This is a genomic window from Kitasatospora sp. NPDC127121, assembly GCF_042677305.1.
Classification (GTDB): Bacteria; Actinomycetota; Actinomycetes; order Streptomycetales; family Streptomycetaceae; genus Kitasatospora.
Genome location: NZ_JBHXTQ010000023.1, coordinates 1 through 92,282, shown reverse-complemented (window position 1 = coordinate 92,282; position 92,282 = coordinate 1). Strand labels below are relative to the sequence as shown.

Below are 92,282 nucleotides of genomic sequence, written 5' to 3'. Positions count from 1 at the left end.
GTAGCGCGCGGCGGGCGCCCGCCGCGCGCTACGTCCCGGCGAGGTGCCGACTGCGGTGGGCGGGCAACTCGCCAGCAGAGCTGGCTGCCGTCGAGTTTGGCCAGGCAACTCGACAGCAGCCAGCTCTGCTGGCGACGCGACACGCAGAAGGGCGCGGTTGCGCTCCGGCGCTGCCGTGCTCTGGGAACATTGCCCATGTGCGAGGCGTGGCGCCACCGTCTCGACGATGTCGGCCCCGACCGTCGGGGCCGACATCGCCAAGATGAAAGGACATGAGATGTCTGTGGGACTACGTGCCTGGTTCAGGCGGAACGGCAGTGAGTTGGTGCTCATCTGGCTCGCATCGGTCGCAGCCGCACTGACAGTCCAGTTGGTGGAGTACCTCCGGGCCGTTCTCGAAGCAGCTTAGGCTCCGAGAACGACCCCTCCAGCCGGGCTGTCGGGTCCCGCCCCGTTCGAGCGGGGCGGGACCCGGAACGGGGTGTTGCGACCTTCGTTCATCAAGCTGGCCGGGCGGCCGAACGAATCGGCGGCGCTTCAGTCTACGGCGCGCCTTCTGTTCCTTGCTCGTGGCCGTTGATGTGATGGAGTCCTGTCGGCATCACGGCAGAGACGCTCCCGCAGTGCAGCGGGAATGAACCGTCGACGGCAGCGAGTGTTTGCTGGGTCGCTTTCCCCGCGTGTGTGGGGCTGGCCGGTGCCCCGCCACCCTGGACCAGGATGGCGGGGCAATCTGGTCGATCGAGCTACACGATCCAATCGCGGGTGCTAGCGTCGGCTTCGGCATAGGAGTTCCAACTCCCTTGTCGGACAGGCGCGATCATACGAAGTGATGGGCAGGGCATTGCCGCGAACGCACCCTCGGGCCCTGGCCGAGCAGCGCCTCAGTTGGGACCCACGGAGAGAGCCGTGCATTCCCGCGGTGACGCCCGAAGGGGCCAGGATTCTTGTATCGTTGTGCGAACTACTCGACCAGGCCGATAGTTTGACGACGATTGACTGTCCGACCCCGGGCGAGACCGTTGCCGTCATCGAGTTCGTCATGGCCATCTGCTTCGCTTCCGGTACCTGTCCGAGCACGCCCGAGCAGTGGCGGGAGTGGATCCGTGACGAACGCAGCCTCCGCTCCGCAGCCGAGTGGCTGGCCGGTGAGCCGGACGAGCACTGGGACCTGTTCCACCCCGAGACGCCCCTCGGCCAGAACTCCCTTCTGGACCCCTCTTTCGACGAGAGCGGCACGGGGACCGCGCAGTTGGTCATCGAGCGGGCCGGTGACTACAACCAGTTCTTCGACCACCACCACCTCGAGGACGGCGAGTCGCTGCCGGCGGCTGACGCGTTCCGGGCCATGCTCGCCCAGCACGTGTACGGCACGTACGGCAGGGCGAGGATCACCGGCAGGATTCTCGGACCCACCGTCACCAACTTGTCCACCGGGCGGTTGCAGGGACGGATTAGGGTCGTTCCCCTCGGCCGTACGTTCGGCGAGACGTTGCGGCTCAACCTCTATCCGCCCGAGGGAGACCCGGGCCGGCTCAACACCTCCTGGACCAGTGGTTCCGTGAGCCGCCGGAACTTCGCTGTGCGGGCCCGCCCGCGGGTGCCGGAGAGCCCTGCCGACCTGCACAGCGCGCTCGGCCGCTCCGTCCTGTTGCGACCGAAGCGCGATGCGGACGGCACGATCGTCGTCGACCGCGTGTTGATCGGAGCCGGCGAGGTCCTCGAACTGGACCCGGAAAAGCACATGCAGGACGCCGTGTTCAGCCGGACCGCGGGCGGAGAGGTCAAGCCCCTGTGGCCGTCGCCCACGCGCGCGCTCTGGCAGGAGGCGCACGCCCTGTACAGCGCGGTGAAGGACGCGCAGCCCGGTCTCTACGCGCGACTGCGCTCGCTGCCGCACAAGCGGGATTGCCGGGGCGCGCCCTACCACTTGTGGGCTGTCGGTCTCGTCTCCAACAAGACGCTGCCGGTCTCCTGGACGGACGGCTACTTCCCTTACGCCCCAGCGATGGAGGTACAGCTCTACCGTGCGTCCCGGCGGGGCTCGCGCATCGCCGAGTACCTGGCGTGGAGTCTCAAACGGGCGGCGATCCTCGCCTCGGAGAAGGTCTACTCGGTGGCGCGGCCGGCCGACGAGGCCCGGCAGATGTCCCGGTTCGACGCGCGGTGGATGTTCTGGCCCGAGGCTGCCAAGCCCTTCGACCAGTTGCTGGAGGCAGTGATCGATGAGGGGTACGACAACCCGGGAGATCCGGTCGCGCCCCTGCTCCTGGAGTACACGCAGACCCTCACCGACCTGGCCCGTACCCACCTCGTCTACCGCCTCGACACCCTCCCGCCCAACGAGCGGGGCTTCCAGGCCAGGGCGGACGCCCTGAAGCGTTTCGAGGACGACATCAGCCATCCGAAGGCCCCGGCCGAACTCCGGGGGGAGACCGCCCATGACTGAGGACAGCTCCCGAGACGGGTACCCCGTCGAGGACGCCTTCCCGCACGACAGCGCCGCACTGGTTGCCTGGCTCACCACCCTGGTGCGCAACCGCGAGTACGGCACCCTGGCCAACCTGCGCCGGGCCAGGGGCCGGACGAACGCGCACATCCGGGCCGGCTGGTACGGCGGCGAGAGCCACCGCGACCTGTTCGAGCGGATGGCCTTCCTCTTCGCGCTCTACCACCAGGGCCGTCCGACGCCCGCCTACGGCTACGGGAGTCTCGGTTCGGCGGCGGCGCGCATCGGTGACAGCGTAGGACGGGGCCCGGGCGACCCGGGCGCGCAGCGGCTCGTGGACCGGGTGGTCGTCAGCCGGAGGGTGCCGTGGCGGCACCTTCAGCACACCATCGTCCGGCTCCGGTCCTGTGACCAGCTCCCGCCCTCCTGGACCCGGCTCACCGAGGACCTGATCCTCTGGAACGACCGCAAGGCCCGCATCGCCTACCAGTGGTCGGTCGACTTCCATGCCCCGGTCCACCGGAGCCGGCCGTCCGGCAGTTCGCCGCAGAGCCGGTAGGCCGAGGCCGAGCAGGACCAACAGGCCCGGTACGTCGGACCAGTAGCCCCAGCACGACACGTACACGATCCCGACCGACCATAAGGACGCGACCGCGTGACCGCAGACGCTCGAAGCCCGTTCCTCTCGCTCCACCTCCTGGAGACGCTCGTCGCCGTGCTCCCGGTCAGGGACGAGAACGGTCAACCCAAGTCCCTTGTGTACGGCGGGTTCGAACGGCACATGATCACCAGCCAGGCCCGGCGACGCGCCGAGCGCGTCTACGCCCGCAACCGGGCCAATGCCGGCATCGGCGCCCTCAAGGGCCGGAGCATGGGCACCCGGACAAGGGAGTGGGCACTCCTCGCGGCGGCCGAACTGTCGTCCGGGAACGGCTGGGAGAAGGAGGAGGCCCTGATCACGGCGCGCGCGGTGATCGAGGCGAGCGGCTTGAAGTTCGGCGACCCGGCCAAGAAGACGGTGGCCAATCTGACCAAGGTGCTGGTCTTCGCGCCCGCCGACGCAGGCACCAGGATCGCCCGGCACATCGCCGAGAACGCCGACGAGATCCGGCCGTGGCGCGACAGCTACCTCGCCGGCCAGCAGAAGGCCTCGAAGAAACCCCGCCGTGGTGCGGCGAAGAACGCTGAGGAGCAGGAGAACGACGACGCGCAGGCAGCCACGGAGTCCGGCACCACAGGCCTCCCCCCTCTCCCCAAGAGCACGCGCAACGCCGTTCTGCTCGCCATCGCGCCCCGTGACGCTGTGGACATCGCCCTCTACGGGCGCTTCCTCGCCGAAATCGCCGACTCGCCCAATGTCGACGGGGCGGTGCAGACCGGCCATGCCTTCACCGTGCACGCCGCAGAGCAGATCGAGGACTTCTACGCGGCGGCCGACGACGCGAAGCTCGACCGTAAGCGCAACGCCCTCAGCTTCCTCGACACGGCGGACGACGCGGGCGCGGGCATGACCGGGTACCAGTCGCTGATCTCCGGGACCTTCTACCGGCACGCCGTCCTGGATCGCCGACAGCTTCGCGCCAACCTCCAGCAGGCCGGAATGGAGACGGAGGAAGCGGAGGAAGCGGCGACCGCCGCCGAGGCGGAGTTCGTCAACGCCTTCGTCGAGGCCGTCCCGGAGGCGAAGAAGAACTCCACCGCCTCCACCGGCTCGCTGCCGGCACTCGTGCTCGCCTTCGAGGGCGAGCGCCCGTACAACTACGCTGCCGCCTTCCAGAACCCCGTGGACGAGAACCCCGAGAGCAGCGGCGGCGAGGGCCCGGCCGGCCAGGCGGCGGTCCGCCGTCTGATGCGGCACCACCTCTTCGTCAGCAAGCGCCGCGGCGACCTGCGGTCCGCGCGCGTCCTCACCTACGCACCGGAGATCGCGGACCTCCTGGAGACGGTCGACCCCACCGGGGCCGTGGACGTCGTGGACTCCATCGAGGACCTCACGCCGTGACCGACGCCCCTGCCACGACCGGTCCTACTGCCAGGACCGGCTCCACCGCGACGACCGATGCACCGCAGCACGTTCTGCTCATCAGGTTGGCCGGGCCGCTGCAGTCCTGGGGCATCAAAGGCCGGTTCGCCCAGCGCGACACCCACACCCGGCCCACCAAGTCCGGAGTGATCGGCCTCTGTGCGGCAGCCTTCGGCCTTGACCGGGAGGATCCGCTCGACGAACTCGGGTCCGTCCTCTTCGGTGTTCGCGCCGACCGCCCCGGAACGCCCATGCGGGATTACCACACCGTCGGGGGTGGAAGGTATCCCGTCCGCCCCCGCGACCTCGTGACGGACCACCGCCGGGCCTCGGCCCTGGAAGCGCTCGGGGAGCAGAGAGAGGGCACGACCGCATCCTTCGGCAGCCACGCGCTGGCATCCTGGTACGGCGCACCGAAGCGGATCGCGGCGGACCCCCGTTCCGGGGCGCTGGTCGCAGGTGAGGTGAGCCGCCACGCCATGATCACCGAGCGCTGGTACCTGTCCGACGCGGCCTTCCTCGTCGGCCTCCAGCACTCCGACCGCGCACTCCTCGAACGGATCGCCCACGCACTGGAGCACCCGGAGCGCCTGCTCTGGCTGGGCCGCAAATCCTGCCCGCCCTCGGGTGACCTCTTCGTCGGCATCGCCCCGGGCATTCTGTCGGAGGTCTTCGAAACCCGGGCGTTGCTCCCGGCAGCCGACGACGGGCAGCCGCCGCCGAACGTCAGCCAGACCCGGTGGGCCTGGATCGAGAGCCCGCACCCGCTGCCGGGCGTCGGGCCGGTCCGCGACCAGCCCGAGAGGTTCCTCGCGAGCGGTCCCGTCCACCGGCAGCGCTGGGAGTCCCGGCACCGCATCACCATCTCCCCGCACGCCACCGAATGGGACATCATCCCGTGAACGCCCTGCGCACAACCGAGCCCGTTCCCGCCAACAAGGCGGCCAGATTCGTCGCCACACACACCCTGATCACGTTGGACGCCAGGCACCCATATACCGCCAAGTCGCTGATCGATGCCCAAGACATGCACCGGACCGTCATGAGCGGCTTCCGCGGCTGGGTCGACGACGGAAGCCGGGACGCCCGCGCCCAGATGAAGGTGCTGTCCAGCTGGACCGTCGACCTGAGCACCGCCCGGCTCTCCCTGGTCGTACAGTCCGCCGTCCCCGGCGACTGGAGCGGCCTGCCCCGAGCGGCGCTGGTCGAACCGCCGCACAGTCTGGTGGTGGACCGCACCTTCCGCATCGGGGACCGACTCGACTTCCGCACGGTCGTCAATCCGGTCAGCAGCCGACCGGCCGGGCCGCCGGCTCCCGGAGGCGGCGGAGGTGGAAGGGGTGTACGGGTGCCGCACACCCGCCCGGAACACGTGAAGGCGTGGTTCGCCCGCCGCCTGCAGCCGGTCGGCGAACCGGCGGTGGCCCCGGACGGAGTGGTCCGGCTCGGCGTCGACTCCGACATAGAACGGCTGGCCCTCCGCATCCTGCCGAAGGTCTCCAGCCACGGCCCCCACCGGGGCCTGCTCATCAGCCGGGCCGAGATCCGCGGAACTCTGAGCGTCACGGACCCACAAGCACTCACGGCCGCCCTCGCCCATGGCTTCGGCCATGCCCGCGCCTACAGTTGTGGCCTGATCCTGGTCCGATGACTGCCTGATGGTGCTGACCGGGCCGGTCGTGCTCGGTGTCGGAGCGGACAGTCGTCGTTCTGGCCGCCCCTGGAGGTCAGGTACCTCCGGGGCGGGCAGGGTTCCTGCTGGTCAGCCGGGAGGCAGGTCCGCTCATGGTGGCGGGCCCGCCCACGAGGGCGTGAGCACTGGCTTCCGCGAGGGGTCGAGGGCGACTCGGTCTCGTGGGCGTCTCGGGGTGTGAGCTGCGGTACGTGGCGGTGGCAGTCGCACGCGGTGTGCCGATGCTGTTCAGGTGACGCCACTCGTGGCGGGGTGCCGCGCAGGACGGTAGCCTTCCAAAGTGGTTTCACTTTCAACTATGATGGTGTGGTGACATGCCGGCCGTGAGTGATCCGTTGATCTGCTGATCCGTCAGAGGAGTTCCCGTGAGTGATGTGACCACCGATGTGACCGCTGCCCCGGTGCGGCGGCGGGTGTTCATCGACAAGCAGAGCCCTCAGGCCTACCGGGCGTTGCGGGCGACTGCCGAGGCGGCCGGGGTGGGGGCGGCGGAGGCCGGGTTGGACCGCAGGGTGGTGGAGCTGGTCAATCTGCGGGTGTCCCAGATCAACGGGTGTGCCTACTGCCTCAATGTGCACACCAGGGCCGCTCTTCAGGCCGGCGACACCGCGCAGCGCCTGGGCACGCTGCCGGCGTGGCGCGACACCGAACTGTTCACGCCGCAGGAGCGGGCCGCGCTCGCCCTGGCGGAGGTGACCACCGATCCGTCGGACGCCGTCGCGCAGGAGGCCGCCTACGGTGTCGCCCGCGAGGTCCTGACGGACGACCAGATCTCGGCGGTCATCTGGGTGGCGATCGCCATCAACGCCTTCAACCGCGTGTCGATCCTGAGCAAGCACCCGGTGCGCCCGATCCCGGCGCAGTGACGGTGCCGCGCGGGCTCGCCTCGGTGATCAGGGCGCGGATCGCCGTGGCCACGGGGGCCGGCCGTTCCTGCATGGCGACGTGGCCGACGCCGGGCAGGGTGAGGAGGCGGGCGTCGCGGAAGGCCGCGTAGGCCCGGGGCGCCGTACGGAAGGGGACGAGGGCGTCGTCCCGCCCGTACACGAGCAGGGTGGGGGCGGTGACGCGGCGGGCCAGGTGCCAGGCCGAGGCCTCGCCCCGTCGAAGGGACGCGCGGACCACCGAGCGCACTCCCTCGGCCAGCATGTCCTGCGCGTACGGCAGTTCGGCGCGGCGTCGGCGCTCGCGTGCCTCCACCGACCGTTGCTCGGCGCCGACGAGGGCGGGGTTCGCGTAGATCAGGCGGTAGAGGTCGTCGAGTTGGCGGTCGGGGCTCTGGGCGGCCAGGAGACGGGCGTGCAGTCGCGGCGCGCCCGGCAGGCCCAGCAGGGCCACCCGTAGGGCCGGGGCGGGCGGGAACGTCGGCAGCACGGGCGAGATGAGGGTCAAGGTGGCGACCAGGTCGGGCCGTTGGGCGGCGAGGCGCAGTGCGATCAGGCCGCCGAGCGAGTTGCCGACCAGGTGCACGCGGCGGTGCCCGTTCCGGTCGGGGTGATGGTCGGGGTGACGGCCGAGGCGACGGTCGAGGTCGCGGTCGAGGTGGCGGTCGAGGTGGCCGGCCACGGCTGCGGCCTGGTGTTCGACGGTGACGTCGCCGTCGGGCGGGGGCGCCGACCTTCCGAAGCCCGGGAGGTCGAGGGCCAGGCAGTGCGCCGAGGTCCGCAGCAGGTCGATCAGGTGGGCCCAGTTGTGGGTCCAGCCGCCCAGTCCGTGCAGGAAGACGGCGGTGCCGGCGGCCGGAGCGGGGCTGCGGACGTACTCGGCGGCGAGGGGGTGGTGCATGGAGGTCCGTTTCTTCGGGGTGGGTCCGCACTCTCCTGCCGGCCTGCTCAGCGGCGCAGGGGTGGCCCGGCCGTCTCGGTGCGGGCGAGCCGGTAGTGCTCGACGAGGAGGTCGCCGACCGTCTCCCAGCTGCGCTGCGTCGCCGCGGCACGCCCCGCCCGCCCGAACGCCGCCCGCAGTTCGTCGTTGCGGGCGAGACGTTCGACGGCCTCCCGGAACCCGTCCGCCGCGCCGGGCGGGACGAGGAATCCGGTGTGGCCCGGGCGGACGAGGTCGAGCGGCCCGCCGGCCGCCGGGGCGACGACGGGCAGCCCGCTCGCCATGGCCTCCTGGAGGGTCTGGCCGAAGGTCTCGAACGGCCCCGCGTGGACGAAGGTGTCGAACGAGGCGTAGAGCCGGGCGAGTTCGTGTCCGGACCGGAGCCCCAGGAAGACCGCGTCCGGGAGCACGGTCTCCAGCCGGGCGCGGCACGGGCCGTCGCCGACGACCACCAGCCGAACCCCCGGGATGCGGGACACCTCCGCCAGCCGGTCGACGTGCTTCTCCGGCGCCAGGCGTCCGACGTACCCGACCAGGACGTCGCCGGGGTGGCCGAGGCGCCGGCGCAGGGTCTCGTCACGGTGGCGGGGGTGGAACCGGGTGCAGTCGACGCCGCGCGGCCACAGGTGGACCCGGGGGATGCCGTGCGCCAGCAGGGCGCGCAGCGAAGCCTGCGACGGTGCCAGCGTCCGGGCTGCCAAGGTGTGCACCCGTCGCAGCCGCCACCAGGCCAGCCGGGGTCCGGCCGCGCCCAGCGCCGGCAGGTACGTCCTGGCGTAGGCGGCCAGATCGGTCTGGTAGACCGCCACGGACGGGACCCCTGCCCGGTCGGCCGCCGCGGCGCCGACCGCCCCGAGCGCGAACGGGCTGGCCAGGTGGACCACGTGCGGGCGGTGCCGCTCGATGGCGTCGGCCACCCCGCGCCCCGGGAGCGCGACCCGCACCTCCGGGTAGCCGGGCAGTGGCACCGACGGGACGCGGACCACCTCGTAGCCGTACGCCTGCTCGCGGTGCAGGTCGCGGCGCAGGTCGCCTGCGTGCCGTCGCGCGGCCCGCGCGGCTGGTGCCCGCACGGCGGGTGCCACCACCACCGGGGTGTGGCCCCGGGCGAGGAGGTGTTCGGCGGTCCGGAGGACGCTGTGGGCGACACCGTTGAGCTGCGGGGCGAAGGACTCGGTGACGATCAGGACGCGGAGCCGTTCGCCGCCGGGGGCCGGGCCGTCCGCGGTGCGCGCCGCCGGCCCGGACAGGACTCCGCTCACCGTGCCGCCGCCCCCGCTTCGGGCGCGGCCTGCGGCTCTGGGGCGGTTGGCCGGGTCGGCTCCGGGGCGGTTGGCCGGGCCAGCCCCGGGTCGGTCGGCCGGGCCAGCCCCGGGGCGGTCGGTCGGGTCGGCGGGGCCGACTGCGCCGGGTCGGCGGGGAGGGAGTGGCCGATGGCCCGCAGGTCCCGCAGGATCTCCCGGAAGCAGGCGATCAGGCCCGCCTCGCTGTACGGCACGCCGACCTGGGCGCAGTAGTCGCGCACGATGCGCGAGGCGGGGCGCAGCGCCGCGACCGGCATGGCCGGGAAGAGGTGGTGCTCGATCTGGTAGCCGAGGCCGCCGAAGAGGAAGTGGACGAACCGGCCGGCCCGCAGGTTGCGCGACGGCAGCACCTGCCGGCGGAGGAAGTCGGCACGCTCCGCGTCCGGGCCGGTCATCGGCATGCCCTTGTGGTTGGGCGCGAAGATGCACCCCAGGTACACGCCGAGCACCGCCCCGAACAGCACGGCGAAGGCCAGCGCCTGGAGCGGCGCGAGGACGACGGCCAGCAGGGCCGCCGCCAGGGCGTAGTGCAGCGCGGCGAGCGTGCGTTCCAGGGCCGGGTACCGGACGGTGCCGCGGGTCAGGGTCAGGCAGGTGGCGACGAGCAGCCCGAGTGCCTGGAGGGACAGCAGCGGGAAGAACAGTTCTGCCTGGTACCTGGCCGCGAGCCGCCTCAATCCCCGTGTGCGGCTTGCCTGTTCGGTGGTCCGGGCGAAGAGGAGAGAGTCCGCGGCCGGGTCGTGGCCCTCGCGGTTCGGGTGTGCGTGGTGCCGGTTGTGGTCGCTCACCCACCACCCGTAGCTCATGCCGACCACCAGGTTGCCCAGCACGATGCCCGCCAGGTCGGTCGCCCGCCGGCCGGCGAACACCGCGTGGTGGGCGACGTCGTGCCCGAGCAGCGCCAACTGGCCGATCACAAAAGCGAACAGGGGCGCGAGGCACAGCTGCCACCAGCTCGCGCCGAGCACGACGAACCAGGCCAGGAGCAGTGCCAGGGCGGCGAACAGCGCGGCGCTCCGGCCCGCGTAGTACAGGGGACGCCGGCGCAGCAGACCGGCGTCGGAGACGCGCCGGTGCAGTTCGGCGAAGTCGCCGCGCCGGGTGGTCCCGGTGGGTGGGGTGTCCTGAACGGTCATGCCACCATTCCGGTCTCGGGTCGCTCCGGTCGCTCCGGCCGGCCGTGGCAGCCGCACCGCGAGGCCCCGGGCAGGGTGGCGTCAGCCTTCCGCATCCGGACCGCCGTTGTCGCGGCGCTGCGCCGTGTCGCGGTCGGAGGCGGCCCGATCGGGTGGCGGCCGGCCCGGCTGCTCCGCTGCGCGTCCGATCGCCGATCGCCCGTTCGGTTTTCGCACGGTTCGGTGTAGTTGAGCCGAGCCGGGGGAGGGCGCCCCGGCGAGGAGGATGCGCGCCCGCCCCGGAACGATCATTTCGGGGAGGCGGCCTGCACCGATCAGTCGAATGGGTGATCGGTGCCTGTGGAATCTCCGGGGCCCCCGGTCACTCCTGGCGACCTCATGTGTTGCGGACCGTGACCGGGTGGGTGAGGGTCGCGCTGGGGAATCCGTGCGGCGCCGACGGCTTGCGGCCGCCGCTGACCTGTCAGGAGCAACGGATGTCGCACGTCTCCCGGCGCCGCGCCATGTGCGCGCTGCCGCTCGCCTGTCTCGCCCTCGCCGGCCTGCCCGCCGGAGAAGCCCCGGCCGTCGCGGAACCGGCGGCCTCGGCCCTCGCGGGGCCGGCGGCGCCGGCCGCCACGGCCCAGCCCCGTTACGGCCAGACGCCCGGTTCGTACTCCTACTGGACCATCGCCGGCGACACCGTCCTCACCGACGTCACCTTCCGCAACACGGTGGTGACCACCCCTGGCGACGGCGACGTCTTCTGGTCGAGCCAGTTCAACTTCGACGGGAACCTCTCCTACATCGGCTTCCAGGACAAGCAGCAGAACGACGGCCTGTTCAACTGGTCCACCTGGGCCGACACCGAGCTCCAGTTCGCCGACGGCACCCAGGGCTCGCACTGCTGGAACAGCACCGGCGAGGGCCAGCACCTCCAGTGCGCCAACAGCACCGTCAACCAGGGCCGCCCGGTCACCGGCCACACGTACGCCTTCCAGGTCCGGATCGACCCCGCCACCCACTGGGTGACGGCCACCGTCACCGACGAGACCGCCGGCACCTCCTTCGTCCTCGGCTCGGTCCTGCTTCCCAAGTCGCAGCAGATCAAGCACGACTGGAACAGCTGGGTGGAGTACTTCGACTGGAACAGGCCCGCCTACGCCTGCAACGACAACGCGTACTCCGAGAACCGCTGGGGCCCGATGACCGGCAACGGCGGCACCCTCACCGCCACCAACACCGGCACCTCGACCAGCGGCGCCTGCGACGACATGATCCGCCAGCGGAAGCAGCCCGACGGCACCCTGCTCACCGAACTCGGCCTCGGCCAGTCCGCCCGCTGGCCGCTCCGGTTCGCCAACGGCGCCTGCCTCGACCGCGGCGGCGCCAACGGCGCCATCAGCTACCGCTGCGCCACCACGCCCAACGCCAACCAGCTCTTCGTCTTCGCCCGCGACGGCAGCCTGCACACCGCCCAGGGCAACGAGTGCCTGGCCGCACCCGCGGCCGTCGGCGGCCAGGTGGTGCGCGCCGCCTGCGACGGTTCCGCGGCCCAGCGGTGGAGCTACGACGGTGCCCGCCATGCCGTGGTCAACCCCGCCGGCTGGGCGCTCACCTCCAGCACCGCGGGGCGCAACAGTGACCCGGTGACCGCGCGGCCCGCCGACGGAAGCCCTGAGCAGACCCTCACGGCGGTCGTGCGGACGGATGCCTAGCCTTCCTGTCCCGTGAGGTCGGGGGTTACGCGCAGGTGGCGGCTCACGTCGCCGACCAGGGTGAGGCGGACCCGGCGCTCCGCGAACTGCCACTGGCCGTACCGGAGTTCGAAGCGGTCGTGGTATCGGCCGGCGGCGATGGGCTGCAAGGGGAAGTCGGCCCGGCCGACTTCCCACTCCGGTGCACCGGCCAGGTTCGGTGCCGTCCGGTGCGGTGGAGCCCAGTCCGGTGCGGTGCGGTGCGGTGTGAGGCGCGGCTCGGCCCGAACTACGTCGGATGACGGACGCGGGCGCCCGGGGTCGCCACTAACCTGCTCTGACGCAACGTCATGCACCAGGCGGCGATGGGAGAACCGATGAGTGAGCAGGAAAACCGCAAGAACATCGTCCTCGTCCACGGCGGGTTCGTGGACGGCTCCGGTTGGCAGGGGGTGTATCAGCGGCTGACCGGGGCCGGGTTCCGGGTGAGCATCGTGCAGAACCCGACGCTGTCGCTGGAGGGCGACGTCGCCGCCGTCCACCACGTCCTCGACGGCCTCGACGGATCGGCCGTCCTGGTCGGCCACTCCTACGGCGGCGCCGTGATCACGGAGGCGGGCAACCACCCGAAGGTGACGGGCCTCGTCTACATCGCCGCGTTCGCCCCCGACAAGAGCGAGTCGGTGGGCACCCTGATCGCCGACCCGGCGCCCGGCGCCCCGGTGCCGCCGATCCTGCCGCCCAGGGACGGCTTCCTCTTCCTCGACCGGGACGAGTTCGCCGCCTCGTTCGCCGCCGACGTCCCCGCCGAACTGGCCGCCTTCATGGCCGACTCCCAGGTCCCCTGGGGCGTCGACGCCCTCAACGGTGCCGTCTCCCAGCCCGCCTGGCGCACCAAGCCGAGCTGGTACCTGGTGGCGGCCGACGACCGGATGATCCCGCCGCCCGCCCAGCACGCCATGGCGGAGCGGGCCGGGGCCAGCACCTCCGCGGTGTCCGGCAGCCACGCCGTCTACGTGTCCCGGCCGGACGCGGTGGCCGACTTCATCCGGCAGGCCGCCGACAGCTGACGGCGCGGCCGCCCGATCCGGACCACCCGACGCGCGGGCGGCGAACGGGCCGTCGGCCGCCCGCGCCCGTCCCTGGTTCCGGCCGAGGCCGAGGCCGAGACCGAGGCCGCTGCCGTTACGGTCGTCGCCGTGGGCGGATCTGGATAATCACTGGTCAGGCCGTCTGCGGCGGGCTAGCCTCGCTGCTCGTGACTGACTGGTACAAGATCTACTCTGACGCATGTGCGGTGCCCCCGGGCGGCGATCTGGACGAGCTCACCGCAGAACTGGCGGAGTGTCTGCGGGATCCGGACCCGGAGGTGCGCGACGGCTACCCGTACGTCGTGTTGCGGACCTGGATCGAGCGCGACGTCATCGACGGCGACCGCCGGATCCGCCTGGGCGATGACATGGCGGCCCGCTTCGCCGCCGGTTCGCCGATTCAGGCCCGCACGTTCGCGCCGCTGGTCCTGGACATGATCGTCAGCCGCGGGGACCTCCGCCAGGAATGGCTGGACGCGTTCACCCGCTGGTACCCCGCAGAGAGCGACCTGCGCGGACACGACGCGCAGCTGGGCTGGCTGCACGCCGTGGCGCACGGCGCCGACTTGCTCGGTGCCCTCGGCCGCCACCACGATGTCGAGCCGGTCGAGATGCTGGACCTCGCGACCGCGCGGCTCCTCGCGCCCACCGACTACCTGTACGCCGAACGGGAGGACGACCGGCTCGCCCGCGCGATCGCGCTGACCCTCACCAACCCGAAGCTCACCGCGGACCAGTCCGTCGCCTGGCTCGACGACATCGGCGCCGACTTCCGGGCCGTGGCCCGGGGCACCACTCCGACATACGTGTCCAACGCACTGCGCACCCTGCGGATGCTCTACCTCCTCACCGACCTCGGTGTCCCGCCGCAGCCGGGGCAGCCGCCTCGGCAGGTCCCGCATCGCGACGCGGTCAAGCGGCGGCTCGTCGAAGTGCTGGCGGACGACGCGAAGTCCATCGGCTGACAGCCCCACGCCGCGAGGTGCCCGGGCCGGGCTGATCGGCGGGCTGCTGGCACTGGAGTTGGGGCTGCCGGAAAATTTTTCTTCCGGGACCGATGAGTTCGGGCGGTGGTGGCGGTCATACCTGGGAAAGCAACGACAGCCGACCGGGGAGACCTGAGATGTCCAGCACCGCTACCGCCACCGCCACTGCTACCGCCGCTACCAACGTCACCACCACGGCCACGAAGTCCAGCAAGGCCGTGATCCGGGTGGTCTGGACGCTGCGGATCCTGCTCGCGCTCTTCTTCGCCGTGGCCAGCGCGCTGCCCAAGCTGCTCGCGATCCCCGCCGCCACGACCGTCTTCGACGCCATGGGTGTGGGCCACTGGTTCATGTACCTGACCGGGCTGGTGGAGCTGGCCGGAGCGGTCGGCCTGCTGGTCCGCCGGCTGGCCGGGCCGGCAGCCATGGCGCTGATCGTCTTCCTGGTGTTCGCGTTCGTCACCCAGCTCACCGCGATGCACGGTGAGAACGCCGGGACCCCGTTCATCTTCATGGTGCCGCTGGCCGTCATCGCCTGGAACCGGCGCGCCGAGACCGCCGAGCTGCTCGGCCGCCGGCGCTGACCGGGTGCTTGCGGGGTCTTGGCCGCACTTTGTGCCGGCCGTCGGTGGGAGGATTTGAATATGATCCGGCCGCTGGCGTCAACGCGCTTGGTGTGTCAGGTAGTTGTGGTACGTTCCGTGGCCTAACCACAAATAGGTGACCCCGGCAGCGCGCCAACGCTCCGGGGTCCGGCAACAGGAGCGAACCTCCCGATGCGCGTCCATCGTAGCGCCCACGTGCGCGATTTCACCGTGCTGCCCAACACCATGCTGCAGTACCGGCGGCTGTCCTACACCGCTCGCGGTCTGCTCGCCGACCTCCTCTCCCGCCCGGACGGCTGGCGCGAGGACGGCCGGCACATGGCCGACACCAGCCCCCAGGGGCGCGGCGCCATCCGCAAGGCGCTCAAGGAACTGACCGAGGCGGGCTTCTACCGGGTCGAGAAGATCCGGATGCCCGACGGCACGATCATCACCGAGACCCACGTCTACGACACCCCGCAGCTCACGGCGCTCGCGGTGCTCGCCGCGCCGGGTGCCACCCGTCCGGCGCCCGGTGAAGCGACCACCGGCGGCGCTGACGCCCTGGTAAAGAACCCGGCGAAAGAACCCACCCACCCCTCCCGGCAGTCCCGAGAACCCGTCAGCACCCCGGGGACGGAAAGGCGGGAGGAAGCCGCCGAAGACGACGCGCCGGACGAACAGCTCCGCGACGCGGTCGCCACCCTGTTCCGAGTCATCCGCCCCGAACCACGCCTGCACCTGGGCGAGGCCGAAGCACGTGAACTCGCACCCCTGGTCGCCCGATGGCTCGAACGCGGCAGCACACCCACCGACCTCGCCCAGGCCCTCCTGCCGGGCCTGCCCGCCCCGGTGTACTCAGCGGTCGCGGTGCTCCGCTACCGCCTGGAGCGCAAGATGCCGCCCGGCCGGGCCGCTGTACGGCCCGCAGCGGCCTGCTACGCCGAGTGCGCCCAGTGCCACGACCCTGTCCCTCAACCCGGCATCTGCCGCGCGTGTGCGGGCCTCGTCAGCCGTCCTGCGGGCGACAGCCGCACGACGGGAATCGCCTCCGCAGGAGCAGCGCGGGTCCGGGCCTCGCTCGCTGCCGCCAGAGCCGCCGCATGGGCACCGGCCGCCGTCGCGGCCAGGTGAAACGCCGGCCGGTTCCGGGCGGGGTGGAACCGGTATTCGGGCCGTGCGGGCCGGGCACTCGTCGGGCGACTTCTGGGCTGGCATCCGGGTGAAATGGGGCGGAGTCGCCTGGCGCGAATGGAAGCCGGGTTCGACGCTGCCAGAATGCAATTTCCCTGAAGGCCACCTGCACAGGCGGTGCCGCCGGACAGCTGGAGCAGAACATGCGAATCATTCGACCACGCAACAGCCCGGAAGAAGCGGCCGGTGGAGGTGCAGCGCGTTTTCCGTGGACGCTGATGTACCACTCGGTGGCGTCAACGAGTGAGGATCCCTATCTGATTACCGTCGACCCTGCACGCTTTCGCCGCCAGCTGCGCTGGCTGTCCGCCCGCGGGCTGCGCGGGGTGTCGGTCGGCGCCCTGATGCGCTCGCACCGGGGCGGCAGCGCGGCGGGCATGGTCGGGCTGAGTTTCGACGACGGATACCGCGACTTCGTGGAGGAGGCCATGCCCGCGCTGGCGGAGTACGGGTTCACGGCGACGGTCTACGTGGTGGCCGACCGGCTGGGCGGATACAACGACTGGGACCGGCAGGGCCCGCGCAAGCCGCTGATGACGGCGTGCCAGGTCCACGAGGCCGCCGCCGCCGGGCTGGAGATCGGCTCGCACGGGCTGACGCACCGGCGGCTGGCGGGCCTGGGCGCGCGGGAGCTGGCGGCCCAGGTCGCCGACAGCCGCCGCGTGCTGGAGGACCTCACGGGGCAGGAGGTCGAGGGATTCTGCTACCCCTACGGTTCGCTCGACGCCGCCGCGGTGGAGGCGGTGGCGCAAGCCGGCTACGGGTACGGGTGCGCGGTCAGCCCCGGGGTCCACAGCGGGGTGTACGCGCTTCCCCGCTGCTACGTCGGTGACCGGGACGGGCCGCTGCACCTGGCCGCGAAGCTGGTGCGCGACCGCTGGCGGCGCTGACGGCCGGCGCTGACGGCCGACGCTGACGGCCGACGAGGACCTGCCGGCGACGAAAACCTGCCGGGCACCGCGGAGTGCGGTGCCCGGCAGGTCGGCGGGTGGTGGGTGGTGGGTGGCGGCGGCAGGTCAGTGGGTGGTGGTGGCGGGTTCCAGATGCAGCCAGGACTCGTGCCACAGCAGGGCGCAGCGGCGGTCGCAGCCGGTGGCGAGCGGTTCGCCGCCGCAGCGCAGGCCGTTGAGGATGAACCAGCGGCCCTTGGTGGGGTGCTGCCACCAGGCGAGGGACCGGTGGCGCAGTTCGGTGGCGCTGTGGCGGGTGTCGGCGTGGAGCTCCATGCCCGGCTGGAAGGGGACGCCGTCCAGCCGCCCGTCGGGGTCGAGGGTGGCGCGGATCTCCGGGAGGCTGCGTACGGTCGCCCAGAGGGCGGCGGGCCGGGCGGCGGGGACCGGCGCGGGGGCGGGCTCCAGCCATTCGTCGCGGAACAGCAGGGCGCAGTCCAGTCCGCAGCCCTGGGCCCCGTCGGCGCCGTGGCAGGTGGCGCCGGCCAGGGCGACGGTGCCGGACAGGCGCCGCACCCGGTAGTGGTCGTCGATCATGCGGCGCACGATGCGTTCGACCTGGTAGACGCCGCCGCAGAACGACCACTGGCTGCGGGTGAACCACAGGCCGCGATGGCGGTCCTTGGCATCGAGGGTGGCGCGCACCGTGGCCTCGTCCTTCACCCGGACCCAGTCCCCCTCGGTGAAGCGGGAGGGCCGGCCGGGCGTCGGGACGGCGTCGCGGCGCTCACGCAGGCCTTCGCGGACGATCCGCGCGCGGCGCACGACACCGAGCGGGGGAAGGTCGCGCAGGGGGAGGCTCTTGTACTGGCACCGGTTCGCAGCGGTTCCACAACGCAGCTCCGTGGTACGGGTGAACCATGATTCCTCGACGGCCATCAGTGAAATCCCATCGGGTCGGAGATATCGGCACAGGCTAGCGCACCGTGACTTTTCCGCGCTGGCCCGCAGGACCCTGTCGACACCATGTCGAGAGAAATAGCACTAGACGCATTAAGAGCCTTCTAGAGTGAAAGATCGGCGTCGCCGAGGAATCCCCGTTCATGCTCGTGTAATGTTTCCCTTGTTGCCGCGGTGGAGTGGCTGAGTGGCGAGGCGACGGCTTGCAGGGCCGTTTAGATGGGTTCGATTCCTATCTCCACCTTTTCTTTTCGGTGATTTCGCCCGTATTCCTGGCCTGGGAATTGTCCGGGTTCGCGCCCTGATTCATGCTGAGGGTGCACTCGTCTTCTTCTGCGGCGTGCCAGCTGCCGGGCGCTGGTTGCCGGGCATGTCGGTACCGTCCCCTAGGCTCTCGGCGACTCGAGAGACAGAGAAGGGGACTGCCGTGGAAGACCCGACGGGCATCACAGCGCTGGCCGAGATCCTCCCTGCGGATCCCGGCGCCGACGAGCAGATCGACTGGGCGGCGGCCGAGGCGCGGTGGGGCACGCGGCTTCCGCGGGACTACAAGGCCTTCATGTCGGTGTACGGGGGCGGTTCCTTCAACGAGGTCTGCGTTCTGATGCCGCTCCCCAAGGAGTACATCCAGTGGGACCCTGGCACCTTCGAGGAGGAGACGGAGAACGCCCGCTACACCTGGGAGATGCTGGACGGCCAGGAAGGCCTCGACATCGACCCGGACCACATCCTCGCCTGGGGGGTCACCTCGGGCCCGGACATCCTGTGCTGGCTGACCACCGACCCGGATCCCGACAAGTGGCCCGTCCTGGTCTGCGGCCGCCACACCCCCGACGACTTCACCCTGTTCCCGTGCGGCATGGTCGAGTTCCTCCGCAAGCTGCTCCTCGACGAGTTCGACCCCTACCCGCTCAGCATCGACCTGCGCGGCGCCTCGCCGCGTTATGTGCACTGGTTCGAGCAGCAGCGCCGGTGGAAGGCCGGCCTCGACCCCGTCAGCGGCGAGTTGCGGACGACGACCTTCTGAAACGGTGGCAGCGGGCAGCGGGCAGCGGGCAGCGGGCAGTTCGCGGGCTCCGGAGCGGCCACCGCGCCGAGGATCCATAGGTGCGACCTTCTGGTGGCCGCCGTAGAACCGGCCCTCGATGCCGAACCTGCCAGCGTCGGCGGCTTCCTGGTTCGGCGGCGGGTCAGTCCTCGGCCGGGACCTCGACGGCTGCGCGGATGTCCCGGGCGCGGTCGGCCAGTTCCTGTGGGGAGCTCTCGCCGGTGCTGTCGACGACGATGCCGACCGTGCTGCCGTCCGCCCACACGCAGGTGGTCTCGGACGTGGACGGGTAGGTGAGCACCGCACACTCGAACGCGCCGCCGAGGGGGCCTGTCGGGTAGTCCTGCCGTTCCGTCACCGTGTCGTTGAACACGTCCGAGGCCGCCAGCCGTCCGAAGTACTTGTTCAGTTCCCGCTGGGGCTCCGCGAAGCTCCCGGTCAGTCCGACCAGCAGCAGCGTGGTCTTGGACGATCCGGTCGTGCCGTAACCGCCCACCGTCAGCTCCCGGTACGGGCTCAGCGCCCTGATCCGCTGATGGTAGCCGGAGCGTGCCGTCTGGACCGAACCGTCGTCCGGCAGATGGACCTGGTCCCCGATCCGGTCTGGCAGCGCGATCCGGTGCCGCGGCGGGGCGCCGGCGCCTGTCACGGCGGCCACCACCAGTGCGGTCAGGAGGCCCACGGCCAGCGTGGCCGCCACTACGGCCTTGAGGGACAGCCTGCGGTACCAGGGCAGCGGGGCCACCGGCTCCAGGGTGTTCGCCCAGATGGCCTGGAGGCCCTGGGGCTTCTCGGCGGGCCGGTCGGTCGTCTGGTCGGTGGTCTGGCCGGTTTTCTGGTCGGTCACGTCGTCTCGGTCGTGGGGTTCGTGGAGTTGGTGGAGCAGGGGAGGCCGGTTCGGGTGGTGCGGGGGTGGTCAGGTCCTGGGGGCCGGGTGGAGCCAGTGTGGTCCTGTGGTCCAGCCCAGGAGGCGGCGGCCGGCGTCCGCGTCCGCGGCGCCGCCGCGGGCGGCCTGGCGCAGGCCGGCCAGGGCGGGGGCGAGACGGGCCGCGACGTGGGCGGGGTGGCGGGCGGCCTCCCCGCGCAGTCCGGCGATGACCCGGGCCTGCGCGGCGGGTTCGCACAGGGAGAGGTGGAACACCAGCTGGCGCCACGCGTACGCCGCGTCCTTGATGGTGGACAGCGGCCGCGGGTTGTCGTGGATCCGGGCCGTCGCGTGGCACACGGTGGTGAAGCTGCGCCAGGCCAGGTCGTCCCAGCCCGGCTCGGGGCTGATGCCGACCCGGGTGACCAGGGTGGCCAGGTTGTGGGTGGTGAGGATCTGGGCCTGCTCGATGATCTTCCCGTTGGACGCGACCGACCATCCTCCGGACACCTCGGCGCGCTGCGCGCACAGCTCGGTGAACCCGGGGGAGGAGCGGGGGCGTCGGCCGCGCGCTGGGGCCTTGCCTGCCTTGCCCGCCTTGCCCGCCTTGTATGCCTCGCCCGCCTCGGCGGTTGCGAGGTCGTGGACGGCCGCGTAGTCGATGGCGTAGTAGCGCTCGTACAGCGTGCCGCTGAGCAGTTCCGCGGCGGCCCGGGCCGCCGCCAGGTACTTCGGGGTGAAGGTGCCCGTGAAGATGTCCGCCGCCAGTTCCTCCACGAACGGTGCGTCGAGCTTGGCCTGCCGGGCGAGCACGCCGAGTTCGCGCACCAGCGGGTTCGGCAGGAGCGTGCCGGGGAACGCCTGCACGGCCAGTTCGCCGAGCTGGTGCAGCGCGGTACGCGCGGGTGCGCGGCCGTCCTCGCCGACGCGATGTCCGGCCACCGCCCGTACCCAGGGCAGTTCGTCGACCCGCACCTGCCCGGTGAGGTCGCTCAGGAGCAGCGAGCGGCGGTTGCGGAACGCCCGGTAGTTCGCCGCCATCAGGGTGCGCAGCGTCTCGTCCGGGTAGGACTGGGAAGTGGTCACGGCGACGAGCTGCGGGACCAGTTCGGCCAGGACCTCGGCCGAGGGCACCATGCCGCGTTCCACGAGCGTGTCGAGCGGGGCGCTGAGCGCGGCCTCGACCACCTGCCGGATCGCTGCGGGCACCGGGGTGCCTGCGGGGAGGCGGGTGTTGCCGGTGTGCGCTTCGTGCGCCGAGACGTCGGCGACCAGCGGGGCCACGTCGGCCACGCCCGTCTCCTGGTGCAGCCCGGAGAGGCGGCGCAGCACCAGCTGGGCGAGGTCGTGGTGCGACGGCTGGGCCGCCTGTACGGCCTGGCGGGTGCGCAGTTCGGTGTGCCGGTCGGAGCCCGGCCGGCCGCGCCGGCGCACCATGGATGCCACCGCGTGCCGCAGCAGTCCGAGGCGGCGCGCGTCCAGCGGCCGGCCGGCGGCGGTCTCCGCCAGGGCGCCGCGCAGGATGCCGAGGTTCTCCTTCGGATCGCGGTGCTTGGTGCAGCGGGTGTGGGCCGCGGCGAGTTCGTCGTAGCGGCGGAGCAGCATCGCGCCGCGCTCCAGCCAGGCGCTGTCGGGCGTACGCTCCAGCACCCGGCCGGCCTCGGCGGTCTCCAGCCAGTGGGCCAGCAGTTGGTCGCCGAACGGCTGCCAGACGGTGAGCGCCTCGCGTTGAGCTTCCACGGCGGCGTTTGGCCGCCGGCCCGTGAGGGTCGTGACGGCGTCGCCGACCGTGCGCCGGTGCACCGCCTCGGAGTCCGGCGCGGGCAGCGCGGACGGCCGGGGGGTGAAGCGCAGCCGGTCGGCGAACGGCTCCAGGACGTCGACGAGTTCCAGCGCGCCGGCCGCGTCCCCGGCCCGCACGAGCCACGCCACCGTCAGCAGCGCCGCCTCCTCCGGCACGGCGGCCTCGTAGCGGCCGCTGTCGAGCAGGTCGTACAGCCGGGACAGGCCGGGCTCGGTGAGGCAGTACGCGAAGAGCGCCCCGCGCTCGGCCGCCACCCCGGCCAGGGCCGCAGCCTCGCACTCGTACGGCTGGAGCGGGCCCTCGGCGCTCGCGGCGGACGTGGCGAAGCCGCCCCGTACGACCTCGGGCGTCACCCAGGCGGGCAGTCCGGCCACCGGGGTGCGCGAGCCGATGGTCAGCCGGCCGTCGGCGATGCCGGCGAGCACGGCGTGCCAGCGGGCGACCCGGGCCTCGGCGCTGCGCCGGGTCTCGGTGCTGCGCCGGGTCTCGGCGTTGGTGTGGGAGTCGGCCGGTGAGGTCAGGAACGCCTGGGCCAGGGCCAGTTGGCGCTGCGGGTAGTGCGCGGATGTCCCGGCCCCGGCGGGGCGCTGCTGGTCAGCGTTGTCGTCCATAGCCGACGTGGCAGGTCCCGCCCCTGCGCCCTCCGGGTCCAGAGCCCGGCGCTCTGCTGCTGAGCTACACGTCGATGGGCGCGAGACTATGTGTCCGGTCGGCGGCCGTGCAACGTACTTTCGCTGCCTCCGTCGGGCTCGCGGCGTAGCCTGGCCCTTCAGGTGCCTGATGGGGGGAGCCGCCGTGTCGATCGAGTTCGTTCGCCGCCTGGACGGTCTGGTGTACCACTTCCGCGCGGACGGCGTGTTCAACGGCAGGCCGTCGTACAGGCGGCTGGACCTGGACGTGTGGTGCCGGTGGCTGCCGGAGCGGGGCTGGTGCACCGTCGGCGCCGACGGGGTCGCCAACTCCGGGCCGCTGGCGGGGCGGACGGACGACCAGGAGCTGATCCCTCCGCTCGGCCCTTGGCGCAGTTGGAAGGCCGGCAAGTCGTACCTCTACGATCTGCGCCGCGTCGACGATCCGGGCGGTAGCGGTACTGCTGGTGCTGATGGCACTGATGGGGCTACTGGCGGTACCGGCGTTACTGCTTGACAGGGTGCGTAATACTGTAACGCGCATCCCAGCAGCTCGGAGCACCACATGCACCCCTTCCTCGACCACCCCGGGCCGCTCGCCTTCGCGCACCGGGGCGGTGACCTCGGCCACCCCGAGAACTCGCTCGCCGCCTTCGCGGCCGCCGTCGCCCTCGGGTACCGCTACCTCGAAACGGACGTGCACGCCACCCGCGACGGCGTACTGGTGGCCTTTCACGACACCCGCCTCGACCGGGTCACCGACCGCACCGGGGCGGTGGCCGAACTGCCCTGGGACACCGTCAGGCAGGCCCGGATCGGCGGCACCGAGCCCGTGCCGCTGCTGGAGGACCTGCTCGACGCGTTCCCCGGGGCCCGCTTCAACGTCGACGTCAAGGCGGCGGCCGCCGTCGGGCCGCTGGTCGACACGATCCGCCGGACCGGCGCCTGGGACCGGGTCTGCGTCGGCGGCTTCTCCGACAGCCGCCTCGCCGCCGTCCGCGCCGCCGCGGGCCCCCGACTGGCCACCTCGCTCGGCCCGCGCGAGGTGGCCCGGCTGCGGCTGCGTTCGCTGGCCGGGCCGCTGCTGCGGGGGCGTGGGGAGCGGGAGCGGTCCGGGACGCGGTCCGGGGCGCCGTTCGCCGGGGCGCGGTCCGGGGCGCTGTTCGCCGGGGTGTGCGCGCAGGTGCCCGAGCGGCACCGGGGCGTCCGGGTCGTCGACCGGGCCTTCGTACGCGCCGCCCACCGCCTCGGCCTCCAGGTTCACGTCTGGACTGTGGACGATCCCACACGGATCAGGGCTCTCCTCGGCCTCGGTGTGGATGGCATCATGGCCGATCGCATAGACGTCCTGCGGGACGTCCTCGGCGAGCGCGGCTGCTGGAGCGACGGCAGCACCGGCTCCAGCACGGTGATGGGAGCCCCATGACGAGCACCACGGACAACCTGCCGGACCGTCGGCCGGACGATCTTCCGGACGGCCCGCCGGAGCGCGCGGCCGCCGCCGCCGACGACAGCGCCCTGCGCCGGATACGGTTCGGCTGGTACATCAACGACTGGGCCAACGCCGCCTTCTCGGCCACCGTCCTGACGGTCTTCCTCGGGCCGTACCTGACCACCGTCGCCAAGAACGCCGCCGACGCGGCCGGCGACGTGCACCCGCTCGGACTGTCGGTGCGCGCCGGGTCGTTCTTCCCGTACACGGTCTCCTTCTCCGTGCTGCTCTCGGTCGCGGCGATGCTGCTGACCGGCACGGTCGCGGACCGCACCGGGCGGCACAAGGAACTGATGTGCGGCTTCGCCTACGTCGGCGCGGTCGCCACGATGGGGATGTTCCTCCTCGACGGCGACCGCTACCTGCTCGGCGGCGCACTGCTGGTGGTCGCCAACATCGCGTACGCGGTGTCGGTCGCGCTCTCCTACGCCTACCTCCCCGGCCTGGCCACCCCCGACGAGCGCGACGCGGTCTCCTCCAAGGGCTGGGCCTACGGCTACGCGGGCGGCGGACTGCTGCTGATCGCCAACCTGGCGCTGTTCCAGGGCCACGACGCGCTCGGCCTGTCCTCCGGCACCGCCGTGCGGATCTGCCTGGCCTCGGCCGGCCTGTGGTGGGCGCTGTTCACGATCGTCCCGATGCTGCGGCTGCCCTCCCGGGCGGGCGCGGCCCCCGGCCGTATCGTCGCCGTGCCCGACCGACCCGCCTCTGCGCCGGACCGGCCCGCCGCCGGCAGCCTGCGCGAACTCGCCCGCACCCTGCGCGGGATGCGCCAGTACCCGCTCACGCTGCTCTACCTGGGTGCCTTCCTCTGCTACAACGACGGCATCCAGACCGTCGTCTCCCAGGCCTCGCTCTACGGCAGCGAGGAACTCGGCATGGACCAGACCACGTTGGTCGCCGCCGTGCTCCTGGTCCAGATCGTGGCGATCGGCGGCGCGCTGCTCCTCGGCCGGATCGCCCGCCGCTACGGCGCCAAGCGGACCGTCCTCGGATCCCTGGTCGGCTGGGTGGCCACCCTCGCCCTCGGGTACCTGATGCCGGCCCACCAGCCCGTCTGGTTCTTCGCCCTGGCCTGCATGATCGGCTTGGTGCTCGGCGGCAGCCAGGCGCTCTCGCGCTCGCTGTTCTCCCACCTCATCCCGGCGGGCCGGGAAGCCGAGTACTTCAGCGTCTACAAGGTCAGTGACCGCGGCACCAGTTGGATGGGCCCGCTGGTCTTCGGCCTCGCCTACCAGATCACCGGCAGCTACCGTTCGGCGATCATCTCGCTGCTGGTCTTCTTCCTCATCGGCTTCGTCCTCCTGCTGAAGGTCCCCGTCCGCCGCGCCATCGAGGCGGTCGGCAACCCCGTCCCCGAACGGCTCTGACGCCCCGGCCGGGGGTGCCTACGGTCGGCTGCCGCTTTTGCCGCCCGCGTCGCCGTCGAGGGCTTACGAGCCGGGGAAGAGCCGGCCGAGGTGGTAGTGCAGGACCGCCACCGCGTCGTCCGCCGTCCGCTGGCCGAGGAGGACGCTCAGGCCCAGGCCGGCGGAGACCGCCAGGAGGACGACGGCCTCCTGGCGGGCGTCCATGCGCGGATCGGTGTCCCCGGCCTGCCGGGCGGCGGTCAACTGGCCGACCAGGAAGTCCTCCATCTCGTTGGGCGCCGAGAGGAACGACTGGCCGGCGAGCGCGGGGTCGGTGATGGAGAGCACCGCGTACTCGGTGTAGACGAGGTGGAAGGTCCGGCTCTCCTCGTCCGTCGGTACGGACTCCAGCAGGACCGCCTCGACGATGTCGCGCGGTGACGCCGCGGGCCCGGCCGCCCCGGCGCGGTCGCGGACCCGCTCCTGGATCCGTTGCTGGACTCGCTCTTGGATCCGTTCGCCCATCCGTGCGGCCAGGCGGGTGAGCGCCGCGAGCAGCAGCTGCTCCTTGGTGTCGAAGTAGTACTGCACGAGCCGCACCGAGACGCCCGCCTCGATCGCGACGGACCGCATGGTGACGGCGTGCAGCCCGGTGTCCGCCGCCGTGCGCAGCAGGGCGTCGATGATGTGGGCCCGCCGCTCCTCGTGATCCACCAGCTTCGGCATCGGGTTCCCTCCAAACGTTTTTATGGTACAAACATACCATCAAGTGCTGCTGCTTCGTGCATTCCGAGCACCGGGAGGGACCATGACCAGGACCAGCGTCGGACACTTCGTCAGCGAGAAAGCCCGAACGAAGTTCCTTGAGGCCTACGACCGCGCGATGGAGCTGTGGCCCGGCCCCCGTCGGGAACTCGATGTCGAAACCAGCTACGGCACCGTCCACGTCCACCACTACGGACCCGACGGACCCGACGGATCCGAAACCGGCGAACCGATCGTGCTGCTGCACGGCCACGCCGGACACCCGTCCAACTGGTACCCGCAGATCGCCGCCCTGGGCGAACACCACCCCGTCTACGCGATCGACACGCTCGACGACCCCGGCCGCAGCGTCCAACGCGCCGTCGCGGCCGGCTCCGAGGAGAACGCGGCCTGGCTCGGCGAGGTCTTCGCCGGCCTCGGACTCGACCGCATCCACCTGGTCGGCCTCTCCTACGGCGGCTGGCTGACCCTCAACCAGGCCATCCACGCACCCGAACGCCTCGCGTCGATCGCACCGATGGACCCCGGCGGCATCGAGAAGGTCCCCGCCCGGTTCTACGCCCACATGATCGGCGGCCTGTTCGGCATGCTCGCCCCGCGGCCGCTGCGCCCCGCGCTCGGACGCCTGCTCGCCAACCCCGCACTCAGCTCGCCGCCCGAGATGATCGCCCCCCTGATGCTCGGCATGCGCAGCTACAAGCCGAACACCCGCCCCGCCGCCAGGCCGTTCACCGACGAGGAACTGAGCTCCATCCGCCTGCCCACCCTCGTCCTGCTGGGCAAGCGCAGCGCCCTGCTCCGCCCGCGCCACGTCCTCCAGCGGGTCACCGCGCTGATCCCGGGAGTCCGGGCCGAGATCGTGCAACGAGCCGGCCACGGCCTCAACCTGGAACGCCCCGACCTGGTCAACGAACACCTGCTGCAGTTCATCACCTCCACCCGGCAGGAGACCCGGAGCTGACGGTCGGCCCCCGCCGCCGGGTTGGTGGGTGACGGCGGGCCGTCGTAGGTGGGGAAGATCCCGCCGGTCCTTTTGTGGGAGCGCGGCAGGGCGCGCCCACGCGCACATGATCAAGCTTCCGGTCTGGCATCGTGAGCAGGATCTCGAACTGGCCGAGCAGTACGTCCGTGCGGCCATCAAGATCGGCGACCATCACGAGGAGCTGTTGTGACCACCGCCTTCCCCTCTCCCTCTCCCTCCCCGTCTCCTGAGTTCGCGGCCCGGCTCGCGGCCGACGCTGAATCCGCAGGCATCACCGGCTTCGTCGCCGCCGCCGTGATCAACCACGGAGGTCGGGTCCTGCTCGTGCGTCGCAAGCCCGACGACTACCTGGGCGGCCTGTGGGAGGTTCCCTCCGGGACGGTCGAAGAGGGGGAGGGAATTCTGGGCGCTCTTCGTCGCGAGGCCGCCGAGGAGACTGGGCTGACGATCAGTCAGATCATCAGCTACATCGGCCACTTCGACTACCGGAACAGTCGAGGCGGCACCACTCGCCAGTTCAACTTCGCCGTCACCGTGGAGAAGGCCGAGCCCGTCGTCCTCACCGAGCACGATGCCTACCAGTGGGCCCTCTCCGGCGAGTTGCCCGAGGTGAGTGACGCCGTGCGCGAGTTGCTCGCTCGCTGACACGCGTCGCAGAAGCCGCAGAAGGGCTGCCCTCGACTGGGTGGCCCTTCTGCTCGTTTCACGCGGTTGAACAGCGTGTTCGCCGACTCGCCACCCCCGAAACGCGGTGTCGCGTTTCCGCCAGCGCCGGTGTCCCGCTCGGGAGAGAGTCGGCGACGGTTCGTGTTCCTGATCGCGGACCTGTTCGTCTGGCACTTCGCGAAAGGCACAGCGCATGCACGTCGTCCCCGGGCTCAAGGTCCTGTACTTCGGAACTCCGGTGGTGCTGATCAGCTCACTCAACGAGGACGGTACGGCGAATCTCGCGCCGATGTCCTCGGTGTGGTGGCTGGGCCAGTCCTGCATGCTCGGTCTCGGCAACAACGGCCAGACCACCGCGAACCTGCTGCGAGAGGGCGAGTGCGTGCTCAACCTGCCCTCGTCGGCGATGGTCGATGCCGTCGACCGGATCGCGCTCACCACCGGGAAGCCGACCGTGGCGGACTACAAGGTGAAGCAGGGCTACCGGTACGAGCCGGACAAGTTCTCGGTCGCACAGCTGACCGAACAGGCGTCGGACCTGGTCCGAGCCCCCAGGGTCGCGGAATGCCCGGTCCAGCTGGAGTGCAAGGTCGTCTCGGCCCACCCCTTCGGCGGTCCCGAGCCGCACGCCACCGCCTTCGAGGTCGAGGTCCTTCGCGCCCATGTCGAGGAGGACCTCGTCATCCCCGGGACGCACTACGTGGACCCGCTCGGCTGGGACCCGCTGATCATGAAGTTCTGCGAGTTCTTCGGCGGGGGAGACAACGTTCACCCGTCGAGGCTCGCCGAGGGCTGGAACATGCCGCACCAGCTCCAGTCGGCGACCGTCTGAACTGCTCTTTTGTTCGTCCTCCTACCAGAGGGTGGCCGGCCCCGAGAGGACCCAGCCGGCGTCGGTGGGCTTGACCCAGAAGCTCAATGACACCTCGATGATCCGTGCGCGGTAGGTGATCTCGACGTAGAAACCGGTGCCTTCGTGGCCCCAGTGGAAGTCCGCGAGATCGAGTTCGCGGAGCCAGGACAAGTCCTGGTCCCACTCGTCGGCAGCAGGGCTGCCGTTTGTCTCGTCCTTGTCCTCATCGGCGTCCTCGTCGGTGTTCGCCTCGACCGAGCCGGCCCATAGTGACTTGAGCACATGCCGGACCGAGGTGTGATCGACGAGTTCCACGGCCTCGGGGATCCGCTCGGTTCGGAGCAGGCTGAAGTAGCGACAGACGACTGCTTCGACGTCGGCTTTGGCAGGGCGCTCCGTCCAGATCTCCACCGTGGGATCTTAAGGGAGCGCCTGACGGATCTCGCCCTCTGCAGGGGAAGTCGGCCGGTCCGACTTCCCGTGCTGCGAAAGCCCCATGTGCTGCCTGCGCTCCTCCGCGTCGCTTCAGCGCGCCGGCCCGATCCCCTCCGGGAGGGCGGCCACCACGAGGGCGACGGCTTCCTCCGGCGTCTCGGTGCGCGCGAGCAGCTCGCCGTCGTTCCATACCCCGTACAGCCCTTCGTCGTACGGGCAGATGACGTACCCGATCCGGGCCTTCCTCCTCCAGAACTCCTCGACACTGGTGGAGAACCAGAGGTTGAAGTGGCTGTTGACCGGCATCAGCTGCCGGAGCACCGGCTGGGCGTACGCCGCCGCCAGCAGTGCGTGGACGCGCGGGTGCCGGTCGTATGGCGGGTTGTGGACGCGGTCGAGCTTGACGAGCCACGTCAACTCGACGGCACCGAAAGGCTCCCGCTCGTGGGCGAGGGCCCAGGGCCTGAAGCGGATGAACGGGGCGCGCGCCCGGGTCTCCTCAAGCCCCGCGCCGCCCGTCCACGCCGCCGTCGCCGTGACTACCTTCGCCAGGTCCGAGGTCCACCCACAGGCCAGGGGCGCGCGGTAGCCCTGGAGTCTCACCCGGAAGGTCCGCTGCCCCTCGTCGGGCGGACACACCACCACGCGCCGGCCGCTCCCCGCGTCGACGTACTCCGCGAGTCGACCCCACCGCCCGTCCAACTCGGGCAGGGCGAGCCCGAGTTCCTCGGCGGTACGCCCCAGCGCAGCCTGGAGGGCCCCGTCATCGTCCCAGCCACCCTCGCCAAGCCCCGCCTCGAAGTTCATCACCCCAGTCTGCCCACATCACTGCCGCCTGGTGGCCGTTTCTTGCCGATAACCACTGCCATGGCCTCGGCGATGACGGGCGCCTTCGTGGTAGGTGGGCTACCGACCGCGGCGGCTGTCCTCCCAGTCGTCGAACCAGCGGAGCCAGATGGGCGTGCCGACACCGCGGTGCCACTGGTTGCGAGCGGCTTCCTCCAGCTCCGGGGTCGTCAGACCCTCCTCGTGTTCCAGCCAGTCGATGTACCACTCACCGAAGCCGGCCGGTCGTCCCGCATCCGTCAGCAGCGGGTTGAGGCGATCGCAGGTCGGCCGCCCGTCGAACCACATGCTGCCGCGGTCCGAACCGCTGACGATGAGCAGGGTGCTGAAGTTGTGGCCATGGCCCGCCAGAAACACACCGTCCGTGACCCGGTCCCGCTCCGCCGCCTCCACGGCCTCGTTCCGAGCGTCCCGGGCGGCCGCGAAGTCGGCAGGGTCGGCATAATCCTCTTCCCGCACGAACTTCTCCCACACCTCGTCACTCGCCGCCAGTGCGGTGTCGTGATCGGGGAACGGCACGTGCAGCCGCTCCAGTTGGGTGTCCGCGTCCCCTGCCCAGTGCCACCCGTGGGGTCCCTGCCGCAACTCCCTGGGCCACCGCCCACCCGCACTCACCCGCAGCAGGAACTCCCGGTAGTCCGCCGGAAACGTGATCCCGAACTGCCGCTCCGCCTCCACCACCTGGATTTCGGCCAGCGGCGCAGCCAGCTCAGCCCCCGCCCCGCTCCACGCCTGCTCCTCGCGCACCGCGAGTACCCGCCCCCGGACGTCGTCCCAGTCAATGCTCCGCATGATCGGCCAGGATATGACCTTGGTGTTTTATGGCCATGGCAGCAGGGGTGTATGTGTGAGTCGGGACTCGGAGGTGGGGTGTGAGCAAGGACGAGGGTGTGGTCCTGCTGAAGGAGCTGGCGGACTGAACGGAGGCGGTGCGGGCTGTCGACCCCCCTGGTGAAGGGGGCCGACAGCCCGTGTCGGGTGGACTGGCCCTACTGGCCGAGGACTCGGGTCGCGTCCTGGGCCGCGAGGGCGAGGGCTTCGTCGAGGGCTTCGGTGTTACGTCCGCCGGCGTTGGCGATGGGGCCCTTGCCGCCGGCTCCACCGCCGATGGCGCGGGCGGCGGCGGTGAGGAGTCGGCCGGCCTGAGTGCCGGTGTCGTGGAGGCTGCGGGTGATGGCGGCGGCGAGGAGGGCCTTGCTGTTGTGTTCGGTGCCGAGGATGACGATGGCGTGCTCGCTGCCGAGGAGGTCGGCGGTGTTGGTGGCGAGGGTGCGGAGTTCGTCGGGGCCGAGGTCGGTGACCTTCTCGGTGACGATCCGGCCGCCGGGGACGGTGCGGGCGGAGGCGGCGAGTTGCTGGGCGCGGGTGCGGAGCTCGGTTTCGCGGAGGCGGGCGAGTTCCTGTTGGGCGGTGGTGAGGGCGTCGAGGCGCTTGCGGAGGGCGTCGGGGGCGTCGTGTGGGCGGGTGCCGAGGAGGGTGGAGAGTTCTTCGAGGAGGCGGCGTTCGGTGTCGTGGTAGGTGAGGGCGTCGCGGCCGGTGAGGGCTTCGATGCGGCGCAGGTTGGAGCCGACGGAGGCTTCGCCGAGGATACGGACGGGGCCGGCGTTCGATCCGTGGGGGACGTGGGTGCCGCCGCAGAGTTCGCGGGAGAAGTCGCCGATGTCGACGATGCGGACGTGGTCGCCGTACTTCTCGCCGAACAGGGCGGTGGCGCCGGCGGCCTCGGCTTCGGAGCGGGAGGCGTGCCAGATGCGGACTTCGGGGTCGTCGAGGAGGTGGTCGTTGACGAGGGCCTGGATGGTGGCGAGTTGGGTGGGGTCGACGGCGGAGAAGTGGGCGAAGTCGAAGCGCAGGCGGCCGGCGTCGACGAGGGAGCCGTGCTGGCGGGCGTGGTCGCCGAGGGTGCGGCGGAGCATGGCGTGCAGGACGTGGGTGGCGGAGTGGGAGCGGGCGACGGCGTCGCGGCGCGGGCCGTCGACGAGGGCTTCGGCCTGCTCGCCGGTGCGGATCTCGCCTTCGCGGATGCGGACGGTGTGGACGTGGAAGCCCTCCAGACCGAGCCTGGTGTCCAGGACGTCGAGGAGCGCGCCGCCGGTGGTGCGGATGGTGCCGGTGTCGCCGACCTGGCCGCCGGACTCGGCGTAGAACGGGCTGCGGTCCAGGACCAGTTCGAGCGTGCTGCCCTGGTCGGCGCCGGGCACGACGGTGCCGTCGGCGATGAGGCCGAGGATGGTGGCTTCGGTGCCGAGGCGGTCGTAGCCGGTGAAGTCGGTGCGGCCGTGGCGGGAGGACAGTTCGCGGTAGGCGTCCTGGCGGCGCAGGGCCTCGGCGGTCTTGGCCTTGCCGCCGGTCTTGGCGCGCTTCTGCTGCTCGGCGAGCAGGGTGGTGAAGCGGTCCTCGTCGACGGTGAGGCCGGCGTCGCGGGCGGCCTCGATGGTGAGCTCGACGGGGAAGCCGTAGGTGTCGTGCAGTTCGAAGGCGGTATCCCCGGCGAGGGTGGTGGAGCGGGCCTCGCGGCTGCGGGTGACGGCGGCGTTCAGCAGCCGGGTGCCCTGGGTGAGGGTGCGGGTGAAGGACTCCTCCTCGGCGGTGACGACCTGCTCGATGAGGCTTGCCTGGTAGGTGAGTTCGGGCCAGACGTCGCCGAGGTTGGCGATGACGCTGGTGGTGGCAGGGGCGAGGACGGGGTGGTCGATGCCGAGCAGGCGGGCGTGGCGGATCGCGCGGCGCATGAGGCGGCGCAGGACGTAGCCGCGGCCGTCCTTGGCGGGTAGGACGCCGTCCGCGATGAGGTAGGCGATGGAGCGGGCGTGCTCGGTGACGACCTGGAACGAGACCTTCTCCTCGCCGTTCCCGGAGCCGCGGCTGGAGCTGCTGCCCGGGTAGTCGCGGCCGGCGAGTTCCTGGACGGTGGTGAGGGTGGGCAGCAGCAGGTCGGTGCTGCAGACGTTCTCGACGCCCTGGAGGATCGCGGCGAGGCGGTCGAGGCCGAGGCCGGTGTCGATGCTCTGCCGGGCGAGGTCGCCGAGGATCGGGAAGGTGCCGTTGTCGTCGTCCGCGCCGCGCATGGACTGCATGAAGACGAGGTTCCAGATCTCGACGTACCGTTCGCCGTCGACGGCCGGTCCGCCCTCGCGTCCGAAGGCCGGTCCCCGGTCGTAGTTGAGCTCGGAGGAGGGGCCGCAGGGGCCGGGGACGCCCATGTCCCAGAAGTTGTCCGCGCCGAGGCGCTGGATGCGCTCGGCGGGCACGCCGATCCTGCGCCAGAGCTGTTCGGCCTCGTCGTCGTCCTGGTGGACGGTGATCCAGAGCCGGTCCTTCTCCAAGTTGTAGCCCTGGGTGAGGAGTTCCCAGGCGTAGGCGATGGCGTCGGCCTTGAAGTAGTCGCCGAAGGAGAAGTTGCCCATCATCTCGAAGAACGTGGCGTGCCGGTTGGTGCGGCCGACGTTGTCGATGTCGGAGGTGCGGGCGCACTTCTGGATGGTGGTGGCGCGGGGGTACTCCGGGGTGACCTCGCCCAGGAAGTAGGGCTTGAACTGGTTCATGCCGGCGTTGGCCAGCAGCAGCGTCGGGTCGGAGGGGATGAGCGGACTGGACGGGACGTGGCGATGGCCGCGCGAGGTGAAGAAGTCCAGGAAGGTGGAACGGATCTGCGTCGAGCGCATGGCGGTAGGGCCCTCACGGAAGAGTCGCGGAGAGGTGGGGGGGTGATCACACGCCGAGCCGGGCCGAGAACGAGGACTGAGTGGTTCTCAGTTCTCCAGCTCGGCGCAGATAGCTCGCGCCCCCACGGTGTAGACCATGACTCCGGTTCCGGTATCCGTCGCTCTGAGGTGGCGCAGCCGACAACGGACGCAACGGCGCGCTGCGACTGCGCCTCCAACGGTAGCGGCTCCGGGGCGCGTTCGCTCGGAGTTGTCCTTCAGAGCCAAGCCGAGAGCACGGAACGGCGATGGCCCGGGCCGCTGTGCGGGCCGGGCCATCGGTCGAAGCGGAGGATGTGAGATTCGAACTCGTGAGGGGGTGCTCCCGGCACGCTTTCCAATTCTCCCGAACTCCGGCCGCCGGGTTCTGTACCCGTTCTGACCTGCGGCGGATCGAACCGTCGGGCGCCGACCGAACCCGGTCGGATGGGGGCGAATGAGACCAGAACTGAGACCAGAGTCATTACTCAGGCCGCGTTGACTGCACCCTTACCGGTGCAGCGCCAGCACACTGCTCAGGGTGCCCGCGACAGATCCCATCAGGATGAGCAGCCGACGAGGACAGCGCTGCATGGTTAGCCGCGTGCCGCCGATGCGGATATCGAGGAACGGGCGGGACGGGCGAGGGAGAGCCATAAGAACCTCCGAGGTGCGACTGGTTCGGTAGGGTCCAATCACATTCGGTAGGGGCATGAGTGCGTCAGGTCGCAACCGCGCCTTGCGTCACACGGCCGCACATTGCTTGGCTCGCAACCTAGAAGGGGGCACCGGAGGATGACGCACCAGCTTCCGACACGGCGTGGTCTCGCAGAACTCGACGAGCGGCTGTCCGAGCCGGAGCGGCGCTGCGCCCAGCGATTGAGGGATCTGCGTGACCGGACCGGCCTCAGCTCCGAGGAGCTGGCCCACAGGCTGCGTGTGGACAAGACCCGGCTCTCGAAGTTCTTGAACGGCCGTGAGGTCCCGCGTCGAGAGCTTGCGGCACGGCTCCACCAGGTGGTCGCCGAACAAGAGGGCGGTGAGGTCTCGCCTGAGGAAGTCGCCCGGACCCGGAAACTGATGTACGACGCGGTCCGGACCCGGAACCCGCTGCAGGCGCGCGAGTTCGAACTCGCTGACGCGAGGGAGGAGATCGAGCATCAGCGCCTCCGTACCAACCAGCAGCTCGATGTACTCCGCGAGGAGCTTGTGGCAGAACGTCGCAAACGTCAGGCAGTGGAGGATTCCCTCGCGGATCTCAGCGTCCACGCCCGGGACGAAGTACGGGCGCTCACTGAGCAGCGCGATGCTGCTGAGCGCCGTGTTGTGGAGGTCGAGGAAGAGATTCGGAAAGCCGAGGCGCTCCTGCGGTTGCAGGAGCGCGATGTCCGCGCCATGGCGGATCTGTCAAACGCTACCGACGCCGAACTCCTCCTGTGGGATCAGGCAGAGGCAGTCGGCGTGGACGAGCTCTATCAGGTGCTCGTCGACTGGCGTGACTATGACCAGGACGAGCAAGCGGATCAGTTGATGGAGCGGCTCGCGACGAGTAGTGACATCACCTTGCTCTTTGGGCTCTATGAGATGTTCCTCGGCAAGGGGCGCAAGCTCGACGGGCAGCGGATCCTGGCCGCGACGGCTCGATCGCACGACCCAGTCGCCGTTTTCTACTTCACCAGGACCCTGGAACCATCCAAGGGCGAGGAACAGCCGCTCACCGAGTTCCGTGTCACCAGGGCCCAAGCGCCCGTGAGCCTGGTGCATCTGTTGAACCCATCCCCTGCCATGCAATGGGTCCGCGATGTGGTTCCCGCGTTCGTTCTGCATGCTCCGAAGGAGTCACTCCTGCGATTCCACCGTGCCTGCGGCGAGAATGGCGCCGCCGACTTGGGGGAGAGGCTTCGTGAGCATGTCCTGAGAGACTGCCCCGAAGGGTGGAATTCAGGCGATCGCCGTGAGACCGAGCTCTACCAGCTTGCTCGGATAGAGGAGGAGAGGCGTGAGCGTGAGCTCAAGTATCGGCGTAGCTGGCTCGCGCGATTGTTGGAGCGATGATGGTGGCTGGCGCCGCTCTGGACGTTCATGTCCAGTGTTGTGGATGTTGGGTTACTCGCAGGTCGAGGCGGGCTCGGCGAGAGCGGTGCGGAGCAACTTGGCGAGCGAGCACGCTGAAGGCCGCTGCTCGGGGTCGTGGGCGAGGCTGGCCCGTAGGGCTGCCTCGAAGGCAGGGAACGACCAGGGCCGATTCGCGGCGAGGTCGTGTTGGCGGGCGGCGGCTGTATTAGCGAGCGGACGTTCAGGCCGACGCGGGCGCCGTTGCTGGTGTTGGTGCCGGAGCGGTGCAGCAGGCGGCTGTCCATGAGCAGGGCGGACCCGGCCGGCAGGGGCAGTGCGGTCGAGGTGTCGGCGGTGAAGCCGGTCGCCTGGTCGGCACGGCCGCGTTCGGCGCCGTGCTCGGCCTCGGAGGAGAACGGCAGGTAGCCGAAGTGGTGGGAGCCGGGTACCGCGTGCAGGCAGCCGTTGCTCACGGTGGCGTCGCTGATTGCCAGCCAGGCGGAGACCGAGCGGTCGGGGTCCAGTTCGAGGCGGGCATCGATGCCGTCCTGGTGCCAGGGGATCTCGAATGCGCGGCCGGGCCACTTCACCACGAGGAACGTGTTCTCCACCGCGATGTCCTGGCCGATGGCTTCCTGGATGGCGGCCAGCAGCTGCGGGGTTCGCACGGCGGCGCGGGCTCACTCGGTATTCAGGTGCGGGTTGCGGACGATCTCCCGCTGCTGGGAACGGTGTTCGGCGACGAGCTGGGCGGCGAGCGCGGGCGGCACCGGGGGTGGACCATTCGACGCCGGTTCGTAGTCCGCGGCGGCCGAGGACGCCGTTGGTCCTGGTCATGCTGGTCACTGGTTCTGATCCCTTCCTGACGGGGTTCCTGCCTAGCGGGCCGGAACGGCGGGGCGGGTGCTGCCGGGGCAGTGCGGGGCTCGTATCGGCGTCCGGCCACGGCGTTCGAGCGCGTTCAAGGCTGCCTGGACCGCTCGTCGCGGCCCGGCGATGATCTGGCGCCTGGTCATCGCCAGGGCCAGGCACTCGACCAGTTCCAGCCCCCGGCCGCTCTCCGCGTCCGTGCCGGCCTGGCGTCGCCGGGGAAGTGCGATCGAGCCGTCGTAGACCTCGACCAGGGCCCGCCGCAGCGGGACGCTCACGTAGACGGCGACGGTGAGCATCGGCCGGTCGGAGTGCCGGACGGCGTTGGTCACGAGCTCGGAGGTGACCGTGTCCAACGCGAGCCGGGTGTCCTCGTCGAGCAGGACGCCCCAGCTGGCGACGCGGCTCCTCACCCGACGACGGGCGACGGGCACGGAGACCGGATCTCTGGTCAGGAAGAAGACATGGGAATGCACGACCACGGTGGGGCACCCTTCGGCACTGGCCTGGAGAGCGGTACCGGCCACCTGGGAATGGACGAGCAGGTGGGCGGTGCCGCCGATCGTGAAGCCGAAGCAGCCCTGGTTCGTGGGGCTCTCGCTCGGCCTGACAATGAGTCAACAGGTGTGCGCTCGGCGTGAACACGGTAGAGACACTCCGGATGCTTGAAACCCTTGAAACCCGGCCCGGGGGCGGCGATGGCAGCACGCGAACGGACACCCAACGGCAAGCTCGCCCCGCTGGTAGAGGAATGCCGGTGGGCGAGCAACGGCGAGTTCGCCCGAGCGGTCAACCGGGCCGGAACCGAGGCCGGTTACAAGCTGAGGTACGACGAGTCGGCCGTCTCGCACTGGCTCTCGGGCACCCGTCCCATGGCCAAGTACCAGAAAGTGGTCCTGGAGGCCCTGGCCCGCCGCCTGGGGCGGCCGGTCACCGCATTCGAGGCGGGCTTCGCCGATCGACCTGACGTTCAGGCCCAGTCCGGGGATACGGTGGCGGGACTGATCGACCTCGGGAGCATGGACATGGACCCATCGCGCAGGGGCGTACTCGGGGCGGGCCTGTACTCGGTCGCCCTCACCATTCCAGGCTGGCCGGACGTCATCGGGCGATTCGAGCGGCTGAAGGCCGATCCACACACCCGGATCGGCATGGCCGAGGTCGAGGCCGTGATCGCCATGACCGAACGGATCAGTGAGCTGGACGACCAGTTCGGCGGCCGGACCGCCCGCCCGATGGCCGCCGCGTTCATGGTCAACAACATCGCCCCATATCTCAAGGCCACCGCCGACGACGAGGTCCGCAAGGCGATGCTGTCCGCCGCCGCCGACCACCTCTACCTGACCGGCTACATGGCCGTGGACGAACGCCTCGACCTGCTCGGCCAGGCCTACTACACCAAAGCGCTGGAGCTCGCCCTCGCCGCCGGCGACCACCTCACCTACTGCACCACCCTGCGCGGAATGAGCGTCCAAGCGGTCGAACTCGGCCACGGAGCAACCGCGTTGCGGTACGCGAACGCCGCCGCTGCCGCATCACCCGAGGCCGGACCACGGATGCGCGCCTTCCTCGCCGGACAGCAGGCCCACGCCCTCGCCCAGACCGGTGACCGTGCTGGTGCGGTCGCCATGCTCCGTTCGGCCGAAGTCGCCATGGAACAGGCCGAATCCAAGGCCAAAGCCCACGGCTCCTACGACCCGGCTTCCCTCTCGTATCACGTCGCCCAGGTCAACTACGAGCTCGGCGACCGCAAAGGCGCCACCCGCGCACTCCAGCACTCCGAGAAGGTCCGACCCGCGGTGTACCGCCGGGCCCGCGTCCGTCACCGCGCGATGCTCGCCGAATGGCAGCTCGAAGCCGGCCGACTGGAGGAAGCCGTCCAGAACTGGAACCTCGCCCTGGACGACTTCCCCCACGTCCAGTCGGGTAGGGCCGATGACCGCTTCCGCACGATGCTGTCCGCGACCCTGCCGCACCGGTGTAACCCTCACGTCCGCGAACTCCTCGAACGCGCCCGACCGATAGCGCCCCGCCAGGCCTGATCCCCGGAGACCTACGGTTGCTGGAGCGCCTCCTGCTCGTCGGAGCGGGTGCTTGGCTCCAGGGCCTGTCCTCGGCCCCTGGGCGAGGATGAGACCAGAACCGAGAGCACGGAACGGCGATGGCCCGGGCCGCTGTGCGGGCCGGGCCGTCGTTTGCCTTGGTGGGGGGGTGGGGTCAGGGGGTGGGGCGGAGGGTGGCGGTGGTGGTGCGGGCTAGCCAGACGCCTAGGAGGGCTTGGAGGAGGCTGATCAGGAGGGTGGCGGTGATCATCAGGGAGGCGAGGGGTGGGAGGCCGGCGAGGGCGGCGAGGGTGCGGGCGGTGCCGGCTACGGCTTCGCCGGTGGCGGTGCGCCAGAGGAGGGGGGTGGCCCAGCCGGCGAGGGCGGCTGTGGTGGCGGTGAGGACGGCGGTGCGGGCTCGTTGGCCGCGCAGGGCGGTGGTGGTGCCGAGGGCGAGGCCGCAGAGGAAGGGGAGGTACCAGAGGGACCAGAGGGAGCCGAGGGCTATGACGGTGGTGGCAGTGAGGGTGAGGAGGAGGGGGAGGAGGGGACGGAAGGTGGGGGAGTGGTGTTGGGGGGTCGTCATGGTGGTCAGGCTCCCGGTCGCAGGGTCCACACCTTGGTGGAGGCGGGTTGGTCGGCGGCCATCAGGAGCGGAGGGTTCCGGCCCTCCCACCAGTAGGGGATGAAGTTCCGGTACCAGGGTGAGGCCGGGTTCTCGCTCTGGCCGCCGGGGTAGACGGCCTGCGCGGTGGCGGTGTCCGGGCCCTTCCAGTCGACGACCATGCGCCAGCTCGGGCCGAAGGTGGAGTTCATGCCGCCGTCGGCTGCGTTGACCGTCCAGCGGTCGCCCTCGGCGGGCTTGGGGCCGTAGCCGAGGGCTTCGGCGCCGGTGAGGGAGGGGATCTGCCGGGTGTGGACGCGGTCCCAGGTCCAGGTGGCGGGGTCGTTGCCGAGGTCCTGGGACAGTTCGGAGACGGCCTGGGTGAACGCGGTCCGCATGGCGTCCGTCGCGGTGCGGGTCGGGCCGCCGGGGGAGGTGAAGGCCGGGTTGGTCGGGTCGTGCAGGGTCCAGGCTTCGAGGTTCTCGTCGAGGCTGGGCAGTGCGCTGGAGACCTTGAGGTACAGGCGGTCGCGTTCGACCGGCACCTTGGCGTGGTCCCACCAGGGCTGGAAGGTGGTCTCCAGGTAGTCGTTCCAGAAGGTCCACCAGATCGGCCCGCCGGCGACGCCGGGTTTCATGGTGTGGTCCCAGCGGTTCAGGACGTCGAGGGCGGCCTGTTGGCGGGGGTCGAGCTTCTGGTCGGCCAGGGCGGTCTTCAGGTGCGGCAGGATGACGGTGGCGAGGTAGTCCGTGACGTCGTTCTGCAGGGTGGTGAAGTCCGCGCTGGTCATCGCCTGGTGGCTCTCCAGGTACTGGTAGATCCGGTTGGCCCGGTAGCCGTTGTCGAAGGCGTTGAGCGTGGTGCCGATGTAGTACGGGTAGTCGGCGGAGACGGGGCGCTGGTTGGCCGTCGCGACCACGTGGTTCGGCGGGTTGTGGACCTGCGGGGTGGCGTCGAAGGGGATGGCGCCGACCACGTCGTACTCGCCGGTGCCGGGCATCGGGAACCAGGGGTTGCCGCCCTTGGTGAGGGGGAAGTACCCGGCGGCGACCACGCCGATGTTGCCGCCGCCGTCGGCGTAGGCGAAGTTGAGCGTGGGGGCGTGCCAGTCGGCGAGCGCGGTGCGGAACTCCTGGTAGTCGCGGGCCTTGTTGACGGAGAGCAGGACGGCCAGGTCGGGGGAGGGGATGTTGCCCATCCAGCTGACCGAGGTGGTCTGCCCGGCCCTGGTCAGGACCGGCCCGTGCACGGTGAGGTCCACGGCGAGGTGTTCGGTGTCGCCGCCCCGGACCGGGATGGTGTACTCCACCCGCTGCATCGGGTGCCACGCGTTGTTCCAGAAGTACTGGCCGGGGTGGTCGGGGCTGGTCTGCTCGCTGTAGAAGACCGTCGACTGGTTCTGCCCGTCCGTCAGGGACCAGGAGATGTTGGCGTTGCGGCCGATCAGCACGCCGGGCATGCCGGCCATGCTGGCGCCGGTGACGTCGGTCTCCGGCGAGGACAGCGCGATCTGGTACCAGTACGAGGGCAGGGTCATCGGCAGGTGCGGGTCGCCGGCGAGCATCGCGTTGCCGCCCGCCACGGCCGGGCCGTTCGCCGCCCAGGCGTTGCTGTCCGGGAAGGTGTGGACCTGGGTGGCCGGGAGCGCGCGGATGGTGTCCAGCAGGGCGTGGGCCGCGGTCGCCTCCCCGGCGGGGTCGGGCTTCCCGCTGGGGGCGACGGGCGCGGGGCGCGGCTCCGACCGGTTGGCGGCGGCTTGGCCGTCGGGCCCGGCGGTGTTGACGTTCGCGGGCAGCGGCGCGATGCCGAGGTCGCGGTACGGCCCGACGTCGTACGGCCGCTGGTCGTTGGGCGCGTGGACCGGGAACCAGTCCATGGTGCGCTCCTCGCCGAGGGACTCCCGGAAGATCGCGTAGTCCAGCGGGGTGCTGGTGAAGTCCATGCTCTGGGTGAGGAGTTCCTGGATGACCAGGCTGTCGACCGGCGTCCAGTCGGCCGGGTAGACCCCGGTGAGGGAGAAGATCGCCGGCCACTGCCCGTTGTGGCGCAGCTCGGAGATCCAGGCGTTGATCCCCCGGGTGTAGCTGGTGAGGGCGCGGCCCGCCGGGCTGTCGGGCGCGGTGGCGGCCCACGTGGCCTCGGCGGTGCGCAGGAGTCCCATCTGGAGTTCGAAGCGGTCGGACTCGACGCTCCCGGGCCCGTTGAGTTCCGCCAGGCGTCCGCGCCCGGCGCGCCGCTCAAGGTCGAGCTGGGCGAGCCGGAAGCGGGCGTGCAGGTAGCCCTGGGCCTGGAACAGGTCGGTGTCGGAGGCGGCCTTGACGGCGGGGACGCCGTTGTCGTCGAAGGCGACCGTCACCGGCGCGTTCAGGCCCGCCAGGGTGAGGGTCTCGGTGTGCGGGAGTTCGGCGCCGGCGGCGGAGTCCCACGCCCCGGCCCCGGGGACGAGGGCGGTTCCGAGGGCCGGGATGGGCCCGATGCCCAGCGCGAGCAGCGCGAGGACCAGGGCGGAGACTACGGCTGCCACCGCCGCGTGGGTGGCTGTGCGTATGCGCCGCGGCAAGTTGACTCCAGGGGTGCGAGGTTGGGCGGGTGCGGTGGGGCGAGGGGGGTGATACCGGGGCCGGGGCTCAGGGCGCCGTCAGGACCAGAAGTCGGCCATCGTGCGGTGGATGCCCTCGACGGTGGCCCGGAGCTCGGGGTGCCCGGGGGCCGAGCCGTAGACGGTGCCGATCAGCCACTCGGTGCCGGCCCGCCAGTCGGCCCGCCAGGACGGGTCGATCCGGGCGTCCACCAGGTCCACCCCGGGGAGGTGCTGGAGGCCGTCGAGCACCTCGGCGGGGCCGGGGGCGAGGCCGTCGGCGGGCGGGGAGAGGAAGTACTGGAACGCCACCTTCGGGCAGCCTGCGCCCAGGGCGAGCACCGGCTCGGGCGGGTCGAACGCGCCGAGTGCCAGCCGGAGGGCGAGGACGAGCAGGTCCGTCCCGGCGGAGCGCTTGAGGACGTCCGAGACGTGCCCGCCCAGGCGGCCGTTGACCTCGATCAGCCGCGGCCCGTCGGGGGTGAACTTGATCTCGGTGTGGGTGACGCCCTCGCGGATGCCGAGCGCCCGCAGCGCGCGCTGCTCCAGGGCCACGACCTCGTCGGCCAGGCCGGCGGGGAGCAGGGCCGGGGTGAAGTAGCCGGTCTCCCGGAACGGGGGAGCCAGTGGCAGCTTGCCGGTGACCGCGACGGTGCGGATCTCGCCGTCGCGGATCGCGGACTCGACCGAGACGTAGTCGCCCCAGAACTCCCCCACCACGGTGGGGTCGCTGACCAGGTACTCCTCCAGCACGAACACCGCCGGGCTCGCCGCGCCCTCGGTGAACTCGGCGTACCGGTCGGCTAGTTCGGCGGCGCTGCGGACCAGGCAGGTGTCCACGCTGCCGGCCCCCGAGCGGGGCTTGAGGACGGCGGGCAGCCCGGTCGCGGCGAGGGCCGGGCCGAGGTCGGCGGCGGAGTGGACCGTCCGGCAGGCGGTGGCCTGTACGCCCGCCGCCGCCAGGGCCTCGCGCTGGCGGAACTTGTCGACCAGGACCTCGACGGTGGCCCGGTCGTGGAACGGCAGGCCGCACCGCGCGGCCACGGCGGCCGCCGTCCGGAGCAGGTGGTCACTGAAGGTGATCACTCCGGCGGCGCCGAACTCGGCGGCCCGGTCGCACAGTTGCTCCTCGGTCAGGCCGGCCGTGTCCACCACGGTGGCCGACTTCGGCAGCTGGGCCAGGTCGGCGGCCACCTTCGGGTCGCCGAGGTCGCCGAGGAAGACCGCCGTGCACAGCCGCCGCCCGGCGGTCAGGACCCCGCGCGCGGTGGCCGATCCCCGGCCGTAGACGACCAGCAGCACCGGGGGAGAAAGGGACGCCGGGGACGAAGGGGGCGCCGGGTTCGAGCCGCCCATGTCAGCGCTCCTGCGGCTGGTTCGGGCTGAACGCCGCGCGCTCGGCGGCGACGGAGCGGTGCTCCCAGGCCTCCCGGTCGCGCAGGTAGAGCGGCCGGTCGGCGACGATGGCCCGGGTCTCGGCCGAGCCCGCCGAGAGCCGCCACCGCACCGAGCCGGTGACGGGCGCCGAGCAGACCTCGATGAACGCCTGGCTGGCCCGGCGCAGTTCGCCGAACCAGCGGCCCTCCAGCGCCTCGCGGACCCACAGCTGCTCCTGGTTCAGCTTCTCCCGCAGCAGCTCGGCGGAGAGGGTGGCCGTCTCCAGGTGGCGGCGCGAGCGCAGCAGCAGCCAGGCGGCGGGCATCTCGCGGATCTCCAGCACCTTCGGGCCGTGGCCCAGGTGTTCGAGCCCGCTGTACCGGCCGAGGCCGTGCGCGCCGACCAGGTGGTTGAGGGTGTCGATCAGCTCGGTCAGCGGCAGCCGGCGGCCGTCCACCGCGACCGGACGGCCGGCCTCGAAGGCGACCTCGACGGCCTCCGGGGCCTCGGCGGGGCGCAGCGCGCTCCACTGGTAGAGCCGCTCGGGCACGGCGTGGTCCTCGGGGTCGTCGAGGATCCCGGACTCGAACTCCCGGCACCACAGGTTGGAGTCGCCGCTGACCAGCCGCTCGCTCAGCTGCTCCAGGCCGGCTTCCTTGAGCTCGTGCATCTTCTGGTCCCGGTCCACCGGGTCCAGGTCGTACGGGCTGCCGTAGCGCCCGGCGAAGCCGAGCAGTTCGAGGGCGCCGTTGAGCCGGCGCAGGGTGTTCTGGGAGCGGTTGGCGGTGTGCAGCACGGTGGTGGCGCCGAGTTCGCGGGCGGTGTCGACGGCGACCTTGGCGATCAGCGGGCGGCTGAGCGAGGAGCTGACCGGGTGGGTGTCGAGGTAGACGGCGTGCGCGGCGATGGCCGGGCGGACGTAGTCCTCGGCGAACTCCTGCCGGCCGTCGACCAGGTGCAGCCGGATGCCGAGCCGGTCGGCGATGCGCTGCTTGTGCTCGCTGCTCTCGTCCTCGCCGAGGTCGACGCTGACGGCGTGGACGTTGCGGGCGCCGGCCCGGGCCAGGCGGTGCAGCAGGTAGCTGCTGTCCAGCCCGCCGCTGAACAGGGTGACGACGGGGGCCGACGGATCGCGGGCGATCGCGTCGAGCTCGCCGAAGGAACGGACGACCTGGGGAGTCACCGCGATCCCTCCGTTCCCTGCTCGGCCAGGGCGGCGGTGAAGGCCGTCACCGTGGGCTCGTCGTACATCAGGTGCATCGGGACCTCGACGCCGAGCAGCGTCTCCAGCCTGCGGGTGGCGCGGACCACCTTGAAGGAGTCCCCGCCGATCTCGAAGAAGTCGTCGTCCGGGCCGATGGCGGGCAGTCCGAGGACCTCGCACCAGACCGTGGAGACGGTGGCGGCCACGCCGTCGCCGGGCGGTGCTTGCGGTTCGTCGGTGACGGTGGGCAGGACGGCCCCGGCCCGCTCGGTCAGCAGGGCGCGGTCCAGCTTGCCGTTGGCGGTCAGCGGCATCGAGTCGACGGTGGCCAGCGACGCCGGGACCATGTACGAGGGCAGGGCGCCGCGCAGCGTCTCGCGCACGGCGGCGGTGACGCTCGCGGGCTCGGCGCCGGGTGCGAGCACCAGGAAGCCGACCAGCCGGGCGTCGCTGCCGCGGCCGTGGGCCACCACGGCCGCCTGCCGGACCTCGGGCACCCGCAGGGCGGCGGACTCGATCTCGCCCAGTTCGATCCGGTAGCCGCGGATCTTCACCTGGAGGTCGACCCGGCCCAGGAACTCCAGGCCGCCCACCGGGTGGGTACGGACCAGGTCGCCCGAGCGGTAGAGCGGGCCGGGGCCGTCGCCGAGGTGGTCCGGGACGAAGCGCTCCGCGGTGAGCTCGGGCCGGTTGAGGTAGCCGAGGGCGAGGCCCTCGCCGCCGATGTAGAGCTCGCCGGGCTCGCCGTCCGGCACGGGCTTGCCGTCCTCGTCGAGGATCCACAGGGTGGTGTCCTCGATGGCCGGGCCGATGTAGACGGTGTCCAGGCCGGGGTCGCGCGGGGGCACCCAGGCGGTGCAGTAGATGGTGCACTCGCTCGGCCCGTAGAGGTTGGTGAGCGGCGCGGTGGACTGGGCGTGGAAGCGGCGGACCAGCTCGGGCGCGAGCGGCTCGCCGCCGGTGAGGACGCGCCGCAGGCCGTCGAAGCGCTCCTCGGGCCCGCGGGCCAGCAGGAACAGCTCCAGCAGCGAGACCACGCAGTAGAAGATGGTGATGTCGGCCGCGCGGATGGTCTCGGCGAGGTAGTCGGCGTCGCGCTGGCGGCCGGGGGCGGCGATGACGATGGTGGTGCCGGTGATCAGCGGCCAGTACACCTCGATCAGGAACATGTCGAAGCTGCACGCGGTGTGGTGCAGCATCCGGTCGTCCGGGCCGAGTCCGTGGCCGCGCTGGAGCGCCCGCAGGCGGGTGGTCACCGCGCGGTGCGGGATCAGCGAGGCCTTCGGCCGGCCGGTGGAGCCGGAGGTGTAGATGACGACCGCGGGCTGCTCGGCGAGGTCGGCCGCCGGCTCGAACGGGACGGCCGGGCGGGCCGCCGCGCACTCGTCGACGGTGACGATCTCGGTGCCCGTCAACTCGGGGAAGCGGGAGCGCAGTTCGGGGGTGGTGATCAGCAGCCGGGGCGTGCAGTCGGCCAGCATGTCGAGGGTGCGGGCGACCGGGTCGTTGACGTCGAAGGCGACCTGGGCGGCGCCGGCCAGGATCACCCCGGCCACGGCGACCACGAAGTCGGCCGAGCGCTCCAGGTAGACCGCGACCCGCTCGCCCGGGCGCACCCCCCGCTCGCGCAGCAGCGAGGCGACCCGCACGGTGCGGTCCCTGAGCTCGCCCGCGAGCAGGACCCGGTCGCCGTCGACCACGGCGGGCTGCGCCGGGTCGGCCTCCCAGCGGGAGAGCAGCAGGGTGTCGAGCCGTCGTTCGCCGTCGTCGAGAATCGTGGCCGTAGAGCTAGCCATGGAGGTTGTGTCCAATCGGTGTGGTCGGTGCAGGGGCGTCCCGGCGGCCGGGGCCGGCCGGGACGCCGGTTGGTTCACTGGTCGGCGTCGGCCAAGGCGTCGGAGCCCGAAGCGTCGGCGTCGGCGGCCAGGGCCGGGCCGATGGCCGCGGTGAGGTCGCGGACCGTGGAGGAGTCGAAGAGCAGCTCGATGTCGAGCGAGCAGCCGAGTTCCGCCTCCAGCCGGGAGACCAGTCGCAGGGCGCGCAGCGAGTCGCCGCCCAGCTCGAAGAAGTCGTCGTCCAAACCGACCTCGGGCAGGGCCAGGACCTCGCGGAACAGCCGGGCCACCAGCGCCTCGTGGTCCGCCGTGCCGCTCGGCCCGCCGCTCGGCGCGGCCTCGTCGGCGAACCCGGCCGGGGTGGGTAGGGCGAGCAGGTCGGTCTTGCCGGCCGGGGTGAGCGGCAGTTCGGCGAGGACGGTGACCGCCTCGGGGACCATGTACGAGGGCAGCGAGCGCCGCAGCCCGGCCTGGACGCCGGGGGCGTCGAGCGGGGCGCCCCGGTCGGCGGGCACCACCCAGGCGACCAGGCGGCCCTCCCGGACGGCGACCGCGGCGGCCGCCACCTCGGGCAGGGCCAGCAGGACCTGCTCGATCTCGCCGGGCTCGATCCGGTAGCCGCGCAGCTTGAGCTGGCGGTCCATCCGGCCGAGCAGCTCGATCCGGCCGTCGGGCAGGCGGCGGGCGTGGTCGCCGGTGCGGTACATCCGGCCGCCCGTGAACGGGTCGGTGACGAACCGCTCGGCCGTCAGCTCGGGCCGCTGCCAGTAGCCCTGGGCGACGCCGTCGCCGCCGATGCACAGCTCGCCGACGCAGCCGACCGGCAGCAGTTCGCCGTCCACGGTGTCCAGCACGTGCAGCACGGTGTTGGCGATCGGGCGGCCGACGGTGACCCGGGTGGTGTCGGCGGTGATCCGCTCGACGCTGGAGTAGACGGTGGTCTCGGTCGGCCCGTACATGTTCCACACCGACTCGCCGCGCTCGGCCAGTGGCGCCGCCAGGTCCGCGGGGAAGGCCTCGCCGCAGCTGTAGAGCCGGGGCCGGCCGGCGCCCTGCCAGTCGGAGTCGAGCAGCGCCCGGTAGCGGGACGGGGTGGCCTGGAGCGCGGTGATGCCGTGCTCGACGCTGTAGCGGTCGAGTTCGCGGCCGCTCAGCCCGAGCGCCTGGCCGCCCACGTGCACCGTCGCGCCGACGGCGAGCGGCACCAGCAGCTCGGCCAGCGAGGTGTCGAAGCTGAGCGTGGTGAGGGCGAGGAAGCGGGTGTCGCCGTCGAGGCCGGGGTGGCGGCGGGCCAGGCTGTCCACCAGGTTCGCCAGCGCCCGGTGGCCGACGGCGACGCCCTTGGGGCGGCCGGTGGAGCCGGAGGTGAACATCAGGTAGGCGAGGCCGTCCGGGGCGGCGCCCGGCAGGTCTGCGGAGGTCTCCTGGAGCGTCAGGTCGGCGGCGGCCAGGTCGGCGGCGGCCAGGTCGACGGCGGCGCCGTCCCAGCCGGCCAGCGCGGGCGCGCCGGTCGCGTCGGTGAGCACCACGGCCGGGGCCGCGTCCGCCAGGACGAGGCCGATCCGCTCCACCGGGTGGGCCGGGTCGAGCGGGACGAACGCGGCCCCGGCCCGGGCGACGGCCAGCATCGCGGTCACCAGGTCGGCGCTGCGGCCCAGGCAGACGCCCACCCGGTCGCCGGCGCGCACGCCGCGCGCGGCCAGCTGCCGGGCCAGGGCGTTGGCCCGCCGGTCGAGCTCGCGGTAGCTGTACCGGGTCTGCTGGTCGACCACCGCCGGGTGGTCCGGGCGGCTGCGGACCGCGTCGTCGATCAGCCCGGACAGCAGGGCCGACGGCTCGGCGCGGTCGATCTCGCTGCCGTTCCAGGTGTCGAGCTGGCGGGCGCGGGCCGCTTCAGGGACGGCGAGCAGCTCGCGGACCGGGCGGCCGGGCTGCGCGGCGATGCGGGTCAGCACCGCGACGACGTGGTCGAGCAGCGCGGCGGTCTCCTCCGGGGTGATCCGCCCGGCGTCCACCACCGCCTGGAGCTGCATCTCGGCGGCGGCCCGCACGACCAGGGTGACCGGGTAGTTGGTCCGGGTCTCGTAGCGGACGTCGCTGACCGTGACGGCGCCGTGGGAGAGCACCGCCTCGGTGCGGTCCGGGTAGTTCTCGACCACCACGACGGTGTCGAACAGCGGCACGCCGGGCGCGGTCTCGGCCCAGCGCTGGATGTCGGTCAGCGGGGTGTGCTGGTGGTCCAGCAGCGGGTGGCGGGTCGTGGCGTGGCGGGCGAGCCACTCGTCGCCGGGCAGCTCCCGGTCGATCCGCACCCGCACCGGGACGGTGTTGATGAACATCCCGAGCATCTGGTCCGCCCGGTCCAGGTCGACGGGGCGGCCCGAGACGGTCACGCCGACCACCACGTCGTCGCGGCCGGAGCAGCGCGCGACCGTCCCCGCCCAGGCGGCCTCGACCAGGCTGCTGAGCGTGGTGGCCTTGCCGGCGGCCAGCCGCCGCAGCGCGGTGACGGTCTCGGCGGGCAGCTCGGCCCGCACCGTGCGGAAGTCGCCGGACGGCTTGGCGCCCGGGCGCACGCCCGGCAGGCTCAGCGTCGCCGGCTCGCGGTAGCCCGCCAGGTAGCCGGTCCAGAACGCGCGGTCGCGCTCGGCCTCCTGACGGCCCAGCCAGGCGATGTACTCGCGGAAGGCGGGCGGCGCGGGCGCCTCGGCGGCGTCACCGGAGAGTCCGGCGGTGACCTCGGCCAGCAGCAGCGCGGCGGACCAGCCGTCCAGCAGCAGGTGGTGGTACGTCCACACCACCAGGTGCTCGTCGGGCAGGCGCAGTACCAGCAGCCGCATCAGCGGCGGCCGGGCCAGGTCGAAGCGCTCGCGGGCGCGCTGCTCCAGCTCCTCGGCGACGGCGCGCTCCCGGGCCGGCTCGTCCAGCCCGGACAGGTCGCGGAACTCGATCGGCAGGTCCGCCTTGGGCAGCACCACCTGGTGCGGGGTGCGGATCCGCTCGCGGACGAAGGCCGTGCGCAGCACCGGGTGCCGGGCGATCGCCCGCTGCCAGGCGGCTCCCAGCTCGGCCAGGTCCAGTTCGCCGCGCACCCGGAAGGTGGTCAGCTCGACGTACAGGCCGTGCTCGGGGGAGGTGGTGCTGTGGAAGAGCATCCCCTCCTGGGTCGGCGAGAGCGGGTAGATGTCCTCGATGTCGTTCACTTGGTGTCCTCTCCTGACCGGAACAGGGCGAATACCCGGGCCAGGTCGTCTGCGCTGAGGTCCGCGTCCGAGAACGCCTCGCCCGACCCCTTCGCGGGGGCCGGATCGGGCTCGGTGGGAGCGGTGGGCGGGGCGGGGGTGTCGGACGCCGGTTCGGCGGCGGGCGTGTGGTCCGCGCGCAGCCGGGCGGCGAGCTGTCCGACGGTGGGGTGGGCGAAGAGGTCGCCGGGGGAGACGGTCAGGCCCTGCCGCTGGAGTTCGGCGGTGATCTGGACGATCAGCAGGGAGTCGCCGCCGAGTTCGAAGATGCTGTCCTCGGGGCCGATCCGGGGGACGCCGAGCAGCCGGGACCAGACCGCGGAGATCTGCTCCTCCAGCCCCTCGGGGCCGGTCGCCGGGGCGGCCTGCGGCGCGGAGGGTGCGGCCTGCGATGCGGACGGGACGGGCGCGGCCGGCCCGGTCGCGCGGGGGCTGACCAGCACGTGCGGGAGGTGACGGTTGGCCAGGATCCGGTCGAAGGCCAGCAGGCCCTCCCGGGTCGGGATGCCGCCCTGCGTGTCCGGGCCGGGGGCGTCCAGGCCAGGAGCGTTCGGGCCGGGGGCGGCCGGGGCCGGGCGCAGCACGAAGCCCTCGACGAGCACGGCCGCAGTGCCGTCCGGCCCGGCGACGACCACGTCGACGACCAGCGTGTCGCCCGCCCCGGCGTCACCGGAGCGGCGGTCGACCCGCACCACGGCCTCGGGGCCGAGCGGGCCGAGCACCACCAGGCGGCGGTAGGCGACCGGCAGGTGGCTGCCGGTGCGGGCGGTGACGGCGCCGGTGGCGGTGTCCAGCAGCGCGGGGTGCAGCGGGTGCGCGGCCAGGTCGCCGTGGAACGCCTCGGGCAGGCGCAGCCGCAGCATCGCCTCGCCGCGCCCGTCCTCGCGGACCTCGGTGACGCTCTCCCAGCGCGGCCCGGTGCGCAGGCCGCTGGCGCCGCCGGGCCGCTCCCCGGCGGCGGAGGGCACCGCGACCTGCGGCACCGGGGCGCAGCGGGCCGCGAGGCCGTCGAGGTCCAGGCGCTCGGGGGAGTCGCCCCCGTACGGCGCGATCCGGCCCTGGGCGTGCGGCCTGGACGGCACGGCGCTGGAGCGCACCTCCCACAGGTGCCCGCCGTCGGGCGCCGGACGCAGCCGCAGGGTGACCTCGGGCGGGGCGTCGGCGGGCATCCGCAGCGGGTGGGTGAAGACCGCGTCCAGCTCGACCGGCCCGTCCCCGACCGTCAACCGGTGGCCGGCGACGGCGAGTTCGAGCAGCGCGGTGCCGGGCAGGACGGGGACGTCGCCGATCCGGTGCTCCTCGGCCGGCCAGACGCTCTGCTCGGTGCGGCGCAGCCGCAGCTCCACCGTCCCGTCCGGCTCCGCCCGGCGGGCGTCGAACAGGGCGTGGTCGAGCACCTCGCCGCCGTCGAGCCAGTCGCGCAGGCCGGACCGCAGCGCCATGCCGGTCTGCGACCAGCGGTCCCAGCCGATCGACACGGCGGCCCGGGTGCCGGCGGCGAAGCTGTCCAGGAAGGCGTTGGCGCCGGTGTAGTCGGCCTGGCCGACCGCGCCGGTGAGCGCCAGCACCGAGGAGCAGAGCACCAGCACCGGCCGGTCCACGGCCGTCAGCCGCTCCAGCAGGACGGTGCCGAGCACCTTGGGGGCGAGCACCCGCGCCATCTCCCCGGCGCTGCGCAGCGCGGTGACGCCGCCGCCGGGCACCCCGGCGGCGTGGACCACCCCGGCGATCGGGCCGTACGCGGCCCGGACCCGGTCGAGCGCGGCGCCGAGCGCGGCCTCGTCGGTGACGTCCGCCTGGACGAGGCAGAGCCGGGCGCCGTGCGCGGTCAGTCCGGCGAGGGCCTCGGCCAGCTCCGGCGGGCAGCTCGCGGCGGGCGCCGCGCCCTCGGGGCGCAGGCTCCGCCAGCCGGCGCCGTCGGGGACGGCACGGCGGGTGAGCAGGACGAGCGTCCGGTCGCCGTCCTCGGCGAGGTGGCCGGCCACGGCCAGACCGATCCCGCCCAGGCCGCCGGTGACCAGCCACACGCCGGACGGCGCGGCGGGCTGCGGCCCGGCCGGGTCGGTGAGGACGGGCCGCTCCGGGGCCGGCACCAGGTGCGCCCGGCCGCGGACGGCGGTCAGCGGCGCCGCGGTGTGTCCGGCGCGCAGCTGCGCCACCACGGTCTGCGCCGCCAGGGCCAGTTCCTCGGGCTCCCGGGTCGGGCAGTCCAGGTCGAGGGCCTGCACGGTGACGCCGGGCAGCTCCTGCGGCAGCACCCGCACCGCGCCCAGCCCGGCGGCGGCCTGCGGGGTGCGGGCGGGCTGCCCGTGCACCCCGTGGGCGGCGTCGGTGACCAGCAGCATCCGCAGCGGCCGGCCGGGGAACGCCTCGCCCAGGGCCCGGGCCAGCTGGACCGGGACGGTGAGGGCGCGCAGCGCGCCGTCGGCCGCCTCGCCCGGGGTGGCCCGGTGCAGCGGCGGGGTGTCCAGGGCCCAGCAGGAGAGGACGGCGTCCGGTGCGGTGCCGTGCGCGGCCAGGGCGGCGGCCAGCGCGGGGAAGGCGGCGGGGTCGTCGGCGTCGAGCGTGAAGGGGGCGTCGAGCGTGAACGGGGTGTCCTGCGCGGTGGGCGCCCCGGCGCGGGCGCGGACCAGGCTGACCTGGGCGCCGGCGGCGGCGAGCTCTCCGGCGACGGCCTTGGCGAGGCCGGACTCGTCGGCGAGCAGGAGCACCGACGACGGGAGCGGCCCGGTGCCGGACGGCGGCAGCGCCTGCGTCCAGGACACGACGTGCAGCCAGTCGTCCACGCCGCTCGCACCGTCGGAAACCTGCGCGGAGGCGGCGGGGCTTTGGAGGGTGGTGGCGGTGGGCTCGGCGGCGGCGGGCTCGAACCAGTGCCGGGTGGGCTCGAACGGGTAGCCCGGCAGCGAGACGTGCCGGCGCCCGGCCCGCTCGCCGAGGGCGGACCAGTCGACCTCGGCGCCCCGCTCCCACAGCCGGGCCAGCGCGGTGAGCCGGGCCGGCGGCTGGTCCGGGGCGGGCGCGGCGCCGCCGAGGGTGGGCAGCGCGGGGCGCCCGGCGCCCAGGGTCCGTACGGCGAAGCCGCTCAGCCCCCGGCCGGGGCCGAGCTCCAGCAGCGGGCCGTCGCCCGGCAGCGCGGCGAGCGCGTCGGCGAAGCGGACGGTGTGCCGCAGCTGGCGCGCCCAGTACTGCGGCGACGCGGCCTCCTCGGCGGTGAGCTCACGCCCGGTCAGGCCGGAAATGAGCGGCACGGCGGGCGCCTGGACGGGCACGGTGGCGACCAGCCGGGCGAACTCCTCCAGCAGCGGTTCGGCGTCCCGGGAGTGGAAGGCGTGCCGCACGGCCAGCTGCCGGGCGGCCACGCCGCGCGCGGCCAGCCGCTCGGCGAGCCGGGCCACCGCCTCGGGGGCGCCAGCCACCACGCAGCGGTCGGGCGCGTTGACGGCGGCCAGCTCCGGCCCGGCCGGGTCGTCCAGCAGGGCGCGCAGCTCCGGCTCGGGCAGCGGGACGCTGAGCATCGCGCCGGGCGCCATGGTGCCCATCAGCCGGCCGCGTTCGGCCACCAGCCGGGCGGCGCCGGGCAGGTCGAAGACCCCGGCGGCGCAGGCGGCCGCGAACTCGCCGACGCTGTGCCCGGCGACTGCGATTGGTCGGATGCCGAGCCCCGTCCACCACACGGTGAGCGCGTACTCCACCGCGAACAGGGCCGGTTGGGCGGTCTCGGTCCGGTCGAACAGGTCCGGGTGGGCCGGGTCGAGCAGCAGTTCGCGCAGCGGCGCCGTGGTCCACGGCCGCAGGGCGTCCAGGCAGCGGTCGAGCGCGGCGCGGAAGAGCGGCTCGGCGCGGTACGGCTCGGCCGCCATGCCGGGGTGGCCGGCCCCCTGCCCGGGGTAGAGGAAGGCCACCTTCTGGCCGGTCCCGACGGCCTGGACGGCCTGGGCGGCGGGGGACGCCTCGCCCGAACGACCGGTCAGGACGGCGCGCCGCCACGGGTGCTGGCGCCGCCTGGTCTGGAGGGTGAACGCGGCATCGCCCGCGCCGGGCGCACCGGGGCCGGCCAGCGCCGCGCCGATCCGCTCGGCGGCCCGGTCGAGCGCCCGCTCGCTCCTGGCGGACAGCGGCAGCAGCTCCCACTGCGCCGGCTCGGCGGCGGGCGCGGCGGGCAGCGGCGGCGCGTCCTGGAGGATCAGGTGGGCGTTGGTGCCGCCGATGCCGAAGGAGCTGACGCCCGCGATCCGGGCGCCGTCGCGGCCGGACCACGGCTCGGCCTCGGTCAGCACCCGGAACAGGCCCGGGGCCAGCTCGGGGCTGGGGCTCTCGAAGTGCACGGTCGGCAGCAGCGTGCGGTGCTGGAGCGCGAGCACCGTCTTGATCAGCCCGGCCATCCCGGCACAGGTGTCCAGGTGGCCGACGTTCGACTTGACCGCGCCGAGCACCCGGCGGGAGTCCGGGGCGTCCGCGAACACCCGGCCCAGCGCGGCGAGTTCGATCCGGTCGCCGAGCGCGGTGCCGGTGCCGTGCGCCTCGATGCAGGAGACCTCGCCGGGCGTGACCCCGGCCACGGACTGGGCCGCCGAGACGACCCGGACCTGTCCGTCCAGGCTCGGCGCGGTGAAGCCGACCTTGCGGTTCCCGTCGTTGTTGACCGCCGAGCCGAGCAGCACGGCCCGCACGGTGTCGCCGTCGGCGACCGCGTCGGCCAGCCGCTTCAGCACCACCACGCCGACGCCGCTGCCGAAGACCGTGCCGGTCGCGTCGGCGTCGAAGGGGCGGCAGTGCCCGTCGGCGGAGAGGATCCCGCCCTCGGCGTGCAGGTAGCCGAGCCCCTGGCCGATCCCGGCGGAGACGGCGCCGGCCAGCGCCACGTCGCACTCGCCGCTGAGCAGCGCCTCGGCGGCCAGGTGGACCGCGAGCAGGGCGGAGGAGCAGGCGCTCTGCACGCTCAGGCTCGGGCCGGTCAGGCCCAGCCGGTAGGAGGTCTGGGTGGCGAGGTAGTCCTTGTCCCCGGCGGCCAGCCACTGGACGTCGGCCCGGTCGGCCAGGTGGGCCGCGTTGGGCAGCAGGTGGTGCGTCAGGTAGGAGTTGAAGCCGGCCGAGGCGTAGACGCCCACGCCGCCCTCGACGCCGTCGGTCAGCTGCCCGGCGTCCTCCAGCGCGGTGACCGCGCACTGCAGGAACAGCCGGTGCTGGGGGTCCATCAGCTCGGCGTCGCGGGGCGGGATGCCGAAGTACTCGGCGTCGAACTCCGCGAGGCCCTCCAGCACGCCGCCCGCCCCGACGAACCGGGGGTCGGCCAGCCGCTCGGCGGGGACGCCCAGGGCCGCCAGCTCCTCGGCGCTCCGGAAGGTGACGCTCTCGCGGCCCGCGACCAGGTTGGCCCAGAAGGCCCCGGCGTCGGGAGCTCCGGGGAACCGGCAGGCGAGGCCGGTCACGGCGATCGCGTCCGGCAGGTCCGGCGGTGCGGCGGCCGGGCCCCCGGGGGCGTGGGTGGTCATCGGGCTTTCTCCTCATGGGTGGTGATGCGACGCGGCTCGCGGGGGTCCGGCGGCCGACACCCGGCACGGGGTGCGGGGTGTCGGCCGCCGGCCGTCGGGGTCAGCCGGTCGGGCCGGTGCCGGAGCCGCCTCGGCGGGCGGCGCGGCGCCGTTCGTGGTGCTGCCGGCGGTCGCCGCCGACGGGCTGTGCGGTGTCGGATGCGGCGGTGCCGGGTGCGGCGGTGTCCGAGGCGGGCTCGGGCGCTGATGCAGCCGGTGCCGCTGGTGCAGCCGGTACCGCCTGCGGGGCCGGGGCGGCGACCGGACGGTCCAGCAGCTCGGCCAGGTGGCGGATGGTCGGCCGGTCGAACATCTCGACCACCGAGAGCTCCTGCCCGAAGTCCTCGGCGATCCGCCGCTGGACCCGGACCAGGTGGATGGAGTTGGCACCGGCCTCGAAGAAGTTGGTGTCGACGCCGACCTCCGCCCCGTCCATCACCTCCCGCCACAGCTCCGTGAGCCGCTCCATCGCGCCGAGCGTGTTCGGCCCGTGCGCCGCCGGTCGCGCCACCGGTGCCGCCGGGGCCGCCGCGAGGGCGGGGGCGACGGGGACGGCGGAGACGACGGCGGGGGCGGGCACCGCGGCGCCCAGCCGGGCGAGCGCCGCCCGGTCGACCTTGCCGTTGGCGGACAGCGGCAGCGCCTCGACCGCCCGCACCCGCTGCGGAACCATGTAGCCGGGCAGCCGCTCGGCGAGCGCGTCGCGCAGCGCGGCCGTCCAGTCGGTGCCGGAGCCGGGCTCGTCGGCGGCCGCGTTCAGCGGCCGGCCGCCGACGAGCGTGTGCAGCACGCGCTGGCCGTCCTCCAGCCGCAGCGCCTCGCGCAGCGGCTCCGGGAAGACGTCGCCGATCGGGCAGAGCGCCACCGCGCAGTCGGCGGCGCGGTGACGCAGCAGCTGCGCCATCGCCCCGGCCTCCAACAGGCAGAAACGGTCGGCGAGTTCGCCGTACACCGGGGCGATCGCGGCGGTCCGGGAGACCAGGAAGACGGCGAAGCCGGCCTGGTCGAGCAGCGGCCCGTTGGCCTCGCTGTAGAGCGCCCGGTCCAGGGCCCGGGCCGAGCCCGGTGCGCCGTCGAGGGCGACCAGCGCCGGCCCGGCCGGGTCGACGTAGTAGGTGCCGGCCGGCAGGCCCGCCACCTTGCCGGGGGCGACGGCCAGGTAGGTCTGCACCGGGTACAGGCCGCCGGCCGAGCCGTAGGCGTACCGGGGCACGCCGTCCTCGTCCTGGCGGGCGAGCACGGTCAGCAGCGCGTGCAGGTCGGCCAGCCGTACGGGGGCGTCGGCGAAGCCGGTGGCGGCGCCGCGCAGGGCGGCGGCCCGGCGCAGGTCCAGGGTGTCGGTCGGCAGGGCGAAGGGCAGGACCTCGCGGCCCGCCAGGTCGGCGCGGCGGCCGGGCTGGCGCAGGCGCGCCTCCAGCCGGCGGACCCGCTCGGCGTCCAGGGCCGGGGCCACCGCGGGGGCGGGGGCGGCGGGCTGCGGCCGGGCGGCCTCGCGGACCACGAAGGCCGCGAGCCGGGCGCCGAGCCCGTTGCCCTCGACCAGCGCCGCCGCCTCCCGGACGCCGTCCATCCGGACCAGCGCCGACTCGATCTCGCCCAGCTCGATGCGCATGCCGCGCACCTTGACCTGGCAGTCCTCCCGGCCGAGGAACTCCAGCTCGCCGTCGGGCAGCAGCCGGGCGAGGTCGCCGGTGCGGTACAGGCGCTCCCCGGTGACCGGGTGGGTCGGGAACGCCCGGGCGGTGAGCTCGGGCGCGTTGCGGTACCCGACGGCCAGGCCCACGCCGGTGATGAACAGGGCGCCGGCGACGCCGACCGGGCGCGGCCGGAAGGCCTCGTCCAGGACGACCATGCCCTGGTTCCGCATCGGCCGCCCGTACGGGATGCTCGGGCGGCCCGGCTCGACCGCGCCGATCGGGTGCAGCACGGACCAGATCGACGCCTCGGTGGCGCCGCCCAGGCTGATCACCTCGGCCTTGGGCGACAGCGCGCGGACGTGGTCGGGCATGCCGACGGGGATCCAGTCGCCGCTGAGCATGACCAGGCGCAGCGACTCCAGGTCGGCGGCCGGGTTGCCGCCGGCGTACGCGAGCAGCATCTCCATCAGCGCGGGGACGGAGTTCCAGACGGTGACGCCGTGTTCGGCGACCAGTCGGGACCAGCGCGCGGGGTCGCGCTCCTCCCCGGGGCCGACCAGCACCAGCGCGGCGCCGGCGGCGAGGGTGCCGAACAGGTCGTAGACCGAGAGGTCGAAGCCGAGCGAGGAGAGGCCGAGGACGCGGTCGGCGGGGCCGACCCGGAAGCGGTCGTTGACGTCCACCACGGTGTTGAGCGCGCCGCGGTGGTCGATCATCACGCCCTTGGGGTCACCGGTGGAGCCCGAGGTGTAGATGACGTACGCGAGGTCCGCCGGGGTGGTGGGCACCGGGGCCGGCTCGGTGTCGGCCGGGGTGGCCAGCGCCTGGTCGAAGCCCAGCAGGGTGACCCCGGCGGGCACCGCGCCGTCCGCGTCCCAGGACTCCCGGGCGAGCAGCGCGGTGGCGCCGGCGTGTTCGAGCGAGCGGGCGACGCGGGCGGCCGGCAGTCCGGCGTCCAGCGGCAGGTAGGCGCCGCCGGCCCGGATCACGCCGATCGCGGCCGCGACCTGCTCCCAGCCCCGGTCGGCGCGCACGCCGACCAGGTCGCCGGGGCCGACGTCGGCGCCGCGCAGCGCGTGGGCCACGGCGGCGGAGGCGCGCTCCAGCTCGCCGTAGGTCACGGTGCCGGTGGCGGAGACCACGGCGGTCCGCTCGGGGGCGGTGCGCGCCTGGGCGAGGAACGGCTCGTGCAGCAGCCCGTCGGGCCGCGGGCCGTCCGTGGCGTTGAGCGCGCGGTAGGCCTCGGCGTGGGCGGCGGGCAGGGCGGCCAGGTACGGGTCCGTCCAGGCGTCGGGCCGCTCGGCGAGGGCGGTGAGCAGGCCGGTGTAGGCCTCGAACATCGCGTCGAGCAGGCCCTCGGGGAAGAGCTCCTCGACGGCGTCCCAGGTCAGCCGCAGCCGGCCCTCGTCCTCGGAGATCTGGTGGTCCAGCCAGACCTGGGGGGTCTGGGTGATGGTGTGGGCGACCTTGGCGCCGAGTTCCCGCAGGACCCGGCTGCCGCCGACCTCGCCGGCGCCGAGCTCGCTGGTGAAGACGACCGGCATGGCGGCGTCGGCCACCCCGCGCCGGCGGGCCAGGTCGCCGCCGACCCGTACGCCGCTGACCAGCTGGTGGTCCAGGTCCTCCCAGAGCCGGTCCTGGAGCCGGCGGGCCCGGTCGGCGAAGGAGCCGGCCGTGGCGCCGTCCACCTCGAAGAGGCTGAGCGCGGTGAAGTCGCCGACCATGGCGGCCAGGTCGGGGTGCTCGCCGACGCGGTTGAACAGGGTCAGGTTGAGGGTGAAGCGGTCGGCCGCCGCCCAGGTGCCGAGCACGGTGGCGTAGGCGGCCAGGGCGAGCGCCGAGGGCGTGACCCGGCCGGCGGCGGCCCGGCTCTTCAGCTGCTCCCACAGCTCGGCGGGCAGGTGCGCCTCGCGGCGGTGGAACCTGGTCTGCGTCAGCTCCTCGGGGCGCCGCGCCAGCGGCAGCGCGGGGGCGGGCGGCAGGGTCTCCAGGCGGCCGTGCCAGTAGTCGAGGTCGCGCTGCAGCGCGGGGCCCTCGCGGCGGGTCTGCTCGGCCAGCACGTAGTCGCGGAACGAGAGCTCCATCGGGCGCGGGTCGAGCGAGCCCTGGTAGATCGCCAGCAGCTCGCGCAGCAGGATCTGCACGCTGCCGCCGTCGGCGATCAGGGTGTCGATGCTCAGGTGCAGCCGGGCGTCGGTGCCCTCGGTCCGGCTGGCGTGCAGCTCGAACAGCGGCCAGGTGTCGGCGGGCAGCACCTGGTGCGACATCCGGGCGCGGGTCCCGGCGAGGGCGTCGGCCCGCTCGGGCTCCGGCAGCCCGCGCAGGTCCTCGACGGCCAGCTGGTACGCGGGCACCTCGGGCAGGATGCGCTGGGTGCCGTCCTCGGCGAAGACCAGGCGCAGCGCGTCGTGCCGCCGCACCAGGGCCTGCCAGGCGTCCTGGAGGCGCAGCGGGTCGACGTCGGCGACGTCCACTTCGAGGTAGAGGTGGCAGGCGACGTCGCCGCCGACGGCGCCGCTGCGGCCGATCCAGTACGCGCGCTGCACGTCCGTCAGCGGGAAGGGCTCGTGGCGGCGGGCCGGGTCGGGCAGCAGCTCGACCGGTTCGGCGGGTGCCGCGGTGGCCCCGCCGGCGCCCAGCGTGTCCACGGCCCGGGCGAGGGCGGCGACGGTCGGCGAGTCGAACAGGGTGCGCAGCGGCAGCTGGACGTCCAGGTCGCGGCGGATCCCGGCGACCATCCGGGCGGCCAGCAGGGAGTGGCCGCCGAGCTCGAAGAAGTCCTCCTCGGTGCCGACCTCGTCGAGGGTCAGGGCCTCGCGCCAGATCGCGGCGATCCGCTCCTCGGTCGGCGTGGCGGGCGCGGTGCGGTCGCGGTCGGCGGCGGGGACGGTCTCGGGGGCGGGCAGCGCCGCGCGGTCGACCTTGCCGTTGCTCGTGAGCGGCAGCGCGTCGAGCGGGATGAACCGGGACGGGATCAGGAAGCCCGGCAGCTGCCCGGCCAGGGCGGCCCGCAGCTCGGCCGGGGCGGGCGGCGCGGCCGGGTCCTCGGGCACCAGGTAGGCGGCCAGCGCGGCCCGGGCGGTGCCCAGGCCGTAGGCGGTGACCACGCACTGGCGGATGCCGGGCAGCGCGGTGAGCGCGGCCTCCACCTCGCCGGTCTCGATCCGGAAGCCGCGGATCTTGACCTGGTGGTCGTTGCGGGAGAGGTACTGGAGGCGGCCGTCGGGCAGGGTGCGGACGAGGTCGCCGGTGCGGTACAGCCGGGCGGCCGGGTCGGCCGGGTTGGAATCGGCCGACTCGGGGTCGGCGACGAAGCGTTCGTCGGTGAGCTGGGGCAGCCCGAGGTAGCCGGCCGTCACCCCGGCGCCGCCGATCAGGAGTTCGCCCGGCACGCCGACGGGCACCCGCCGCCCGTACGGGTCGAGGACGCGCACGGTGGTGCCGGCGATCGGGCCGCCGATGGTGACCAGGCCCTCGGCCGGGTCGACCTCGGCGGTGGTGGACCAGACGGTCGTCTCGGTCGGCCCGTACATGTTGCGGATCGGGCCGCCGAGGTGCTCGGCCAGCCGGCGCACCAACTCGGCGTCGAGGGCCTCGCCGCCGAGCAGCAGCTGCCGCAGGCCGCGCAGGGCCTGCGGGTCGGCCTCGTCGAGCAGGGTGCGGGCCCGCGAGGGGGTGCACTGCAGGTGGGTGACGCCGTGGGCGCGCACCAGCGCCGTCAGCTCGGTGTCGGCCGCGACCGCGAGGGCGGCCGGGGCGGGGGCCGGTGCGGCGGCCGCGGTGCGGCGCAGCTCGGCCAGCCGGGGCAGGGCGGCCAGCGCGACGTCGGTGTCGACGCCGAAGTCGACCAGGCAGCCGATCTCGTCCACGCCGGCGGCGGCCAGCCGGTGCACCAGCGGCAGGCACTCCTCGGCGGTGCCGATCAGCGAGCCGTGGCCCAGGTAGCGGGCGCAGGCGTGGTCGAGCAGGGCCTCCTGGTCCTCCGCGGTGAAGTCGCTGCTGCGCACGTCCATGCCGAGGCTGCGGGCCAGGTTCTCGATCAGGCCGACCGAGCTGCGCAGGTAGTCGCGGAACGGCTGCCAGGCGTGCGCCCGGACGTCGGCGGCGTCCGCGCCGACGTAGCTGTGCAGCATCAGGGTCACGTGCGGGTCGCCCGGGTGGCCGGCCTCGTGCCAGGCCTCCCGGTAGAGGGCGATCTTCTCGCCGAGTTCCTCGACGCTCTGGCCCAGCAGGTGGGTCAGCAGCCGGGCGCCGACCCGGCCGGCCGTGCGGCAGGTCTCGGGGTTGCCCGAGGAGGTGAGCCAGTACGGCAGCTCGGCCTGGACGGGGCGGGGCAGCACCTGGACGTCGACGGTGCGGCCACCGGGCCCCTCGAAGGGGAGCCGTTCGCCGCGCCACAGCCGGCGCACCTGCTCGATGCCGCTGACGGTGAGCGCCTGGCGGTCCTGGTAGGCGTCCTTGGCGAGGACGAAGTCGTCCGCGTGCCAGCCCGAGGCGAAGGAGAGCCCGACCCGGCCGCCGGACAGGTTGTCGACGACCGACCACTCCTCGGCGACCCGGACGGGGTGGTGCAGCGGCAGCACCACGCTGCCGGCCCGGATCCCGATCCGCTCGGTGGCCTGGGCGATCGCGGCGGCCAGCACCGAGGGGGCCGGGAACGGCCCGCCGAAGGCGTGGAAGTGCCGCTCGGGCAGCCAGACGGCGGAGAAGCCGTTGGTGTCGGCGAAGCGGGCGCCGTCCAGCAGCAGCCGGTACTGGTCGGGGCCGGGCTCGGCGCCGGCGGTGTCGCTGGCGAAGTAGAAGAGGCTGAACTCGGGGACGGCCGGGGCGGCCTGCGCGGAGGGAACCGGGGCGGGGGCCGTCGCCGTGCCGGGGTCGGGGTTGACCACGACGCGGTGGCCCCGGCTGAGCGTCCAGAGCAGTTCCAGGACGGAGATGTCGAAGGAGACGCTGGTGACGGCCAGCCAGGTGGCGGGCTCCCCGTCGTCCGCCAGTACGCGGTCCATCGCCGCCAGGAAGGCGGTGAGGTTGCGGCGCAGCACGACGACGCCCTTGGGGCGGCCGGTCGAGCCGGAGGTGTGGATGACGTACGCGGGGGCGTCCGGGTCCACGGACACGGATACGGGTGCTGCTGCAGAGGACTCGGCCGGGGCGTCGAGGTCGAGCAGCGGGGCGCCGGCGGGCGCGGCGTCCCGGGTCGCGGCGTGCACCACGACCACGGCGGGCTCGGCGTCCTCGACCACGTGGTGCAGCCGGGCCGCCGGGTAGTCCGGGTCGAGCGGCAGGTAGGCGGCGCCGGCCCGGAGCACGGCGAGCATGGCGGCGGGCAGGTCGGTGCCGCGGCGCAGGCACAGGCCGACCCGGTCGCCTGGGCGCACCCCGACGGCCTGGAGCCGGGCGAGCAACTCGTCGACCCGGGCGTCCAGTCGGGCGAAGGTGAGGGCCTGGTCCGGGCGGCCGCCGGGCAGCACGGCCTCGGCGTCCGGGCGGGTGCGCACGGCCTCGGCGAAGGCCGTCACGACGTCCGGCGCGTCCTCGGGCAGCGCCGGGCCGTCGCCGGCCGAGGCCAGCAGGGCCTGCTCGACGGGGGTGAGCGCGAGCAGGTCGGAGAGCCGCAGGCCGGGGTCGGCGGCGCCGCGGGCCAGCACCCGCTGGAGGGCCTCGGTCAGCGTGCGCACGGTGTCGTCGTCGAACAGGTCGCCGCTGAACTCGCAGACGCCTGCCGTGAGTTCGCCGTCGCGGGCGAGTTCCAGGCTCAGGTCGGTGCGACACAGGCCGTTGTCCAGCTCGACCAGCTCGACGGTGACGCCGGGCAGGGCGATGTCGGGGGCGGGGACGTTGCGGTAGCCGAACTGCACCTGGTAGAGCGGGGCGTGGCTGAGGTCGCGGTCCGGGCGCAGCTCGCGGACCAGGCGTTCGAAGGGCACCTGGGTGTGGGCCAGCGCGCCGAGCGAGGTCTCCCGCACCCGGTCGAGCAGTTCGCCGAAGGTCGGGTCGCCGGAGAGGTCCGAGCGCAGCACCAGGCTGTTGACGAACATGCCGACGAGTCCGGCGAGTTCGGGCCGGTCGCGGCCCGCGGTGGGCACGCCGACGACGACGTCCTGCTGGCCGGAGTGGCGCATCAGGACGGCCTGCCAGGCGGCCAGCGTGACCATGAACGGGGTGGCCCGGGCCGCCCGGGCCGCGGCCTCCACGGCCTCGGTGGTGGCGGCGTCCAGGGTGAAGTGCACCCGGCCGCCCCGGTGGCTGGGCACGGCCGGCCGGGGCCGGTCGGTGGTCAGCTCCAGGACGTGCGGGGCGCCCTCCAGCCGCTCGCGCCAGTAGCCGAGCGGCTCGGCCAGCGCGGTGTCGGTGAGTTCGCGGCGCTGCCACTGCGCCCAGTCGGCGTACTGCACGGCGAGCGGCTCGGGGGCCGGGCCGCCCTCGCGGAAGGCCCGGTAGCGGGCGCAGAGCTCCTCCACCAGCACCGCGCGGGACCAGGCGTCGCCGACCAGGTGGTGGTTGACCACGACCAGCAGGGCGCGCTCGGGCGCGGAGCGGATCAGCAGGGCGCGCAGCAGCGGGCCGTGCTCCAGGTCGAACGGCAGGGCCGCCTCCCGCTCGGCCAGCGCGCGCTCCTCGGCCTCGCTCCAGCCGGCTTCGCCGTCGGCCGGCTCGGCCACCCGCAGCACCGGGGCGGTGCGTTCCAGCACCCGCTGCACCGGGCCGTCCTGGCCGGCGGCGATGACGGTGCGCAGCGCCTCGTGCCGCTCCACCAGGCCGTCCAGTGCGGCCTCCAGCGCGGCGACGTCCAGCGGGCCGCTCAGGCGCAGGCCCACGTACTCGTTGAACACCCCGAGCCCGGGGGTGAGCTGCTCCAGGAACCAGAGCCGCTCCTGGCCGAAGGACAGCGGCGCCGGCAGCGCCGGGTCGCGCGGCGGCACGGCCGGGGCCGGGGCGGCGGGGCCGGCCGTGCCGGCCGGGGTGGTGCCTGCGCGGCCCCGGGCGCGCGCCTCGAAGGCGGCGCGCTGCTCGGGGGTGAGCCGGGCGAGGCGGTCCTCGCGGCGGCCTGCGGGGTTGGTCACTGGTTCTCCAGGTCGGCGAGGATGCGGTCTTCGATCTCGGTGGCGAGGTCGGCGACGCGGCCGCCCTCGAAGAAGACCCGGGCGGGGACGTCGACCTCGAACTCGGCCCGCAGCCGGGCCGCGATCTGGGCGGCCAGCAGCGAGTGGCCGCCGAGCTCCAGGAAGTCGTCGTCCACCCCGACCCGGTCGAGGCCGAGCAGTTCGGCGTAGATCTCGGCCAGGCGCTCCTCGGTCGGGGTGGCCGGGGCGGTGTACGGCGTGGCGAGCTCGGGGCGGGGCAGGGCCGCCGTCCGGGGGGCCTCGGCGGCCGGGGCGGCGGAGGTGCGCAGCGTGCCGTCCGCGATCGCGGCGCCGGCCCGGGCCACCACGGCCCGTCCGGGCGGGCCCTCCAGCAGGGCGGCGAAGGCGCGGGCGCCCTGCTCGGGGGTGAGCGCGCCGGCCAGCATGTCGGCCTGGAAGGCCCGCAGGGCCTCGGGGACCTCGGCCCGGCTGGCCATGCCGACCCCGGCCCACATGTCCCAGTCGACGGCCACCGCGTGGCGCTCGCCGCGCGCGGCCTCGGCCTCCGCGACGGCGGCGAGGTAGGCGTTGGCGGCCGCGTAGTCGGCCTGGCCGTAGGTCGGGATCAGGGTGGCGAGCGAGGAGCAGAGCACCAGCACCTCGGCCTCCCCGGGCCGCAGCGCGGCGAGCAGGTGGCGCAGGCCGGCGGTCTTGGGGGCGAGGACCGTGCGCATGCTGTCGTCGGAGCGCAGCTCGACGGAGCCGCCGCCGGGCACGCCGGCCGCGTGGACGACGCCGTCGATCCGGCCGAAGGCCGCACGGGCCTGCTCCAGCGCCCGGTCCAGCGCTGCGGCGTCGGTGACGTCGGCCTGGACGGCCAGCACCTCGGCGCCGCTCTCGCGCACCGCGGCGAGCGCGGCCTCGTCGGCGGCGCCGCGGCCGAGCAGGACGAGCCGGGCGGCGCCGGCCCGGGCCAGGGCCCGGGCGAGGGTCAGGCCGATCCCGCCGAGGCCGCCGGTGAGCAGCCAGGTGCTGCCGGCCCGCACCCGGGCCGGGGCGGTCGGGACGGGGCGCTCGGCGGGCTCGACGGTGCGGGTGAGCAGGGCGCCCCCGCGCAGGGCGAGCAGCCGGGCCGGGCCGGTGAGCACGGCGCGCACCACCGCGTCGGCGGCGGCCTCGTCGAGCGGGGTGCCGACGGCGAGGTCGACCTGGGTGCAGCGCAGGTTGCGGTACTCCTCGCCGAGCACCTGGACCGGGCCGCTGAGCAGGGCGGCGGCGGGCCGGGGCTGCTCGCCGGGGGCGGCCGGGAAGGCCCCGTCGGTCACGACGCCGAGCCGGACCTCGTTCAGCACGCTCTCGGCGGACATCGCCCGGGCGAGGTGGACCAGGCCGAAGTAGCCGGCGGTCTCGTCCGGCGTCTCGTCCAGGCCCCAGGCGTACAGGACGGCGGTGGGCGTGCGGACCAGGCCGCGCAGGTCGGCCAGCAGCTTCGCGTACTGGGCCGGGTCGGCGGGGTCGAGCTCGTAGACGCCGCGGCGCACCCGGCGGTAGGCCGGGCCGGGCTGGACGGTGGTCACGATCTGGCCGCGCGCCGTCAGCAGCTCGACCAGGGGCTGGGCGGCGCCGGCCCGGTCCAGCAGGACCAGCCAGGTCTGGCGGCGGCCGGCCAGCGGGTCGTCCCCGGCGGCCTCGGCGAGCGGGCGCCAGTTGACGGTCGCGTGGACGGCGTCGAGGTCCGCGGCGGGCAGCGCGGTGGCGGGCGCCCGGCCGGGGACGGCGGGCTCGATCCAGTGCGGGAGCCGCTCGAAGGGGTAGCCGGGCAGGTCGGCGGGGCGGGCGTCGGCGTCGACGGGCTCCCAGTCGACGGCGGCGCCGTGCGCCCACAGGCTGCCGAGGGCGAGGACGGCGCTGCCGGGCTCGTCCTCGGCGCCGCGCCGCCCGCGGGTGGGCAGCGGCGGCAGGGCGAGCCGCGGCCCGGCGGTGCCCTCGGCGGCCGCGCGGGCCAGGTCGGTCAGGACGCTGCCGGGGCCGGTCTCCACCAGCACCATCCGCTCGTCGAGCGCCGCGAGGCGGGTCAGCCCGTCGTGGAAGCGCACCGGGGAGAGCATCTGGCGCACCCAGTAGCCGGGGTCGGTGGCCTGCTCCGGGGTGATCCAGTCGCCGGTGAGGTTGGACAGGAACGGCACGGTGGGCTGGTGCAGCGTGACCTTGGCGAGCTCGGCCGCGAACTGCTCGGCGGCGGGCGCGCACAGGGCGCTGTGGAACGCCCGCTCCACCGGCAGGCGCAGGGCGCGCAGGCCCCGCTCGCCCAGCTCGGCGGCGGCCCGCTCGACGGCCTCGGCGGTGCCGGACAGCACCGAGGCGCCCGGTCCGTTGACGGCGGCGAGGTCCAGGCCGTGCGCGGCGGCGAGGTCGGCCGCGGCCGCCTCGTCCAGCGGGACGGCCAGCATCGCGCCGGGCGCGGTCTGCTCCATCAGCCGGCCGCGGGCGGCGACCAGGGCGAGCGCCTCGGGCAGGTCGAGGACGCCGGAGAGCAGCGCCGCGGTGTACTCGCCGAGGCTGTGGCCCAGCAGCGCCGCCGGGCGCACGCCCCAGTGCCGCCACAGCGCGGCCGTGGCGTGGCCGACCGCCAGCACGGCGGGCTGGGTGACGGAGCTGCGACGCAGCAGGTCGGCGTCGCCGCCGCGCAGCAGCTCGACCAGGTCGAGGCCCAGGTGCGGGCGCAGCAGGTCGGCGGCCTCGTCCAGGGCGGCGCGGAACACCGGGTGTGCCCGGTGCAGGCCCAGGGCCATGCCCGGGTACTGCGCGCCCTGGCCGGGCAGCAGGAAGGCGACGGGGGCGGCGCCCTGCCCGGCGCGGGCCCGGACCGACTCCCGGCGGCCGGCGCCGCGCAGCGCGGCCACGGCGGCGGCGGTGTCGTCGGCGACCACGACGCGGCGCTGGACCAGCTGGCGCCGGCCGGTGCGCAGGGTGCGGGCGACGTCGGCCAGCGGGCGGTCCGGGTGGGCGGCGAGGTCGTCGGCGAGCCGTTCGGCGACGGCGTCCAGCGCGGCGGCGGTGCGGGCCGACAGCGGCAGGGCGACGGGGACGGCGCCCGGTGCGGCGGCCTCGCGCGGGGCCGGCTCGGGGGCCTGCTCCAGGATCACGTGCGCGTTGGTGCCGCCGATGCCGAAGGCGCTGACGGCGGCCCGGCGTGGGCCGTCGGCGACCGGCCAGTCGGTGAGGCCGGCCGGGACGAAGAACGGGCTGTCGGCGAGGCCGAGTTCGGGGTTGACGGCTTCGGCGTGCAGGCTCGCGGGGATGCGGCCGCCGCGAACCGTCAGGATGGCCTTGATCAGGCCGGTGACGCCGGCGGCGGTGTCCAGGTGGCCGAGGTTGGACTTGACCGAGCCCAGGCCGCACCAGCCGGTGGCGGACCTGTCGTCGGCGTCCTGCTCGGCGCGGAAGGCGGCGGTGAGCGCCTCGACCTCGATCGGGTCGCCGATCGGGGTGCCGGTGCCGTGTGCCTCGACGTAGCCGATGCTGTCCGGGGCGACGCCCGCGACGGACAGCGCCTCGCGGATCACGGCGGTCTGGCCGGCGACCCCCGGGGCGGTGTAACCGGCCTTGTTCGCACCGTCGTTGTTGACGGCCGAGCCGAGGATGACGGCGTGCACCCGGTCGCCGTCGGCGAGCGCGTCGGCGAGGCGCTTGAGCACCACGACGCCCGCGCCGTTGCCGAAGACCGTGCCGGCCGCCTCCGCGCCGAAGGGCCGGCAGTGCCCGTCCGGCGACTCGATGCCGCCGGGCACCGGCAGGTAGCCGGAGCGGTGCGGCACGGTGACGGTGACGCCGCCGGCGAGCGCGAGGTCGCACTCCTCGGACAGCAGGCTCTGCACCGCGAGGTGCACCGCGACCAGCGAGGTCGAGCAGGCGGTCTGCACGCTGACCGCCGGGCCGCGCAGGTTGAGCTTGTACGCGGCGCGGGGGGCCAGCTGGTCGGGCTGGTTGCCCTGGAAGAGCATCGGCACGCCGAGGGAGTCCCGCAGGTCGGTGCGCGGCAGCAGGTTGTGGATCAGGTAGGTGCTCAGCAGCGACCCGGCGTAGACCGCGATCGGCCCGGGCGCCCGGTCGGGGTCGCAGCCGGCGTCCTCCAGCGCCTCCCAGGCGCATTCGAGGAAGATCCGCTGCTGCGGGTCGATGACCGAGGCCTCCAGCGCGTTGTAACCGAACAGCTGGGAGTCGAAGCCGGCGACGTCCGCCAGCACGCCCTTGGCGGCCACGTACCCGGGCCTGCCGGCCTCGCCGTCCGGCACCCCGGCGGCCCGCAGCTCCTCGGGGCCGAACCGGCTGATCGCCTCGGTGCCGGAGGCCAGCAGCTCCCACAGCGCGTCGACGGAATCGGCTCCGGGGAAGCGGCCCGCGAGGCCGACGACGGCGACCCGGCCGTCGGTCTCGGCCTCGTCGGGAATGACCGGCTGTGCGTTCAAGGTGTTCTCCGTGGGTGAGGTGGGCTCCGCGCGCGGCGGGGCGGGCAGGACCGGGTACGCGGCCGGGGCTCAGACCGCCATGGGGTTCAGGGCTGCCGTGGGGATCAGGGCCGCCGGGCGGCTCAGACCGCCATGAGGTAGCGCTGGAAACGGGGCATCAGGAACTCCAGGGCCCGGACCTCAACGGGCGTCAGCTCCGGGTGCCAGACGTCCCAGAGCAGGACGGCGCGCTGCTGGGTGCCCTTGTTCCAGGCCTCGTGGATGAAGCTGTCGTCGAAGAGGATCACCTTGCCCTCCTCCCAGCCCCGCTCGTCGTCGCCGACCTTGATGGCGCAGCCGGGCGGCACGATCAGCGGCAGGTGCGCGGTCAGCAGCAGGTTCACGCCGCCGGTGTGCGGGGTGATGTGCACGCCGGGGTTGAGGATGGTGAACATGCCGTCGCGCGGCCCGTGCGGGCTCGCCGAGACGGCGGCGTGGGTCTCGGGGCAGCGCTCCAGGACCTCGTCGCGCCAGCTGCCGTTGCGGTACAGCTGGTAGGTGTCCCAGCCCTGCCAGCCGAGCTCCTTGGTGTACAGGTCCTCGTACGGGGCGAAGCGGGCCTGCTCGGCGCGCAGCTCCAGGAACTCGGCCTTGATCCGGTCGTACGCCTCCTCCAGCCGGGCCACCCAGGGCAGTTCGGCGGTGTCGTGCCAGGGCAGGGCGCTGATCCCGGGGAAGAACAGCCGGGTCGGCTCCTGGTCGTCGTGCAGGTACTCCGGGGCCTGCTCGCCGGTGAGGATGCGAAGGCACTCCTCGACCCGCTCCAGCCCCTCGGTGCCGAGGATGCCGTGCAGCTCCGTCATCACGCCCTGAACGTCCATGTCAGTCCCTCCCTGTCGGTGCGGTCCGGGTCGTCGGCCCGGCCGGTGTGTGCTGGTCGGCGGCCGGGCCCTCGGCCCGGTCCCGGGCCTCGCGGCGGGCCCTGGCGCGGGCCCGGACGGCGCTCTGGCGGCGTTCGCCGCGCGGTTCGGCGGTCTCGGCGGCGGCCCGGCCGTCCGGGGCGGCGCCCTCGGTGAGGCCGGCCGCGAACTCGGCGATGGTGGGCCGCCCGAAGATGTCCACCAGCCGGACCGGCCGCTCCAGGCGGCGGGCCAGCTCCAGCTGGAGCCGGGCGGCCAGCAGCGAGTCGCCGCCGGCCTCGAAGAAGTTGGTGTGCCGGCCGACCGGGCCGCCGCCCAGCAGCCGGCGCCAGGCGTCGGCGACGAGCTGCTCGACCCCGGCCAGCGGGGCGGCGTCGGCGGGCCGGGCGGCGGCCCCGGGCAGCGGCAGCCGGGCCCGGTCCCGCTTGTTGGTGCGCGTCCTGGGCAGCGCGTCCAGCAGCATCACGGTGTCCGGCACGACCGCCGCCGGGAGCCGCTCGGCCAGGTGCGCGCGCAGCTCGGCGCCGGTGACCCCGGGCGCGGCGACCGCGTAGCCGACCAGCCGGCGGGCACCGCCCTGGCCGTGCGCGGCGGCGGCCGCCTCGCGGACCCCGGGGTGCAGCTCCAGCAGCGCCTCGATCTCCTCCAGCTCGATCCGGTTGCCGCGGATCTTCAGCTGGCTGCCGATCCGGCCGACGAACGCCAGCTCGCCGTCCGGGAGGCGGCGGCCCAGGTCCCCGGTGCGGTACAGCCGGCCGCCGGCCTGCCAGGGGTCGGCGACGTACGCCCGGGCGCTCTCCTCGGGCCTGCGGTGGTACGAGCCGGCCAGGAAGTCGCTGCGCAGGTGGATCTCGCCGACCACCCCGACCGGGCAGAGCCGGCCCCGGCGGTCCAGGACCACGGCCTCGCGGCCCGGGATCGGGCTGCCGATCGGCACCCCGGCCGGGAACTCCTCGCCCGGCGCCAGCTCGCGGTGCGTCGCCAGCACGCACTCGGTGGGCCCGTAGAGGTTGTGCAGCCGCGGCCGGTCGGGGCGGTGCGCCCAGGCGGCGGCCAGCGCCACCGGGAGCACCTCGCCGGCCATCAGCACGTGGGCGAGGTCCGGCAGGTGCGAGCCGGTGGCGTCCAGCGCCTCGGTGACCAGCTGGAAGAAGGCCGGGACGGTCTGGATCTGGGTGATCCGCTCGGCCCGCAGCCACCCGGCCACCGCGAGCGGGTCGCGGCGCAGCCCCTGCGGCGGCAGGCAGAGCACCGCGCCCGAGCAGAGCGCGGCGAACACCTCGGTGTACGCGGCGTCGTAGGTGAACGGGGCCCACTGGGCGATCCGGCTGTCCGGCCGGATGCCGAAGTGCTCGCGCTGCCAGTGGGCGAACTGGGCGAGCGCCGCGTGCGGCAGGGCGATGCCCTTGGGCGTGCCGGTGGAGCCGGAGGTGTAGACCAGGCAGAGCGGGTCGCCGGGGCCGGCGGGGGAGGCGGCCGGGGAGGGGCCCGCGGGCTCGTCGGCGGCCGGCACCCGCGGGTCGACGACCTCGACCGGGATCCCGGCGAAGTGCCCGTCGCCGTCCCGCAGTTCGGAGCGCAGTTCAGGGTGCAGGGCGAGCGTGCTCTCGGCGGCCAGCAGGCACACCGGTTCGGCGTCGGCCAGCAGCGCGGTCAGGCGGGCGGCCGGGTCGGCCGGGTCGAGCACCGCGAAGGCGGCCCCGGTCTTGGCGACGCCGAGGATCGCGGCGCTCTGCACCGGGCCGGCGGGCAGCAGCACGGAGACGAACCGGCCGGGGGCCGCGCCGCGCTCCAGCAGCCGGGCCGCGATCCGGTCGCTCCAGACGTCGAGCTGGCGGTAGCCGACCGTCACGCCCTCGGCCCGGATCGCGGGGGCGTCCGGACGGGCCGCGGCCCGGGCCCGGAACAGCTCGGACACCGAGGCGGCGTGCTCGGCGCGCGCCTCGCCCGCGGGGCGGGCCGGGCGGGGGGCGGGCAGAGCGGGGTCGGTGAGTTCGACGGCGTCGAGGGGGGCCTGCGGCGAGGCCAGGGCGGCGCGCAGCAGGACGTGGAAGTGCCGGGCGAAGCGGTCCGCGAACTGCGGGCCGAAGCGGTCCGTGGCGTACTCCAGGGCGCCGCCGATCCGGTCGGCGCGCTCGTCCAGGGCCAGGGTCAGGTCGTACTTGGCCGCCCCGGTGGGGACCTGGCGCAGCACGCCGGCGGCCGCGCCCAGCCGGACGTCGGCCGGCGGCGCGTCCTGGAACACCAGCGAGGCCTGGACCAGGGTCGGCCGGCCCGGCTCGCGGGGCAGGCCGAGGCCGGCCACCAGCCGGTCGAAGGCGACCAGCGGACGGCCGAGGTCGCCCGCCAGCGCCCGCCCGGTGCGGGCGGCGAGTTCGGCGAAGGACGGCGCCCCGGCCAGGTCCACGCGCACCGGCAGGGTGTTGGCCAACGAGCCGACCAGCGACTCCAGTTCGGGCCGGTCGCGGTTGGCCACCGGCACGCCCACCAGGACGTCGTCGCTGCCCGCGTAGCGGCCCAGCAGCGCCGCGTACACGGCGAGCAGCAGGGTGAAGGGCGTGGTGCGCAGCTGGGCGGCGCCCTCGCGCAGCGCGGCCGTCAGCTCCGGGGCGAGCGCCACCGGCAGGGTCTCGCCGGCTCCCGTAGGCCTGGTCCGGGTCGGTGCGTCGGCGGGCAGGTCGAGCACCCCGGGGTGCCCGTCGAGCCGCTTCAGCCAGTACTCCAGGTGCTCCTGACGCAGCGTCAGGCCCGCCTCGTCGGCGCAGTCGGCCGCGTAGCCGGCGAAGTCCAGGTCGAGCGCGGGCGGCGGCTCGGCCAGGCCGAGGCGGGCGGCGTACAGCGCGGCCAGCTCGCGCACGGCCACGCCGATCGACCAGCCGTCGACCGCGAGGTGGTGCGCGGTGCACAGCAGCACCGAGCGCTCGGGGCCGGTGCGCACCAGGGTGAGCCGCAGCGGCGGCTCACCGGCCAGGTCGAAGGGGCGCACCGCCTCCGCCCGGGCCAGCTCGGGCACCTCCTCGGGCGCCGCGTCCAGGACGGCCAGGGCCGGTGCGGCGGGCGGCGCGAGGACCAGCACCGGGCCGTCCTCGCGCAGCTCGCAGCGGGCGGCGAGCACCGGGTGCCGGGCGGTCAGGTCGGCGAGCGCCCCGGTCAGGGCCGCCTCGTCCACCGGGCCGGTCAGGTCGAGCGCGGCCGGCAGGTGGTAGGCGGGCGAGTCGGGGGCCAGGCGGTGCAGCAGCCACAGCTGGCGCTGCTGGTCGGTCATCGGGACGGCGTCCGAGGCCGGCCCGGCCGTACGGGCGGCGGGCGCCGGGGCGGCGGGCCGCACCCGCGCCAGGGCGGCCGGGGTGGGGTCGGTGTAGAAGTCGGCGAGCGAGGGCGCGGCGCCGAAGCGGGCCCGGACGCGGCCGAGCAGCCGGGTCGCGGCGATGGAGTTGCCGCCGGCGGCGAAGAAGTCGTCGGTGGTGCCGACCCGCTCGGGCGGCAGGCCCAGGACCTCCGCCCAGAGCGCGACGGCGGCCTGCTCGGCCTCGGTGACGGGCGCGGCCCGCCGGGCGGCGGTGAGCTCCCCGGCGCGCAGCAGCAGCGCCGGACGGTCCACCTTGCCGCTGGTGTTGAGCGGCAGTGCGGGCAGCGGGGCGATCACCCCGGGGACGGCGGCGGCGGGCAGCCGCTCGCGCAGGTGGCGGCGCAGCCGGTCGGGCAGCCCGTCGTCCCCGGTGCGGGCGGTGACGAAGGCGACCAGCCGGGGCCCGGCGGGCTGCCCCCGGTCCACGACCACCGCCGCCTGGCGGACCTCGGGGTGGGCGGCGAGCAGGGACTCCACCTCGCCGACCTCGATGCGGTGGCCGAGGATCTTCACCTGCTGGTCGGCCCGGCCGAGCACGACGATCCGGCCGTCCGGCAGGTGGCGGGCCAGGTCGCCGGTGCGGTAGACGGTGCCGCCGGCCGGGTCGACCGGGTCGGCCACGAAGGCGGCGGCGGTCAGCTCCGGGCGGTTGCGGTACCCGGTGCTCACGCCGGCCCCGCCGATCACCAGCTCGCCGACGGCGCCGCGCGGCACCGGCCGCAGCCGCCGGTCCAGGACGTAGCAGACGGTGCCGGCCACCGGGCGCCCCACCGTGACGCCCTCGCCGGGCAGCACCCGCCCGACGGTGGACCAGATGGTCGTCTCGGTCGGCCCGTACAGGTTCCACAGCCCGGCGCAGCGCGCCAGCAGCCGATCCGCGAGGTCGGCGTCCAGGGCCTCGCCGCCGCACAGCGCCCGCAGCCCGGGCCGGCCCGCCCAACCGCCGTCCAGCAGCCCGCGCCAGAGCGAGGGGGTGGCCTGCATGACGGTGGCGCCGCTGCGCTCCAGCAGCGCGCCCAGCGCCTCGGCGTCGCGGACGCTCTCGCGCGGGGCGACCACGACCCGGCCGCCGGCCAGCAGCGGGGCGAACAGCTCCAGGACGGAGATGTCGAAGGTGATCGAGGTGACGGCGAGCAGGGTGTCGTCGGCGCGCAGGCCCGGCTCGGCGCGGACCACGCTGTGCAGCAGGTTGGCGACGCAGCCGTGCGGCACCGCCACGCCCTTGGGCAGCCCGGTGGAGCCCGAGGTGTACATCAGGTACGCGAGGTCCTCGGGGCCGGCGCCGGGCAGCGGCTCGCCCGCCCCGGAGTCGGCGGCGTCCGGGCCCTCGTCGAGCAGCGCGGCCGGGTCGGCGGCGGGCAGCCCCTCGGCGGGGTCGCCGATCAGCAGGCGGGCGCCGCTGTCGGCGAGCACGTGCTCGGCCCGCGCGGCGGGCATGGCCTCGTCCAACGGGACGAGGACGGCCCCGGCCCGCCAGATGCCGACGATCAGCGGCACCAGCTGCGCGCCGCGCTCGACGCGCAGGGCCACCCGGTCGCCGGGCGCCACGCCGTGCCGGGCCATCAGCCGGCGGGCGACCCGGTCGGCGGCCGCGTCGGCCGCGGCCCGGCCGAAGGCGTGGCCGGGCGACTCGACGGCCGGTGCGGCGCCGCCCTGCCGGGCGAGTTCGCGCAGCGCCTCGGGCACGGTGGCCCAGGCGCGCTCGGCGTCGGGCGCCCGGTTGAAGTCGACCAGGACGCGCCGGCGCCGGCCTTCGGAGAGCATCGGAAGCTCGGCCAGCGGCCGGTCCGGGTCGGCCGCGGCGGCCTCCAGCAGGCACAGCAGCGAGTCCGCGAAGTCGGCCGCCGTCTCGGGGGCGAGCAGCGCCGTGCGGTACTCCAGCGTCGCGTCCAGCGCGCCCGAGGGGCGCGGGCGCAGGAAGAACGTCAGGTCGTACTTGGCCGTGCCGCTGTGCGAGGGCGCCGGCGTGGTCGCGACGCCGGGCAGCTCCAGGGTGGTGGTGGGGCCGCTGTGGAAGGAGTACATCAGCTGGAACAGCGGCGTGCGCCCGCCCGCGGCGCGGCCGAGCCGCTCCAGGACCAGGTCGAAGGGGGTGTCGCGGTGGCGCAGGTCGGCCTTCAGGTGCTGGCGGGTGCGGGCCAGGGCCTGCCGGAAGCTCGGCTCGCCGCCGAGGTCGCTGCGGTGGGCGACGAGGTTGAGCAGCGGTCCGACCACGCCGGCGAGGGCGGTGCGGCCGCGGGTCGCCACCGGCATGCCGACCACCAGGTCGTCCTGGCCCGTCCAGCGGGCGGCGGTGGCGCAGAAGGCGGTGAGCAGCACGGTGGACAGGCTGGCCAGTTCGCCCCGGCCGAAGGCGCTGAGCCGGGCGGCCAGTTCGGCGGGGACGGTGAAGTGGTGCAGCGCGCCGGCCGCCGGGTCGCCGCCGGGGCCGACGTCGGACGGCAGGTCGGCGGTGGGCAGTTCGCCGCCCAGCCGGGTCTGCCAGTGGTCGATTCCGCCGGCGTGGCTGGTGTCGCTGTCGTCGCCGCGCTGCCAGGCGGCGAAGTCGCCGAAGTCGGGTCCGCCAGCGGGGAAGGGGGCCGGGGCCTCGCCGCCGAGTTCGGCGGCGTAGCAGGCGGCCAGCGACTCCAGGAAGACGCCGAAGCCCCAGGCGTCGACCACGATGTGGTGGGCGGTGAACAGCAGCAGCGAGCGGCCCCCGCCCAGCAGGAACAGCTGGGTGCGCATCAGCGGGGGCCGGGCCAGGTCGAAGGGTACGGCCACGGCGCGGGCGGTGAGCTCGGCGAGCCGCTCCGCGCGCTCGCCCTCGGGGACGCCGGTCAGGTCGACGGTCTCGACGGCCGGGCGGACCCGGTCGGCGAACAGCTGCCACGGCTCGCCCGCCCCGTCGGCGGCGACGGCGCAGCGCACCACCTCGTGCCGCCGGGCGACGGCGGCCAGCGCCCGTTCCAGGGCGGCCACGTCCAGCGGGCCGCTGACGTGGAAGGCGGCGCTCTCGTTGTGCAGGGCGGTGCCGGGCAGCACCTGCTCGGCCCGCCAGATGGAGCGCTGGGCGTAGGACAGCGGTGCGCGGGCGCGGTCGCCGCGCAGCGGCAGGGAGGTGTCGCGGCTCATCGGCGGCCGCCCTCCGGCGAGGCGTCCGCGCGGCCGGCGGCGACGGCCGCGGCCAGCCCGGCGACGGTCGGGTCGCCGACGTACACCCGCAGCGGCACCTCGACGCCGAAGCGGGTGCGCAGCCCGTCCAGCAGGCGGGCGATGCCCAGCGAGTCCCCGCCGAGCAGGGCGAAGTCGTCGTGCCGGCCGACGGCGGGCACGTGCAGCAGCTCGCGCCACAGCTCGGCGATGCCGGCCTCCAGGCCGTCCAGCGGCTGCTCTCCGGTGCGCCCGGCCAGGGCGGCGGCCGGGCTGGGCAGCGCCCGCCGGTCGGCCTTGCCGCTGAGGGTGCGCGGGATCGCGGCGAGCCGCAGGTACAGGGCGGGGCGGGCGGCGGCGGGCAGGCCCTCGGCGGCGTGCGCGCGCAGCTCCTCGTCGGTGGCGCCGTCGGCGACCAGGTAGGCGCAGAGCACCGGTTCGCCGTCGGTCTCCTCGACCAGGGCGGCGCAGACGTCCGCCACCGCGGGGTGGCGGCGCAGCAGGTCCTCGATCTCGCCGAGTTCGACCCGGGCGCCGTTCACCTTGACCTGCTGGTCGCGGCGGCCCAGGACCTCCAGGGTGCCGTCGGCGCCCAGCCGGCCGAGGTCGCCGGTGCGGTACCGGTCCGGTGCGACGAAGCCGCCGGCCGCGTCGCCCAGGTAGCCGCGCAGCGGGAACGGGGTGCGGATCTCGATCTCGCCGATCGCGTCCACCACCGGGCGTCCGCCGAACAGCACCGCGATCTCGACGCCGGGCATCGGGTGGCCGGCCGGGACGGTCTCGGCCTCGGCGTCCTCGGCGGTGAGCCGGCGGAAGACCTTGGTCATGGTGGTCTCGGACGGCCCGTAGAGGTTGACCAGTTCCTTGTCGCCCCCGAACAGGGCCCGCCACCAGGCGATGTCGGCGGGGCGGACCGGCTCCCCGGCCATCAGCACGCTGCGCAGCCGCGGCAGGGAGTCGGCGGCCAGCCCGGCGGCGCGCAGGGTGCGGAACACGGTGGGCACGCAGTGCAGCAGGTCGACCTGCTGCTCGGTCAGCCAGCGGGCCAGGGCCGCGCCGACGGGGATGGCGCCGGGCGCCGGGAGCACGGCGGTGCCGCCGGCGCACAGCGGGACGAGGGCGTCGCGCAGGAAGGCGTCGAAGCCGGGGGAGGTGAGCATGGAGATCCGGGTGCCCGGGGCGATGCCGAACTCGGCGATCTCCCAGTCCAGGAAGTGCGCGACGGCCTCGAAGCTGCCCCGGATGCCCTTGGGGCGGCCGGTGGTGCCCGAGGTGAAGTAGACGTAGCCGGCGTCGGGGCCGCTGATGCCGGTCCAGTCGTCGGCCGCCCAGGGCAGCGGGGTGATCGACTCGGCGGTGAGCAGCGGCAGTTCGCCCTGTCCGGCGACGGTCAGCTGCTGCCCGCCGGCGGTCGGGCCGTGTCCGGCGGCGGCCAGCGCGGAGCGGCCGGCGGCGTCGGCGAGCACGGTGCCCGGCCGGAGGTCCTCCAGCAGGGCCGTCCAGCGGGCGGCGGGCTGGCGGGTGTCCACCGGGGCGAACGGGCGGCCGGTGGCGGCGCAGGCGAGGATCGCCGCGACCACCGGGACGGGGTCCGCGCAGGCGACCAGGACCGGGCCGGTGCCGGTGGCGAGGCGGTCGCGCAGGCCGGCGGCCAGTCCGGCCAGCTCCTGGTGGCTCCAGACCCGCTCGGCGGTGGCGAGGGCGGGGGCGGCGGCTCGGCGCTCGACCTGGTCGGCCCAGCGGTCGAGGATGCTCGTGTGGCTCACAACTCTCCGTTCATGATCCGGTGGGCCACGACCGTCAGCGGGTCGAGGGAGGGCAGGGCCTCGCTCAGACCGGCGTCCTCGATCGCCCTGGTGACCAGGTGCAGCTCGGTGCAGGCGGCGACGAAGGACCGCACGCCGTAGCGGGGCAGGGTCTCGCGCAGGAAGTCGATGGTGCGGGCCGGGTCCTCGCCGCGCTTGAGGCGGTGGATCTCCCGGTGCAGTGCCTCCTGGTCCGGCGGGCGCAGGGCCACCAGCTGCCGGGCGGCCCGGGCCCCGGCGGCGCCGGAGGTGAGGATGCCGGCCCGGGCGGTGCCGGAGGAGCAGAGCAGCAGGTGCGGTTCGCCAGCCGCGGCCAGTTCCTCGTGCACCACGTCGACCAGTGAGACGCAGCGCGCCGCGAGGTCGGCCGGCAGGTCGCCGAGCACGTGGTGGGCGGTGATGCAGGCGACGACCACGCGTTCCGCGCCGGCGGCCAGCAGGCCGCGCAGCGAGGACTCCACGGCGCGGCGCAGCTCGTCGAGTTCGCCGCTGCCGATGGCCTCGGTGCGGTCCACCACGGCCGGGTCGGACCAGAGCAGCACCCGGGGGGTGTCCTGCTCGGGGTGGAGCCGGCAGGCCCGGTAGACGGTGCGCAGCAGTTCGACGGAGGCCAGCGGCCCCATGCCGCCGACCACCCCGACCAGCGGGTGGCGCGGGCGGGTGCCGGGGCCGGCGATCGGCCCGGCGGCTGTGGCGGTCATCCCAGGCACGGCAGATCGAACTCCTCGACGAAGAGGGCGAAGGTCGCGACGAGCATCAGGTAGTCGGTGTCCAGGTGGGCGTGCACCTGCTGGCCGTCGCCGCGCTGACGCTGCGTCAGGGCGGCGATGGTGTCCGGGTTGAAGTAGCCCTGGCGGCGGACGGTGGCGGGGGAGACCAGCTCCTCGAACCAGTCGGCGCCGGTGCTCAGCAGGTGGCTGCTGGTCTGGCCGCGGAAGCCGTACTTCTGCCGGCTGAGCACCTCGCCGGGCACCAGGCCCTCGGCCGCCCGGCGCAGCACGGCCTTCTCCCGGCCGTGGGCGAGCATCAACTCCGGTGGCAGCGTGGTGGCGTGGTCGACCACCGCGTTCGCCAGGAAGGGGAAGCGCAGCTCGACGCCGTTGGCCAGGGCCATCCGGTCGCCGTGGTCGCCGAGCAGGTGGTCGGCGAGCCGCAGGTGGTAGTCGAGGTAGGAGCGCTGGTGCAGCGGGTGGCGCCCGGCCAGCCGCTCGGGGTCGACGAGGCGCTGGTTGGTGACGGAGAACTCGTCCAGCCCGTAGGCCAGGTCCTCGGCGTACAGCTCGCGGCGGAACTCCTGGGCGGGCAGCTGGTCCTGCTCGTAGCCGAGGTCGACGCCCCACATCCGTTCGCGGATCTCGCGTTCCAGCCGGGCGTCCAGGCCGGTGAGCCGGCTGCCGCCGAGCCCGGTGGCGTCGAAGCGGTAGCCGGGGTAGCCGCCGAACAGCTCGTCGGCGCCCTCGCCGCTGAGCGCGCCGACCGTCCCGGCGGCGCGGACGGCCTCGGACAGCGCCAGCGAGCAGACGTTGTACGACTCGCGCACGGGCGCCTCGGCGTGGCGCACCATCGCGGTGATCCGCTCGGCCACCTCGTGCTCGCCGACCGGGACTTCGTGGTGCTCGGTGCCCAGCTTGGCGGCGACCAGCCGCTGGTGCGGGCCCTCGTCGAAGTCGCGGCCGGGGAAGGTGACGGAGAAGCTGGGCCAGGCGTGGCCGGGCCGGGCCCGGGCCATCAGGGCGCCGATCAGGCTGGAGTCGAGGCCGCCGCTGAGGTACATGCCGATCGGCACGTCGGCGAGCAGGCGGCTGCGCACGGCCTCGTCGAGCAGGTCGGCGGTGCGGTGGGCGTACCGGTCCAGCTCCTGGTCCAGGGCCTCGGGGGCCACCGGGTCGAGGTCGGCGGCGAGCGGGAAGTCGAGGTCCCAGTACCGTTCGGTGCGCACGCCGGAGCGGTCGGCGATCAGCCGCTCGCCGGGGCGCAGGGCGCTGATGCCCTCGAACATGGTGCGCGGGCTGACCAGTCCGGGCAGCGTCAGCACCTGGTCGAGGCCGCGCAGGTCGACCCGGGCGCTGACGGCGGGGTGGCGCAGGATCGCCTTGATCTCGGAGGCGAAGATCAGCTGGCCGTCGGCGACGGTGTAGAAGAGCGGGACGATGCCTGCCCGGTCGCGGGCGAGCAGCAGCCGCTGCGCGGCGGCGTCGTGCAGCGCGAAGCCGAACTGGCCGTCCAGGTGGGCCGTCAGGTCCTCGCCGTACTCGCGGTACAGGTGGACCAGCACCTCGGTGTCGCTCTCGGTGCGGAACCGGTGGCCGCGGCGGCTCAGCGCGGTGCGCAGCTCGCGGTGGTTGTAGATCTCGCCGTTGCAGACCGAGACCAGGGTGCCGTCCTCGGTGCGGTGCGGCTGGTTGCCGCCGGCGAGGTCGTTCAGGGCCAGCCGGCGAAAGCCCAGGCACAGGCCGTCCGTGGCGTAGTGGCCGTCGTCGTCGGGGCCGCGGTGCACCAGGCACGCCGTCATCTCCCGGACCACGGCGGCATCGGCCGGGCGACCGCCGCCCAGGACGAATACGCCGGTTATTCCGCACATTCTGTCCGCCCTCTCCCGTCGTGCGTTCGGAACTTGTCGTCGGAACTCGCCGATCGAAATACTCTGGAAATATCCGAAAGAAACCCGGACGAAGAGCACCGTAACAGAGCTCGGTGTTCCGGGAAAGACTCAAGATCCTTATGCGCCAACCGACTATTTCAGGGCACAACTGAGCTGCGGCATCGCCTGGTTGGATCTGCCCAGGGCATGCCGGAATACGGGCTGGACCAACCCGTGAATTACCGCATAAAGTCGTGCGGGAGGCCTGTTCAGGCTTCGCGTAATTGACTGGGAAAGAAAAAGGAGCAGCGATGACCGGTTCGTCCGCCGTACAGCACGACGAGGTGGCCCGATGGACGCCGTGGCACCGGGACGCCGCGCCGAACGGGCGGTCCGGGCCCGTACGCGTCTACTGCCTGCCGCACGCCGGCGGCTCCGCGAGCGCCTACCTGCCGTGGGCCCGGTCCGGCGAGCAGCCGGGCCTGACGATCGTTCCGGTGGAACTGGCGGGCCGGGGCACCCGCCTCGCCGAGCCGCCGTCGGCCGTCATGGACGAGGTGGTCGACGGCCTGCTCGCCCTGCTGGCGAGCCGCCCGGCGGACGAACCGTTCATCCTCTTCGGCCACAGCATGGGCGCCCGGATCGCCTACGAGACGACCCGCCGGCTCGCCGCCGAGGCGCGGCCGCTGCCGCTGTCCCTCGTGGTCTCCGGCGGCCGGGCCCCCGGCACCCCGGACGTCACCCGGCTGCACGGACTCACCGACGACGAGCTCCTGGAGCGCATCGTCGGCCTCGGCGGGACCCCGGCCGAGGTGCTGGAGTTCGCCGACCTGATGCAGATGATCCTGCCGGTGCTCCGGGCCGACGTCACCCTGCTGGGCGAGTACAACGACCGGATCCGGCCGACCGTGCTGCCCTGCCCGGTGCTGGCGCTCGGCGGCGCCGACGACCTGATGGCCGGACCGGAGTGGATCACCGGCTGGCGGGCCACCACGGCGGCCGGCTTCCGCCACCGCATCCTGCCGGGCGACCACTTCTTCCTGCACCAGCAGCGGGCCGAGGTGCTCGCGGAGCTCGCGGCGCAGGCCCGGGCGTGCCTGGACACCGCGGACGGTCCCCAGGAGGGCCGGGCGCCGGGCGCCTGACCCCGGCCGCCCGGTTCCGTACGACGGGGCCGGGCGGCGGGTGGCGGTCCGTCCGGAACGCTCCGGACGGACCGTCATCGCCGGCCCTCGTCGGCCCGTCGCAGGACGGCGGCGACGACCCGGGCGATCTCGTCGATCGGCCCGGCGTCGGCGAGGTCCAGGTGTCGGGCGGCGAGCGGGTGGTTGGCCACCGGCCCGGTGGCGTGGGCCGACCAGACGGCCACCGTGTCCTGCGGCCGGTGGTCGCCGGTCGCGGTGAAGGTGGTCAGCGGCGCGTCGAGCACCCCCGGCGTCCACGCCGCCATCAGCGCGGCGTGGTAGCGGCAGGAGTCGAGGAACACCGCCAGCTCGTCCTCGTCGCGCGGCGCGGCCTCGCGCAGCGCCACGGCCAGCCGGTCGAGCAGCTCCGCGGGCTTGGGCCGCCACTGCTGCGCCAGGACGGCCGCCACCTCGGCGGCGGGCGCGCCCGTCGCCGTCAGCAGCTCGGCCAGCACGGCGGTGTCGGTGACCTCCCCGGCGTCCGGCGGCGCCGGGTGGCTGTCCAGCAGCGCGACCAGGTCGACCTGCTCGCCCTGCTCGCGCAGCAGCACGCCGATCTGGTGCGCGACCAGCCCGCCGAAGGACCAGCCGAGCACCCGGTAGGGGCCGTGCGGCTGGACGGCGCGCATCCGCGCCAGGTACTCCCGGGCCAGGCCGTCCACGTCGGCCGGCCGCTCCCCGCCGCCGACCGGGCCGATGCCCTGGAAGGCGTGGACCGGCTGGTCCGGGTCGAGCCCGCGCAGCAGGCCGATGAAGCCGAGGCCGTCGCCCGTCACCGGGTGGACGCAGAACAGCGGCGCCCGGTCGCCCGTTGCCCGCAGCGCCAGCAGCGGTTCGAAGGGGGCGTCGGCGCGCCCGGGCCGCCGCCCGGTCAGCCGCTGCGCCAGCGCGGCCGGGGTCGGCGCCTCGAACAGCGCCTTCACGGGCAGGTCGACGCCGAACTCCGCGTGGATGCGCTCGACCAGCCGGATCAGCAGCAGCGAGTGGCCGCCGAGCAGGAAGAAGTCGTCCTCCGGGCCGACCGCGGGCACGCCCAGCAGCTCGGCGAAGACCGCGACCAGCGTGCGTTCGGCCGGCGTGCGCGGCTCCCGGGCCCGGCTCTCGACGTGGGTCTGCGGCTCGGGCAGCGCCCGGCGGTCCAGCTTGCCGTTGGCCGTCACCGGGAGCGCGCCGAGCAGCACGTAGGCGGTGGGCACCATGTGGTCGGGCAGGTGGCCGCGCAGGTGGGCGCGCAGCGCGGCGGCCGTGGGCGGTTGCGCGGCGCCGTCCGGCACCACGTACGCGACCAGCCGGGCGGTGCCGGCCCGGTCCTCGCGCACGGTGACGGCGCAGGCCGTGACCGCCGGGTGCTCGCCGAGCCGAGTCTCGATCTCGCCGAGCTCGATCCGGTGGCCGCGCAGCTTCACCTGGCTGTCCACCCGGCCCAGGTACTCCACCACGCCGTCGGGGCGGTGGCGGGCCAGGTCGCCCGTGCGGTACATCCGGGTGCCCGGCGCGCCGTGCGGGTCCGCGACGAAGCGCTCGGCGGTGAGCGCCGAGCGGCCGAGGTAGCCGTACGCGAGCTGCTCGCCGGTCAGGTAGAGCTCACCCGGCACGCCCGGCGGGACGGGGTTCAGGGCGGTGTCCAGCACGTAGCCGCCGGAGTTCCAGACCGGCCGCCCGATCGGCACCGGGTGCGCCTGCTCGTCCGCCGGGCCGCACTCCCAGGCCGTCACCTCCACGGCGGCCTCGGTGGGCCCGTAGAGGTTGTCCAGCCGGACGCCCGGGAGCACCTGCCGGAACCGGCGCACGGTGGCCGCGGGCAGCGCCTCGCCGCTGGCCACCACCAGGCGCAGCCCGGTGCACTCGGCGGCCCGCGGGTGCTGGAGGAAGACGTCCAGCATGGACGGCACGAACTGGGCGACGCTCACGCCCTCGCGCTGGATCAGCTCCGCCAGGTAGGCCGGGTCGCGGTGCCCGTCGGGCTTCGCCAGCACCAGGGTGGCGCCGGTGATCAGCGGCCAGAAGAACTCCCACAGCGAGATGTCGAAGCTGGCCGAGGTCTTCTGCAGCACGCCGTCCCGGGCGCCGAGCCGGTACTCCTCCTGGCCCCAGCGCAGCCGGTTGGCGATGGCGTGGTGCGGGACGAGCACGCCCTTCGGCCGCCCGGTCGAGCCCGAGGTGTAGATCACGTAGGCCGGGTCCCCGGGGCCGGGGGCGGTCGGCGTGACGCCCTCGGGCGCCGGCAGATCCTGCGGCGACAGGCAGGGCACGCCCTCGGCGGGGCGCAGCGCGGCGGCCTGCTCCGGGGCGGCGATCACCGCGGCCGGGCGGGCGTCCGCCAGCATGTACGCGAGCCGGTCGGCCGGGTAGTCCGGGTCCAGCGGCAGGTAGGCGCCGCCGGCGCGGTGGACGGCGCACAGCGCCACCACGAGCTCCACCGAGCGGGGCACGGCCACCGCGACCCGGCTGCCCGGGCGGACACCGACCGCGGCGAGCCGGCGGGCCAGCGCGTCGATCCGGCGGTCCAGCTCGGCCGGGCCGAGCGCCTGGCCCTCGAACACCAGGGCGGGGGTGTCGGACGGCGCGGCGAGACCTGCCGACACGAGGGCGGCCAGCGTGGTCGGGGCCAGCTCCCGCCGCTCGCCGGCGGAGCGCTCCAGCAGCCGCGGCCGCTCGCCCTCGGCGGACAGTTCGAGCCGGGAGATCGGCCGCTCGGGATCGGCCGCGGCCGCGCCGAGCAGCCGCGTCAGGCAGCCGGCGATCGCCTCGACCGTGGCCCGGTCGAACAGGTCGGCGCGGTACTCGACGGCGCCGGTCAGCTCGTCGTCCGGGCCGGCGGGCGTGCCCAGGGTGACGGTGAGGTCGAACTTGGCCGGCGCCGGGCCGGCGGTGACCAGCTCGCTGTCGAGGCCGGGGATCTCCACGGCGGCGCCCGCCTGCTCCATCACCAGGGCGACCTGGAAGAGCGGGTGGCGGCCGGGGGAACGCTCCGGGTTGACCAGCTCGACGATCCGCTCGAACGGCAGGTCCTGGTGGGCGTAGGCGGCGAGGTCGGCGTCCTTGACGCGGCGCAGCAGCTCCCGGAAGCCCGGGTCCCCGTCGGTGTCGGTGCGCAGCACCAGCGTGTTGACGAAGAAGCCGACCAGGTCGTCCAGGGCCTCGTCGGTGCGCCCGGCGATCGGGGTGCCGATCGGGAGGTCGGTGCCCGCGCCGAGGCGGGTGAGCAGCGCCGCCAGACCGGCCTGGACGGCCATGAACAGGCTGGCGCCGTCGGCCCGGGCGAGCTCCGCCAGGGCGCGGTGGTCCGCGCCGCTCAGCCGCAGCGGCACCCGGCCGGCCTGCTGGCCGGTCTCGGCGGTGCGCCGCCGGTCCACCGGCAGCGCGATCTCCTCGGGCAGGCCGGCCAGCGCCCCGCTCCAGTACTGCCACTGCCGGGCGGCGGTGCTGCCCGGGTCCTCGTCGTCCCCGAGCAGCGCGAGCTGCCACTGGGTGTAGTCGGCGTACTGGACGGGCAGGGCGCTCCACTCGGGGGCCCGGCCGGCCGTCCGGGCCTGGTAGGCGGCGCCCAGGTCGCGGGCGAGCGGGCCCATCGACCAGCCGTCGCAGGCGATGTGGTGGACCGTCAGCAGCAGGACGTGCCGCTCGGGGGCGAGGGCGAAGAGGTGGGCGCGCAGCGGCGGCTCCGACGCGAGGTCGAAGGGCTGGGCGGCGGCGGTGCGCAGGGCCTCGGCCAGGCCCTCCTCGGTCACCGTGGCGGTGCCGGACTGCCGCAGCAGCGGCGGGAGTTGCTCCGGGGCGAGGATCCGCTGGCGGGGGGCCGCGTCCTCGCCACGGGAGAGCGGGAAGACGGTGCGCAGGGCCTCGTGGCGCACGGCGCAGTCGTGCAGCGCGGCGGCGAGGGCGTCCCGGTCCAGGGCGCCGGTCAGGCGCAGGGCCAGCGGGATGTGGTACGCGTCGCTGTGCGGGTCCAGCTGCTGGAGGAACCAGAGCCGGCGCTGGGCGTGCGAGAGCGGGATCCGCTCGGGGCGGGCGGCGGCGGCCAGCGCCGGGCGACATCGCCCGGCGTCCACCGCGCGGGCGAGCCCGGCGGCCGTCGGGCTCTCGAAGACCGCGCGGATGGGCAGTTCGGCCCCCAGGGCGGTGCGCACCCGGCTGACCAGCCGGGTGGCGAGCAGGGAGTGGCCGCCGAGCGCGAAGAAGTCGTCGTCGGGGCCGACCTCGGCCACCCCGAGGACCTCGGCGAGCAGCGCGCACAGCGCGGCCTCGCGGGCGTCCCGGGGGGCCCGCGAGCGGCCGGTGGCGGCCCGCAGCTCGGGCTCGGGCAGAGCGGAACCGTCCAGCTTCCCACTGGAGTTGAGCGGGAGCCGGGCCAGGACGGCGTAGGCCGCCGGGATCATGTAGTCGGGCAGCTGCCCGGCCAGCAGCTCGCGCACCTCGGCGAGGTCGGGGGCGTTCCCGTCCTCGGTCACCAGGTAGGCGGCGAGGTGGCGCTCCTCGGCGCCGGCGCCCCGGGCCAGGACGGCGGCCTGCACGATCGCGGGGTGGCGCAGCAGCACCGCCTCGATCTCGCCGGGCTCGATCCGGAAACCGCGGATCTTGATCTGCCCGTCGGCCCGGCCGAGGTACTCCACCTGGCCGTCGCGGCGCATCCGGGCGAGGTCGCCGGTGCGGTACATCCGGGCGCCGGGCGGGCCGTACGGGTCGGCGACGAAGCGCTCGGCGGTCAGGGCGGGGCGGCGCAGGTAGCCGCGGGCCAGGTGCGGCCCGGACAGGTAGAGCTCGCCGGGCACGCCGAGCGGGACGGGGCGCAGCAGGTCGTCCAGCAGGTACGCCCGGGTGTTGTCGAGCGGGCGGCCGATGACGGGGGTGCGGCTGTCCGCCAGGGAGCAGGCGAGCGCGTCGACGGTGCACTCGGTCGGGCCGTAGTAGTTGAACACCGCCACGTCCGGCAGGGCGGAGAGTTCGCTCCACAGCGCCGGCCCGACGGCCTCGCCGCCCAGCATCAGCACGGCCGGACGGTGGTGGCCCTCGGCGAACAGGCCGGCGGCGGTGAGCGCCGGGACGTACGTCGGGGTGAGGTCCAGGAAGTCGAGGCGCTCCCGGCGGACGTAGCCGACCAGGGCCTGCGGGTCGAGCCGGACCTCGTCGCTCAGCAGGTGCAGCGGGTGGCCCTCCAGCAGCCAGAACAGCGGCTCCCAGGCGGTGTCGAAGGTGATCGAGGCGACCAGGCCCAGTTGGAGGCGCCGGCCCTGCGGGCCGCCGGACGGGCGGACCATGCGGGTGCGGTGGTGGTGCATCAGGCTGCTGAGGCCGCCGTGCGGGATCACCACGCCCTTGGGCACCCCGGTCGAGCCGGACGTGTGGATGACGTAGGCCGGGTCGTCCGGGCCGGTGGGGCCGGTGCGGTCGGCGTCCGTCAGGTTCCCGCCGGGGTGGGCGGCGACGGCGGCCCGCGCCCCGGGCTCGTCCAGCACCAGGACGGGCGCGCCGTCCGGCAGCCGGCCGGCGTCGGCGGCCGTGGCGAGCACGCAGACCGGGGCGGCGTCGGCGAGGATGCCGGCCAGCCGCTCGCGCGGCATGGCGGGGCTGACCGGTATGTAGGCGGCGCCCGACTTGAGGACGGCGAGCAGCGCGATCAGCAGGTCGGTGGTGCGCGGCAGTGCCAGGACGACGTAGCGCTCGGGGCCGGCCCCGCGCCGCACGAGCTCCCGGGCGAGCCGGTTGGCGCGCTCGTTGACCTCGGCGAAGGTGAACCGGCCGTCCTCGGCGACGAGGGCCGTGACCTCGCCCTCCAGGGCGGCGCGCTCCTCGAAGGCGCCGTGGTACGTCACGGCGGGGGCCGGCAGGGTGGGCAGGACGGGCAGAGCGGGCCCGTGGGCGCGCTCGAACAGGTCGAGCCGCTCCTCGGCGCCGATCAGGTCGTACCCGCCGATCCGCTGGCCCGGGTCGGCCGCGGCCGCGGCGAGCAGCCGGCCGAGCCGGGCGGTCAGGGCCTCGGCACCCTCGCGGGTGAACAGGTCGGTGCTGTACTCGACGAAGCAGCCGAGCCCGGCCGGGGCGCCGTCGGCGTCGTGCACCTCGCGCATGTTGAAGGACAGGTCGAACTTGGCACCGCCCGGGCCCGCCTCGGCGATCTCGCTCTCGATGCCGGGCAGCGCGAGGGAGGCCTCGGGGGTGTTCTGGAAGGCCAGCATCACCTGGAACAGCGGGTGCCAGCCCAGCGAGCGGTGCGGGTTGAGCGCGGTGATCAGCCGCTCGAACGGGAACTCCTGGTGGGCGAAGCCCTGGAGGTCGGTGCGGCGCACCCGCTTGAGCAGCTCGCGGAAGGTCGGGTCGCCGGAGGTGTCCAGGCGCAGGACCAGCGGGTTGACGAAGTAGCCGACCACGTCGTCGTAGCGCTCGTCGGTGCGGCCCGCGATCGGGCTGGCGATCGGGATGTCCGTACCGGCCCCCGACCGGGTCAGCACCGTCGCCAGCGCCGCCTGGAGCACCATGAACATGCTGACCCGGCAGGAGCGGGACAGCGCCAGCAGCTCGCGGTGCAGCTCGGCCGGGAGGTCCCACGGGAAGTACTCGCCCCGGTGCGACATCACGGTCGGCCGGGGGTGGTCGGTGGGCAGCTCCAGGAAGTCCGGCAGGCCCGCCAACGCCTGGCGCCAGTAGGCGAGTTGGCGCCCGCCCTGGCCCTGCGGGTCGTCCAGGTCGCCGAGGTTCGCGTGCTGGCGCACGGCGTACTCGGCGTACGTGCCGGGCAGCGGGGACCAGACGGGCGCCCGGCCCTGGCTGCGGGCCAGGTAGGCGGTGCTCAGGTCGCGGGCCAGCGGGGCCAGCGACCAGCCGTCGCCGGCGATGTGGTGCAGCACCATCAGCACCACGTGCTGCTGCGGGCCGAGCACGAACAGGTGCACCCGCAGCGGGGCCTCGGCCTCCAGGTCGAAGACGTGCCCGGCCCCGGCCTCGATCAGGGCGGGCAGCTCCTCCTCGGTGACGGGCACCACGGTGAGGACCGGCGCCAGCTCGGCCATCGCCAGCACCTGCTGGCGCGGCACGCCGTCGCGCTCGGGGAAGACGGTGCGCAGGGCCGCGTGCCGCTCCACCACGTCGGCGAGGGCGGACCGCAGCGCCTCGTGGTCGACCGGGCCGGTCAGCCGCAGCGCCACCGGGACGTTGTAGGAGGCGTCGCCGCCTTGGAGGCGGTCGTTGAACCAGAGCGCCAACTGTGCGTACGACAGCGGTGTCTCCGCGGGCAGGCTGTGTTCGCCCAGCACGGGGCATCCCTCCAGGTGGAACCGCCCCGCCGGCCGGGTGGGTCGGGCGGGCCGGACGGTGGTTTCCGGTGGCTCTTGGCCGTTGTGGGCCCCGGCCGTGGTGAGTCGCGGCCGTGGTGAGTTACGGGCCGTCGTAGACCGTCGGGGGCCGCGGCCGTGGTGAGTTCAGGCCGTGGTGGGCCCCGCCGTGGTGATGAGCGGGCCGTGGTGATGTGCAGGCTGCGGTGATTCGCGGACCGCCGGGGGCCCCGGGGCCGTCGCGGGCCCCGGCCGTGGTGGCTTCCGGGGGTCCTTGTGGGCTCCGGGGCCGTGGGGGGCCCGCCGACGTCCCTCGGCGGGGGGACTACCGGCTACCGCGCTGTGCGGGCGGGAGTCACGCGGTCCAGCGGTAGGTCATGTCCGGCTCGTTCTCCTCGTTGCGGCTGCCGTCGTTGGTGTCCACCACGACGAAGCCGTGCCGCTCGTAGAAGGCGCGCGCCTCGGTGTTCTTCTGGAAGACGTGCAGCGAGAGCTCCTGCGGGCTGGCCGACCTGACGGCCTCCAGCAGCACCGTCCCGATGCCGCGGCGGCGCGCCTCGGGGCGCAGGTAGAGGTGGTCGAGCAGGCTGCCGTCGAGCGAGGCGAAGCCCAGTACGGCCCCGGTCCCGGCGTCCTCGGCCAGCCACACCCGGGTGTCCGGGAGCACGACGTGGGTGATCCAGCTCAGGGTGGCCTCGTCACTGTGCAGACGGGGCAGGTACGGCATGGTCGCGGTGCGGGAGGCCAGGAAGACCTCGGTGACGACACCGGCGTCCTCGGCTACCGCGGCCCGCAGGCGGACGTTCGCGGTGAGCGGTCCGTCGGACTGCATCCACATCTCCTCGGTCAGGTGCGTGAAGGGGTGGTGGTGCCGCGGGTGACGACCGAAGGAGGAATACGTGATCAGCACCCGTCGCACACCGACGCTACGGTCGCGAACTACGGGTGATGGAGCCGAATTTCCCCCCGGATGGGCCGACATAGTGCGTCCCGGCGGCATTGATCTTCGAGCAACCTAACACCTGGTCATGGACAGGGGAACCCCCGAAAGCAGGTTCCTGACAAGTCGATTCTGCGGTTAGATGATCGCGCGGGCCCGGCCCCCGGGGAGCGAGGATTTCGGCGCACCGGGCGGTGACATTCCCCGACTTCCCTTGTACCTTCCCCGACGCCGAACTTCCCCTGGCTTCGCCCGACTTCCTCCGCCTTCCCCCGTACTTCCCCTGCGCTTCCCCAGTACTTCCCCTGCACTTCCCCGACTCCCCGAAAGGAGCGCCCGCGTGGACACCCCTGCCGTCCGAATCAGCGGTGCGGTCAAGACGTTCGGTGCCACCACCGCGGTGGGCGGCCTGGACCTGGAAGTGCCGCCCGGCATGTTCCTGGGCCTGCTCGGGCCCAACGGTGCGGGCAAGTCCACCACCATGCGGATGCTCACCGGGCAGACCCGCGCGGACGCGGGCACCGTGGAGGTGTTCGGGCACCGGATGCCGGAGGACTCCCGCCGCGCCCGCTCCCTGGTCGGCGTCGTCCCCCAGCACGACAACATCGACCCCGAACTGACGGTGCGCCAGAATCTCGACGTGTTCGTCCGGTTCACGGCCCTGCCGCGCGAGCGCTACCGTGAGGCGGTCGACCAGGCGCTGGCCGCCGTCCGGCTGACCGACCGCGCGAACACCCGCGCCGACGCGCTCTCCGGCGGCATGCGCCGACGGGTCCTGCTGGCCCGGGGCATCGTCAACAACCCGCGGCTGCTGCTCATGGACGAGCCCACCGTCGGCCTGGACCCGCAGATCCGGCAGGACCTGTGGGACGTCATCGACGGGATGCGCGAGAGCGGCACCACGGTGGTCATGTCGACCCACTACATCGAAGAGGCGGAACGGCTCGCCGACGAGGTGGCCGTGGTGACCGGCGGCCGGGTGATCGCCCGGGGCACCCCCGCCGAACTGCTGCGCGCGCACGCGGGCGCACAGGCCGCCGAGTACCGGGGCGACGCGGCCCGGCGCGAACTCGTCGAGGCCGAGGCCGCCCGGGCCGGACTGCCCAGCCGGCGGACCGGGCCGGCGGTCTCCGTCCTGCGCGCCGAGACCATCTCCGCGCAGCTGCACGAGCGTCTCGGGCCGCCGGACGTGCTGCGCCCGACCTCCCTGGAGGACGTGTTCGTCGCACTGACCGGAGAACTGTTCGGCTGAGCCCGGGCCGGCCGCTCCCTCGCTCCCCCCGCTCCCTCGTCTACCGCCCGCCTGCCCGCCCGCCCGCCTGCCCGCCCCCACAGAGAGGACACCCGATGACCACGGCGACGCCCATGCCCCGCACCGAGGCCCAGACCGGCCCCGCCCCAGGCCTCCCGCCCGCCCTGTGGCCGACCATGCGGGCGGTGTGGCTGCGCGAACTGCTGCTCTTCCGCCGCTACTGGCCCGCCATCACCTTCGGCTCGCTGATCGAGCCGCTGGTCTACATGACCGGGTTCGGCATCGGCTTCAGCCGGCTGATCGACTCGGTCCAGGGACACCCGTACCCGCAGTTCGTCGGCGTCGGCATGGTGGTCACCTCGGTGCTCTTCGCCTCGGCCTTCGCCGGGATGTTCGAGAGCTTCAACCGCCGCAAGTACCAGAAGATCTACGACGCCGTGCTGTGCCAGCCCGTCGACGTCTGGGAACTGGTCACCGCCGAGGCGTCCTGGATCGCCGTCAAGTCCTCCGTCTACGGCACCGCGCCGCTGCTGGTCTGCCTCGCCATCGGCCTGCCGCCGGGGCCGGAGCTGCTGCTGGTGCCGCTGGTGGCGCTGGTCTCCGGCTTCGCCTTCGCCCTGCTCGGCATGTGGGTGTCCTGCCTGGTGCCGGCGATCGACTGGCTGCGGCTCGTGGTGTCCGGCGTGCTCACACCGCTGGTGATGGCCGCGGGCGTGTTCTTCCCGCTGGACGGGCTGCCCGACTGGGTCCAGGGAGTGGCGGCCGTCAACCCGATCTTCCACTGCACGCAGCTGGTGCGTCACGCCGCCTTCGGGACGCTCGGGGCGGGCGACGCCCTGCACGGGGCCGTCCTGGCCGCATTCGCCGTCCTCGCCTGGTTCCTGGCCGTCCGCGGGATGCGCCGCCGACTCATCGACTGAACCGGCCCCGGACCTCCCGGAGCAACACGCAGACCCGCAGACCCGCAACACGTAGACCGTGCAGCACGCAGACCAAGGAGAACCACCCCGATGACAGCCCGCGCCGCGAGCCCGCGCCGTTTCCTGATGTGCCGGCCCAGCCACTTCGGCGTCAGCTACTCCATCAACCCCTGGATGCACCCGGAGAAGCCGGTCGACGGCGCGCTCGCGCTCGCCCAGTGGACCAGGCTGCGCGACCTCTACCGCGAACTCGGCCACACCGTCGAGGAGATCGACCCGCTGCCCGGACTGCCCGACATGGTCTTCGCGGCCAACGGCGCGACCGTGGTCGACGGAAAGGTCCTGGGCGCACGCTTCCGCCACGCCGAGCGCACGGCCGAGGGCCCGGCCTACCTGTCCTGGTTCCGCGAGCGGGGCTGGTCCGAACTGCTGTGGCCCGAGCACATCAACGAGGGCGAGGGCGACTACCTGCTGGTCGGCCGCCGGCTGCTGGCCGGCACGGGCTTCCGCACCGACCCGAGGTCGCACGCCGAGGCCCAGGAGTTCTTCGGCGTCCCGGTGACCAGCCTGACCCTGGTCGACCCGGAGTTCTACCACCTGGACACGGCGCTCGCCGTCCTCTCCGACGACGAGATCATGTACTACCCGGAGGCCTTCACCCCCGGCAGCCGGGCGGTGCTGCGCGAACTGTTCCCGGACGCCATCCAGGCGACCGCCGAGGACGCCGCCGTCTTCGGCCTCAACGCGCTCTCCGACGGCCGCCACGTCCTGCTCCCCGAGTCGGCCACCCACCTGATCGGCGAACTGCGCCGACGCGGCTTCGAACCGATCGGCGTGGACCTCACCGAACTCCTCAAGGCGGGCGGCAGCGTCAAGTGCTGCACCCTGGAACTGCGCGGCCACTGACCGCACCGACAAGCCCACCGGTTTTCACCGAGCACGAGAGGACGACGTGATGACGAACCCCTTCGACGACCCCGACGCCGACTACCTGGTCCTGGTCAACGCAGAGGGCCAGCACTCACTGTGGCCCGCCTTCGCCACCGTGCCCGAAGGCTGGAGGACGGTGTTCGGCGCAGCGCGACGCCAGGCCTGCCTCGACCACATCGAGCAGACCTGGCCCGACATCCGCCCCCGCACCCTGACCCACGACTGACCTGACCACCACACCACCCCGCCCACCAGCGCAGCCGCCCCGCGCAGTGGCGGGGCC

Annotated in this window: 55 protein-coding genes, 2 tRNA genes and 1 pseudogene; 27 read left to right on the top strand and 31 right to left on the bottom strand. The window is 74.0% G+C overall.

Annotated elements, in window-relative coordinates; genetic code table 11:
- Window positions 1-832: 832 nt before the first annotated feature.
- The 6 genes from ACFVHI_RS14655 (at window position 833) to ACFVHI_RS14630 (ending at window position 7,031) form a co-directional block, all read left to right on the top strand.
- The gene (locus ACFVHI_RS14655; RefSeq protein ID WP_380339072.1) at window positions 833-2,449 is read left to right on the top strand and encodes a type I-E CRISPR-associated protein Cse1/CasA; all 1,617 of its coding nucleotides are present in this window, start codon (window positions 833-835) and stop codon (window positions 2,447-2,449) included.
- On the top strand, window positions 2,442-3,008 hold the full coding sequence (gene casB, locus ACFVHI_RS14650) for a type I-E CRISPR-associated protein Cse2/CasB (protein WP_380339069.1): 567 nt from the start codon (window positions 2,442-2,444) through the stop codon (window positions 3,006-3,008). Before ACFVHI_RS14655 ends, casB begins: the two co-directional genes overlap by 8 nt.
- 96 nt (window positions 3,009-3,104) lie before the next feature.
- A complete protein-coding gene (locus ACFVHI_RS14645) occupies window positions 3,105-4,451 on the top strand; it encodes a type I-E CRISPR-associated protein Cas7/Cse4/CasC (protein WP_063352463.1) in 1,347 nt (448 codons plus the stop codon).
- Entirely contained in the window at window positions 4,448-5,374 is a 927-nt protein-coding gene (cas5e, locus tag ACFVHI_RS14640) for a type I-E CRISPR-associated protein Cas5/CasD (protein ID WP_079136547.1), read from the top strand. The genes ACFVHI_RS14645 and cas5e overlap by 4 nt, the downstream gene beginning before the upstream one ends.
- A complete protein-coding gene (locus ACFVHI_RS14635) occupies window positions 5,371-6,123 on the top strand; it encodes a type I-E CRISPR-associated protein Cas6/Cse3/CasE (protein ID WP_244293822.1) in 753 nt (250 codons plus the stop codon). The genes cas5e and ACFVHI_RS14635 overlap by 4 nt, the downstream gene beginning before the upstream one ends.
- 407 nt (window positions 6,124-6,530) lie before the next feature.
- Window positions 6,531-7,031 carry a carboxymuconolactone decarboxylase family protein gene (locus ACFVHI_RS14630; RefSeq protein WP_107453154.1) on the top strand — a complete coding sequence of 167 codons (501 nt, stop codon included), beginning with the start codon at window positions 6,531-6,533 and terminating at the stop codon, window positions 7,029-7,031.
- Here the strand turns inward: ACFVHI_RS14630 and ACFVHI_RS14625 are convergent.
- The 3 genes from ACFVHI_RS14625 to ACFVHI_RS14615 form a co-directional block, all read right to left on the bottom strand.
- Window positions 6,976-7,950, bottom strand: coding sequence for an alpha/beta fold hydrolase (locus tag ACFVHI_RS14625; protein ID WP_063352461.1), 975 nt, complete (start codon window positions 7,948-7,950; stop codon window positions 6,976-6,978). The genes ACFVHI_RS14630 and ACFVHI_RS14625 overlap by 56 nt on opposite strands.
- A gap of 47 nt (window positions 7,951-7,997) precedes the next feature.
- Entirely contained in the window at window positions 7,998-9,176 is a 1,179-nt protein-coding gene (locus ACFVHI_RS14620) for a glycosyltransferase family 1 protein (RefSeq protein WP_079136630.1), read from the bottom strand.
- Window positions 9,177-9,247: 71 nt separating this feature from the next.
- Window positions 9,248-10,429: an acyl-CoA desaturase gene (locus tag ACFVHI_RS14615; protein ID WP_079136546.1), complete on the bottom strand. Its 1,182-nt coding sequence runs from the start codon at window positions 10,427-10,429 to the stop codon at window positions 9,248-9,250.
- Window positions 10,430-10,905: 476 nt separating this feature from the next.
- Here ACFVHI_RS14615 and ACFVHI_RS14610 point away from each other — a divergent pair, with 476 nt between their 5' ends.
- Window positions 10,906-12,126, top strand: coding sequence for a ricin-type beta-trefoil lectin domain protein (locus tag ACFVHI_RS14610; RefSeq protein WP_063352460.1), 1,221 nt, complete (start codon window positions 10,906-10,908; stop codon window positions 12,124-12,126).
- On the opposite strand, the gene ACFVHI_RS14605 is transcribed toward ACFVHI_RS14610, so the two are convergent.
- Window positions 12,123-12,275: a hypothetical protein gene (locus tag ACFVHI_RS14605; RefSeq protein ID WP_167745906.1), complete on the bottom strand. Its 153-nt coding sequence runs from the start codon at window positions 12,273-12,275 to the stop codon at window positions 12,123-12,125. The genes ACFVHI_RS14610 and ACFVHI_RS14605 overlap by 4 nt on opposite strands.
- Window positions 12,276-12,482: 207 nt before the next feature.
- On the opposite strand from ACFVHI_RS14605, the gene ACFVHI_RS14600 reads away from it, so the two are divergent.
- From ACFVHI_RS14600 to ACFVHI_RS14580, 5 genes are all read left to right on the top strand, one after another.
- Window positions 12,483-13,175: an alpha/beta fold hydrolase gene (locus tag ACFVHI_RS14600; protein ID WP_063352459.1), complete on the top strand. Its 693-nt coding sequence runs from the start codon at window positions 12,483-12,485 to the stop codon at window positions 13,173-13,175.
- A 188-nt stretch (window positions 13,176-13,363) separates the two neighbouring features.
- Window positions 13,364-14,161 carry a DUF2785 domain-containing protein gene (locus tag ACFVHI_RS14595; protein WP_063352458.1) on the top strand — a complete coding sequence of 266 codons (798 nt, stop codon included), beginning with the start codon at window positions 13,364-13,366 and terminating at the stop codon, window positions 14,159-14,161.
- Between the two features lie 158 nt (window positions 14,162-14,319).
- Window positions 14,320-14,766 (top strand): DoxX family protein, encoded by a 447-nt coding sequence (locus tag ACFVHI_RS14590; RefSeq protein ID WP_063352457.1) that lies wholly within the window; start codon window positions 14,320-14,322, stop codon window positions 14,764-14,766.
- Between the two features lie 192 nt (window positions 14,767-14,958).
- The gene (locus ACFVHI_RS14585; protein WP_063352456.1) at window positions 14,959-15,900 is read left to right on the top strand and encodes a hypothetical protein; all 942 of its coding nucleotides are present in this window, start codon (window positions 14,959-14,961) and stop codon (window positions 15,898-15,900) included.
- Window positions 15,901-16,190: 290 nt separating this feature from the next.
- Window positions 16,191-16,850, top strand: a complete 660-nt coding sequence (locus ACFVHI_RS14580; RefSeq protein ID WP_208869253.1) for a polysaccharide deacetylase family protein — start codon at window positions 16,191-16,193, stop codon at window positions 16,848-16,850.
- Window positions 16,851-16,976: 126 nt separating this feature from the next.
- Here ACFVHI_RS14580 and ACFVHI_RS14575 read toward each other — a convergent pair whose 3' ends face one another.
- Window positions 16,977-17,789, bottom strand: coding sequence for a hypothetical protein (locus tag ACFVHI_RS14575; protein ID WP_063352455.1), 813 nt, complete (start codon window positions 17,787-17,789; stop codon window positions 16,977-16,979).
- 194 nt (window positions 17,790-17,983) lie between these two features.
- On the opposite strand from ACFVHI_RS14575, the gene ACFVHI_RS14570 reads away from it, so the two are divergent.
- Both ACFVHI_RS14570 and ACFVHI_RS14565 read left to right on the top strand, forming a co-directional pair.
- Window positions 17,984-18,054: transfer RNA gene (locus ACFVHI_RS14570), tRNA-Cys, on the top strand.
- 183 nt (window positions 18,055-18,237) lie between these two features.
- Window positions 18,238-18,837, top strand: coding sequence for an SMI1/KNR4 family protein (locus ACFVHI_RS14565; protein WP_079136542.1), 600 nt, complete (start codon window positions 18,238-18,240; stop codon window positions 18,835-18,837).
- A gap of 163 nt (window positions 18,838-19,000) precedes the next feature.
- Here ACFVHI_RS14565 and ACFVHI_RS14560 read toward each other — a convergent pair whose 3' ends face one another.
- The 3 genes from ACFVHI_RS14560 to ACFVHI_RS14550 form a co-directional block, all read right to left on the bottom strand.
- Window positions 19,001-19,705 (bottom strand): hypothetical protein, encoded by a 705-nt coding sequence (locus tag ACFVHI_RS14560; protein ID WP_063352454.1) that lies wholly within the window; start codon window positions 19,703-19,705, stop codon window positions 19,001-19,003.
- A gap of 69 nt (window positions 19,706-19,774) precedes the next feature.
- Complete coding sequence (locus tag ACFVHI_RS14555) at window positions 19,775-22,138, bottom strand: hypothetical protein (protein WP_380339062.1); 2,364 nt, start codon at window positions 22,136-22,138, stop codon at window positions 19,775-19,777.
- 2 nt (window positions 22,139-22,140) lie between these two features.
- A tRNA-Gln gene (locus ACFVHI_RS14550) sits at window positions 22,141-22,212 on the bottom strand.
- Between the two features lie 110 nt (window positions 22,213-22,322).
- Between ACFVHI_RS14550 and ACFVHI_RS14545 the strand changes: the two genes are divergently transcribed.
- From ACFVHI_RS14545 to ACFVHI_RS14535, 3 genes are read left to right on the top strand one after another with little or no spacing between them, the layout of a single operon-like run.
- Complete coding sequence (locus tag ACFVHI_RS14545; protein WP_380339060.1) at window positions 22,323-22,673, top strand: hypothetical protein; 351 nt, start codon at window positions 22,323-22,325, stop codon at window positions 22,671-22,673.
- A gap of 48 nt (window positions 22,674-22,721) precedes the next feature.
- Window positions 22,722-23,582, top strand: a complete 861-nt coding sequence (locus ACFVHI_RS14540) for a glycerophosphodiester phosphodiesterase (protein ID WP_380339058.1) — start codon at window positions 22,722-22,724, stop codon at window positions 23,580-23,582.
- The gene (locus tag ACFVHI_RS14535) at window positions 23,579-25,018 is read left to right on the top strand and encodes an MFS transporter (RefSeq protein ID WP_380339056.1); all 1,440 of its coding nucleotides are present in this window, start codon (window positions 23,579-23,581) and stop codon (window positions 25,016-25,018) included. The genes ACFVHI_RS14540 and ACFVHI_RS14535 overlap by 4 nt, the downstream gene beginning before the upstream one ends.
- A gap of 63 nt (window positions 25,019-25,081) precedes the next feature.
- Here ACFVHI_RS14535 and ACFVHI_RS14530 read toward each other — a convergent pair whose 3' ends face one another.
- A complete protein-coding gene (locus ACFVHI_RS14530; protein WP_380339053.1) occupies window positions 25,082-25,723 on the bottom strand; it encodes a TetR/AcrR family transcriptional regulator in 642 nt (213 codons plus the stop codon).
- 82 nt (window positions 25,724-25,805) lie between these two features.
- On the opposite strand from ACFVHI_RS14530, the gene ACFVHI_RS14525 reads away from it, so the two are divergent.
- The 3 genes from ACFVHI_RS14525 (at window position 25,806) to ACFVHI_RS14515 (ending at window position 28,242) form a co-directional block, all read left to right on the top strand.
- Window positions 25,806-26,723, top strand: a complete 918-nt coding sequence (locus tag ACFVHI_RS14525; RefSeq protein WP_063352449.1) for an alpha/beta fold hydrolase — start codon at window positions 25,806-25,808, stop codon at window positions 26,721-26,723.
- Between the two features lie 207 nt (window positions 26,724-26,930).
- A complete protein-coding gene (locus tag ACFVHI_RS14520) occupies window positions 26,931-27,389 on the top strand; it encodes an NUDIX hydrolase (protein WP_380339050.1) in 459 nt (152 codons plus the stop codon).
- 214 nt (window positions 27,390-27,603) lie between these two features.
- Window positions 27,604-28,242 (top strand): flavin reductase family protein, encoded by a 639-nt coding sequence (locus ACFVHI_RS14515; protein WP_063352447.1) that lies wholly within the window; start codon window positions 27,604-27,606, stop codon window positions 28,240-28,242.
- A 21-nt stretch (window positions 28,243-28,263) separates the two neighbouring features.
- On the opposite strand, the gene ACFVHI_RS14510 is transcribed toward ACFVHI_RS14515, so the two are convergent.
- From ACFVHI_RS14510 to alaS, 4 genes are all read right to left on the bottom strand, one after another.
- Complete coding sequence (locus ACFVHI_RS14510) at window positions 28,264-28,674, bottom strand: hypothetical protein (RefSeq protein WP_380339048.1); 411 nt, start codon at window positions 28,672-28,674, stop codon at window positions 28,264-28,266.
- Window positions 28,675-28,788: 114 nt separating this feature from the next.
- Window positions 28,789-29,505: a DUF6193 family natural product biosynthesis protein gene (locus ACFVHI_RS14505; RefSeq protein ID WP_380339045.1), complete on the bottom strand. Its 717-nt coding sequence runs from the start codon at window positions 29,503-29,505 to the stop codon at window positions 28,789-28,791.
- A 99-nt stretch (window positions 29,506-29,604) separates the two neighbouring features.
- A complete protein-coding gene (locus ACFVHI_RS14500; RefSeq protein WP_380339042.1) occupies window positions 29,605-30,336 on the bottom strand; it encodes an SMI1/KNR4 family protein in 732 nt (243 codons plus the stop codon).
- A 197-nt stretch (window positions 30,337-30,533) separates the two neighbouring features.
- Entirely contained in the window at window positions 30,534-33,209 is a 2,676-nt protein-coding gene (gene alaS, locus ACFVHI_RS14495; RefSeq protein ID WP_380339039.1) for an alanine--tRNA ligase, read from the bottom strand.
- A gap of 813 nt (window positions 33,210-34,022) precedes the next feature.
- Here alaS and ACFVHI_RS14490 point away from each other — a divergent pair.
- Window positions 34,023-35,282, top strand: coding sequence for a helix-turn-helix transcriptional regulator (locus tag ACFVHI_RS14490; protein WP_063352441.1), 1,260 nt, complete (start codon window positions 34,023-34,025; stop codon window positions 35,280-35,282).
- Here ACFVHI_RS14490 and ACFVHI_RS14485 read toward each other — a convergent pair.
- Together ACFVHI_RS14485 and ACFVHI_RS14480 are read right to left on the bottom strand one after the other, a co-directional pair.
- Window positions 35,195-35,950, bottom strand: a complete 756-nt coding sequence (locus ACFVHI_RS14485; protein ID WP_380339036.1) for a phytanoyl-CoA dioxygenase family protein — start codon at window positions 35,948-35,950, stop codon at window positions 35,195-35,197. The two genes, ACFVHI_RS14490 and ACFVHI_RS14485, sit on opposite strands and share 88 nt — an antisense overlap.
- A gap of 210 nt (window positions 35,951-36,160) precedes the next feature.
- Window positions 36,161-36,565 carry an ATP-binding protein gene (locus ACFVHI_RS14480; protein WP_380339033.1) on the bottom strand — a complete coding sequence of 135 codons (405 nt, stop codon included), beginning with the start codon at window positions 36,563-36,565 and terminating at the stop codon, window positions 36,161-36,163.
- Window positions 36,566-36,850: 285 nt separating this feature from the next.
- Between ACFVHI_RS14480 and ACFVHI_RS14475 the strand changes: the two genes are divergently transcribed.
- Window positions 36,851-38,194, top strand: coding sequence for a tetratricopeptide repeat protein (locus ACFVHI_RS14475; RefSeq protein WP_380339030.1), 1,344 nt, complete (start codon window positions 36,851-36,853; stop codon window positions 38,192-38,194).
- Between the two features lie 175 nt (window positions 38,195-38,369).
- Here ACFVHI_RS14475 and ACFVHI_RS14470 read toward each other — a convergent pair whose 3' ends face one another.
- The 14 genes from ACFVHI_RS14470 to asnB form a co-directional block, all read right to left on the bottom strand.
- Window positions 38,370-38,780, bottom strand: coding sequence for a hypothetical protein (locus ACFVHI_RS14470; RefSeq protein WP_380339028.1), 411 nt, complete (start codon window positions 38,778-38,780; stop codon window positions 38,370-38,372).
- A gap of 5 nt (window positions 38,781-38,785) precedes the next feature.
- Entirely contained in the window at window positions 38,786-41,323 is a 2,538-nt protein-coding gene (locus ACFVHI_RS14465; RefSeq protein WP_380339025.1) for a penicillin acylase family protein, read from the bottom strand.
- A 114-nt stretch (window positions 41,324-41,437) separates the two neighbouring features.
- Entirely contained in the window at window positions 41,438-42,733 is a 1,296-nt protein-coding gene (locus ACFVHI_RS14460; RefSeq protein WP_380339022.1) for an acetyl-CoA carboxylase biotin carboxylase subunit family protein, read from the bottom strand.
- A 1-nt stretch (window position 42,734) separates the two neighbouring features.
- On the bottom strand, window positions 42,735-43,937 hold the full coding sequence (locus ACFVHI_RS14455; protein WP_380339020.1) for an argininosuccinate synthase-related protein: 1,203 nt from the start codon (window positions 43,935-43,937) through the stop codon (window positions 42,735-42,737).
- Window positions 43,934-45,754, bottom strand: a complete 1,821-nt coding sequence (locus ACFVHI_RS14450; RefSeq protein ID WP_380339018.1) for a non-ribosomal peptide synthetase — start codon at window positions 45,752-45,754, stop codon at window positions 43,934-43,936. The genes ACFVHI_RS14455 and ACFVHI_RS14450 overlap by 4 nt, the downstream gene beginning before the upstream one ends.
- A gap of 74 nt (window positions 45,755-45,828) precedes the next feature.
- The gene (locus tag ACFVHI_RS14445) at window positions 45,829-48,996 is read right to left on the bottom strand and encodes an amino acid adenylation domain-containing protein (RefSeq protein WP_380339015.1); all 3,168 of its coding nucleotides are present in this window, start codon (window positions 48,994-48,996) and stop codon (window positions 45,829-45,831) included.
- Window positions 48,993-54,530 carry an SDR family NAD(P)-dependent oxidoreductase gene (locus tag ACFVHI_RS14440; RefSeq protein ID WP_380339012.1) on the bottom strand — a complete coding sequence of 1,846 codons (5,538 nt, stop codon included), beginning with the start codon at window positions 54,528-54,530 and terminating at the stop codon, window positions 48,993-48,995. The genes ACFVHI_RS14445 and ACFVHI_RS14440 overlap by 4 nt, the downstream gene beginning before the upstream one ends.
- A gap of 100 nt (window positions 54,531-54,630) precedes the next feature.
- The gene (locus ACFVHI_RS14435; protein ID WP_380339009.1) at window positions 54,631-63,270 is read right to left on the bottom strand and encodes an amino acid adenylation domain-containing protein; all 8,640 of its coding nucleotides are present in this window, start codon (window positions 63,268-63,270) and stop codon (window positions 54,631-54,633) included.
- Window positions 63,267-67,739 carry an SDR family NAD(P)-dependent oxidoreductase gene (locus ACFVHI_RS14430; RefSeq protein WP_380339006.1) on the bottom strand — a complete coding sequence of 1,491 codons (4,473 nt, stop codon included), beginning with the start codon at window positions 67,737-67,739 and terminating at the stop codon, window positions 63,267-63,269. The genes ACFVHI_RS14435 and ACFVHI_RS14430 overlap by 4 nt, the downstream gene beginning before the upstream one ends.
- A gap of 122 nt (window positions 67,740-67,861) precedes the next feature.
- Window positions 67,862-68,599, bottom strand: coding sequence for an aspartyl/asparaginyl beta-hydroxylase domain-containing protein (locus ACFVHI_RS14425; RefSeq protein ID WP_063352428.1), 738 nt, complete (start codon window positions 68,597-68,599; stop codon window positions 67,862-67,864).
- 1 nt (window position 68,600) lies between these two features.
- Window positions 68,601-75,101, bottom strand: a complete 6,501-nt coding sequence (locus ACFVHI_RS14420) for an amino acid adenylation domain-containing protein (protein WP_380339003.1) — start codon at window positions 75,099-75,101, stop codon at window positions 68,601-68,603.
- Complete coding sequence (locus tag ACFVHI_RS14415; protein ID WP_380339001.1) at window positions 75,098-76,885, bottom strand: non-ribosomal peptide synthetase; 1,788 nt, start codon at window positions 76,883-76,885, stop codon at window positions 75,098-75,100. The genes ACFVHI_RS14420 and ACFVHI_RS14415 overlap by 4 nt, the downstream gene beginning before the upstream one ends.
- A complete protein-coding gene (locus ACFVHI_RS14410) occupies window positions 76,882-77,625 on the bottom strand; it encodes an aspartate/glutamate racemase family protein (protein ID WP_380338999.1) in 744 nt (247 codons plus the stop codon). Before ACFVHI_RS14410 ends, ACFVHI_RS14415 begins: the two co-directional genes overlap by 4 nt.
- Entirely contained in the window at window positions 77,622-79,505 is a 1,884-nt protein-coding gene (gene asnB / locus ACFVHI_RS14405) for an asparagine synthase (glutamine-hydrolyzing) (protein ID WP_380338996.1), read from the bottom strand. The genes ACFVHI_RS14410 and asnB overlap by 4 nt, the downstream gene beginning before the upstream one ends.
- 311 nt (window positions 79,506-79,816) lie before the next feature.
- Here asnB and ACFVHI_RS14400 point away from each other — a divergent pair, with 311 nt between their 5' ends.
- A complete protein-coding gene (locus ACFVHI_RS14400; protein WP_079136538.1) occupies window positions 79,817-80,650 on the top strand; it encodes a thioesterase II family protein in 834 nt (277 codons plus the stop codon).
- Window positions 80,651-80,724: 74 nt separating this feature from the next.
- Here the strand turns inward: ACFVHI_RS14400 and ACFVHI_RS14395 are convergent, their stop codons facing one another.
- Window positions 80,725-87,939, bottom strand: coding sequence for an amino acid adenylation domain-containing protein (locus ACFVHI_RS14395; protein WP_380338993.1), 7,215 nt, complete (start codon window positions 87,937-87,939; stop codon window positions 80,725-80,727).
- A 373-nt stretch (window positions 87,940-88,312) separates the two neighbouring features.
- Window positions 88,313-88,789: a GNAT family N-acetyltransferase gene (locus ACFVHI_RS14390; RefSeq protein ID WP_063352790.1), complete on the bottom strand. Its 477-nt coding sequence runs from the start codon at window positions 88,787-88,789 to the stop codon at window positions 88,313-88,315.
- 448 nt (window positions 88,790-89,237) lie between these two features.
- Between ACFVHI_RS14390 and ACFVHI_RS14385 the strand changes: the two genes are divergently transcribed.
- From ACFVHI_RS14385 to ACFVHI_RS14370, 4 genes and pseudogenes are all read left to right on the top strand, one after another.
- The gene (locus ACFVHI_RS14385; protein WP_380338990.1) at window positions 89,238-90,149 is read left to right on the top strand and encodes an ABC transporter ATP-binding protein; all 912 of its coding nucleotides are present in this window, start codon (window positions 89,238-89,240) and stop codon (window positions 90,147-90,149) included.
- Between the two features lie 95 nt (window positions 90,150-90,244).
- A complete protein-coding gene (locus ACFVHI_RS14380) occupies window positions 90,245-91,069 on the top strand; it encodes an ABC transporter permease (RefSeq protein ID WP_063352421.1) in 825 nt (274 codons plus the stop codon).
- An 84-nt stretch (window positions 91,070-91,153) separates the two neighbouring features.
- Window positions 91,154-91,975, top strand: a pseudogene (ddaH, locus tag ACFVHI_RS14375) (dimethylargininase); the annotation flags it as partial.
- A 49-nt stretch (window positions 91,976-92,024) separates the two neighbouring features.
- The gene (locus ACFVHI_RS14370; protein WP_380338987.1) at window positions 92,025-92,225 is read left to right on the top strand and encodes an MbtH family protein; all 201 of its coding nucleotides are present in this window, start codon (window positions 92,025-92,027) and stop codon (window positions 92,223-92,225) included.
- Window positions 92,226-92,282 lie beyond the last annotated feature (57 nt).

Coding starts and splice junctions, on each gene's coding strand:
- ACFVHI_RS14440 (WP_380339012.1), bottom strand. CDS start 54,530: ATGACCACCCACGCCCCCGGGGGCCCGGCCGCCGCACCGCCGGACCTG.
- ACFVHI_RS14400 (WP_079136538.1), top strand. CDS start 79,817: ATGACCGGTTCGTCCGCCGTACAGCACGACGAGGTGGCCCGATGGACG.
- ACFVHI_RS14450 (WP_380339018.1), bottom strand. CDS start 45,754: ATGGCTAGCTCTACGGCCACGATTCTCGACGACGGCGAACGACGGCTC.
- ACFVHI_RS14470 (WP_380339028.1), bottom strand. CDS start 38,780: ATGACGACCCCCCAACACCACTCCCCCACCTTCCGTCCCCTCCTCCCC.
- ACFVHI_RS14625 (WP_063352461.1), bottom strand. CDS start 7,950: ATGCACCACCCCCTCGCCGCCGAGTACGTCCGCAGCCCCGCTCCGGCC.
- ACFVHI_RS14390 (WP_063352790.1), bottom strand. CDS start 88,789: ATGCAGTCCGACGGACCGCTCACCGCGAACGTCCGCCTGCGGGCCGCG.
- ACFVHI_RS14525 (WP_063352449.1), top strand. CDS start 25,806: ATGACCAGGACCAGCGTCGGACACTTCGTCAGCGAGAAAGCCCGAACG.
- ACFVHI_RS14600 (WP_063352459.1), top strand. CDS start 12,483: ATGAGTGAGCAGGAAAACCGCAAGAACATCGTCCTCGTCCACGGCGGG.
- ACFVHI_RS14585 (WP_063352456.1), top strand. CDS start 14,959: ATGCGCGTCCATCGTAGCGCCCACGTGCGCGATTTCACCGTGCTGCCC.
- ACFVHI_RS14370 (WP_380338987.1), top strand. CDS start 92,025: ATGACGAACCCCTTCGACGACCCCGACGCCGACTACCTGGTCCTGGTC.
- ACFVHI_RS14500 (WP_380339042.1), bottom strand. CDS start 30,336: ATGCGGAGCATTGACTGGGACGACGTCCGGGGGCGGGTACTCGCGGTG.
- ACFVHI_RS14575 (WP_063352455.1), bottom strand. CDS start 17,789: ATGGCCGTCGAGGAATCATGGTTCACCCGTACCACGGAGCTGCGTTGT.
- ACFVHI_RS14420 (WP_380339003.1), bottom strand. CDS start 75,101: ATGAGCCGCGACACCTCCCTGCCGCTGCGCGGCGACCGCGCCCGCGCA.
- ACFVHI_RS14380 (WP_063352421.1), top strand. CDS start 90,245: ATGACCACGGCGACGCCCATGCCCCGCACCGAGGCCCAGACCGGCCCC.
- ACFVHI_RS14475 (WP_380339030.1), top strand. CDS start 36,851: ATGGCAGCACGCGAACGGACACCCAACGGCAAGCTCGCCCCGCTGGTA.
- asnB (WP_380338996.1), bottom strand. CDS start 79,505: ATGTGCGGAATAACCGGCGTATTCGTCCTGGGCGGCGGTCGCCCGGCC.
- alaS (WP_380339039.1), bottom strand. CDS start 33,209: ATGCGCTCGACGCAGATCCGTTCCACCTTCCTGGACTTCTTCACCTCG.
- ACFVHI_RS14410 (WP_380338999.1), bottom strand. CDS start 77,625: ATGACCGCCACAGCCGCCGGGCCGATCGCCGGCCCCGGCACCCGCCCG.
- ACFVHI_RS14505 (WP_380339045.1), bottom strand. CDS start 29,505: ATGAACTTCGAGGCGGGGCTTGGCGAGGGTGGCTGGGACGATGACGGG.
- ACFVHI_RS14655 (WP_380339072.1), top strand. CDS start 833: ATGGGCAGGGCATTGCCGCGAACGCACCCTCGGGCCCTGGCCGAGCAG.
- ACFVHI_RS14515 (WP_063352447.1), top strand. CDS start 27,604: ATGCACGTCGTCCCCGGGCTCAAGGTCCTGTACTTCGGAACTCCGGTG.
- ACFVHI_RS14425 (WP_063352428.1), bottom strand. CDS start 68,599: ATGGACGTTCAGGGCGTGATGACGGAGCTGCACGGCATCCTCGGCACC.
- ACFVHI_RS14535 (WP_380339056.1), top strand. CDS start 23,579: ATGACGAGCACCACGGACAACCTGCCGGACCGTCGGCCGGACGATCTT.
- ACFVHI_RS14555 (WP_380339062.1), bottom strand. CDS start 22,138: ATGGACGACAACGCTGACCAGCAGCGCCCCGCCGGGGCCGGGACATCC.
- ACFVHI_RS14540 (WP_380339058.1), top strand. CDS start 22,722: ATGCACCCCTTCCTCGACCACCCCGGGCCGCTCGCCTTCGCGCACCGG.
- ACFVHI_RS14610 (WP_063352460.1), top strand. CDS start 10,906: ATGTCGCACGTCTCCCGGCGCCGCGCCATGTGCGCGCTGCCGCTCGCC.
- ACFVHI_RS14615 (WP_079136546.1), bottom strand. CDS start 10,429: ATGACCGTTCAGGACACCCCACCCACCGGGACCACCCGGCGCGGCGAC.
- ACFVHI_RS14530 (WP_380339053.1), bottom strand. CDS start 25,723: ATGCCGAAGCTGGTGGATCACGAGGAGCGGCGGGCCCACATCATCGAC.
- ACFVHI_RS14490 (WP_063352441.1), top strand. CDS start 34,023: ATGACGCACCAGCTTCCGACACGGCGTGGTCTCGCAGAACTCGACGAG.
- ACFVHI_RS14460 (WP_380339022.1), bottom strand. CDS start 42,733: ATGGGCGGCTCGAACCCGGCGCCCCCTTCGTCCCCGGCGTCCCTTTCT.
- casB (WP_380339069.1), top strand. CDS start 2,442: ATGACTGAGGACAGCTCCCGAGACGGGTACCCCGTCGAGGACGCCTTC.
- ACFVHI_RS14590 (WP_063352457.1), top strand. CDS start 14,320: ATGTCCAGCACCGCTACCGCCACCGCCACTGCTACCGCCGCTACCAAC.